Annotated in this window: 105 protein-coding genes and 1 pseudogene (1 of these 106 running past the window's edge); 50 read left to right on the top strand and 56 right to left on the bottom strand. The window is 58.5% G+C overall.

Translation table 11 applies throughout. The features are described 5' to 3' along the window. From QNI81_RS00530 to QNI81_RS00500, 7 genes are all read right to left on the bottom strand, one after another. Positions 1-1,351: the 5' portion of a M16 family metallopeptidase gene (locus QNI81_RS00530; RefSeq protein WP_283967036.1), read on the bottom strand. Its footprint begins 23 nt before the window's first position; the window shows 1,351 of its 1,374 coding nt (coding positions 1-1,351); the start codon lies at positions 1,349-1,351; its stop codon lies off the left edge, out of view. Beyond that, entirely contained in the window at positions 1,348-2,781 is a 1,434-nt protein-coding gene (locus tag QNI81_RS00525) for a M16 family metallopeptidase (RefSeq protein WP_065321522.1), read from the bottom strand. The genes QNI81_RS00530 and QNI81_RS00525 overlap by 4 nt, the downstream gene beginning before the upstream one ends. 134 nt (positions 2,782-2,915) lie before the next feature. Continuing rightward, complete coding sequence (locus QNI81_RS00520; RefSeq protein WP_009177511.1) at positions 2,916-3,422, bottom strand: DUF3035 domain-containing protein; 507 nt, start codon at positions 3,420-3,422, stop codon at positions 2,916-2,918. 147 nt (positions 3,423-3,569) lie between these two features. Next, on the bottom strand, positions 3,570-4,052 hold the full coding sequence (gene lspA / locus QNI81_RS00515) for a signal peptidase II (protein ID WP_283967035.1): 483 nt from the start codon (positions 4,050-4,052) through the stop codon (positions 3,570-3,572). 17 nt (positions 4,053-4,069) lie between these two features. Continuing rightward, positions 4,070-5,659 carry a bifunctional phosphoribosylaminoimidazolecarboxamide formyltransferase/IMP cyclohydrolase gene (purH, locus tag QNI81_RS00510; protein ID WP_283967034.1) on the bottom strand — a complete coding sequence of 530 codons (1,590 nt, stop codon included), beginning with the start codon at positions 5,657-5,659 and terminating at the stop codon, positions 4,070-4,072. Between the two features lie 24 nt (positions 5,660-5,683). Then, the gene (locus QNI81_RS00505; RefSeq protein WP_126136142.1) at positions 5,684-7,429 is read right to left on the bottom strand and encodes a heparinase II/III family protein; all 1,746 of its coding nucleotides are present in this window, start codon (positions 7,427-7,429) and stop codon (positions 5,684-5,686) included. A 195-nt stretch (positions 7,430-7,624) separates the two neighbouring features. Further along, on the bottom strand, positions 7,625-8,899 hold the full coding sequence (locus tag QNI81_RS00500; RefSeq protein WP_283967033.1) for an RsmB/NOP family class I SAM-dependent RNA methyltransferase: 1,275 nt from the start codon (positions 8,897-8,899) through the stop codon (positions 7,625-7,627). A gap of 98 nt (positions 8,900-8,997) precedes the next feature. On the opposite strand from QNI81_RS00500, the gene QNI81_RS00495 reads away from it, so the two are divergent. Next, positions 8,998-9,192 (top strand): DUF1674 domain-containing protein, encoded by a 195-nt coding sequence (locus tag QNI81_RS00495; protein WP_005636735.1) that lies wholly within the window; start codon positions 8,998-9,000, stop codon positions 9,190-9,192. Positions 9,193-9,334: 142 nt separating this feature from the next. Here QNI81_RS00495 and dapB read toward each other — a convergent pair whose 3' ends face one another. After that, positions 9,335-10,144: a 4-hydroxy-tetrahydrodipicolinate reductase gene (dapB, locus tag QNI81_RS00490; protein ID WP_005636732.1), complete on the bottom strand. Its 810-nt coding sequence runs from the start codon at positions 10,142-10,144 to the stop codon at positions 9,335-9,337. 93 nt (positions 10,145-10,237) lie between these two features. Here dapB and rbfA point away from each other — a divergent pair, with 93 nt between their 5' ends. The 5 genes from rbfA (at position 10,238) to QNI81_RS00465 (ending at position 14,294) form a co-directional block, all read left to right on the top strand. Beyond that, the gene (gene rbfA / locus QNI81_RS00485; protein ID WP_005636729.1) at positions 10,238-10,633 is read left to right on the top strand and encodes a 30S ribosome-binding factor RbfA; all 396 of its coding nucleotides are present in this window, start codon (positions 10,238-10,240) and stop codon (positions 10,631-10,633) included. Between the two features lie 4 nt (positions 10,634-10,637). Continuing rightward, positions 10,638-11,411, top strand: a complete 774-nt coding sequence (locus QNI81_RS00480; RefSeq protein ID WP_283967032.1) for a phosphodiester glycosidase family protein — start codon at positions 10,638-10,640, stop codon at positions 11,409-11,411. Between the two features lie 57 nt (positions 11,412-11,468). Beyond that, positions 11,469-12,377, top strand: coding sequence for a tRNA pseudouridine(55) synthase TruB (gene truB / locus QNI81_RS00475; protein WP_283967031.1), 909 nt, complete (start codon positions 11,469-11,471; stop codon positions 12,375-12,377). Positions 12,378-12,592: 215 nt separating this feature from the next. Next, the gene (locus QNI81_RS00470; protein WP_283967030.1) at positions 12,593-13,114 is read left to right on the top strand and encodes a DUF1643 domain-containing protein; all 522 of its coding nucleotides are present in this window, start codon (positions 12,593-12,595) and stop codon (positions 13,112-13,114) included. A 103-nt stretch (positions 13,115-13,217) separates the two neighbouring features. After that, on the top strand, positions 13,218-14,294 hold the full coding sequence (locus QNI81_RS00465) for a calcium-binding protein (protein ID WP_283967892.1): 1,077 nt from the start codon (positions 13,218-13,220) through the stop codon (positions 14,292-14,294). Positions 14,295-14,572: 278 nt separating this feature from the next. Here the strand turns inward: QNI81_RS00465 and QNI81_RS00460 are convergent, their stop codons facing one another. Further along, on the bottom strand, positions 14,573-15,427 hold the full coding sequence (locus QNI81_RS00460; protein ID WP_283967029.1) for an alpha/beta fold hydrolase: 855 nt from the start codon (positions 15,425-15,427) through the stop codon (positions 14,573-14,575). A 357-nt stretch (positions 15,428-15,784) separates the two neighbouring features. Here QNI81_RS00460 and rpsO point away from each other — a divergent pair, with 357 nt between their 5' ends. From rpsO to QNI81_RS00430, 6 genes are all read left to right on the top strand, one after another. Next, complete coding sequence (rpsO, locus tag QNI81_RS00455; protein ID WP_005607207.1) at positions 15,785-16,054, top strand: 30S ribosomal protein S15; 270 nt, start codon at positions 15,785-15,787, stop codon at positions 16,052-16,054. 240 nt (positions 16,055-16,294) lie between these two features. Continuing rightward, positions 16,295-18,253: a TonB-dependent receptor domain-containing protein gene (locus QNI81_RS00450; RefSeq protein ID WP_283967028.1), complete on the top strand. Its 1,959-nt coding sequence runs from the start codon at positions 16,295-16,297 to the stop codon at positions 18,251-18,253. A gap of 129 nt (positions 18,254-18,382) precedes the next feature. Then, complete coding sequence (gene zigA / locus QNI81_RS00445; protein ID WP_065330111.1) at positions 18,383-19,597, top strand: zinc metallochaperone GTPase ZigA; 1,215 nt, start codon at positions 18,383-18,385, stop codon at positions 19,595-19,597. Between the two features lie 2 nt (positions 19,598-19,599). Then, on the top strand, positions 19,600-19,860 hold the full coding sequence (locus QNI81_RS00440) for a DUF6525 family protein (RefSeq protein WP_227431736.1): 261 nt from the start codon (positions 19,600-19,602) through the stop codon (positions 19,858-19,860). Positions 19,861-20,053: 193 nt separating this feature from the next. Beyond that, positions 20,054-22,192: a polyribonucleotide nucleotidyltransferase gene (pnp, locus tag QNI81_RS00435; protein ID WP_126136133.1), complete on the top strand. Its 2,139-nt coding sequence runs from the start codon at positions 20,054-20,056 to the stop codon at positions 22,190-22,192. Positions 22,193-22,292: 100 nt separating this feature from the next. Next, positions 22,293-23,159, top strand: coding sequence for a glycosyltransferase family 2 protein (locus tag QNI81_RS00430; protein ID WP_283967027.1), 867 nt, complete (start codon positions 22,293-22,295; stop codon positions 23,157-23,159). Between the two features lie 89 nt (positions 23,160-23,248). Here the strand turns inward: QNI81_RS00430 and QNI81_RS00425 are convergent, their stop codons facing one another. Next, a complete protein-coding gene (locus QNI81_RS00425; protein ID WP_009177442.1) occupies positions 23,249-23,899 on the bottom strand; it encodes a peroxiredoxin in 651 nt (216 codons plus the stop codon). A gap of 246 nt (positions 23,900-24,145) precedes the next feature. Between QNI81_RS00425 and QNI81_RS00420 the strand changes: the two genes are divergently transcribed. Together QNI81_RS00420 and QNI81_RS00415 are read left to right on the top strand one after the other, a co-directional pair. Further along, the gene (locus tag QNI81_RS00420) at positions 24,146-25,588 is read left to right on the top strand and encodes an aldehyde dehydrogenase family protein (RefSeq protein WP_283967026.1); all 1,443 of its coding nucleotides are present in this window, start codon (positions 24,146-24,148) and stop codon (positions 25,586-25,588) included. A 186-nt stretch (positions 25,589-25,774) separates the two neighbouring features. Further along, positions 25,775-26,488, top strand: a complete 714-nt coding sequence (locus QNI81_RS00415) for a helix-turn-helix transcriptional regulator (RefSeq protein WP_283967025.1) — start codon at positions 25,775-25,777, stop codon at positions 26,486-26,488. On the opposite strand, the gene QNI81_RS00410 is transcribed toward QNI81_RS00415, so the two are convergent. Next, positions 26,472-27,125: an RluA family pseudouridine synthase gene (locus QNI81_RS00410; protein ID WP_065330115.1), complete on the bottom strand. Its 654-nt coding sequence runs from the start codon at positions 27,123-27,125 to the stop codon at positions 26,472-26,474. The genes QNI81_RS00415 and QNI81_RS00410 overlap by 17 nt on opposite strands. A 189-nt stretch (positions 27,126-27,314) precedes the next feature. Between QNI81_RS00410 and QNI81_RS00405 the strand changes: the two genes are divergently transcribed. Further along, complete coding sequence (locus QNI81_RS00405) at positions 27,315-27,671, top strand: MliC family protein (RefSeq protein ID WP_283967024.1); 357 nt, start codon at positions 27,315-27,317, stop codon at positions 27,669-27,671. A 9-nt stretch (positions 27,672-27,680) separates the two neighbouring features. Here QNI81_RS00405 and rarD read toward each other — a convergent pair whose 3' ends face one another. From rarD to QNI81_RS00380, 5 genes are all read right to left on the bottom strand, one after another. Continuing rightward, positions 27,681-28,616: an EamA family transporter RarD gene (gene rarD / locus QNI81_RS00400; RefSeq protein WP_283967023.1), complete on the bottom strand. Its 936-nt coding sequence runs from the start codon at positions 28,614-28,616 to the stop codon at positions 27,681-27,683. Positions 28,617-28,779: 163 nt separating this feature from the next. Then, positions 28,780-29,151, bottom strand: a complete 372-nt coding sequence (locus QNI81_RS00395) for a GFA family protein (protein ID WP_283967022.1) — start codon at positions 29,149-29,151, stop codon at positions 28,780-28,782. A 104-nt stretch (positions 29,152-29,255) separates the two neighbouring features. Continuing rightward, entirely contained in the window at positions 29,256-29,885 is a 630-nt protein-coding gene (locus QNI81_RS00390) for a LysE family translocator (protein WP_009178204.1), read from the bottom strand. A gap of 15 nt (positions 29,886-29,900) precedes the next feature. Continuing rightward, positions 29,901-30,368 (bottom strand): free L-methionine (R)-S-oxide reductase MsrC, encoded by a 468-nt coding sequence (msrC, locus tag QNI81_RS00385; protein ID WP_065321505.1) that lies wholly within the window; start codon positions 30,366-30,368, stop codon positions 29,901-29,903. 97 nt (positions 30,369-30,465) lie between these two features. Then, entirely contained in the window at positions 30,466-31,638 is a 1,173-nt protein-coding gene (locus tag QNI81_RS00380) for a thiolase family protein (RefSeq protein WP_283967021.1), read from the bottom strand. 97 nt (positions 31,639-31,735) lie between these two features. Between QNI81_RS00380 and QNI81_RS00375 the strand changes: the two genes are divergently transcribed. The 3 genes from QNI81_RS00375 (at position 31,736) to QNI81_RS00365 (ending at position 34,436) form a co-directional block, all read left to right on the top strand. After that, the gene (locus QNI81_RS00375) at positions 31,736-32,080 is read left to right on the top strand and encodes an STAS domain-containing protein (protein ID WP_005616829.1); all 345 of its coding nucleotides are present in this window, start codon (positions 31,736-31,738) and stop codon (positions 32,078-32,080) included. A gap of 33 nt (positions 32,081-32,113) precedes the next feature. Next, a complete protein-coding gene (locus QNI81_RS00370) occupies positions 32,114-32,554 on the top strand; it encodes an ATP-binding protein (RefSeq protein WP_005616828.1) in 441 nt (146 codons plus the stop codon). A gap of 304 nt (positions 32,555-32,858) precedes the next feature. Further along, positions 32,859-34,436 (top strand): gamma-glutamyltransferase family protein, encoded by a 1,578-nt coding sequence (locus QNI81_RS00365; RefSeq protein WP_283967020.1) that lies wholly within the window; start codon positions 32,859-32,861, stop codon positions 34,434-34,436. A 36-nt stretch (positions 34,437-34,472) separates the two neighbouring features. Here the strand turns inward: QNI81_RS00365 and hspQ are convergent, their stop codons facing one another. Beyond that, positions 34,473-34,799: a heat shock protein HspQ gene (gene hspQ, locus QNI81_RS00360; protein ID WP_005616823.1), complete on the bottom strand. Its 327-nt coding sequence runs from the start codon at positions 34,797-34,799 to the stop codon at positions 34,473-34,475. Between the two features lie 230 nt (positions 34,800-35,029). On the opposite strand from hspQ, the gene QNI81_RS00355 reads away from it, so the two are divergent. After that, on the top strand, positions 35,030-35,617 hold the full coding sequence (locus QNI81_RS00355) for a transglycosylase SLT domain-containing protein (RefSeq protein WP_005616820.1): 588 nt from the start codon (positions 35,030-35,032) through the stop codon (positions 35,615-35,617). 59 nt (positions 35,618-35,676) lie between these two features. On the opposite strand, the gene QNI81_RS00350 is transcribed toward QNI81_RS00355, so the two are convergent. The 4 genes from QNI81_RS00350 to QNI81_RS00335 form a co-directional block, all read right to left on the bottom strand. Continuing rightward, positions 35,677-36,273 (bottom strand): LolA family protein, encoded by a 597-nt coding sequence (locus QNI81_RS00350; RefSeq protein ID WP_005616817.1) that lies wholly within the window; start codon positions 36,271-36,273, stop codon positions 35,677-35,679. Positions 36,274-36,340: 67 nt separating this feature from the next. Beyond that, positions 36,341-39,364: a DNA translocase FtsK gene (locus tag QNI81_RS00345; protein WP_283967019.1), complete on the bottom strand. Its 3,024-nt coding sequence runs from the start codon at positions 39,362-39,364 to the stop codon at positions 36,341-36,343. A gap of 119 nt (positions 39,365-39,483) precedes the next feature. Then, positions 39,484-40,662 carry an aminotransferase class I/II-fold pyridoxal phosphate-dependent enzyme gene (locus tag QNI81_RS00340; RefSeq protein ID WP_110365157.1) on the bottom strand — a complete coding sequence of 393 codons (1,179 nt, stop codon included), beginning with the start codon at positions 40,660-40,662 and terminating at the stop codon, positions 39,484-39,486. Positions 40,663-40,769: 107 nt separating this feature from the next. Continuing rightward, positions 40,770-42,101, bottom strand: a complete 1,332-nt coding sequence (locus tag QNI81_RS00335; protein WP_283967018.1) for an amidase — start codon at positions 42,099-42,101, stop codon at positions 40,770-40,772. Positions 42,102-42,279: 178 nt separating this feature from the next. Here QNI81_RS00335 and QNI81_RS00330 point away from each other — a divergent pair, with 178 nt between their 5' ends. Continuing rightward, positions 42,280-43,506, top strand: coding sequence for a UbiH/UbiF/VisC/COQ6 family ubiquinone biosynthesis hydroxylase (locus QNI81_RS00330; protein ID WP_283967017.1), 1,227 nt, complete (start codon positions 42,280-42,282; stop codon positions 43,504-43,506). 19 nt (positions 43,507-43,525) lie between these two features. On the opposite strand, the gene QNI81_RS00325 is transcribed toward QNI81_RS00330, so the two are convergent. The 4 genes from QNI81_RS00325 to QNI81_RS00310 form a co-directional block, all read right to left on the bottom strand. Further along, positions 43,526-43,711, bottom strand: coding sequence for a Trm112 family protein (locus QNI81_RS00325; RefSeq protein ID WP_005617162.1), 186 nt, complete (start codon positions 43,709-43,711; stop codon positions 43,526-43,528). Next, positions 43,708-44,352 (bottom strand): LON peptidase substrate-binding domain-containing protein, encoded by a 645-nt coding sequence (locus QNI81_RS00320; RefSeq protein ID WP_283967016.1) that lies wholly within the window; start codon positions 44,350-44,352, stop codon positions 43,708-43,710. The genes QNI81_RS00325 and QNI81_RS00320 overlap by 4 nt, the downstream gene beginning before the upstream one ends. Before the next feature lie 27 nt (positions 44,353-44,379). Beyond that, on the bottom strand, positions 44,380-45,315 hold the full coding sequence (locus QNI81_RS00315) for a thioredoxin family protein (RefSeq protein WP_065330129.1): 936 nt from the start codon (positions 45,313-45,315) through the stop codon (positions 44,380-44,382). A 198-nt stretch (positions 45,316-45,513) separates the two neighbouring features. Continuing rightward, positions 45,514-46,302, bottom strand: a complete 789-nt coding sequence (locus QNI81_RS00310) for an exodeoxyribonuclease III (RefSeq protein ID WP_114961856.1) — start codon at positions 46,300-46,302, stop codon at positions 45,514-45,516. 314 nt (positions 46,303-46,616) lie between these two features. On the opposite strand from QNI81_RS00310, the gene QNI81_RS00305 reads away from it, so the two are divergent. Continuing rightward, positions 46,617-47,735 (top strand): TauD/TfdA family dioxygenase, encoded by a 1,119-nt coding sequence (locus tag QNI81_RS00305; RefSeq protein ID WP_283967015.1) that lies wholly within the window; start codon positions 46,617-46,619, stop codon positions 47,733-47,735. A 158-nt stretch (positions 47,736-47,893) separates the two neighbouring features. Here QNI81_RS00305 and QNI81_RS00300 read toward each other — a convergent pair whose 3' ends face one another. Beyond that, positions 47,894-48,580 carry a response regulator transcription factor gene (locus QNI81_RS00300; protein WP_005617145.1) on the bottom strand — a complete coding sequence of 229 codons (687 nt, stop codon included), beginning with the start codon at positions 48,578-48,580 and terminating at the stop codon, positions 47,894-47,896. Between the two features lie 170 nt (positions 48,581-48,750). Here QNI81_RS00300 and ribA point away from each other — a divergent pair, with 170 nt between their 5' ends. Both ribA and QNI81_RS00290 read left to right on the top strand, forming a co-directional pair. Further along, the gene (gene ribA, locus QNI81_RS00295; RefSeq protein WP_283967014.1) at positions 48,751-49,839 is read left to right on the top strand and encodes a GTP cyclohydrolase II; all 1,089 of its coding nucleotides are present in this window, start codon (positions 48,751-48,753) and stop codon (positions 49,837-49,839) included. Next, positions 49,836-50,336, top strand: coding sequence for a L,D-transpeptidase family protein (locus tag QNI81_RS00290; protein WP_110365151.1), 501 nt, complete (start codon positions 49,836-49,838; stop codon positions 50,334-50,336). Before ribA ends, QNI81_RS00290 begins: the two co-directional genes overlap by 4 nt. Here QNI81_RS00290 and QNI81_RS00285 read toward each other — a convergent pair. Then, positions 50,328-50,984 carry a YggS family pyridoxal phosphate-dependent enzyme gene (locus tag QNI81_RS00285; RefSeq protein ID WP_110365150.1) on the bottom strand — a complete coding sequence of 219 codons (657 nt, stop codon included), beginning with the start codon at positions 50,982-50,984 and terminating at the stop codon, positions 50,328-50,330. The two genes, QNI81_RS00290 and QNI81_RS00285, sit on opposite strands and share 9 nt — an antisense overlap. 117 nt (positions 50,985-51,101) lie before the next feature. Then, positions 51,102-52,079, bottom strand: a complete 978-nt coding sequence (locus QNI81_RS00280; RefSeq protein ID WP_283967013.1) for a porin — start codon at positions 52,077-52,079, stop codon at positions 51,102-51,104. Positions 52,080-52,361: 282 nt separating this feature from the next. Between QNI81_RS00280 and QNI81_RS00275 the strand changes: the two genes are divergently transcribed. The 5 genes from QNI81_RS00275 (at position 52,362) to QNI81_RS00255 (ending at position 57,734) form a co-directional block, all read left to right on the top strand. Beyond that, positions 52,362-52,850 carry a DUF3576 domain-containing protein gene (locus tag QNI81_RS00275; RefSeq protein ID WP_065330136.1) on the top strand — a complete coding sequence of 163 codons (489 nt, stop codon included), beginning with the start codon at positions 52,362-52,364 and terminating at the stop codon, positions 52,848-52,850. An 88-nt stretch (positions 52,851-52,938) separates the two neighbouring features. Then, complete coding sequence (gene leuS, locus QNI81_RS00270) at positions 52,939-55,512, top strand: leucine--tRNA ligase (protein ID WP_283967012.1); 2,574 nt, start codon at positions 52,939-52,941, stop codon at positions 55,510-55,512. Continuing rightward, positions 55,499-56,032: an LPS assembly lipoprotein LptE gene (gene lptE, locus QNI81_RS00265; RefSeq protein ID WP_168576463.1), complete on the top strand. Its 534-nt coding sequence runs from the start codon at positions 55,499-55,501 to the stop codon at positions 56,030-56,032. Before leuS ends, lptE begins: the two co-directional genes overlap by 14 nt. Further along, entirely contained in the window at positions 56,029-57,057 is a 1,029-nt protein-coding gene (gene holA / locus QNI81_RS00260; protein ID WP_283967011.1) for a DNA polymerase III subunit delta, read from the top strand. Before lptE ends, holA begins: the two co-directional genes overlap by 4 nt. Before the next feature lie 86 nt (positions 57,058-57,143). Continuing rightward, the gene (locus tag QNI81_RS00255; RefSeq protein ID WP_283967010.1) at positions 57,144-57,734 is read left to right on the top strand and encodes a glutathione S-transferase family protein; all 591 of its coding nucleotides are present in this window, start codon (positions 57,144-57,146) and stop codon (positions 57,732-57,734) included. On the opposite strand, the gene QNI81_RS00250 is transcribed toward QNI81_RS00255, so the two are convergent. Next, entirely contained in the window at positions 57,707-58,903 is a 1,197-nt protein-coding gene (locus QNI81_RS00250) for a TIGR03862 family flavoprotein (protein WP_283967009.1), read from the bottom strand. The two genes, QNI81_RS00255 and QNI81_RS00250, sit on opposite strands and share 28 nt — an antisense overlap. A gap of 228 nt (positions 58,904-59,131) precedes the next feature. Between QNI81_RS00250 and QNI81_RS00245 the strand changes: the two genes are divergently transcribed. Beyond that, the gene (locus tag QNI81_RS00245) at positions 59,132-60,835 is read left to right on the top strand and encodes an ABC transporter ATP-binding protein (RefSeq protein WP_283967008.1); all 1,704 of its coding nucleotides are present in this window, start codon (positions 59,132-59,134) and stop codon (positions 60,833-60,835) included. 59 nt (positions 60,836-60,894) lie between these two features. On the opposite strand, the gene QNI81_RS00240 is transcribed toward QNI81_RS00245, so the two are convergent. After that, positions 60,895-62,337: an NCS1 family nucleobase:cation symporter-1 gene (locus QNI81_RS00240; RefSeq protein WP_283967007.1), complete on the bottom strand. Its 1,443-nt coding sequence runs from the start codon at positions 62,335-62,337 to the stop codon at positions 60,895-60,897. 171 nt (positions 62,338-62,508) lie between these two features. On the opposite strand from QNI81_RS00240, the gene QNI81_RS00235 reads away from it, so the two are divergent. Then, on the top strand, positions 62,509-63,165 hold the full coding sequence (locus tag QNI81_RS00235) for a GntR family transcriptional regulator (protein ID WP_283967006.1): 657 nt from the start codon (positions 62,509-62,511) through the stop codon (positions 63,163-63,165). A gap of 188 nt (positions 63,166-63,353) precedes the next feature. Beyond that, on the top strand, positions 63,354-64,964 hold the full coding sequence (locus QNI81_RS00230; RefSeq protein WP_009177408.1) for a BCCT family transporter: 1,611 nt from the start codon (positions 63,354-63,356) through the stop codon (positions 64,962-64,964). Positions 64,965-65,197: 233 nt separating this feature from the next. Here the strand turns inward: QNI81_RS00230 and QNI81_RS00225 are convergent, their stop codons facing one another. Continuing rightward, entirely contained in the window at positions 65,198-66,238 is a 1,041-nt protein-coding gene (locus tag QNI81_RS00225) for a zinc-dependent alcohol dehydrogenase family protein (protein WP_283967005.1), read from the bottom strand. A gap of 143 nt (positions 66,239-66,381) precedes the next feature. Here QNI81_RS00225 and QNI81_RS00220 point away from each other — a divergent pair, with 143 nt between their 5' ends. From QNI81_RS00220 to QNI81_RS00190, 7 genes and pseudogenes are all read left to right on the top strand, one after another. Continuing rightward, a complete protein-coding gene (locus tag QNI81_RS00220; RefSeq protein WP_065325458.1) occupies positions 66,382-66,858 on the top strand; it encodes an Lrp/AsnC family transcriptional regulator in 477 nt (158 codons plus the stop codon). Positions 66,859-67,033: 175 nt separating this feature from the next. Then, positions 67,034-68,083, top strand: a complete 1,050-nt coding sequence (locus QNI81_RS00215) for a dipeptidase (protein ID WP_283967004.1) — start codon at positions 67,034-67,036, stop codon at positions 68,081-68,083. A 61-nt stretch (positions 68,084-68,144) separates the two neighbouring features. Beyond that, a complete protein-coding gene (locus QNI81_RS00210; RefSeq protein ID WP_168576474.1) occupies positions 68,145-69,743 on the top strand; it encodes an ABC transporter substrate-binding protein in 1,599 nt (532 codons plus the stop codon). Positions 69,744-69,810: 67 nt separating this feature from the next. Beyond that, positions 69,811-70,803: an ABC transporter permease gene (locus tag QNI81_RS00205; RefSeq protein WP_081285533.1), complete on the top strand. Its 993-nt coding sequence runs from the start codon at positions 69,811-69,813 to the stop codon at positions 70,801-70,803. After that, the gene (locus tag QNI81_RS00200; protein ID WP_283967003.1) at positions 70,800-71,717 is read left to right on the top strand and encodes an ABC transporter permease; all 918 of its coding nucleotides are present in this window, start codon (positions 70,800-70,802) and stop codon (positions 71,715-71,717) included. The genes QNI81_RS00205 and QNI81_RS00200 overlap by 4 nt, the downstream gene beginning before the upstream one ends. A gap of 80 nt (positions 71,718-71,797) precedes the next feature. Further along, positions 71,798-72,571, top strand: a pseudogene (locus QNI81_RS00195) (ABC transporter ATP-binding protein); the annotation flags it as partial. After that, positions 72,568-73,338 carry an ABC transporter ATP-binding protein gene (locus tag QNI81_RS00190; protein ID WP_283967001.1) on the top strand — a complete coding sequence of 257 codons (771 nt, stop codon included), beginning with the start codon at positions 72,568-72,570 and terminating at the stop codon, positions 73,336-73,338. The pseudogene QNI81_RS00195 and the gene QNI81_RS00190, both read left to right, overlap by 4 nt. A gap of 64 nt (positions 73,339-73,402) precedes the next feature. On the opposite strand, the gene QNI81_RS00185 is transcribed toward QNI81_RS00190, so the two are convergent. Further along, on the bottom strand, positions 73,403-74,608 hold the full coding sequence (locus QNI81_RS00185) for a cation:proton antiporter (protein ID WP_283967000.1): 1,206 nt from the start codon (positions 74,606-74,608) through the stop codon (positions 73,403-73,405). Between the two features lie 439 nt (positions 74,609-75,047). On the opposite strand from QNI81_RS00185, the gene QNI81_RS00180 reads away from it, so the two are divergent. Next, positions 75,048-76,598, top strand: coding sequence for a phospholipase D family protein (locus QNI81_RS00180; RefSeq protein WP_283966999.1), 1,551 nt, complete (start codon positions 75,048-75,050; stop codon positions 76,596-76,598). Positions 76,599-76,650: 52 nt separating this feature from the next. Here the strand turns inward: QNI81_RS00180 and QNI81_RS00175 are convergent, their stop codons facing one another. From QNI81_RS00175 to QNI81_RS00135, 9 genes are all read right to left on the bottom strand, one after another. Then, positions 76,651-77,958: a cytochrome c peroxidase gene (locus QNI81_RS00175; protein ID WP_283966998.1), complete on the bottom strand. Its 1,308-nt coding sequence runs from the start codon at positions 77,956-77,958 to the stop codon at positions 76,651-76,653. Then, on the bottom strand, positions 77,958-78,965 hold the full coding sequence (locus QNI81_RS00170) for an aldose epimerase family protein (RefSeq protein WP_283966997.1): 1,008 nt from the start codon (positions 78,963-78,965) through the stop codon (positions 77,958-77,960). Before QNI81_RS00170 ends, QNI81_RS00175 begins: the two co-directional genes overlap by 1 nt. After that, positions 78,966-80,276, bottom strand: coding sequence for a xylose isomerase (gene xylA / locus QNI81_RS00165; protein WP_283966996.1), 1,311 nt, complete (start codon positions 80,274-80,276; stop codon positions 78,966-78,968). Further along, on the bottom strand, positions 80,273-81,724 hold the full coding sequence (xylB, locus tag QNI81_RS00160) for a xylulokinase (protein WP_283966995.1): 1,452 nt from the start codon (positions 81,722-81,724) through the stop codon (positions 80,273-80,275). The genes xylA and xylB overlap by 4 nt, the downstream gene beginning before the upstream one ends. Before the next feature lie 326 nt (positions 81,725-82,050). Next, on the bottom strand, positions 82,051-82,311 hold the full coding sequence (locus tag QNI81_RS00155; RefSeq protein WP_005608901.1) for a hypothetical protein: 261 nt from the start codon (positions 82,309-82,311) through the stop codon (positions 82,051-82,053). Positions 82,312-82,498: 187 nt separating this feature from the next. Further along, entirely contained in the window at positions 82,499-83,845 is a 1,347-nt protein-coding gene (locus QNI81_RS00150; protein ID WP_283966994.1) for a TrkH family potassium uptake protein, read from the bottom strand. Continuing rightward, positions 83,842-84,528: a potassium channel family protein gene (locus QNI81_RS00145; protein ID WP_283966993.1), complete on the bottom strand. Its 687-nt coding sequence runs from the start codon at positions 84,526-84,528 to the stop codon at positions 83,842-83,844. Before QNI81_RS00145 ends, QNI81_RS00150 begins: the two co-directional genes overlap by 4 nt. Before the next feature lie 183 nt (positions 84,529-84,711). Beyond that, positions 84,712-86,811, bottom strand: coding sequence for a TonB-dependent siderophore receptor (locus QNI81_RS00140; protein WP_283966992.1), 2,100 nt, complete (start codon positions 86,809-86,811; stop codon positions 84,712-84,714). Between the two features lie 140 nt (positions 86,812-86,951). Continuing rightward, positions 86,952-87,815: an AraC family transcriptional regulator gene (locus QNI81_RS00135; protein WP_283966991.1), complete on the bottom strand. Its 864-nt coding sequence runs from the start codon at positions 87,813-87,815 to the stop codon at positions 86,952-86,954. Between the two features lie 262 nt (positions 87,816-88,077). On the opposite strand from QNI81_RS00135, the gene QNI81_RS00130 reads away from it, so the two are divergent. From QNI81_RS00130 to QNI81_RS00105, 6 genes are all read left to right on the top strand, one after another. After that, positions 88,078-88,692 carry a ribonuclease D gene (locus QNI81_RS00130; RefSeq protein WP_005608890.1) on the top strand — a complete coding sequence of 205 codons (615 nt, stop codon included), beginning with the start codon at positions 88,078-88,080 and terminating at the stop codon, positions 88,690-88,692. Between the two features lie 70 nt (positions 88,693-88,762). Beyond that, positions 88,763-89,362, top strand: a complete 600-nt coding sequence (locus QNI81_RS00125; RefSeq protein WP_114961884.1) for an LptA/OstA family protein — start codon at positions 88,763-88,765, stop codon at positions 89,360-89,362. A 3-nt stretch (positions 89,363-89,365) separates the two neighbouring features. Next, positions 89,366-89,863 carry an LptA/OstA family protein gene (locus QNI81_RS00120; protein ID WP_283966990.1) on the top strand — a complete coding sequence of 166 codons (498 nt, stop codon included), beginning with the start codon at positions 89,366-89,368 and terminating at the stop codon, positions 89,861-89,863. Continuing rightward, positions 89,863-90,621 carry an LPS export ABC transporter ATP-binding protein gene (lptB, locus tag QNI81_RS00115; RefSeq protein WP_005608879.1) on the top strand — a complete coding sequence of 253 codons (759 nt, stop codon included), beginning with the start codon at positions 89,863-89,865 and terminating at the stop codon, positions 90,619-90,621. Before QNI81_RS00120 ends, lptB begins: the two co-directional genes overlap by 1 nt. Positions 90,622-90,943: 322 nt before the next feature. Continuing rightward, on the top strand, positions 90,944-91,507 hold the full coding sequence (hpf, locus tag QNI81_RS00110; RefSeq protein WP_005608877.1) for a ribosome hibernation-promoting factor, HPF/YfiA family: 564 nt from the start codon (positions 90,944-90,946) through the stop codon (positions 91,505-91,507). Positions 91,508-91,562: 55 nt separating this feature from the next. Beyond that, entirely contained in the window at positions 91,563-92,027 is a 465-nt protein-coding gene (locus QNI81_RS00105) for a PTS sugar transporter subunit IIA (protein WP_005608874.1), read from the top strand. 20 nt (positions 92,028-92,047) lie between these two features. Here the strand turns inward: QNI81_RS00105 and QNI81_RS00100 are convergent, their stop codons facing one another. The 8 genes from QNI81_RS00100 to cysQ form a co-directional block, all read right to left on the bottom strand. After that, complete coding sequence (locus QNI81_RS00100; RefSeq protein ID WP_283966989.1) at positions 92,048-93,484, bottom strand: sulfotransferase family 2 domain-containing protein; 1,437 nt, start codon at positions 93,482-93,484, stop codon at positions 92,048-92,050. Between the two features lie 4 nt (positions 93,485-93,488). Further along, positions 93,489-95,189: a DUF5927 domain-containing protein gene (locus QNI81_RS00095; protein ID WP_283966988.1), complete on the bottom strand. Its 1,701-nt coding sequence runs from the start codon at positions 95,187-95,189 to the stop codon at positions 93,489-93,491. Next, positions 95,186-96,172: a glycosyltransferase family 2 protein gene (locus QNI81_RS00090; RefSeq protein WP_168576556.1), complete on the bottom strand. Its 987-nt coding sequence runs from the start codon at positions 96,170-96,172 to the stop codon at positions 95,186-95,188. Before QNI81_RS00090 ends, QNI81_RS00095 begins: the two co-directional genes overlap by 4 nt. 138 nt (positions 96,173-96,310) lie before the next feature. Continuing rightward, positions 96,311-97,429, bottom strand: coding sequence for a glycosyltransferase family 2 protein (locus QNI81_RS00085; protein WP_283966987.1), 1,119 nt, complete (start codon positions 97,427-97,429; stop codon positions 96,311-96,313). After that, entirely contained in the window at positions 97,389-98,372 is a 984-nt protein-coding gene (galE, locus tag QNI81_RS00080; RefSeq protein ID WP_283966986.1) for a UDP-glucose 4-epimerase GalE, read from the bottom strand. Before galE ends, QNI81_RS00085 begins: the two co-directional genes overlap by 41 nt. Positions 98,373-98,470: 98 nt before the next feature. Next, positions 98,471-99,364, bottom strand: a complete 894-nt coding sequence (gene galU / locus QNI81_RS00075) for a UTP--glucose-1-phosphate uridylyltransferase GalU (protein ID WP_283966985.1) — start codon at positions 99,362-99,364, stop codon at positions 98,471-98,473. A gap of 150 nt (positions 99,365-99,514) precedes the next feature. Next, entirely contained in the window at positions 99,515-100,315 is an 801-nt protein-coding gene (locus QNI81_RS00070) for a 3-deoxy-manno-octulosonate cytidylyltransferase (protein WP_065325476.1), read from the bottom strand. Continuing rightward, a complete protein-coding gene (cysQ, locus tag QNI81_RS00065) occupies positions 100,316-101,113 on the bottom strand; it encodes a 3'(2'),5'-bisphosphate nucleotidase CysQ (RefSeq protein ID WP_283966984.1) in 798 nt (265 codons plus the stop codon). Between the two features lie 121 nt (positions 101,114-101,234). Here cysQ and QNI81_RS00060 point away from each other — a divergent pair, with 121 nt between their 5' ends. After that, positions 101,235-102,056: an ABC transporter permease gene (locus QNI81_RS00060; protein WP_065325478.1), complete on the top strand. Its 822-nt coding sequence runs from the start codon at positions 101,235-101,237 to the stop codon at positions 102,054-102,056. Positions 102,057-102,073: 17 nt separating this feature from the next. On the opposite strand, the gene QNI81_RS00055 is transcribed toward QNI81_RS00060, so the two are convergent. Continuing rightward, positions 102,074-102,676: an alpha-ketoglutarate-dependent dioxygenase AlkB family protein gene (locus QNI81_RS00055; protein ID WP_283966983.1), complete on the bottom strand. Its 603-nt coding sequence runs from the start codon at positions 102,674-102,676 to the stop codon at positions 102,074-102,076. Positions 102,677-102,883: 207 nt separating this feature from the next. Here QNI81_RS00055 and dnaK point away from each other — a divergent pair, with 207 nt between their 5' ends. The 3 genes from dnaK (at position 102,884) to radC (ending at position 106,958) form a co-directional block, all read left to right on the top strand. Beyond that, positions 102,884-104,809 (top strand): molecular chaperone DnaK, encoded by a 1,926-nt coding sequence (gene dnaK / locus QNI81_RS00050; RefSeq protein ID WP_009177440.1) that lies wholly within the window; start codon positions 102,884-102,886, stop codon positions 104,807-104,809. 76 nt (positions 104,810-104,885) lie between these two features. Continuing rightward, positions 104,886-106,040: a molecular chaperone DnaJ gene (gene dnaJ, locus QNI81_RS00045; RefSeq protein ID WP_283966982.1), complete on the top strand. Its 1,155-nt coding sequence runs from the start codon at positions 104,886-104,888 to the stop codon at positions 106,038-106,040. 141 nt (positions 106,041-106,181) lie between these two features. Beyond that, positions 106,182-106,958 carry a RadC family protein gene (gene radC, locus QNI81_RS00040; RefSeq protein WP_283966981.1) on the top strand — a complete coding sequence of 259 codons (777 nt, stop codon included), beginning with the start codon at positions 106,182-106,184 and terminating at the stop codon, positions 106,956-106,958. On the opposite strand, the gene gyrB is transcribed toward radC, so the two are convergent. Next, positions 106,955-109,372, bottom strand: coding sequence for a DNA topoisomerase (ATP-hydrolyzing) subunit B (gene gyrB, locus QNI81_RS00035; protein WP_283966980.1), 2,418 nt, complete (start codon positions 109,370-109,372; stop codon positions 106,955-106,957). The two genes, radC and gyrB, sit on opposite strands and share 4 nt — an antisense overlap. An 85-nt stretch (positions 109,373-109,457) precedes the next feature. Then, positions 109,458-110,051 (bottom strand): NAD(P)H-dependent oxidoreductase, encoded by a 594-nt coding sequence (locus QNI81_RS00030; protein WP_283966979.1) that lies wholly within the window; start codon positions 110,049-110,051, stop codon positions 109,458-109,460. 114 nt (positions 110,052-110,165) lie between these two features. On the opposite strand from QNI81_RS00030, the gene QNI81_RS00025 reads away from it, so the two are divergent. Next, positions 110,166-110,753: a TetR/AcrR family transcriptional regulator gene (locus tag QNI81_RS00025; RefSeq protein WP_283966978.1), complete on the top strand. Its 588-nt coding sequence runs from the start codon at positions 110,166-110,168 to the stop codon at positions 110,751-110,753. On the opposite strand, the gene QNI81_RS00020 is transcribed toward QNI81_RS00025, so the two are convergent. From QNI81_RS00020 to dnaA, 4 genes are all read right to left on the bottom strand, one after another. Further along, on the bottom strand, positions 110,746-111,366 hold the full coding sequence (locus QNI81_RS00020; protein ID WP_283966977.1) for a LysE family translocator: 621 nt from the start codon (positions 111,364-111,366) through the stop codon (positions 110,746-110,748). The genes QNI81_RS00025 and QNI81_RS00020 overlap by 8 nt on opposite strands. Continuing rightward, the gene (gene recF, locus QNI81_RS00015) at positions 111,363-112,460 is read right to left on the bottom strand and encodes a DNA replication/repair protein RecF (protein WP_283966976.1); all 1,098 of its coding nucleotides are present in this window, start codon (positions 112,458-112,460) and stop codon (positions 111,363-111,365) included. The genes QNI81_RS00020 and recF overlap by 4 nt, the downstream gene beginning before the upstream one ends. Positions 112,461-112,526: 66 nt before the next feature. Beyond that, entirely contained in the window at positions 112,527-113,648 is a 1,122-nt protein-coding gene (dnaN, locus tag QNI81_RS00010; RefSeq protein ID WP_005608833.1) for a DNA polymerase III subunit beta, read from the bottom strand. Between the two features lie 282 nt (positions 113,649-113,930). Continuing rightward, entirely contained in the window at positions 113,931-115,343 is a 1,413-nt protein-coding gene (gene dnaA, locus QNI81_RS00005) for a chromosomal replication initiator protein DnaA (RefSeq protein WP_065321455.1), read from the bottom strand.

Genomic DNA, 115,343 nt, shown 5'->3' with positions numbered 1-115,343 from the left:
CGGGCTCTCCAACCACCACGAACCGCAGCCCCTCGGGGTCCAGCAGTTCTTTGGCGATCCGGTTCACATCATCCAGGGTCACCGCCTCGACCTTTTCGTTGCGGGTGACCACATAGTCGGTGGGCAGGTCATCCATCTGCATCGACACAAGGATCGCAGCGATCTGACTGTTGCCGTTGAAGCGCAAAGGATAGGCACCGGTCAGATAGGTCTTGGCATCCTGCAACTCCGCTTCGGTAACGCCGCTGTCCACCAAGGCCTGCCACTGGTCGCGCACAACGCCGACCGCTTCTGCCATCTTCTCATTGGCAGAGGCAAAAGACCCCATGTAGGTCGAGGCCAGATCACGCGGCACCAGATAGCTATAGGCCCCATAGGTGAGGCCACGTTTGGTGCGCACTTCCTGCATCAAGCGCGTCTCAAATGATCCACCGCCGAGGATCTGGTTCAGCACATAAGCGGCAAAGAAATCCGGATCATTACGGTCGATCCCCTTCTGCCCGAAGAGCGCCACAGACTGCGGCGTGGCAAAGGGCACCACCGTTGTACCACCCGTCAGCAGCACCTCTGCCGGGCCGGGCATCGGCGCTCCCTCGGCGGGCAAATCGCCCAGCAATTCGTCCAGTAGCGTGCCCAGTTCATCGGGTGTGATATCACCAACCGCGCTTACGTACAGACGGTCACGGGCAAAAACAGCCTCATGGGCGGCAAACATGTCCTGACGGGTCAGCGCCGAGACGCTCTCCACCGTGCCCTTACCATCGGTGCCATAAGGGTGGTCGCCAAATGCCAGCTTACCAAAGGTCTTGCCCGCAATCGCATTGGGATCGGTCTGATCAGAGCGCAGCCCCACCAGAACCTGTGCCCGCACCCGGTCCAGCGCATCCTGATCGAAACGTGGCTCCTGAATGGTCTGGCGCAAGAGCTCCATCACCTCATCGCGGTTTTCGGTCAGGAAACTGGCGGAGATCGCGACCATGTCCTTGTCGGCGTCATAAGAGAAATTGGCCGCCAGAGCCTCCACAGCGCGGGCGTAGTCCTGCGCGCGCAGCTCTCCTGCACCCTCTTCCAACAGGCCGCCCATCAGATGTACGGCCCCGCGTTTGCCGGGCGCGTCCAGTGATGTGCCGCCACGAAACCGCAGTTCCAACGCAGAGAAGGGAATGCTGTGATCTTCGACCAGCCACGCCTTTATCCCGCCGGGAGATGTGACTTCTTTGATGTCGATCTCAGCCCGTGCCATCTGCGCGGCAAAAAGCACTGCAAACCCAACCAACAGCGCCAGAACGGCACGTTTTAGCGGGCGCAGATCGACTGCGCGGACGCGGGCGGATGTTTTGTTCCGGCTCATTGGTCAGCCTCCTGCTGGCTTTGGATCAGGTAACCGGTGACAGATGCCTCGGGCCGCAATACCTCGCGTGCGACGGCAATAATCTCATCCTCAGTGATAGATTGAAGCACGCGCGGCCAATCCTGCACGTCCTCAACCGTCAACCCCGATGTGAGCGCGCGGCCATAGCGGTTGGCAATGCGGTCCACGTCATCCCGAGCATAGATTTCGGAGGCGCGCAGCTGCAGCTTGATACGCTCAAGCTTTTGGCTGTCGACACCTGTCGCGAGGAACTGCTGCACGCTGCGATCAAGCGCCGCCTCGGCCTCTTCGAGGGTCACACCATCAGCGGGGACAATCACAAAATCAAAGGTGGTGTCATCCAGCGACACACCGGAATAGAAGGCCGCCGTATAAACCGCCACTTGCTGTTCAAACTGCAGTGCATTGGCCAGATAGGATGTGGTTCCCCCACCCAAGAGCTGCGAGAGCAGATAGAGCGCGGCGGCCTTTTCCTGACTGCCACTGTCACGCTCCGGCGCCAGATAGGATCGCTGTACATAGGGTTGCGAGACCCGCGCATCGGCAAAGGTCAGACGCCGCGCTGCGGTTTGCGGTGGCTCCTCGCTGCGCAACCGTTCCGGCAGATCTGGATTGGCCGGGATCACACCATAGTAGGTCTCGGCGAGCTTGCGCACCTCGTCGGGTTTCACATCGCCAGACACCACAAGGATTGCGTTATTGGGTGCATAATAGGTGCCGTAGTAGGACAGTGCGTCCTCCATCGACAGGGTTTCCATCTCGTGCCGCCAGCCGATCACCGGCTGACTGTACCGATGGTTCAGATATTGCACCGCCCGCATCTGTTCACGAAACAATGCAGTGGGATCATTGTCGGTGCGCTGGTTGCGCTCTTCGAGGATCACTTCGCGCTCGGTCACGATATCGGTCTCAGTGAGGCGCAGATTGCGCATCCGATCCGCTTCCATCTGCATCATCAGCTCCAGCCGATCTGCTGCGACACGCTGAAAATAAGCCGTGTAATCATAGCTGGTGAAGGCATTGTCGCGACCACCGTTACGCGCAACTGTCGCCGACAGCTCGCCCGCGTCCAGCGTATCGGTGCCCTTGAACAGAAGGTGTTCGAGGAAGTGGGCAACACCGCTCTGGCCCACGGGCTCATCGGCAGAGCCTGCACGATACCAGACCATATGCTGCACCACAGGGGCGCGATGATCTTCGACCACCACCACCATCATCCCGTTCTCAAGCGTGAAGGTGGTGACCATCTCAACGCCGGTTTGCTCGGATTTAGGTGCCGCGTCACTTGCCGGAGACGCCTCCTGCGCGGAAAGCACAGGCGCGCCAAGGCCCGCTGCCATCACAAGGGCACAAAGCGCACCCCGCCAGCTGGCCCGCAGCCCGGACGGAATCGCTGCCTCAGATGTCATATGTTCTATCCTCCAGATCGGTCCCCCGAGCGCGCGCAATGGCACGGCCCGGCGCAGAGTCGTTTTGGCCTGCTGCGCATCAAATTACGGTGCCGACCGTCAGCCACAAGACGGTTTGCCGAAATTGTGAAGGATTATTCGCCTTTTGGCGGTGAAGACGGGGTCGGAACCCCGGCGCGACGGTAGGCTGTGCTAACATCTTGCGGATCGAGTGCTTCTCGCTCGTAGGTTTCGGCGTAGCGATCCACGGGGAAGAGCTTGATATTGGCGAGGATACCCGCCCGCTTGCGCCGCTTTGTATCCTCAGCAGTCAGCGTTTCCCGAATGTCGCCCTGCACGCCGTGGCGGCTTGCGGCTGTCACCAGTGCGCCGTCAGAGGCCGGAATACCCGCGCCACTGGGTCGCCCGCCCAGCGCCACGATGGCCTCGGCTTGCGGGTTGCGGTCGGTACGATTGCTGCCACCGGGGGTCGGTTGCGGCAGTGCGGCATAGCTTTCGGGTTGTTCCAGCGGCTTGTTGGGCAGCACGAGGAACTCGTCCGGCGTGTTGCGACGTGCATCAAGATCATGCAGCGGCTTGTTGGCACAAGCAGCCACCAGCAGTACGGAACTCAAGATGATCGGTGCAGTCACAAAGCGCATGGGGCGCGGTCCTTCTCGTGCATGTCGCGCAACAGTCAGAACCCGTTAAGCGCGCCTCAGACATGCGTTATCAATGAGTTGAAGCGAGATGCCGGGGCCCCGCGCTTCAGACGTTCTCAACACCTCTAGCGCAAATCACGCAGGAGGTCACGCGGGCTTTTTCGCCCGCCCCTCAAACAGGATCAACCCCGCCGCACCGCCAAAAACAAATATATCGGCGACGTTAAACACATAAGGGTTATTGAACCCGCAGCAGGACATATTCAGGAAGTCCAGCACATAGCCGTACAGCACCCGATCCAGCACATTGCCCAGCGCGCCGCCAATTACCAACCCGGCACTGATCAGCATCATCCGGCTGCTTGAATGGCTGCGGCGTACCCATATGAACACCGCAGCACAGATCACCAGCGAGATGGCGATCAAGATCCAGCGGCTGGAGTCGCCACCATCATTGAACAGTCCAAAGTTGATCCCCCGATTTTCGCCGTAGCGAAAGTTCAGGAGCGGCGGAGCCACGTCAATGCGCAGCAGGTTCACCAGATCAAGGCCGAACACGACCCCGATCTTGGTGGCCTGATCGACGATCAGCGCAAAGAGGGCCGCAAAATATAGCGCGTAGCTCCGCATATCAAATTGCTCCGGGATCAGTGACGGAAGTGGCGCATGCCGGTGAAGACCATGGCAAGGCCCGCTTCATTCGCGGCCTTGATGACCTCATCATCGCGCATCGACCCACCGGGCTGAATGACGCAGGTTGCGCCATTTGCCGCGGCTTCCATCAGACCATCCGCAAATGGGAAGAACGCATCCGAAGCCACGGCAGAACCTTTGGCAAGGCTTTCCGGCAGTTCCATCGCATCCGCCATCCGCTGCGCCTTGACGCCAGCGATCGTGGCCGAGTCCACGCGGCTCATCTGGCCGGCGCCGACGCCAACGGTCTGGCCGTCTTTCACATAGACAATCGCGTTGGATTTCACATGTTTGGCGACTTTCCACGCAAACAGCAGATCCGCCATTTGCTCATCGGTCGGCGCTTTTTCGGTCACCACCTTGAGGTCATCCATGGCGCGGTGGCCAACGTCCTTGTCCTGCACCAGCATGCCGCCAGAGACCTGACGGGTGGTCAGACCTGCGTCCTGCGGGTTGGGCAAGCCATCGGTGATCAGCAGGCGCAGGTTTTTCTTTGCCGCAAAGATCGCCTTGGCCTCATCAGAGGCCCCCGGTGCAATCACCACTTCGGTAAAGATCTGGGTGATCGCCTCGGCGGTTGCCGCGTCAAGCGGCATATTGAGCGCCACAATGCCGCCAAAAGCAGAGGTGCGGTCGCAGTCGAACGCCTTGTTATAGGCATCCAGCAGGGTTGCGCCGCGCGCCACACCGCAGGGGTTGGCGTGTTTGATGATCGCCACCGCCGGGCCGTCGGCAGGTGCAAATTCACTCACCAGCTCAAAGGCTGCATCGGTGTCGTTGATGTTATTGTAGGAGAGTTCCTTGCCCTGCAACTGCTGGGCGGTCGCCACGCCAACGCGCTCGGTGCCATCGGTGTAGAAGGCCGCATCCTGATGCGGGTTCTCGCCATAACGCAGCGTCTGTGCAATCTGACCGGCAAAAGCGCGGCGGCGTGGTGCCTCCAGACCGATCGCACCGGCCATCCAGTTTGAAACGGCGGCATCATAGGCAGCCGTGCGGGCATAGGCGTTCTGCGCCAGCCATTGGCGGAAGGCAAAGGAGGTCTGGCCGTCGTTCTGGTTCAGCTCTTCCAGCAGCACGCCGTAGTCTTCGACATCGACCACGGTGTTGACAAACGCGTGGTTCTTGGCCGCCGCGCGGATCATCGCCGGGCCGCCAATGTCGATGTTCTCGATCATTTCGTCATAGGCCGCGCCCCGCTTCAGCGCCGCCTCGAACGGGTAGAGGTTCACCACCAACAGGTCGATCTCGCCGATGCCATGTTCGGTCATCGCCGCCACATGGGCGTCATTATCGCGCAGCGCCAGCAGGCCGCCATGCACCATTGGGTGCAAGGTTTTCACACGACCGTCCATCATTTCCGGAAAGCCGGTCACATCAGAGACATCCCGAACGGCGAGACCCGCATCACGCAGCGCTTTTGCAGTGCCACCGGTCGAGAGCAGTTCAACCCCGCGCTCAGCGAGGGATTTGCCCAGCTCGATCAGCCCGGTTTTGTCAGAGACGGACAGAAGGGCGCGGCGGACGGGGTGGAGGTCGGTCATCGGTGTCAGAATCCTTGTTCAGGTTCACTCTTCGTAAGCCATGGGTTCGTCGCGGGCCAGATCGCGCACGGCCACGGCCGTTTCCTGCGCCTTGCTGAGGGTCCAGCGGATCTGGGTCGCGTATTGAATGGCCCGGCCCGACAGGACAATTTGCAGCGATTGACGCGGCTTCAAGCGGGTTTTTTCCAGGTAAACGCTGGTTTCCAGCTTCAGGTCGCATTGACCGTCGTGACGGAATACCCAGATTTCCCCACTCTTGAGCGCCATGGATACTGCCGCGCCCCCTAAGTCAAGGGCTGCGTCCACATCCGGGTGCAAATGGAACCGTAAATCATAGCCGATGCCCTTCAGGCCGCCTGCATCCAGCGCTTTATCAAAGCGTTTCTTGGCCGCGCCATCCAGCGCCAGCACCATGTCTTCGCCAGCAACAGTGCGCCCATCCACCGACAGTTCCAGTGACCGCGCCACCGTCACACCAAAATGTTTGGCATAGCCATCATGGGCACCTTGAAAACGATAGCCGTCATCCAGATCGTCCCGCTCGATCGGCACGTCGGTGGGGGGCTCGATCAGGAACTCATGGCCGGTGCCTTTCTGTGGTGCGGCCAGCCGTGCGCTGGAATGCCCCTCCACACATAGGGCGGAATGCGACGGCGTGGCCCGCCCGGCCCGACGCCACTCCAGACCGAAGTTCTCGCCCGCACCGCAGTTCACGATCAACGGGCGTCGCCCCGAGGTCAGCTCAAACGCCAATGTGGAGGCATGCGCATTATAGGATGCCTTGCCAACCGGCGGCACATTGGCATCGACAATGATCGAGGTGCGCCGCGCCGAAAGCCGCGCAAACCCCATTGCCAGCCCTTCATACGCTCTTGCCGGAACATGCGAGGCGGCCAGCGCATGGTCAAGCCAGCCCTCCTGTCCACGTCCACCGCCATGAAACCGCGCCAATGCGCCATCGCTGTGACGCAAGGCACGCAATGTCGGCGCGATCCGATCCAAGGCTGCGTGATGCTCGCGCGGCACAGATCGCCCCGCCTCATGAAGCGCAGCCGCCGCCCAAGTGAGCAGCGTGAACACATCCAGTAGTTCTTCGGGATTGCGGGTGGGCAGCCCCCCATCGGCATTGATCAGAACTGCGCAATCCTGAGAGAGCGCTTTGACCGCCGGGTCCGCCAATTCCTCGCAGCCTTTGAGCGCAAGCCCTGCATAGATCAGTCCGGTCAGCGCCTCAAAGCGTGGCAAGCCGGGAGACGCCCCCTTCCAGCGCTGCGCGAGGAACCAAGTTTGCTGGGACAGCGAGCGGTAAAAGGCGTCAGAGGCGGCTTTGTCCTGACCACTCAACAGGAACAGCGCGTGGTTGATCCATCGAATCACCCGCCGCCCGGTCAGATCCGGCGACCAGCCGGGACCCGCGCCATTGCCGAACTCATCAATCCAGCCCCAGACCCAGTGCTGCGCCTTCTTGCGCGCCCTGAGATCTCCCACAGCAGCCAGATCGTCCAGCCATGTGCAGCCTTGCCGCTCTGCCTCAAAGGCAAAATCTGGCGCGTCCACATCCCATAGTCCCGTGGTGTCGCTTTCGACCAGATACCCCGCAAACAACAGGTTCCCCGCAACAAGCTGCCGCCCACGCGCGAAACTGCCAATGGTGCGCGGCTCCGGCTGGGAAACAAACCCCGTGGCCGCAGGCTGCTTGCGCGCCTTCCAAGCGGTATAACGGTTCAGCAGCCGCGTGCCGCGACTGGCCATTCGATCATATCTGGACATGCACTCTTGCCTCACACGCCTTTGGCGTTTTGGCCAGAGGATAACGCGCCTGCCGCCGGGTGTCATGCGCTCTCTGCCCTCTGTGGGGCATCACGGCAAACTCTCCCGCCCGTCGCCGGATCATGCAGAGATGATCCGCTCCCGTTGGGCCCGGCGCCCTTCGGGCGCAGGCGGTGGCGATTCTGATCGTTGCGATTAGTGCTCGGCCTTGACGAGTTCCGCCATGTAGAACCCGTCCATGCCGCCGATCTCGGGCCAGTAATCCGGCCGAAGACGCAGGCCGCCTTCCTCGGTGATCCACGCCGGATCAATGCCTTCGAGTGCCTGAACCCTGTCGCCGATCCGGGCCTCGGGGAACATCTCCAATGCATCCTCGATTTGGCACTCGCCCTCATCCGGCAACAAAGAACAGGTGCAATAGACCAGCCGCCCGCCGGGCCGCACCAATGTCCAGGCATGCGCCAGCATCTGCGCCTGCAACTCGATCAAGGCGCCAAAACCGGCCCCGTCCTTGGCATGAGGCAGATCCGGGTGGCGGCGGATGGTGCCCGTCGCGGAACAAGGCGCATCCAGCAGAACCGCATCATATTGCCCCTTCTGCGCAAGCACATCACCCGCGATCACATTCGCCGAAAGCCCGGTGCGGGTCAGGTTCTCTTGCAGACGCGCCAGACGGCCCTCGGAAATATCAACCGCCGTCACATCGGCCCCCGCCGCGGCCATCTGCAACGTCTTGCCCCCCGGTGCCGCACAAAGATCTAGCACCCGTTCACCTGCCTGCGCATGGATCAAACGAGCCGGAAGGGCTGCGGCTGCGTCCTGCACCCACCAATCGCCTTGCGCATAGCCTGGCAATGCTGAGACCTGCCCCGCGTCATCCAATCGCAAACTACCTGTCGGGGTTGGCTTGCCCCCTAACGCCAAGAGATCCGCGCCCGATTTAAAGCTCAGATCAAGCGGCGCGCCCTTTAAATGGGCAGCCTCGATGGCCAGCATTGCATCACTGCCCCAGGCTTGCGCCAATGGGCTACGCAGCCATTTCGGCAATCGTGGCACGCGCAGCTTGGCCCACTCGGTCGGACCATCTGTCGCCACTTTACGCAGAACCGCGTTGACCAGCCCCTTGAGCTGTGCGTGACGGCGATGACGCGCCACCAGATTAACGATATCGTTCACCACCCCATGCGCGGCCCCACCAGAACACAGTTCGACTGTTCCCAGACGCAATGCGTTTCTGACATGAACCGCGGGGGGCTTGCGCAGATGTTTCGCCAGCACCCGATCCGCGCGTTCGAGGGATCGCAGCACCTCCAGCGCCAATCGCTGCGCGCGCGCGCGATCCGCAGGCTCCAGCCGCTCCAGCACCTGCGCTTGACACTCTGCAAGCAAAAGCCCCTCGCCCAGAACCTTATCAAGAAGCGTCACAGCCGCACGGCGTGCGTCAGAGGCAGATGTGGGGCGGTCGGTCATGGGTGAGGGCTCCTGATCGGGGATCGGCTTGTCCATAGCGGACGCGGGCGTATATCATGGTGTCAGAATAAAGAAACCCACCCTGCGGAGAAGCCCCCATGAGTGACGCCCCCGAATCCCAACGGGCAAAGGATCTGCCCGCAGCGGCCCAACGCGCCCTTGCCGAGGCCGAAGAACGCCGCAAAGCCCGTGAAGCGCAACACCCTCAGCCAACCGAACTGGGAGGGCGTGATGGTCCCGATCCCGCTCGCTATGGTGATTGGGAGAAAAAAGGCATAGCGATTGATTTTTGAATTTGGCGGATCAGGGGCGCTGCCCCTCGCGCCCTTTGGGCGCTCACCCCGGGATACTTCAGGTTAGAAGAACGATGAGCACTTCATCTTCTTCTAAATATCCCCGCCGGAGGCAGCCGCCCGCAAGGGCGGCCCGTGATCCTCACAAGCCAAGCACGTCGATCATATCATAGGCACCGGCGGCTTTGCCCTGCCCCCAAAGCGCGGCCTTGAGCGCCCCGCGTGCAAATATCGCACGATCAGTCGCCATATGGCGCAGGACGATCCGTTCGCCAGCCGCCGCAAACAGCACATCATGTTCGCCCACAATGTCGCCGCCGCGAATGGCGGTGAAGCCAATGTCGCCTTTCTTGCGCGCCCCAGTGATGCCGTCCCGGCCCCGGTCCGCGACATCGGCCAGTTTGACACCTCGACCTTCGGCCGCTGCTTCACCCAGCATCAAGGCCGTACCGGAGGGCGCATCGACCTTGTGATGGTGGTGCGCCTCAATGACCTCAATATCGAACTCCTCATCAAGGGCCGCCGCGACCTTCTTGGTCAATTGCACCAGAAGGTTCACCCCAAGCGACATATTGCCCGCACGCACCAGCACGGTGTCGCGAGCGGCAGGGTCCAATGCTGCGATCTGCGCATCACTCATGCCGGTGGTGCCGATCACGTGGACGCAACCTGCCTGTGCAGCCAGCTTGGAAAAGGCAATCGTGGCCTCTGGTGCGGTGAAATCAATCACCGCCTGCGCTTCAGAGAACGCCGCCAGTGCATCGTCGGTGACCGCCACGCCAAGCGCTGCACCGCCCATAGCGATGCCAATGTCCTGACCGACCCAATCGTGACCTTCGCGTTCCACCACGCCCGCAAGCTCGGCCTTGTCGCTTTCCAGCACCGTCTTGATCAACATTTGCCCCATGCGCCCCGAAGCGCCGGTGATCACGATCCCTGGTTTATCCGTCATGGCTTTACTCTCTGATTGGACTATCCGCTGGATTTCTCCTACCCTGACGAGGACCGCTTGGCAAAGGGCGGCTTTCGGCATAGATCGAGTCTCATGGCTAAGAACAAATTTCACGACGGTCCCGGTCCTTCTCAGCGTCAGCTTCGTGTGGGCGAGGTTATTCGCCGCACACTCTCTGAGGTGCTGGCCCGTGGCGACATCCACGACCCGGAGCTGAACCGTCTGTCCATCACCGTCGGCGAGGTGCGCACCTCGCCGGATCTCAAAATCGCGACCGCCTATGTCCTGCCCTTGGGTGGCAAAGGGCAGGAGGACGTGCTGCAACTGCTTGCCCGCAACAAGAGCGAGCTGCGTCGGGCGATCGGCAAGAAGACCGGGCTGAAGTTCACCCCGGATCTGCGGTTTCAGATCGACGAAACATTTGACCGGATGGATGACACCCGCCGCCTGTTCAATCAGGACGCGGTGCGTCGCGATCTGGAGGACTGAGGCGATGCGGGCCTCGTTACTGTTGAGCCTGTCTCTGGGGGTCACCCTTTGGGCCGGTCAGGCGGCGGCAGTGGAATGCCGTGACGAGAGCTATCAAGGCAATCGCTATTCCCTGTGCGAAGTGGATGCCAGCCGCGAAGAATTACGCCTGTTCCTGCGCGATGACACAGGCGCAGTGATGGGGCATTTCTCCACCATCGAAGACGGTCTGTCAGCCGAAGGAAAAACACTCTCCTTTGCCACCAACGCGGGGATGTATCACACGGATCGCTCCCCGGTCGGGCTTTATCTTGAGGATGGCAACGAGGAAATGCGGCTGGTCACCAATCCCGGTCCCGGCAATTTCGGTCTCGTGCCCAATGGCGTCTTTTGCCTGCGCGACGGGCGCGCCGATGTGATCGAGACACTCGCCTTTGAGGCCAGCGCCACCACCTGCAAGAGCGCCACTCAATCGGGGCCAATGCTGGTCATCGACGGCGCGTTGCACCCGAAATTCCTGCAGGACAGCGATTCTCGCTATATCCGCAATGGTGTTGGCACCAGTGCCGATGGCCGCCGCGTGGTTTTTGCGATCTCGCGCAACACGGTGAATTTCTATGATTTCGCGAGTCTGTTTCGCGATCACCTCGGCCTGCCGCAGGCGCTCTATTTTGATGGCAATATCTCACGTCTGCACGCGCCCGACCTAGATCGCTCCGATGCCGGGTTCATGATGGGGCCTGTGGTTGGCGTGGTTGAGGATATCGCAGGGGACGACGCAGGCACGCTGCAGAATTGACAGCCCTCGCGTCCTAGGCTACCTCGCGCGCCTTATCCGACAGATCAGAGGACATTCATGGGACGCAAACGCAAGGGACGCGACATTTCCGGCTGGCTGGTGGTGGACAAACCCGCAGGCCTCACATCTACAGCTGTAGTCAACAAGGTCCGCTGGGCGTTTGACGCCAAAAAGGCCGGTCACGCTGGCACGCTCGACCCCGAAGCCACCGGCGTTCTGGCCGTCGCTCTGGGCGAGGCAACCAAGACCGTTCCCTTTATCACCGACGCCATGAAAGCCTATACGTTCACAGTGACGTTGGGGGCTGCGACCAACACCGATGACGCCGAGGGCGAGGTGATTGCAACCTCTGCCGAGCGTCCCTCGGATGAAGACATCAAAGAGGCGCTGCTTGGGTTCATTGGCGAAATCCAGCAGGTACCGCCGAAGTTTTCAGCCGTGAAGGTCGACGGCCAGCGCGCCTATAAACTCGCCCGCGATGGCGAAGAGGTCGAGCTGTCCTCCCGCCCGCTCTGGGTCGAAGAACTGGTGATGCTTGATCGCCCCGACGCGGACCACGTGGTGCTGGAGATGACCTGCGGCAAAGGTGGTTACGTGCGGTCCATTGCCAGAGATCTGGGCGAGAAACTCGGCTGCCTTGGTCACGTGCAGGAGCTACGGCGGATCTGGTCCGGCCCGTTTGATGCCGAGGACGGCGTCACGCTGGAACAGATTGACGATCTGGCAAAGTCGCCCGAGATCGACCAGTTCCTGCGGCCGCTCGAAGAAGGGCTTGCGGATCTGACTGAGCTGAAATGCACGCCTGAAGGGGCAACCCGGCTCAGGAACGGTAACCCCGGCATGGTGATCGCGTCAGACGTCGAGTATGGCGATGAGGCCTGGGCGTCGCTTGAAGGCAAAGCGGTTGCCGTGGGGATCTACAAGGCAGGTGAATTGCATCCATCGCGGGTGTTCAATCAGGATTGATACGGCAACACGCAGGCGCATCACCTCCGCGGTAGATCCGTTAACATCATCTAAATGATAGAGAAAACACGCTGACTCATTGTTTCGCACACGAAACAATGAGTCATATGCGTTGACCTACTCATCCAGCAACTAAATACAGAAATTCAACCGCGGGATCAGGCCATTTCCATGGGGAATTGCACAGCGCGCAGCGATACGCCAAAACCGTCACGATGATAACCCGCCATCACATCAAGGGCGACGCGCCCTCCACCGCCGTTTATTCGGACTGCGAAACCTATCGCTACAGCCTGACACGCGTCTGGGACCCAGAGGGGCAAAAGGTGATGTTTGTGATGCTCAACCCATCCAAAGCCACCGAGGTGCAGAACGACCCCACCATCGAGCGCTGCGAGAGGCGCGCCCGCGCCTTGGGGTTTGGCGGGTTTCAGGCCACCAATATCTTTGCTTATCGCGCCACCGATCCGCGCGACATGCGTGCGGCCTGCGATCCGGAAGGGCCGGAGAATATGTCGGTTCTGCTTGCCGGGGTGGATTGGGCGGACATGGTAATCTGTGCGTGGGGCACCCATGGCGCGCATCGCAACCAAGGCCCCGACGTTGCCGCAAGGCTGCTTGCCACGGGCCGCCCTTTGCACCACCTGGGCCTAAGCAAAGCCGGCCACCCCAAACACCCGCTCTATATCTCTTACGCACAGAAGCCCTTGCTTTGGCAGCAAGATGTTGACCTATAAGGGTTTCATTAACCGACGTTCCCGTTTTGTTTGGATTTTGACCGCATGCTTGTGGCACTCTTGATCCCGGTTAAGTGTGTTTAAAACGAAGTGGACCAGTTCGGTGTTGTGGTTGGCCAGTATTCTTGGGATCGTCGCCGTGGGCAGCGCGATCATGATCGATTTTGAATCCGACGACGAGGAAGCAGAAGACAACGACGTGACCGCAGAGGCAGACACCTCCGGGAGTACGATTGTCTCGCCAGAGGTATTTTTATCCGGCGGGCAGGCCGACGAAGACCCGACGGAAGGCGTTTCCACCACCGACACTGGCGACACGGAGAACGATACGCCCCAGGATGGCGGGATCGAGGATGGCGGCGTGCTGATCGGCTCTGATGAACTTGATCACATGTCGGGCAGCGATGCGGATGACGCGCTGCTTGGTTTGGGGGGCGATGACCAGATCAATGGCTTTGGCGGCGATGATAGCCTTGAAGGAGGGGCGGGCGATGACGACCTCTACGGCGGCGAAGGTCAAGACACGTTGGAAGGCGGCGACGACAACGACACATTGAACGGAGGGACGGGCCAGGATTCGCTTGCGGGAGGCGCGGGCAATGACTCTCTTTTGGGGGGATTGGGCACGGACCGTATTCAAGGGGATGAGGGCGACGACACCCTGCATGGCGGTTCGGGCAATGACCTTGTCCAAGGGGGCGCGGGCAATGATTCAGTCCATGGCAATGATGACGATGATTTGGTGTTTGGTGGCACCGGGGAAGACGCGCTCTTTGGGGGGCGCGGCAATGATGTGGTGAGTGGGGCAGATGACGGCGCGGAGAAGGATTTTGTGAACGGCGGCGACGGTGACGACACGCTGATCGCGGGTGCCTCAGACGTCGTGACCGGGGGAGATGGTGCAGATCAAATTCTTCTGGGAGATTGGATCGCAGCAGGCACAGTCGAGTTAATCGATTTCGACATTGCTGAGGACCAGCTGCTGCTGGTTTACGATGGCGATCAGGGCGTTCCGGATCTGGAATTGGAACCGGATCCCGATGCCCCCGGCGAGACGATTCTGCGTCTGGATGGAGAGATAGCCATGCGCCTTACAGGAGCCGAGGCATTGACGGCTGATGATATCTTTCTGGTGGAAGCCGATGAGGGCGACGTCGCGCATTTGCCACTCCCTCAGTAGTCAATCGCTCCCATTCGCCTGTGTGGCGAATAGCGCCATATCTAGCCAATTGATGGATCATCCGCGCGTTGCGCTGTCGTAATTTGAGATGTTTCGCTTTGGGCTTTGCCCAAAGCGACCCGCGCCGCGCTGGCCTGAAAGGCCAGCGCGGCGCAGGGCCCAACCATGTGATGGGTCCGTGAGGACACGAACATGGGCGGGAGTTCTCCCGGAGTTGAAGTTATGCGCGTGGGACAGCACTCAGAAACACTAGATCAGTCGCCCACGGATCTCAGTACTCACTCCAAATATCTTTGCAAAACATCATTGAACAACTCCGGCTCTTCCAATGGCGGCGTGTGACTGCTGCTTTCAAACAACGCAAACTCCGGTGCATTGTTTGCAGGCACAAGAGGCAACCACGTCTCTACCGGCGCCACGAGGTAATCATGACGCCCCAGACAGATCAGGGGCGATTGCTCTAACGCCAGCAGCGCGCCTGCCGCATCAAAGTTGCAAAACGCCTCTCCCCAAAGGGCGTCAAAAACCGGCATGTTGACCTGGACCCCCTGCCAGAGGTCCGTGGCATCAAAACAGGGGTTAAACCAACTGCGGGCAGCAAGGCCGAGGCACATCCAAATGAACCTCTGTTCGGGCTCACTTTCGATGCGGTGATGCATAACCTCCAGATCCTGCATCAGCCGTTGTTTTCGCTCCGGCGCGGCCAGCATCTCCCAGATACGCTCTCCATGCGCCATATGTTCGGGCGCGTGGCTGGGGCCGGTGGCCACGACCACGGTTTTGCGAACCAGATCCGGACGGCAGCGTGCAAACTCCAGCGCCATATACCCGTGACCGGAATGCCCCAACACATCCACGCGCATCAGATTAAGCGCGCTACAAAGGGCCGAGAGGTCGTCCATGATGGTCTCAAGCGTGCAATCGCACGGCTCGATCACGCGGTCTGCATGTGCAAATCCACGATGATCGACAAAGATCAGCTGTCGTGTGCGGCGCAAATCCTTTGAGAACACACGCGGATAGAAGACATGACTGCCGATGATCAGCAGCGGGTCGCCTTCCCCTTCGATTTGGTAGCCGAGCGTAAAGCCATCACGGCAGAGATACCCCTGAACGGGTTGAGATTTTTCCATAGGTTTTATCCGCAAGAGACAGCCTCTTGCGCTCCGATTGTAGCAGTTTGAAGTCTCGACCGGTCAGATCCGAACGGTCGACGTGGGACTCACTGCAATCTTCGCTAACGGATAAATTTCATGGCTCTCTCGTGCTCAACCTGAGAGCGCACTTAGTCAGCCCGCCGACACCCGTCAAGACGATCTCCGCCAGCACAACACGCCTGTGCTGTGGATTTCCTTTGCAAAACGGAGCCGAATTCCGTAATCACCCGCATCCCGAAGTGGAATCAACGCCGCCTCGGGACTCTCCATGGGCCTGCGCTGGACGACATCCCGGCCTGCGCCATCCACTCTAACCTTACGAAGGAGACCCCGATGTCGATTACTGCAGAAGAAAAAACACGCCTGATGAAAGAATTCGCGACCAAAGAGGGCGACACCGGTTCTCCGGAAGTCCAGGTCGCAATCCTGACCTCGCGCATCAACACGCTCACCGAGCACTTCAAAACCCACAAGAAGGACAACCACGGTCGTCGTGGCCTTCTGAAGATGGTTGCTCAGCGCCGTAAGCTGCTGGACTACCTGAAGGGCAAAGAAGAAGCGCGCTATCAGGACCTGATCAAGAAACTGGGCATCCGTCGCTAAGACGCCGCTCAGGACTTCGGTCAAGAAACGCCCGCCCTCTTGCAGGTGCGGGCGTTTTTTATGCGCAATCCGCAGTGCGGCAGATGTGTTGCCCAGAGGTCACGGGCAGTGGTCACGGGCGAAAAATCACAATTGCTGCATTTGTCGCCTTATCATAGATCGAGCGAACTCTAGCCAGGTAGGGTCGATCCTTCGTCCCGTCCCCCGCAATGACACCAATTGTAGAGGGACAGACACAAGATGCAGCGCATCTCCACCAAAAAACTGACAGCCCTGTTGCTGACAACTGCGATGCCTTTTGCCACGACGGCAGGGGCTCAGGACGCCAGTGGCGTTATCGAACTCGAAGAGATTCGGGTCGAGGCTGCAGATGCTCAGACCCTTCTGGGCAATGACGAAATCACCGAAGACGAGATCGAGGCGCGCAACCCCTCCTCCACCAAAGATGTCTTTGTGGGGGAAAGTGCGATCACCACGGGCGGCGGCGCGGCCATCGCGCAAAAGGTCTATGTGAACGGGATCGAAGAAAGCCTTCTGTCCGTCACCATCGACGGCGCGCGGCAGAACAAATCCGCATTTCACCATACCGGCAATGTGCTGCTTGATCCTGAGCTTCTGAAACGTGTCGAAGTCAGCAAAGGTCTGGCCCCTGCAGACGCAGGTGCAGGCGCTGTCGCGGGCGCGATTGCCTATGAAACCAAGGATGCACGCGACCTGCTGGAAGCGGGTGACACCTTTGGGGGGCGCCTGCGCCTGTCGACCGACAGCAACGCCAACAGTCAAGACGGCTCGCTGACCATCTACGGTATCAACGGCGGTTTTGAATATGTGCTGAGCCACACCCGCCGCAGCAGCGACGACTATGAAGATGGCGACGGCGTGGTCGTCCTCGGCACCCGCGCGGAGCTGACGGATTATGTGGGCAAAGTCGCCTATGAGAGCCTTGAAGGTCACCGGTTCGAATTCGCAGCCTCGCGCACCGAAGACAGCGGCCCGCGCAGCGCGCAGCCGGGACCGGGGGGTGTCTATTTTATCCGTCCCGATTTTGGCGGCCTCACCACTGGTCCGAGCGTTCTTATCGAGGCGCTTTCCCGGCGCACCTCCTACACGCTGGGGTATAGCAACACGCAAGCCAGCGGGATGTGGAACCCCGAGATCCAGCTGAGCTACAACAAGCAGGAAATCGACGCGATTGGCTCTTATGGGGTGAACTCCAGCTTCAGCGCGACGTTCAAGAACCGCTTTGACATTGCTGGCGGCAATCTGACGGCCGGTTTGGACTTCTTCCGCGAGACGGCTGAGGGGCGCACTGGCGGCGCGTTTGGCAGTGGCGGTGAAGAGACGCTACGCAATACCGGCGTCTTTGCGCAGGCCCGTCAGGATCTGAACGACACGTTCTCGGTCAGCTACGGCGCGCGGATCGACAGTCAGAAATTTACCGGAGCCGACGGCACCAAGTTCTCCGATACCGGCGTCAGCATCAATGGCACGGTGGATGTGCGTCTCTCTGACACCTGGTCGCTGAATGCAGGCATTGCGTCGACATGGGGCGGCTATGAACTGGGGGAAGCGGGTCTGGTGAATTTCTTCACGCCTTGGGATTATACTGGCTTCACGTCCTCTCGTGCGAAATCTGCGCGTCTCGGGGTCCGGTTTGACAACGGCACTTGGAAAGCAAGCGCGGCACTGTTCCAGACGGAGGTCGACGATATCGCAGCCGTTCTGCCCTCGGGTGGTGCGCGCGGAGAGCTGTCTGATCTGAAGAGCCGCGGGATTGATACCTCCCTGCAATACAACTGGGCCAATGGGTTTGCGCGGGTGAACTGGACCTACGCGGATGTTGAGGTGGATGATGCGACCATCACGTCCACCGCCTATTATCTCGGCCGTCCGCTGGGGCATATCATCGCGCTTGAAACGGGAATGGAGCTGACACCGGAATGGCGCGTTGGTGGATCTGCACAGATCGCACTCAGCAACGACGACACCACACCGGAATTGCCGAGCTATGAGGTCGTGAACCTCTATGCAAGCTACACACCGGCTCGCTACGACAATCTTGAACTGCGATTGGACGTGCGCAACCTGTTTGATGAGACCTATTACAGCCGCAGCGCGGATGGGCTTGATAACAGCCGCGTCGTGCCGCTCAATGAGCCGGGTCGTACCATCGGATTGACCGCGCGCCTGCGGTTCTGATCTGCATCTGACCGTGGACGAACACACCGCGTCCCTTGAATTGGTGGGCGCGGTTTTTCATTTCAGGGGGCTTGCCTCTTTCTGCACTTCGTGATTGTTACATTATAACATTTCACACAGGAGTCGCAGATGTCCGATCCCCGCCTTCCCGTTACCGTCCTCTCTGGCTTTCTCGGAGCGGGCAAAACGACGCTTCTGAACCGTATCCTCAACAATCGTGAAGGCCGCCGGGTGGCGGTGATTGTGAACGATATGAGCGAGGTCAACATTGACGCCGATCTGGTGCGTGAGGGCGGCGCAGACCTGAGCCAGACCGAGGAAACGCTGGTGGAGATGTCAAACGGTTGCATCTGCTGCACCCTGCGCGATGATCTCCTGGCGGAGGTGCGCCGCCTCGCTGCTGAACAGCGGTTTGACTATCTGCTGATCGAATCCACCGGGATCTCGGAACCGCTGCCCGTCGCCGCGACCTTTGATTTTCGCGATGCCGAGGGCGAGAGCCTCTCGGATGTGGCGCGTCTGGACACGATGGTCACGGTGGTCGACGCGGTGAACCTGCTGAACGATTTTGCCAGCCACGACCTGCTGGCAGACCGGGGCGAAACGCTGGGCGAAGAGGACGAGCGCTCCCTCGTGCATCTGCTGACCGACCAGATGGAATTTGCGGATGTGGTGGTGCTGAACAAGGTGAGCCTTGCCAGCCCCGAACAAGTAGACGCCGCGCGCAAGATCATCCGCAGCCTCAACGCAGATGCCGAGATCATCGAGACCGATTTCAGCGAAGTGCCTGCCGACAAGATCCTCGACACCAAGCTGTTTGATTTTGAAAAGGCACACGAGCACCCGATGTGGGCCAAGGAGCTTTATGGTTTTGCCGATCATGTGCCGGAGACCGAAGAATACGGTATCGCGTCCTTTGTCTATCGCGCGCGTGCGCCGTTTGACCCGAACAAACTACATGCGGTGCTGAACGGCAATCTGCCCGGCGTGATCCGCGCCAAAGGCCATTTCTGGGTTGCCACCCGCCCCGAGTGGGTGGCGGAATTCTCGCTCGCGGGGGCGCTATCAAGCGTGGCGCCCTTGGGGACATGGTGGGCCTCCGTCCCGGCAGAACGCTGGCCCACCCACCAGCAGGCGCGCGACTATATGCAGGCGCATTGGCAGGAGCCCTTTGGCGATCGCCGTCAGGAACTGGTGTTCATCGGTGCAGGCATCGACTGGCCCGCGATCAAATCCACATTGGATGCCTGCCTGATCCCAGAAGCAACGGCCGAGACTCTGCCGGACTACGCGGATCTGGACGATCCCTTCCCGCTGTGGCGGCGGGCCGATCAGGCGGCGTAACCATGCGACGTCGGGATAAGAACGGCAACCGGGGGGCAGTCGCACTGCCCACCCGGCGCAGGCGCGAGGACCCAATGGCAGCTTATGATCGTCTACCCGCACCTTTGCGCGCCTGGCTGCAGGAGGCCGCATTGCCCTGGTCGGCGCAGTCCTGCCAGCGCATCTGGCAAGCCGCGCGCCGTGACGGCCTGTCGCCAGAGGCCGCCCTGGCCCGGCTGGATGCCGCCGAACGTAAGACCCTGAACCGCAGCGCTCGTGTTTAATCCCGCGCGGCGCATCGCAAGCGAACACTTTCTTTCTGCGACGAACTCATGTATGGGCGGAACTATCTGAGACGATGTGCCCAGACCCCGGCACGCGAAAGAAAGATAGCATAAGGGTCGGCGGCAATGGGGCCGCCACGCAATTAGGAGACCCGGGATACGCCTGGGAGCGCTCCGACTTAGGATACGATAGATGTTCAACGTAACAACGAAAACAATGCAGTGGGGCGAAGAAACGCTCACACTGGAAACCGGTAAGGTTGCGCGCCAGGCAGATGGCACCGTAATCGCGACCCTCGGCGAAACCTCGGTCATGGCCAACGTGACCTACGCCCGCGAACAAAAGCCCGGTCAGGATTTCTTTCCTCTGACCGTGCACTACCAAGAAAAATACTACGCCGCCGGTAAGATTCCGGGCGGCTTTTTCAAACGTGAAGCGCGTCCGACTGAAAAAGAGACGCTGACTGCACGTCTGATCGACCGTCCGATCCGCCCGCTGTTCGTTCCCGGCTTCAAAAACGAAGTTCTGGTGATGTGCACCGTGCTGTCCCACGATCTGGTCAACGACCCCGACATCGTCGCGATGATCGCTGCCTCCGCGGCGCTGACCATCTCTGGCGTGCCGTTCATGGGTCCGATCGCGGGTGCGCGCGTCGGTTACGAGGATGGCGAGTACATCCTGAACCCGACCGTCGACGACATGCAGGACCTGCGCCTCAACCCCGAGCAGCGTCTGGACCTTGTTGTTGCAGGCACCAAAGACGCCGTGATGATGGTCGAATCCGAGGCTTACGAGCTGACCGAAGAAGAAATGCTCGGCGCCGTGACCTTCGCACACGAGCAGATCCAGCCGGTCATCGATCTGATCGTCTCGCTCGCGGAAGAAACCGCAAAAGAGCCGTTCGACTTCACCCCGCCGGATTACTCCGAGCTCTATGCTGCCGTTAAAGCAGCGGGCGAAGAGAAGATGCGCGCAGCCTATGCGATCTCTGACAAGCAGGAACGTGTTGCTGCTGTTGGCGCCGCCAAGGAAGAGATCATCGCGTCTCTGACCGAAGAGCAGCGGGAAGACGGCAACCTCAGCTCCGCGCTGAAAAAGCTCGAATCCGTTGTTCTGCGTGGCGACGTTGTGAAGAACGGTCGCCGCATCGACGGTCGTGCACTGGATCAGGTCCGCGCGATTGAGTGCCAGACCGGCCTTCTGCCGCGTACACACGGTTCTGCGCTGTTCACCCGTGGTGAAACACAGGGTCTCGTGGTGACCACGCTGGGCACCGGCGACGATGAGCAATTCATCGACGCGCTGCACGGCAACTTCAAATCGAACTTCCTGCTGCACTACAACTTCCCGCCCTACTCGGTTGGTGAAGTGGGCCGCGTGGGCTCGCCCGGTCGTCGTGAAATCGGTCACGGTAAACTGGCATGGCGCGCGCTGCAGGCGGTTCTGCCAGCACCGACCGACTTCCCCTACACCATCCGCGTGGTCTCCGAGATCACCGAATCGAACGGCTCCTCCTCCATGGCCTCTGTCTGTGGTGGATCGCTGTCGATGATGGACGCAGGTGTGCCGCTGAAAGCACCGGTTGCCGGTGTGGCCATGGGCCTCGTGCTGGAAGACGACGGTTCCTACGGCATCCTGACCGATATTCTTGGCGACGAGGATCACCTCGGCGACATGGACTTTAAGGTTGCGGGTACCGAAGCAGGCATCACCTCCTTGCAGATGGACATCAAGGTTGCGGGCATCACGCCTGAAATCATGAAAAACGCGCTGGCTCAGGCCAAAGCGGGTCGTCTGCACATCCTTGGTGAGATGGCAAAATCGCTGACCGAAGCGTCCGAGTTCTCGCAGCACGCACCGCGCATCGAGACCATGCAGGTTCCGACCGACAAGATCCGTGAAGTCATCGGTTCCGGCGGTAAGGTCATCCGCGAGATCGTTGAAGTCTCTGGTGCCAAGGTCGACATCAACGACGATGGCGTGATCAAGATTGCCTCCGCAAACGGCGAAGCCATTCAGAAGGCCTATGACATGATCTACGCGATCGTGGCAGAGCCGGAAGAAGGCGCAGTTTACACCGGTAAGGTTGTGAAGATCGTCGATTTCGGCGCCTTCGTGAACTTCTTTGGTAAGCGCGATGGTCTGGTGCACGTGTCCCAGATCGAAAACCGCCGCCTGAACCACCCCAGCGATGTGCTGAAGGAAGGTCAGGAAGTGAAAGTGAAGCTCCTGGGCTTTGACGATCGCGGCAAGGTGCGCCTGTCCATGAAAGTTGTGGATCAGGAAACCGGCGAAGAGATCGTCGCCGAGAAGAAAGAAGATGCAGAGTAAGATCTGTCCCACGACAGTTTGATCTGACATAAGGTGCCCGGGAGCGATGTCTCCCGGGCATTTTTTATGGCTTTCCCCCCGATGCACTGAAAGGGACGATATGACCCGCGTTACGCTCGTCACTGTTGCCTATAATTCTGCTGCGGTTCTGCCGACGCTGCTGGCGTCGGTCCCAGAGGATGTGACCTGCATTGTGGTGGACAATGGTTCCAATGACCCGAGCGCGACGCGCGCATTGACCGAACACTATGGTGCAGAACTGATCATATCGGAACGCAACATCGGGTTTGGACCGGGCTGTAATCTCGGGGCTGCGCAGGCAACCAGCGAGTTTCTCTTTTTCGTCAATCCAGACGCGCAGCTTACGCCCGGCGCAGTGGATGCGTTACTGGCAGCGGCGGATGCACATCCTGAGGCCTGCGCCTTCAACCCGCGTCTGCGAGAGGGCAACGGCAAGATCGCCTTCAAACGACGCAGTAAACTGCTTGCCAAATCCCAATGGCTGTCACGGGATGCGGCGCAGGCTGACTGCGAGATTCCAGTGTTGCAGGGGTCGGCAATTTTTGTGCGGCGGGCAGCCTTTGAGCAGGTGCAGGGGTTCGACCCCAACATTTTTCTCTATCACGAAGATGATGATCTCAGCCTGCGCCTGCAAAAAAGCTGTGGCGCATTGCGGTTGGTGACGACGGCAGAAGTTGTCCATCTGTTTGGTGAATCGACTGTAAGGTCGCCCCAGACAGCGGCGCTGAAGGCATGGTACATGGGGCAATCCCGTGTGTATGCCTGCCGCAAACATGGCATGCCCAACGCCTTTGGCACTGCATTGCGAGAGGCACTCGCGCAGTTGCTATCCCCGGTGACACTGCTGTCCCGTCGCAAACGGGCAAAAAACTGGGCTTATCTGCGTGGCATCTGGAACGCACGAAATGCACAGGACGCAAAACGTCCGTTTCAACCAACCCCGTAAGGGCGCGCGCTTGTGCTGATCCAGAACAAAAAAGCCATCGCAGCAGTTGCGATGGCTTTTGTCTTTTCTTTGGGTCTCGAACGACAGGCTTACTGCGGCGCTTTTGTTTTGCGCAGGTAAGGGAAGATGGTCTCGAACTCGCCAAACTTCGCTTTTGCATCTTCATTGGAGACCGAAGGCGGGATGATCACATCTTCGCCGGGCACCCAGTTTGCGGGGGTTGCAACGCCCTTGCCGGACATTTGCAGACCGTCCAGCGCCCGCAGAATCTCGGCAAAGTTCCGCCCCACGGTCATCGGGTAGGTCATTGAGAGCTTCAGTTGCTTGTCCGGGCCGATGATGAAGACCGAACGCACGGTGGCGCTGTCGGCAGGCGTGCGGCCATCGGGCAGGTAGGCTTCGGCGGGCAGCATGTCGAATGCCTTTGATACCGCAAGCCCCTCATCTGCGATGATCGGGAAGCCAGCGGAGGCCTTACCATAGCTCTCAATATCACCTTTCCACTTGCGGTGATCCTCGGCGCTGTCGACGGACACGCCAATGACTTTGGTGTTCCGTGCGGCCCACTCCTCAGAGAGCTGCGCCACAGCGGAAAATTCGGTGGTGCAGACCGGAGTGAAATCCTTGGGATGCGAGAACAGGATCGCCCAGCTGTCACCAATCCAGTCGTGAAAGGTGATGGTTCCCTGATCGGTCTCAGCCGTGAAATTCGGCACTACGTCGTTAATACGCAAACCCATTTGAGTGCTCCTCTTGTCTGAAGTCGCGTGAATCGCTGAGGCAACCCTACTCGCTTTCTCCGGGGGTTAAAGGGCATAGCCCGCCTGCCTTTGAATTTGTCGCAGCTTACCGGCGTGTCGGCAGGAGTATGCGCGATTTCAGAATTTGATCAAAAATCTGACTTGCCGCGCAGCACCGGCGCTGACACAGTGGCGCCAGATGGCCGCCAGTCGGCCAAATTCCAAGCCTCGATCAGGGAGCCTACCATGCTTGAGAAACGCGAATTCTACATCAATGGCCAGTGGGTTCAGCCCTCGGCAGCCAATGACTGTGCCGTTATCGACCCATCCACCGAAGAACCCTGCACGGTAATTTCGCTGGGCAGTCAGGCTGACACGGATGCCGCCGTTGCTGCCGCCAAAGCCGCCCTGCCCGGCTGGATGGCCACCCCACCGTCAGAGCGCATCGCGCTGGTGGAAAAGCTGATCGAGGTCTACAACACCCGTGCCGAGGATCTGGCACAGGCGATGTCGACCGAAATGGGCGCACCGATCGATCTGTCGCGCTCCAGCCAGGTGGGCGCCGGGACCTGGCACCTGAACGGCTTTATCGAGGCCGCGAAGAATTTCCAGTTCGAACGCCCGCTTGGCGATCACGCCCCCAACGACCGCATCATCTACGAGGCCGTCGGTGTCGCGGCGCTGATCACCCCGTGGAACTGGCCGATGAACCAGATCACGCTGAAATTTGGCGCTGCTGCGATTGCGGGTTGTACCATGGTTCTGAAACCGTCTGAGCAAAGCCCGCTCAACGCGATGATCTTTGCGGAATTGGTGGATGAGGCCGGTTTCCCTGCTGGTGTTTTCAACCTTGTGAATGGGGATGGTGCGGGCGTTGGTACCCAGCTTTCGTCGCACCCGGATGTGGATATGGTGTCCTTCACCGGCTCAACCCGCGCGGGCACCGCGATCTCCAAGGCGGCAGCGGACACGCTGAAGAAAGTGCATCTGGAACTGGGCGGCAAAGGTGCGAACCTTGTCTTTGACGACGCCGATGAAAAGGCCGTGAAACGTGGCGTGCTGCACATGATGCAGAACACCGGCCAGAGCTGTAACGCGCCCTCCCGCATGCTGGTTCAAAAAGGCATCTACGACCGCGTGGTCGAAGAAGCCGCCGCAGTGGCCAATAAGGTCGAAGTCGGCCCCGCGTCCCAAGAAGGTCGCCATATCGGCCCCGTGGTCAATGAGCTGCAATGGACCAAGATCCAGGATCTGATCCAGAAGGGCATCGACGAGGGTGCACGTCTGGTCGCTGGTGGCACCGGTCGCCCCGACGGCCTGAACAAGGGATACTATGTGAAGCCCACGATCTTTGCCGATGTGAACAATCAGATGACCATTGCGCGTGAAGAGATCTTTGGCCCGGTGATGACCATCATTCCGTTCGAGACCGAGGAAGAAGCGGTAGAGATCGCCAATGACACGCCGTACGGCCTGACCAACTACGTGCAGACGCAGGACGGTGCGCGCGCCAACCGTCTGGCGCGGGTTCTGCGCTCCGGCATGGTGGAAATGAACGGTAAATCCCGCAGCGCCGGTGCTCCCTTTGGTGGCATGAAACAGTCCGGCAATGGCCGCGAAGGTGGCGTCTGGGGGCTGGAGGACTTTATGGAAGTCAAAGCCGTAGGCGGCTGGACGCCAGAAACCTGACCGTTACATATCGCGATTGGAGCCGCCCTTTGGGGCGGTTCTTTTTTGTTCTCCGGCACTACACATAGATTTGTCTTCAAACATTCACTCAAACTTGCAAGGCTTGCTGCGGCGACCGGAAGGTTGGTGATTTGTTAGATTTGTTTTTAAGAACACAGAAGGCCGGCACATGCCGGGAGGTACAAAATGGATTTCCGTGCCGCATTGGGGCTCAATGTTGCCAGCGACGCAACGCCCGATGACATCCGAGGGGCTCTGGCGATATCAAAGACAATCGTGGTGCGTACCGTCACCTCGATCCCTGACCCTAGCGTGATCTGTGGCAAGTTCCTCCGCCTGCAACGGTATTGCGCCATCGCGACACAGATGCACTTGGAGGGACTGGATGAAAACAAGCTCCATCTCAGAGCCGATCCATCCGCAAACCGACAAGATATTGAGGCGCAGCTGATCGTCTTGCATGCGCTGATGGAGCGTGCGGGGCTAGAGGTGCGCACCTCTCGCGAAGGAGAGATCCGCTGGCAAGGCCTACCGGCGCTCCCTGCCATTGATACCGGCGAGTCTGAGAGACTCAGCGATCATCTGCACCGGTTGATCGCAAGCGATCCTGCACGGGCGTGGCGGCTGGAGGATACGGCCGCAGCGCTTGGCCTCTCAACCCGGAGCCTACAGCGGTATCTACTGGCTGAGGGGGGCAGTTTTTCGGCCACGTTGCGCCATATGCGTACGGACCTTGCCTCACAGATGCTTCGACGCAGCACCACAAGTCTTGCCGAGATCGGGTTCTGTTGTGGCTACGCAGATCAGGCCCATTTTCAGCGCGAATTTCGTAAAGTCACCGGCCAGACACCCCGGCATTATCGCACACAGCCCAAGGCCACGATTAAAACGGCGCCTTAGCCCGAAATTTCTGCGACGCACCGCCCTCGGGGTGTTTGAGGCGTAGCTCTTCGGAATGCAGCATCATGCGTGGATAATCCCGCGCTGCACCACTGGCGTAAAGAGGATCCCCGAGGATCGGATGGCCAAGCGACTGCATATGAACCCGCAACTGATGTGACCGGCCAGTTTTGGGCTGAAGCCGCACGCGCGTCTCATCCTCGCCGTGGCTTATGACCTTCCAGTCGGTATGGGCAGGCTTGCCGGTTTCCTTGCAGACTTTTTGCAGCGGACGGTTGGGCCAATCCACGATCAGCGGCAAATCTACTGTCCCCGAACGCGGCTCCAGCTTGCCAGTCAGACGGGCAACGTAGGTTTTCTTGGTCATGCGTTTTTCAAATTGCAGTCCCAGATGACGCTGGGCATGTGCGGTCATCGCAAAGACCATGACCCCTGACGTGTCGCGGTCGAGCCGATGCACCAAAAGCGCCTCAGGAAAAGCGGCCTGAATACGGCTGATCAAACAGTCCGACAGGTGCTCTCCTTTACCCGGCACGGACAAAAGCCCTGCGGGTTTGTTGACCACAAGGATTTGCGCATCGTGATGCAGGATGTCGAGCGGGTCGCTCGGGGGGCAATACTCACTGGATACCGTCATGCCCGCTGCCTAGCGCCGCGCCGACATAAGGGCAAGATGAACTGTACCGCACACTTCCCGAGAGGCCACGTTGGGACACGATCAGCAAATGCGCGCCCTACAAGAAAAGTTGAATTGCCGCTGTCAGCGCAGCCACTTACCTCTGCTGAGGGGTGGGTTTGACCACCAGGTATTTAACAGGATTGCATCATGTTTCGTTTTATTCTCGCTGTGCCGGTCGCCGCATTGGCTATGCCTGCCCTCGCTGAAACGGCTGTTCCCGCAGACACCACGCTTTCGACGATCCAGACCGAGTACACATGCGAGCGCGGAGTGCGCGTTCCGGTGGTGTTTATCAACTCCGAGGCAGGCGAGTCGCTGGCCATCGCGCAACTGGATGGGCAGCAAGTGGTGATGACGCAAGTGGTTTCGGGCTCCGGCATGCGGTACCGGTCGCGCGATGAGAACCGCCCTTACGAGTTGCACGGCAAGGGCAACGACGCATTGATTGCCTATGGCCCGGAAGAAGATGCCGATCTGATCCTGCGCGATTGCGTCAGCAACTGACCCCGCGCCTTAAGGTTCGCGGGCAGGCGCTGCCTCGGTAAGCGCCTCTCGCCCCTTGCGCCGCATTTCGCGCAGCAAGGACACTGAATAGATCACCAACGCCGCCCAGATCAGCGGGAAGGCCACCATGCGCGCACCGCCAAAAGGTTCCTTGAACACGAAGACCGCGACCAGAAAGATCATGGTCGGCGCAATATATTGCAGGATCGCAATGGTTGAGAGCTTCAGGAGCTTTGCGCCATTGGCGTAGATGATCAGCGGCACCGCCGTCACCACACCGCAGCCCAGCAGCAACAGCGTATCAAACCGCACGTTGGCAAAGTGGCTCTGCCCGGTGGCGGTCAGGTAGATAATATACCCCAGCGCCGGAATGGTGAGGATCAGAACCTCTAGCAAAAACCCCTGATTTGGCCCGATGGGCAGCGACTTTTTGAAGAAGGCGTAAAACCCCCACGAGACAGTCAGCCCCAGCGCCGCGAGCGGCAAACGACCAGTTTCCACCGTCAGAATAATCACCGCCAGTGTCGCAAGCCCCACAGCCACCATCTGGGCGCGGGTCAGCCGCTCTCCCAGCAACAGCGCCCCCAAAGCGATAGAAAACAGCGGGTTGATATAGTAGCCAAGCGCTGCCTCCAGCGCATAGCCAGAGCCGACCGACCAGACGTAAATGCCCCAGTTCACCGATACAAAGGCTGCGGTCACACAGCCCATCAGAAGTACGCGCGGACTACGCAACGCAGCCTTCAGGTCTCCCATACGTCCCAAAAGCAGCAGCAACACCCCGGCGATCGGCACGGACCAGATCACGCGGTGAGCAACCACCTCTGTCGGCGGAATATGAGCGAGCATCTTCATATAGAGCGGCAGAAAGCCCCACATGACATAGGCCGTCAGCGCAAAAGCAAGACCTTGGGGGGTGTCCACATTCTCGGGCTTCGTGGTCATGGACATTCTCCCTCAACGTCGATTCGTGCTCGGGCAATCTGCCCGCAACTGCTTAACGTATAAAGCAAAATATCGCCCTATCGGGTTACATGTGCTTCACATTCGCAATGCGGAATTCACAGGCATGAATACCAGTGAAGGAATGCCACAAAGGCAATCGGTCTCAATCGCGCTGAGGCAGACCGTCGGCGATTTCATAGTAATCGCCTTTGTCAGCGACAAAGATATGCTTTTCCAGCGTCACTGTTGTGGGGCTGGTGACGGCACCAAGGGCAAAGCTGGTAGTGTCCTCATCATGGGCCTTCCAAAATAGAAAAGACCCGCATTGGGCGCAAAAGCCGCGCTTTGCTTGCGCGCTTGAGGCGTACCAACTGACGTCGCCGGTGATCGTCAACGCATCATCTGCAACATAGGCCGATGACCAAATACCACCGGACTGACGGCGGCATTGACCACAGTGGCACATGGATGGCCCTTCCGGTGTGGCTGCAGTCTCAAACGCGATATTGCCGCACAAGCAGTGACCTTTAATCATTTTTTCCACCCCTGTAATTGCTTCGCCTTGCTGGCGAGCTGGTAATATCTGGACCCTAGCGAAACCGCCAAGATTGTTAAACAGTCAAGCGCGAAGGAGTGGGTTCAGGGTCCGGCTTGGGGGCTGGGGGTGCTGCTGGCCCCGAGAAGTATCCCATAGATGATAAAACAGACCGCCAAGATACGGCGTATCCAGACGTTGAAAACGGCGGCCAGTGCTGCGCGCCCCATCACGACACCCAGCAATGTGAACCCGGTATAACTGAGCGCCGTCAGCGTGAGTGCGGTGGGCATGATCACCACCATCTGCGACCAGATCGGCACATCAGGCTGCACGAACTGCGAAAACGCCGCAAGATAGCCTGCAACGCTCTTTGGGTTGATGGTGGCGATGGCGAGCGCGTGTAAATAAACATGCCGCGCCGGGCGCGCGGCAGTGGGCACTGGCTTGCTGGCATTGCGCCAGCCGCGAATGCCTAAGAAAATCAGAAACCCCGCCCCCACCAGCTTTGCGATAAAAAACGCGGTCGGTGACGCCGCAATCAAAGCCGTCACGCCCAGTGCTGAGAGAACCAGAAAGGCGCTCGCCTGCGTCAGGATTGCCAGCACCCCGAGCATCGCCTTACCAAAGCCAAGGTTCATCCCGTTGGAAATGCAATTCACCGCATTTGGCCCCGGCGTGGTGACAAAGGCGATCCAGAAGAGAGTAAAAACGATCCAAGCGTCAAAGCTCACGAGCGAGTGATCCTATCATTTGGCGGCAGGGAGGCTGCCAAAAACTGCATCCAGCAAGCTCTCAAGCGCCGCCTGATCTTCTTGATCGAACGCGGCGGGCTGGTTGCTGTCGATGTCCAGCACCCCAATTACCTCGCCCGCCTTGTTGCGCACTGGCAGGACGATTTCCGAACGGGTCGAAGACGAACAAGCTATATGGCCGGGGAAGGCCTCGACATCATCAACCAGTTGCGTCTCGTTCAAACGCGCCGCCGCGCCGCAGACACCGCGTGCAAAAGGGATCACCAGACAGCCGTGCCCGCCCTGATAGGGGCCGATTTTCAACACCTCAGGCTCTGTCACGCGGTAAAATCCGGTCCAGTCGAACCGGTCATCCGCGTGATGGAGCTCGCACGCCACGGTGGCCATCAGGGCGACCTCATCCGTTTCTCCCTCGGTCAGCGCCGCCACTGTCTTGGACAGATCCTCGTAATTCACCCGCATGGAACATTTGCCTTTTTAAATATTGAGGAAGGGTCGCGCCCTCCAGATAAGTAAAAAGCGGCGCATCTTTTGCGCCGCCCTTATGCGTGCCCTGAGATCAGGCGCGTTCAATCGCGATGGCTGTGCCTTCGCCGCCGCCGATACAGATTGCAGCGATACCGCGCTTGAGGCCACGTTTTTCCAGGGCGTTCAAAAGCGTCACCATGATGCGCGCACCAGACGCGCCGATCGGGTGACCCAACGCGCACGCGCCGCCATTTACGTTCACTTTCTCACGCGGAATTCCCATCTCGCGCATGAATGCCATCGGCACCACGGCAAAGGCTTCGTTCACCTCCCAAAGGTCTACATCCTCGACGTCCCAACCGATCTGCGCCATCAGCTTTCGCGCAGCCGGGACGGGGGCGGTGGTGAACCAGCCCGGTGCCTGCGCGTGGCTGGCGTGACCCAAAATATGGCCGCGCACCTGCAGTCCACGGGCTGCAGCGGCCTCCTCAGACGCCAACACGAGCGCTGCAGCACCATCCGAAATCGACGAGGAATTGGCCGCTGTTACCGTGCCGCCCTCGCGGAAGGCAGGTTTCAGCGTCGGGATCTTGTCAGGGCGGGCAGATTTGGGCTGTTCATCGGCGTCTGTCACGACCTCGCCTTTGCGGGTTTTCACTGTCACCTCAGTCAGTTCGCCCTCAAACGCGCCGCTTTCTTGTGCCGCCAACGCATTTGACAGCGACCCCAGCGCAAATTCATCCTGCTCTTCGCGGGTGAACTGGTAATGCTCGGCGCAATCTTCGGCAAATGTGCCCATCAACCGGCCCTTATCATAGGCGTCTTCAAGACCGTCGAGGAACATGTGATCAATGACCTGACCATGCCCAATCCGCGCACCACCGCGCATCTTAGGCAGCAGGTAAGGCGCGTTGGTCATGCTCTCCATTCCCCCCGCAACCATCACATCCATATGGCCAAGTGCGATCTGATCATAGGCTATCATCGCGGCTTTCATCCCCGAGCCGCACATCTTGTTGAGAGTGGTGGCCGGGACGTCCTCGCCAAGGCCTGCGGCGAATCCCGCTTGCCGTGCCGGAGCCTGCCCCTGCCCTGCGGGCAAGACGCAGCCCATCAGAACCTCATCCACAGTTGTGGCACCGGACCGTTCCAGCGCAGCCTTGATCGCCGCTCCGCCGAGATCCGCCGCGCTCACATTCTCATACATCCCCTGAAATCCGCCCATCGGCGTCCGGGCTGCCCCCGCGATCACGATCTTGGTCATTCTCTTAACTCCTCCAATTGTCGGCACTATCCATACTGAATGATAACATTTAAGGTCTAGGGTGAGTTCCAAGTATGACGAGCCGAGGAACACTCTCATGAGCCTTACGAGCACGGAAGCAGGTGGTGCACAAGTCGTGACCGTGAATGCCCAGCGCATTGACGCAGCGATGGCGATTCAATTCAAGGAAGACATGCGTACGGAGACCGAAGCCGGTCCAGAGCGCGTGATTCTTGACCTGTCTCATGTGGATTTTATTGACTCCAGCGGGTTGGGCGCAATCGTCGCCGCGATGAAGCAACTCGGCAAAGAGCGCAAACTGGATCTCGCTGGCCTGACGCCAATGGTCGACAAGGTGTTCCGCCTGACACGCATGGACACTGTCTTTAACCTATATGACACACTTCAGGACGCGCTCGATCCAGAGCACGCCGCGAATTGATACTGCCGGGATCGTCTTTGAGGACCAAAATTCATGGTTGAGACTTTCGCCTGCTCCTTCAAGGCGACCGAGATAGACGCCAGACGCGGCGTTGTCTCGGTGGTTCAACGGTTGAAGGACATGGGTATCGCAGATACCCGGGTTGACGAGGTGCAGATCGCCCTCGCCGAGGCGGTGAATAATGTCGTCGAGCACGCGTATGCCGAAAGCGCGACGGGCGATGTTTTGATCCGCTGCAATCTACACCCAGACCGCTTGTGGGTGGAAATCCGCGATGCAGGCGCACCATTTCCAGATGCAAAACTGCCCGAGGGTAAACCTGCACATGTGGATCCCAACATGCCGCTCGACGATCTGCCCGAAGGAGGCTTTGGCTGGTTTTTGATCCGCGAACTTGCAAGCGACATCCAGTACCAGCGCAATACTGACAACAACCAGTTGTCGCTGTGTTTCGAGATCCAGCTGACACAGTAGGGCCTTCCCATCAGATGCGGCCGGTAGGATTTTAGAAACTTCACGATACCAACAGATCGCCCACCGCATTTCTGCCACATTGGCGGCAAATGAAGGCCCTAATGCTGCGCGAAACATCAACACAGAGCTGGACTATTTAGCTTGCCCCGGCGTCGTGTAATTTGCCCCCACCAAGCGCGTGGCGTCGGGGCTATAGTCCCCAAACCTATCCCTCTTTTGCACGCCAACTTCACGCTGCATTTGCGTTTTGCCATTGCCTCGATCCGCAGGACCTCTACGCTCGCCGCAAAAGAGGAGGACAGGAATGCGTGATTTCCAGACACCGGGCCGCTCTGCGGTCTTCGCGCAAAACGGCATCTGCGCCACATCACATCCGCTCGCAGCACAGGTCGCCATCGATATTCTAAAGCGCGGCGGCAACGCCATGGATGCTGCGATCGCTGGGGCTGTTTTGCTCGGTATCTGCGAACCACAGATGACCGGGATCGGCGGCGATTGTTTTGTTCTTTACAATCGCGCGGGCGAAAACACGGTACGGGCGCTGAACGGCTCTGGACGCGCGCCCAAGGCGGCAGAGGCGTCGGCATTGCGTGCGCGCGGCCTGCAAACAGTGCCCCTGAATACAGCCGATGCTGTCACGATCCCCGGCGCGATCGACGCCTTTTGTCATCTGTCTGAAACCGAAGGTAAGATCGGCCTCGATGCCGTGTTGGCCCCAGCCATTCACTACGCAGAAGAAGGCGTGCCCGTCGCGCCGCGTGTGGCCTTTGACTGGGGGAATGACGCCGGCACCCTTCAGGGCAGCGCCCGCGACACATATCTGGTCAATGGACGCCCGCCGCGCGTGGGCGAGATCTTCCGCGCACCGGGTCAGGCCGAAGTGCTGCGCCGCATCGCCCGCGAGGGCCGCGATGCCTTTTACAGCGGCGAGATTGCGGAGGACATGATTGCAGCTCTCACCCAACAGGGTGGCGTTCACACTGCCGAAGATTTCGCAACGACCCAAGCCACTGCCACCGATCCGGTTTCGGGCCATTACAAAGGCGTCGACCTGCTGGAGCACCCGCCCAACGGTCAGGGTGCGACCGCTATCCTGATGCTCAATATCCTGAAGCATTTCGACATCGCAGCGATGGATCCCTTTGGCGCGGAGCGTGCCCATATTGAAGCCGAGGCTGCAAAGCTCGCCTATGACGCGCGCAACCGCTTTATCGCCGACCCTGAGCATATGTCCCGACTGGATCACATGCTGGCACCGGAAACGGCTGCGCGCCTCGCCGCATTAATCGACCCGAAACGCGCCATGGCCGCCCCACGTGAGGTGAGCGAAGCGGTCCATAAGGACACCATTTACATCACAGTGGTTGATAAGGACCGCATGGCCGTGTCCCTGATTTATTCAATCTTTCATGGGTTTGGCTCCGGCATTGCCTCCGAAAAGTTCGGTATCCTGCTACAAAACCGAGGTGCGGGATTCTGCCTTGAGCCCGGACATGCAAATGAGCTGGCTGGTGGCAAACGCCCAATGCACACGATCATTCCCGCGATGCTGGCCGAGAACGGTCGTGTGACCATGCCGTTTGGTGTCATGGGCGGCGCCTATCAGCCAAACGGGCATGCGCGGTTTGTGTCAAACCTGCGCGACTTCGGCATGGGGCCGCAAGCCGCGATGGATGCACCGCGCGCGTTTTCCGATGGTGGCACGTTCAAGGTTGAACGTGGCTACAGCGATGCCGTGCGCGCCGAGCTATCTGAGATGGGGCACAAGGTTGAGGTGCCTGAAACCGCGATTGGCGGCTCGCAGGCAATCCATATTCACGACACCGGTGTTCTGGAAGGCGCAAGCGATCCGCGCAAAGATGGCTGCGCGCTCGGTTACTAAGTTTTGAGGGATGCCGGGTTATCCCGGCGTCCCGCTTCAGTTCAGCTGATATTGCAGTTGATAGTTGCCGTCATCAAAGCCGGTGAACATTTCATGCAAATCCGGATGGCTCACAGGTTCGCCGGAGTAATCTGCCACCAGATTTTGCTCTGAGACATAGGCAACGTAATAGGTCTGATCGTTTTCAGCGAGCAGGTGGTAATAGGGCTGTTCCTTGGCGGGGCGGCTTTCTTCGGGAATCGCTTCATACCATTCTTCGGTATTTGCAAACTCGGGATCCACATCGAAGACAACGCCGCGAAACGGGTGCTTGCGATGACGGACGACCTGGCCAAGATTATATTTTGCGCGCGTTTTCAGCATGTTTGTCGGCCCTCTTCTTTCCCTGTACTAGCGTTTTCCGGCATTGAATGTCCAACCTTGGCGCGGAAATTTTGCAGAAACAGTCTGTCCGGCTGCGTTTTACAGTTCGGCAAGCCGATAATTTCAAACATATTTTCTGCAATCCGCGCAAAATGTTACCGCATTTCAAAAGGGATTTTCTCTCTTGGCGTGATTGGTTAAGCTGCCAAAAAAATCAAAAGGCAGAGGCAATGAGCAGAATCATAAGTGCCCTGGCGCTCTTGTTGGCATTGGCCGCCTGCGGTGGAGGCTATAATTCTCCCCCTCGGGATTTGGACAATGCCTGCAGCATTGTGACGGAGCGCCCGAAATACCTGCGTGCGTTCCAAGACACTGAACGCCGCTGGGGTGTGCCCATCCATGTGCAGATGGCCACCATCCACCAAGAAAGCCGCTTTATCGGCAACGCCCGCACCCCGCAGAAATACACTTTGGGCGTCATTCCTATGGGCCGCGTATCAAGTGCTTACGGATACGGTCAGGCGCTGGATGGCACGTGGGAAGACTATAAGAAAGACACCGGTCGCCGCAGGGCGCGGCGCGACAAGATCGAAGACGCAACCGATTTTATGGGTTGGTACATGACACGCAGTTTCCAGCGCAACGGCATCCCGCTCACGGATGCTCGCAACCAGTATCTGGCCTATCATGAGGGTCACGCTGGCTATGCCCGTGGCACCTTCAGCAGAAAAACATGGCTGTTGAATGTCGCCAACAAGGTCGAGGCACGCTCAAACGCCTATCAGGTCCAGTTGAGCAATTGTCGCAAGCTGCGCTAAAGCACCAAATATTCTGATTTTACTGCCCCGCGCCCAATAGGTTCGGGGCAGTTTTCGATTCAGCGGTCGCGTTTGGGGCGCGAAATGCTGAACAAGCTAGAGGGGAAGGACATCCCTGTCTTCATGTCGCCGAGGATCACAGTGGTCTCCTCGCCAGAGCCACCATGAATAACCCATTTGCGCAACTGCACTGGATTATCCGTGAACATCATCTCGATACTGCCATTCTCTGGCGCTTTGGGATCATGCGCGCGCACAATGGTCGACACACCGTCAAACCCATGCCCCACCACCATATTCGCCCGGCCCAAGTTTACATTGCGGGCCAGAATAATCGAAAGCGGCGTACGGCTCAGCGGGTAGGTTTCAGGTGGCTGGTTGGATTTGGGATCCATGATCGCAACGGTCCCAGCCTCTGCTAGCACCAGCCCGCCGTTGTTTGCATACTCAAACCGTACTTTGCCCGGTCTGCGCAGGTACAGCTGGCCCGTCGACAGGCTGCCGTCGTCATTCACCTGTGTGAAGTCTGCCTGCGCGGTGGCAAAGCTGTTCAGATAGGCCGAAATCTCATTCAGACTCAGCTTCTCCGCCGCAGTTGCAACGGTAGAGGCCAGAGTGGTTGCGCCGAGCGCAAGAGCAAAGACAAACTGTTTCATGACTTAGAAGATATGCGTGTGTGATCCAAAGTGAAGAGGCCGGGCAGAGCGCCCGGCCTTTTGTCGCCTATTGCTCGGGAACGAGAATTTCCCTTTTACCAACGTGGTTTGCGGCAGATACGAGACCTTCTTCCTCCATCTGCTCCACCAACCTCGCGGCCTTGTTATATCCGATACCGAGCTTTCGCTGGATGTAAGAGGTCGAACATTTGCGATCTTTGATGACGATTCCGACCGCCTGATCGTAGAGCGCATCCTCGCCATTGGTGTTGCCGCCCGTATTGAGGCCCAGCACCGCGTCGATGTTTTCCGCTTTTTCATCGTCAGGGCCATCCAGCACGCCGCCGACGTAATCGGGGGGACCGAATTGTTTCAGGTGGTTCACCACCTCCTCGACCTCTTCGTCAGATACAAACGGGCCGTGACAGCGGGTGATCTTGGCGCCACCCGCCATATAAAGCATGTCGCCCATCCCGAGGAGCTGCTCGGCGCCCATTTCGCCCAGGATGGTGCGGCTGTCGACCTTGGAGGTCACCTGAAAGGAGATCCGCGTCGGGAAGTTTGCCTTGATGGTGCCGGTGATGACGTCCACGGAGGGTCGCTGCGTGGCCATGATGAGGTGAATACCCGAGGCGCGCGCCATCTGCGCCAGACGCTGGATGCAGGCCTCAATTTCCTTGCCCGCAACCATCATCAGGTCGGCCATTTCGTCGACGATCACGACGATATAGGGCAGTTTCTTGGGCTCGAACTCTTCGGTCTCAAACACAGGCTCGCCGGTGTCGTCGTCAAACCCGGTCTGCACGGTACGGCTGAACATCTCGCCTTTGGCCAGCGCCTCAGAGACGCGGCCATTGTAGCCCGCGATATTACGCACGCCCATTTTGGACATCTTGCGATAGCGGTCTTCCATCTCGCCCACGACCCATTTCAGGGCCACAACCGCCTTTTTCGGGTCGGTCACAACGGGCGAGAGCAGATGCGGGATGCCATCATAGACAGAAAGCTCCAGCATCTTCGGGTCGATCATGATCAGGCGGCATTCCTCGGGCGTGAGCTTATAGAGAAGCGACAGAATCATGGTGTTGATCGCCACCGACTTACCGGAACCGGTGGTCCCCGCGATCAGCAGGTGAGGCATCTTGGCGAGATTGGCGACCATGCTGTCACCGCCAATATCCTTGCCCAAGGCCAGCGGCAGGTTTTGGTTGCCATCGCCAAAGTCACGGCTGGCGAGGATTTCGCGCAGCACCACTTTTTCGCGGTTCTCGTTTGGCAGCTCGATCCCGATCACCGTCCGGCCGGGAACGGTCGAAACCCGCGCCGACAAGGCCGACATGGAACGCGCGATGTCGTCGGCCAGACCGATCACACGAGAGGCTTTGAGACCCGGTGCTGGCTCCAACTCATACATGGTGACGACGGGGCCGGGGCGCACCGAGACGATCTCACCTTTGACGCCATAATCATCCAGAACCGTTTCCAGCATGCGGGCGTTTTCTTCCAAAGCCTCATCGCTCAGGTGATGACGTTCGATTGCTGTCGGGTTGGTCAACAGCGACAGCGGCGGCAATTCAAAATCGCTGTTATCTTCTTTGAAGAGGTTCGGTTGCGCTTCGGCCTTGGCGCGGGTCGAAGGTTGAACCGGCTTGCGCTGGGGCTGTTCGACCACGGCCTTGCGCGGCTCTGCCACCGGAATGTTCATTGCAGCACGTTCAACGGGTGCATGCTCTGCCGGGGCAGGGTCAGCACGCGGTGTGATTTGAACGCGCGGCGCAGCCTCTGCCACAGGCGCGGAGGGCATGGTTGCAACCGGTTCCTCTGGCAGATCCTCAGTCGGCACCTCATCCACAAAGAAGGCCTCAGGCGACGAGGTCGCGGTATCCTCAAGAGTTGGAGCCTGTGGGATCACGCTGGTAATCGTCGGCGCGGTTGGAATCTGTTGCGCGGGCGAAGAAATCGGCGGCTCAGCTGCCGTTTGAGCGGGCGCGTTAAAGATCAACGGCTCCGGGCGTTTGCCACGTCCTTTGGTGAGCGGCAGATTGGGATCTGGCTCTGGCGGTGTGGTTTGGGCACGGCGGATACGCACCGCGTTGGCGATCTTCTGTGCAATACGCTCATCACCCGGGGCCTGCTCCACGTCGGCAACAGGTTGTTGTTCGATCAGTTCAGGCTCCGGCATCTCTACCGGTTCTGCGCGGCGAATAAGGTTCGTCGCGCGACTCAGTAGTCCACCACGTTCCTCAACGACAGGTGCAGCAGCAGGCTGCGGAGCCGGTGCGGGCGCATGCAGGCCAAACTGCGGCTCGGCGCGGGTGAAGCTGCTCGGCTCCATCGGCTCGCTGTAGACCAGAGCATCGTCCTCATAGTCGATGACCTCGGCGCGGCGTTCTGCACGGCGATGTTGCCATGTGCGCGCAGCCTGAAGACCGCCGCTGGCGCTGCGGCCCAGAAGACGTGCAATCATGTCATATGCCAGCAGCACGCCCAGCAGCAGGAAACGTCCGATACGCTTCAACTCATCCCGCGAGAACCCGAGTACGAAGGCGCCCAGCGCGATCATCGCAACAGCTGTCAAGAACGACAGCGATTTCACCAGAAAGGCCAGCCCAAAGGGCAGAAGCGCCAACAGACCGCCAAGGGCTGTATTGCCGATCATACCGCCAAGACCGGAATTGTGGAACGCGCGCCATTCCTCGTCCGGAACCAGCGTTTCAAAATGCAGCGCCACCACGATGAGCCAGAACACCAGCATCAACGCAGGCCACAGGATGCGCCCCTCGCCCTTGTGCAGCAGGAAACGTGTTCCCCATGCAAACAGGAACACGGCAATCGCCCAAGATCCCTTGCCAAGGAAGGTGATCAGCAAAAAGGCAATTGTCGCGCCAGTCTGACCCAGCATGTTCTGCACCGGCGCATCGGTGGAGACCATCCAGTTGCTGTCATCCGGCGTATAAGAGCCAATGATTGCAGCCACCAACAGGCCAACGCCAATCAGCAGAAGCCCGATCAGCTCCTTGCCACGCTTTTCAATGGCCGCCTGCATGTTGCTGTCCAGGAGGGGATTCCTGCTGCGGGTTTGAAATGCCATGCCTACCTCGGTTCGCTCGCGTGGGGCATCGGCTGTTTCGCTCTTGGATCAGCCCCACGGGTGTTTCGTCTTGCTTTTGGCCTGCCCCCGCACTGGCGGAAGCAGGCATTTATATCAGTTCAATAAAGACAATCGCGCAGCGACTGCAGCGCCGTGCGTGTCTGTTCCTCGGGCGCAACAAGCGCCACGCGGATATATCCATGCCCGGGGTTTGCCGCGCCTTCGCCTTGCGCCAGAAACGCACCGGGCAACACCCGCACACCGGTTTCCTGCCAGAGTTTCAGTGTTGCCGCCTCGCCATCCTCAACCGGCAGCCACAAAAAGAACCCTGCCTCGGGCGACATGTAGCCGTTCAGCCCTGCAAACACTTCATCCGCGATGCGGTATTTTTCCTGATAAAGCGCGCGGTTCTCAACCACATGCGCCTCATCGGCCCAGACCTTCGCGGCCGCAGCCTGCAAGGGACCGGGCATCGGCGCACCGGAATAGGCGCGCAGCTTCTTCACCTGCACCAGTGTTTCGGGACCACCGGCCAGCAGGCCAGAGCGCAGCCCCGGCAAGTTCGAGCGTTTGGAGAGCGAGTTGAACAGAACCACCCGCTCCGGGTCTGCACCCATTTCATCTGCGACGGTGAGCGCTCCGACGGGGGCCTCATCGCGATAAATCTCTGAGTAGCACTCATCCGCGAAGATCTTGAAATCGTATTTCTCTGCCAGCGCGATCAATTGCTGCCAGTAGGCGCGCGAGGCCACCGCGCCCTGCGGATTGGCGGGCGAGCAGATATAGGCCACGGCGGTGCGGTTCAGCACATCCTCAGGCAGAGAGGCATAATCCGGCAGGTGGCCGGTCTCTTCGGTTGCGGGGACGAACACCGGCTCCGCCGCCACCGAGATCGCTGCGATCATATAGACCTGATAAAACGGGTTCGGGATCAGAACCACTGGCCGCTGGCCATTCTTTTCCTCGGGGCAGAGCGCCATGGCCGCATTATAAAGCCCCTCGCGGGTGCCGTTGAGGGCCATGAGCCGGGTCGCCGGATCAAGCGTCACGCCATAGCGCTGCGCCGCCCAGTCCGCCATTGCACCGCGCAGCTCGTCGGTGCCCTCGTTTTGCGGGTAGTTGTTGAACGCAGAGGCATTCTCCACGATCACATCGGTGACCCATGCGGGAAATTCGTGTTTTGGTTCGCCAATAGTCAATTGCACCACGTCGCCACCGGGCGCGTGATGGTCAAGAAGCGCACGCAAACGCGGGAACGCGTAGGGCGGCAGATGGGCAAACCGCTCAGGAAACTTCATGTCTGTGCCTCAATACCGGGATCGTAATCGCCCCGTTTGCCCCGTAAGTTACAGGCCAAACGGGCATGCGTCCACCCGCTGATGGCGCGGGTGCAACAGTGTGTCTTTCAGGCCAGTGCAGCCTCAACGCCCGCGCCAATGCGCAGCAACGCCTCCTCGCAATCGGGCTGGCCGATCACCTGCAATCCGCAGCTTGGTGTGCCCGTGGGCAGCGAGAGCGCGCACACGCCCATCAGGTTACCGATGCGGGTGTTCCTGAGCGCCATCAAATTCGAGGTGACGTAGTAGTCATGATCGCTCTGCAGGCGGGCCAGATTCGGTGGCAGGATCGGTGCCGCAGGGGCCAGCACCGCATCAAAGCCTGCAACGGCCTGATCCCAAACCATGCGCACCTGTTCAAGTTTAGCCCATGCCGCCACGTAATCCGCACCAGAGAACTCCGCCCCCGAACGGAACCGGGCAAGGATTTCCGGGAACATCAGGTCTGGCGCGGCTTCAATCACATCTTTCCACAGGCCATAGGCCTCGGTGGTGAAAAGGATCGCCGAAAGCGCCATGGCATCCGGCAGCTCTGGCACCTCAAGTGGGACGATCTCCGCTCCGCCTTCGCGCAGCTTGTCTAGCGCCGCAGCATGTGCGGCGGCAACCTCGGGGGCGAGGTTGTCCTGCGCCACGGTTTGAAGATCCGCAAATCGTTTGCCCTCAACCGTGGCACCACCCAGATCCGGCGCGGTGGCCGATCCCTCAATCAGCGCCAGCATCAGTGCCGCGTCCTCAACCGTACGGGCCAATGGACCGATGGTGTCGAACTTCAGGCACAGGGGAACAACGCCCTCAAGACTGACGCGGCCGGAGGTGGTTTTGAGGCCCACAAGATCATTCCACGCCGACGGGATCCGCACCGACCCGCCAGTATCAGACCCAATCGCACCCGCCGCCAGTCCAAAGGCCACCGAAGACGCCGCGCCTGACGACGACCCACCCGGCACCGCCTCGGGATCATTGACGCAGGGCGGTGTGGCCTTGATCGGATTGAGGCCGAGGCCGGAGAACGCCAGTTCACTCATATGGGTCTTGCCAAGGCACACAGACCCCAGCGCGGTTGCGTTCTCCAGAACCAGCGCATCGTGATCTGGCACCCGCCCCTTCAGAAGGTCAGAGCCAGATTCGGTTTCCACCCCGGCACTGTCGAACAGATCCTTCCAGCTGAGCGGAACACCGTCGAGCGGTGAGCGGCGCAAGCCTGATTTTGCGCGTTCTTGCGCGGCCTTAGCCTCGGACAAAGCACGCTCGCGGGTAACTTTCGTGTAGATTCGCGCAGTCTCAGGGTGGCTGTCGATCGCCGCCAGATAAGTCTCTGTCAGCGCCACCGGGTCGATCTCTCCCGCGGCGATACCGCGGCCCAGTTGCGCGGCGCTCATGGTCAGCCAATCCTGCATCGCGTGTGCCTTCTTGTGATCCCCGTGACGGGGCAGATTTCCATTTGCCGCCACCGTAACGAGAGCGCCGAGGCCGCACAATCCCGTGCAGTCATTCCGTGCTTGATGTGCGGACTGCGGCAGCGTGCCTCTGGACAATGGCATGGACAATTCCACCTTAGGGCGCATATTGCGAGGCATGACTGATATGCGTGATATCCTGATCGTGGGCGGCGGCCTGAACGGCCCCTCGCTCGCCCTTGCGCTGGCGCAGGCCGGACACTCTGTGACGCTGATTGATGCGCTGCCCGCGCCGACCCGCGAGGACGCCGATTTCGATGGCCGTTCCTACGCACTGGCGCTCGCCTCTGCGCGGCTTTTGCAACAGATCGGAGTGTGGTCGCGCATAGAGGCTCACGCGCAGCCGATGAATGAAATCAAAGTCAGCGACGGTATCGCCGGACGCGGCCCCTCACCGCTGTTTTTGCATTTTGAGGAAAGCGATCTGGATGAAGGCCCGATGGGCTATATGGTCGAGGACCGCTACCTGCGCCGCGCCCTGTTGGAGGCGCTGGATGCCGAACCTAAGATCACGCAAATCTCTGGTCAGCGGGTGATCGCGCAGACCGTCAGCACAGATGCGGTCACCGTGACACTTGAGGATGGCTCCCAGCTTTCTGGCGCGCTTTTGGTGGGCGCGGACGGTCGCCAAAGCGGTACCGCAGAACGCGCAGGTATCAAGCGCACGGGCTGGGACTATGGCCAGACCGCGCTGGTCTGCGCCATTTCGCACGCCCAGCCGCACGACGGCATCGCGCATCAGTTCTTCATGCCGCCGGGACCACTGGCGATCCTGCCCCTGCCCGGCAATCGCAGTTCCATCGTCTGGAGCGAAACCCACGCAGAGGCTGCGCGCATTCAAGCACTCTCGGATGAGGACTACCTCACCGTGCTGCGCCCGCGATTTGGGTCATTTCTCGGAGAGATCGGGCTAGAGGGAAAACGCTTCAGCTATCCGCTGAAACTGAGCCTCGCCAATGCCTTCTACGGCGAACGTCTGGCCTTGGTCGGCGATGCGGCACATGGGTTGCATCCGATCGCGGGTCAGGGGCTCAACGCCGGCCTGCGCGATATTGCAAGCCTTGCCGAAGTGCTGACGGATGCCGCGCGGCGCGGTGAGGACATCGCAAGCCCGCTTGTGCTGGCGCGCTATCAGCAGTGGCGGCGGTTTGACACGACGTCCCTGGCACTTGCGACAGATGTGTTCAACAAGCTGTTTTCTAACGACAATCCGATCCTTCGCGCCACCCGAGACCTCGGCCTTGGGCTGACCAACGCGCTCCCCGGACTGCGCCGGGGTTTTGTGCGCGAAGCCGCAGGGCTCTCGGGGGATCTGCCGCGTCTGTTGCGCGGGCGCCCGCTCTGACCGCGCGCCCGGTGCAAGGTTACTCCAGCGGGCGCGCCTCATCCGTCAGCATCACGGGGATCCCGTTGCGGATCGGAAAAGCAAGGTTTGCAGGCCGCGAAATCAGTTCCTGCGCCTCGGCATCATATTCCAGCACCGTCTGAGTAACCGGGCACACAAGCGCCTCCAGCATGTGCCGGTCAAAAGCAGGTGTTGTGTCATTCATTGCAGTTTTTCCTCAAGCGAGCCGCCGCGTAGGGCAAACTCCATCAATGTGACCAGCGTTTCACGCCGGGTAGTGAGGCTTGGCGCTTCTAGCAGGGCCTGCTTGTCCTCGGGTTCGAAATCCAGAAGCATGGACAGCGAATTTACCAAAAGCTCATCGCCCGCCTCATCCAGCACGCCCCAATCCGTCGACATCCCGCGTGCATCCAGATAGCGCCCCAAGAGCCCCATCAAGGCCGCGCGATCAAACCCTTCGTCGCGCTCCGTCTGGCCAAGGTCCACGTCAAACCCGTTCCAATCGACAGAACATCGCCGATAGGGGGTGAACCCCTCCACCTCTGCCTTCACACGAAACCGCGAAAGGCCACAAAGCGTGATGAAGTACCGCCCGTCCTCGGTCTCGGAAAACTGGGTCACGCGCCCGGCACAGCCAATAGCGTGCAAGCCCGAGCTGTCCGCATTACGGGCACCACAGGGCTGGATCATCCCGATGACCCGATGCCGTGTTTTGAGCGCATCCTCAAGCATCTGCAAATAGCGCGGCTCGAAGATATGCAGAGGTAGCTTTGCCCGAGGCAGCAAGAGTGCTCCGGGCAAAGGGAAGACAGGGATTGTATCCGGCAGGTCTGCGGCTTTTATCATGACTGTGAACCTAGCGCCGCGATCGCGTCAGGCAAATATCATAGAGCTCAGTTTGCGGCGGCCATTCAGCACCACCGGATCATTGGGCTTCAGGGCCTCAAAAATGGTGAAGAGCTGGGCCTTGGCCGCGCCCTCATTCCACTCGCGATCACGCCGGAACAGCTCCAGCAGTTCATTCACTGCGGCCTCAGCCTCACCTGCGGCGTGCAGTGCCTGTGCCAGATCGAACCGAGCCTGATGGTCATCTGGGTTGGCGTCAACCGCCGCACGCAGTTCCGCCACGGGACCTGCGTTTTCCGCCTGCCGCGCAAGCTCAATCTGGGCATGCGCGGCTTCAATTTCGGCTGCGGTGGAAATCTCGGCAGGTGCGCCATTCAGCACCGCTTCGGCCTGATCCAGCTCGCCCAGGGCCACGTGGCACCGCGCCAGACCACCGTAGGCCGCCGCGTTCTTGTCGTCTTCGCCAAGGATCGCGGCAAAGACCTGCGCTGCGTCCTGAGCCGCGCCTTCTTCCAGCATCTGCTCAGCGGTCTCAATGGCCTCGCCGAGGCCACCATCGGCAGTGCTGCCTGCGGCCTCTGCAAGCTTTTGCAGGAAGGCGTCGATTTCAGATTGCGGCAGCGCACCTTGGAACATGTCCACGGGACGGCCCTGATAGAACCCGACCACCGTCGGTATTGACTGAAGCGGCAGCCCCTGCTGCGCGAGTGCGGCAGCCAAACGCTGATTTTCATCAACGTTGATCTTGGCCATTTTGACCGCGCCCTTGGCCTTGGTCACCGCTGCCTCCAGCATCGGGCCCAGCGTCTTGCAGGGGCCACACCACGGTGCCCAGAAATCCACGATGACCGGAACTTCCATGGAGGCATCGACCACCTCAGCCATGAAGGTCTCTTCGGTCACATCCTTGATGAGATCGCCCGCAGGGGCCGCACCGGCTCCACCGCCCAGAATGTCCATCATTGCTCTGCACTCCTTTTCGAGTCTTGCTTGCGCCCTATATGCGATTTCAGCGCCGGAAAACCAAGGGATGAGTTTGGCGTCAAGATCGCGTCTTGCGCACGCCGCACCGGCAGGTGCGGCGCCCGGCCCAACAAAAATGCGCGCCCCTTGGGGCGCGCGTCTTTTGGCGGGAGCCTCCCCGCCCCTTGATCCCGGATCTCAGAGATCAAACGTCGCAAAAACCGGCGCATGATCGCTTGGCTTTTCCCACCCGCGCGCGTTGCGCAGGATGCGGCTGGAGTGCGTGGCGTTGGTGATGTCGGGCGTGGTCCAGACATGGTCCAGCCTGCGCCCCTTGTCGGCGGCGTCCCAGTCCTTGGCCCGATAGCTCCACCAGCTATAAAGCTGCCCTTCGGGGATATCCTTGCGCGTGACATCGGCCCAGCCGCCCGCCTCCATCACCTGCGCCAGATGTTCCACTTCGATCGGCGTGTGGCTCACCACTTTCAACAGTTTCTTGTGGTCCCAGACATCATCCTCGCGCGGCGCGATATTGAGATCCCCGACCAGCACTGACTTCTCTGGACGGTCCGCATGGAACCAGTCCCGCATCTCGGTCAGATAGTCGAGCTTCTGGCCGAATTTCACGTTCTTTTCGCGATCCGGCTCATCACCGCCAGCGGGCACGTAGAAATTGTGGATGGTCACACCGTTTTCCAGCCGCCCCGCCACATGGCGGGCATGGCCGAGGCTGGCAAAATCCTTGTCACCCACATCCTCAATCGGCAGCCGTGACAGGATCGCCACGCCATTATAGCCCTTTTGCCCGCGTGCAATCATGTGCTGATAGCCCAACTCGCGGAATGCTTCCATCGGGATCTTCTCGACCGGGCTTTTGCACTCTTGCAGGCAGAGCACATCCGGCCCTTCTTCTTGCAGCAGCTTGATGACAATCGGTTCGCGCAGGCGCACGGAGTTGATGTTCCATGTGGCAAGGGTAAAGGACATGCGGGCTCTCTATCTCTGGCAAGTGTTTGTGGGGATATTGCCTGTGCTCTGCGCGAGATACCAGTGGGGTGGATGCGGTTTCCTGTGCAATCACCACGCCGTGAATTTGCTTGCAAAGGGCGGTACCACATACTTTACATTGGCAATAGCAACCCACGAACGGACTGGCCGAACCCATGGTACCGGTATTGGGGCAACGCCCCGGGCACCCTTACAAAAAGGCCTATGACTGGTGGCCGCCACCGGCACCTGATGCTGCGCCCTGACGGGGCGAATTCACCACATTTAGCATCCCAAACGCCAGGAGGATTCTCATGGCACAGGCCGTTTTGCAGCCCGAGGACGCATGCGTTCTCGTCTCTTTCACCGATGGCACATCCGCCCGCTACCCCTATATCTGGTTGCGCGACAATGATCCCGCCGGGTTTCACCCCGACACACAGGAGCGGGTCACCGATCTCTCCGCGATCCCACCCAACCTGACCGCAGCATCCGTTGCGATCTTGGATTCGCATCTCGTGGTTCACTGGCAGGGTGCAGCCCAGAGCAGCAGTCGCTTTGATTTGGCTTGGTTGCGCGCGTGTGTGCCGGGCACACGCGTATTCGATCCGGCCCACACAGGGTTTCAATCCTGGCGCAGTGATCTGGGCGCAGACGGCATACCCCGCGTCGCGGCGCAGGAGGTGCTGACCTCGGATCGCATGTTGCGAAACTGGCTGGAGCAGACCCAGATCATCGGCGTCTCGATCGTCGAAGGGCTTGCGGACACAACCGAGGCCGGCATGGAGGTCGCGCGCCGCATCGGCTTTCTGCGGCAGACAAATTTTGGCGTCACGTTTGAGGTGAAATCCAAACCCAATCCCAACAACCTCGCCTACACGCCGATCGCCCTGCCCCTGCACACGGACCTGACCAATCAAGAACTGCCGCCGGGGTTTCAATTCCTGCACTGCCTCGCCAATGAGGCTGTCGGAGGTGGCTCGCTGTTTTGTGACGGCTACGCCATCGCCGAGGACCTGCGCGACCAAGATCCCGAGAGTTTTGAGCTGCTCTCCACCGTCTCAGTCCCGTTTCGCTTCCACGACCATGAGACCGACATTCGCAACCGCAAGAAGGTCATCAACCTCGACGAAGAGGGCCGCGTGATCGAGATCTGCTTTAACGCCCATCTGGCGGATATCTTCGACCTCGAACCCGCCTTGATGCAGCGCTACTATCGAGCCTACCGGCAGTTTATGATTATGACGCGATCGCCTGAATACCTCGTGACACTCAAACTCAAGGGCGGCGAGATGGTTGTTTTTGACAATCGCCGCATCCTGCACGGGCGTGACGCCTTTGATCCGCAAACAGGCTATCGCCACCTACACGGATGCTACGTGGATCGTGGTGAGTTCGAGAGCCGCCTGCGCGTTTTGCACCGCACAGCCTGACACGCACGAATTGACATGGCATAAAAAAAGGCCGGGCACGAAGCCCGGCCAGTCCAACAGGGAGGATGCATATCATGACCCGGATATGCGCGGGATCTCACGTGTGGTTCGACCGTATAACGTGTGTGGTCGAAACTTGTTCCACACCTGATTGTCGCTTAGGCCACCAACCGGTAACCGCCTGATTCCGTCACAAGAAGTCTCGCATTCGACGGGTCGGGCTCAATCTTCTGGCGTAGACGGTATATATGGGTCTCTAGGGTATGCGTTGTAACCCCTGCGTTGTAACCCCAGACCTCATGCAACAAAACGTCGCGGGGCACCACGCCGTCGTTGGAGCGGTAGAGGAACTTCAGGATGTTGGTTTCCTTCTCCGTCAGACGAATTTTACGCTCGTCTTCGGTGATCAGGATCTTCATCGCAGGTTTGAACGTATAGGGCCCCAACACAAAAACCGCGTCTTCGGACTGTTCATGCTGGCGCAACTGGGCGCGGATACGTGCCAAGAGAACCGGGAACTTGAACGGTTTCGTGACATAGTCGTTAGCACCCGCATCGAGACCCAAAATCGTGTCCGCATCACTGTCGTGGCCAGTGAGCATCAGGATCGGAGACTTCACGCCTTGTTTGCGCATCAAGCGGCACAATTCGCGCCCATCAGTGTCCGGAAGGCCCACGTCAAGAATGATCAGATCGTAGATCGCTTCCTTGGCGCGTTCCATCGCGCCCTGCCCGTCTCCAGCCTCGAAGACATCGAAATCTTCGGTCATAACAAGCTGTTCGCTCAGCGCCTCGCGCAGATCCTCGTCATCATCAACGAGCAGGATTTTCTTCAACTGGGCCATCGGGTCTCTCCTGGTGTCTTGTTTTCACAGATGTGCGCAAGCTCACGAAAGAACAAGCTTTGCGGTGATCGCTTCACGTCGACGTGTCCTCTGGGGCGGAAATATTTCACTTTTGCAGCAATTGAGCATAGGAGTAGGCTCCTGATGTTACAGCCGGGAACGAAGACCTGATGAGCCTATTGCCGACAATGCTGGAGCGGATTGCCCGTGCCAGAGTGGATCTGAGGATGGGATTACCGGTGATCCTGACCACAGGTGACACCGCTATTCTTGCAATCGCGGTTGAAAGCCTGAGTGCTGCCCGCCTCGCGGATCTGCGCGATTTGGGTCCGGTATCGCTCGCATTGACCGCGCGGCGTGCCGCCACGTTAAAGGCTCGCGTCTATGACGAGGACATCGCGCGGATCACCGTTCCGACCGATGTGGAGCTTGGCTGGATTGAGGCCATTGCTGACCCGGCAGATGACCTGCAGACGCCGATGAAGGGACCACTGACGAGCGCGCGCAGCGGTGATGCGACGCTCCCCCGCCTTACCATCGCATTGGTGAAATCCGCGCGCCTTCTGCCTGCGACCGTCTATGTCGCTCTAGAAAATGCAGGAGACTTTGCCCTCAAACACGATTTGACTCTCCTGCCCCAATCCGCTGCTGAGCCGCTCCTTAATAAAAGCTCGCCGCTGCATCCGGTTGCAGCGGCGCGCCTGCCGATGGAGGCGTCGCAGGCCGGGCGCTTGCACATCTTCCGTCCCGAGGATGGCGGTGAAGAACATTACGCAATCGAGATCGGGCGTCCGGACCGAAACACGCCGGTTCTGGCTCGGCTTCATTCTGCCTGCTTTACCGGTGACGTGCTCGGTTCACTCAAATGCGACTGCGGGCCGCAACTGCGCGGTGCTCTGGGGCAAATGGGAACGGAGGGCGCAGGCGTGCTGTTGTATCTCAACCAAGAGGGACGCGGCATTGGCCTCGCCAATAAGATGCGCGCTTATTCCCTGCAGGATCAGGGCTTTGACACCGTTGAGGCCAATCACCGGCTTGGATTTGAGGATGACGAACGCGATTTCCGACTCGGAGCTTCGATCCTGCGCGAACTGGGATTTTCATCTGTCCGGCTGATGACAAACAACCCCGGAAAGATTGCAATGATGGAAAAAACCGGCATCACGGTGGTGGAACGGGTTCCGCTGAAAGTTGGTGAAAACGAGTTCAACCGCCATTACCTCGCGACCAAAGCCAGCAAATCGGGCCACATGTTATGACCCCCTCGGATCTGGTTTTAACCCCAAACGGACTGCGTTTCATGGGGCGGAGATTTCCCTGCACTATCGGCAAAGGAGGCATTGCGCCAAACAAACGCGAAGGCGACGGGGCCACACCTGTGGGCACTCACCGCATTGTCGGGATGCTATATCGCCCAGACCGTATCCCAGCGCCGCAGGATTGGGCCACACCGATTCTCCCCGGTGATCTGTGGTCGGATGATGGCGAAGCGCAGGACTATAATCACATGGTTCGCGCGCCTTACGCTTTCAGTCATGAGACCTTGCGCCGCGCCGATCCGCTCTATGATTTGGTGTTGCTTACGGATTGGAACTGGCCCAACTCCGTCAAAGGGCGCGGCTCGGCGATTTTCCTGCATCAATGGCGCAGGCCCGGCTATCCAACAGAAGGCTGCATCGCCTTTTCACGCCAAAACTTGCGCTGGATTGCCGAGCGCCTGCAACCGGGCGCTCGGGTCATCGTGCAGTCACGCTGAATAGGCGCGTTCCCCAAAGATTGCCGAGCCGACCCGCACATGGGTGGCACCAAGCGCAATGGCGCTCTCAAAATCTCCGCTCATCCCCATGGAGAGCCCGCTCAACCCATTGCGCTCGGCGATTTTGGCGAGCAGTGCAAAATGCAGGCTTGGTTCTTCATCCACCGGCGGGATGCACATCAGCCCCTTGATCGGCAGGTCAAGCGCGCGGCATTCCTGAATGAAGCCATCAGAGTCCTTGGGCAGGATACCCGCTTTCTGCTCTTCTTCACCGGTATTGACCTGAATAAACAGCTCCGGGCAGAGCCCGAGCTCCTGAGCGAGGCGCGCAAGCGTTGTAGCCAGTTTCGGGCGATCTACGGAATGGATCGCGTTGACCAATTCCATCGCCTGGCGTGCTTTGTTGGTTTGCAGGGGGCCAATAAGGTGTAGGTCCACATCTGAGAATTTTTCACGAAATTCGGGCCATTTTCCCGCCGCTTCCTGTACGCGGTTCTCGCCAAAAACCCTGTGCCCTTCCTCAAGGACAGCTTCAACCCGCTCGTTTGGCTGTACTTTGGACACGGCGATCAGTTCTACTGATCCGGGCGCGCGACCCGCAGCGGTTTCAGCGGCGGCAATGCGGGATTTGATCTCACTCAGCGACATCTCGGCCTCGTTTAGCTAGGGGGTGCTGTTTGGCCGGACAAAACACTGTTTACGCACAAAAGAAAAGGGCGAGCTCCGAAGAGCCCGCCCCAAGAACCGAATGGTTCCGTTCTCCAATTAGAAGGAGAAGGACACACCGAGGTCTGCCAGAGTGTTGCCGGAGGAGTCGGAACCAACACCACCTGCGAGGGTCACACCACCGCCGAGGCCGTGGCGGAAGCCGAGACCGTATGCGGTGTCTGCGCCGGTCACACCACCGTCAGCAACCAGTGCGCGGATGGAGGTCGCGGAGGACACTTCGTAGTTGATGGATGCGGACACGGACACGTCGTCCTGGTTGTCGCCGTCGCCAACCATTACGGTGTAGCCAACTGCGCCTGCGGTACCGTTCAGGCCCAGAACCCAGTAGTCGCCTGCGGAGTCGGTGTCAGAGTAAACTGCGCCGATCGCCATGCCGTTTGCCAGGGTGTAACCCAGACCCAGCTGCCACTCTTCGTCCGCTGCAACTGCATCGTCGTTGTACACGACTGTGGAAGCGCCACCGGTTGCCGCGCTCCAGAGAGTGGTCGCGGAGCGAGCTTGCTCACGGGTCTCTTTGTAGGAGAGCGATGCGGAGAAGTCACCAACAGTGTAGCGCACTTTGATGGTGGTTGCGTCAGCGGAACCTGCGCCGAAACCGGTTGCCGGACCGTTGAAGTTGGAGTTCGCTTCCAGGAAGGAAGTGAAGCCGATGCCGTAACCGTAGTAGTCAACCTGGTCACCGGAGTCCAGAACGTTGGACACGTGACCAACGTCAACACGCAGACCGCCATAGGACACTGCGAAACCAGCTGCGCCCGGGCCACGACCGGAGATGGAGTTCTCGTGGTCATCTTCGTTGGCTTCGAGACGGAAGCGCGCTTCCAGTTTCACGCCAGCGTCGGTTTCCGCGATGCCGGTGATGTTAACGCGCATACGCTGTTCGATGCGGGTCTCGTTGGTTTCGGCTTCGTTGTATGCCAGACCAAAGCGAGCGGAGCCGCCGATGGTGATTTCTGCTGCTGCGACGCCTGCGGTCGCGACCAGTGCGGTCGAAGCGAAGAGAATCTTTTTCATGGTTTTCCCTCGGGTTTGAATTTCCAAAGAAGCAATCGGCTGACGCCACTTCGCTCCTCAAGTACGCACATCCTCTCGCTCGTTTTGGGGTCATGAAGCAAGCATGTGCTGAAAGCTGAAAACCATTCATCAACCAAATGATGCATCGAGGCCACAGTCCGTTTCGGCGCAAGCCCAGCGAAAACACAGCAGAAACGAGTCTTTAAAAGAATAGGCTTGTTGGCGCATGCCCGCTTGTCTAGGAGTAGTTCAACTGCAAATTCAGGAGCGGGCCCGGTCAATATGCGTGGTATCAAGACCTTTTTCCTTCTTTCAACGCTGGCTGTCACAGCCTCTTGCGGTGCATTCCGTTCGCTCGACACCAGCACAGAAGTCGATAAGTCCGATACGATCGTCCTCGCGGGCGAAGGGCGTGAAGCGCACGACGACAAAACCACAATCTGGGAAGCCTTCGGTCCGCGCAAAAGCGAACAGCGCGTTCAGGTGAATCGCTACCTTTGGGCCGCAAGCCTTGATGTGCTTGATTTCCTGCCGGTTCAGTCCGTTGACCCCTTCACTGGCGTTATCATCACAGGTTACGGCACACCGCCCGGTGGCGGCCGCGCCTATCGCGCCACGATTCACATCAAAGACCCCGCACTTGAGGCGCGCGCCCTCAATGTCGCGCTGCAAAGCCGCGGCGGTGCTGTCAGCTCTGCAACCGCGCGCGCCGTCGAGGATGCGATTCTCTCTCGTGCACGTCAGCTACGCATGGCCGACAAGAAGATCTGACGCCTCTGCACTGGAACCCAACACGAATACCACGTATCAGAAGCGCCGGGTCTAAAGCCCGGCGTTTTTAGTCTAAAGGACCGCTCACATGTCGCGTTACGAAGCCTCGGACATCGAAGCCAAATGGCAAAAAGCCTGGGAAGAGGCCGCCATTTTCCAAGCGAACGAAGATCACAGCAAACCCAAATACTATGTGCTGGAGATGTTCCCGTACCCGTCGGGCAAGCTGCACATGGGCCATGTGCGCAACTACACGATGGGCGACGTGATCGCGCGCTACAAGCTGTCCACTGGCCATAACGTGCTGCACCCGATGGGGTTTGACGCTTTCGGCATGCCTGCGGAGAACGCCGCGATGGCCTCGGGCGGGCACCCCAAGGACTGGACCTATTCCAACATCGACACGATGGTTGAGCAGATGAAGCCGCTGGGGCTCTCGCTCGACTGGACGCGCATGTTTGCCACCTGCGACCCGGAATATTATGGCCAGCAGCAGGCCTTGTTCCTTGATTTCCTTGAAAAAGGTCTGGTCTACCGCAAGAACGCCGTGGTCAACTGGGACCCCGTTGACATGACCGTTCTGGCCAATGAGCAGGTCGAGGCTGGGCGTGGCTGGCGCTCCGGCGCGTTGGTGGAACGGCGTGAACTGACGCAGTGGTTCTTTAAAATCTCTGACTACTCGGATGAGCTGCTGGACGCACTCGACGGGTTGGAGAACTGGCCCGCCAAGGTCCGCCTGATGCAGGAAAACTGGATTGGCAAATCGCGTGGCCTTCAGTTCAGCTTTGAGCGCACCGATGGCGGTGAGGCGATCGAGGTCTATACGACTCGCCCCGACACGCTGATGGGCGCGAGCTTTGTTGGCATCTCGCCGGATCACCCGATTGCCAAGCAGCTTGAGACCGAATCGCAAGAGGTTGCAGACTTTGTTGCGGAATGCCGCAAGGGCGGCACCACCGAAGAAGCGATCGAAACCGCCGAAAAGCTGGGCTACGACACCGGATTGCGGGTCAAGCACCCGCTGGACCCGAACTGGGAGCTGCCGGTCTGGATCGCCAACTTCATCCTGATGGACTACGGCACCGGCGCGATCTTTGCCTGCCCGGCGCATGACCAGCGCGACTTTGAATTCGCCACCAAATACAACCTGCCGATCATTCCGGTGATGGAACCGGTCTCAGGTGCCGACGCTCTGACCGAGGCCTATGTGCCCACCAAAGCCGAAAAAGTCCGCTATGTGCGCGGCTTTGCCGGTGCGGAGGAACAAACTGGCGAAGAGGGTGTGAACACCGCCGTCGACAAGGCCGAGGCCGAAGGCTGGGGCGAAGGCGTCACCAAATTCCGCCTGCGCGACTGGGGCCTGTCCCGTCAGCGCTACTGGGGCTGCCCGATTCCTGTCGTCCACTGCCCCGACTGCGGCGTGGTGCCGGAAAAGAAAGAGAACCTGCCCATCGCGCTGCCGTATGATGAGGACGGCAAGGCGATTGATTTCTCGGTGCCCGGCAACCCGCTGGACCGTCACCCAAGCTGGCGCAACTGTGCCTGCCCTAACTGTGGCAAGCCCGCCCAGCGCGAAACCGACACGATGGACACCTTCGTGGACTCCAGCTGGTATTTCGCCCGCTTCACCGCACCGCGCGCAGAAACACCGACCGATCTGGAGGCGGCCAGCTACTGGATGAACGTCGATCAATACATCGGCGGCATCGAGCATGCGATTCTCCACCTGCTCTATTCGCGGTTCTTTGCCCGCGCGATGCACATCTGCGGCCACCTGCCCGAGAGTGCAAAAGAGCCGTTTGATGCGCTCTTTACGCAAGGCATGGTGACTCACGCGATCTACGAGAATGCCGAGCGCAAGGACGACAACGGCCGCGCGATCTATCATTACCCAAGCGAGGTCGAGGAACGCGACGGCGGTGTCTTCGTCAAGGAGACGGGCGAGCGGATCAAGGTGATCCCCTCGGCCAAGATGTCCAAGTCCAAGAACAACGTCGTCGACCCGCTGGCGATCATCTCAACCTACGGCGCCGATACCGCCCGTTGGTTTGTTCTGTCCGATTCGCCGCCCGAGCGGGATGTGGAATGGACAGCATCTGGCGCCGAAGCCGCCTACAAGCACCTGAACCGGGTCTGGAACCTTTGTGATCGCATTGGCGAGATGGACCCGGATGCCAAGGGCGAAGGCGATGAGGATCTCCTGCGCGAGATGCACAAGGCGATCCGCGATGTGACGCTGGGGGTCGAGAGTTTTGGCTTCAACGCCGCCATTGCCAAGCTTTATGGCTTCACCAACACCCTGTCGAAATCCAAGGCCAGCGCCGCGGTACAAAAACAAGCCATCAAGACCCTGGCGCAGCTGATGTCGCCGATGACCCCGCACTTGTCCGAGGATATCTGGGAGCATCAGGGTGGCGAAGGTCTGATTGCCGATTCCCCCTGGCCGGTTGCGGATGAATCAATGCTGGTCGAGGACAGCGTCACCCTGCCCATTCAGGTCAATGGCAAACGACGCGGTGAACTGACCGTTGCCAAGGATCTCGACAAGGCAGAGGTTGAAAAACTGGCGCTGGCGCACGAAGCTGTGCAGCGGGTGTTGGAAGGTGCCGCACCCAAGAAGGTGATCGTTGTACCGGGGCGGATCGTCAATGTCGTTGCCTGACCGACGCAAATTCCTGAAATTCACGCTGGCGCTGCCACTTGGCGCCAGCCTTTCGGCCTGCGGGTTTGAGCCGGTCTATGGCCCCAATGGCGCAGGCACCGCGCTGCGCGGCCAGATCGCGTTTCAAGCCCCAGAGACCATTGGCGCACCGCGTGATACCGACGCCTATTACTTTGTGCGCAGGCTAGAAACCCGGCTGGGTCGTGCGGGGGCTCCGGCCTATCGTATGGATCTGACCCTTGATACCGAAGAAGTCGGCCAAGCGATCACCGCAGAGGGCAGCATCACCCGCTATTCTCTGACAGGAACCGCAGGCTACAGCCTCGTGCGCCTGTCGGACGGGCAAATCGTGGCCAGCGGTGAGGTCGAGAATTTCTCGGGCTATTCCGCCAGCGGCACCACGGTGCAAACTCTCGCCTCTGAGACAGACGCACACGAGCGCCTGATGGTGATTCTCGCCGATCAGATCGTGACCCGGCTTTATGCGGTGCCCGGATTGGGCACGACGACCGGCGCATGAAACTCAGCCCGCGCGAGGCCGAGGGCTATTTCGCCCGCCCCGACCCCGGCAAGACCGGGCTGTTGATCTACGGCGCGGACGCGATGCGTGTTTCGCTCAAACGTCAGCAAATGCTGGCCGCACTCCTTGGTCCCGGTGCCGAGGAGGAAATGCGCCTGACCCGCATGCCCGCAAGTGATCTGCGCAAAGACCCGGCCCAGTTGCTGGACGCGGTCAAAGCGGTGGGCTTCTTTCCCGGCATCCGCGCGGTGTTTGTCGAGGATGCCAATGACACCGCAACCCCGGCGATCGCCACTGCGCTGCAGGAATGGCAGCCGGGTGACGCGCAGATCGTGGTCACGGCCGGGCAGCTCAAGGCGTCGTCCAAGCTGCGCAAAGCCTTTGAAACCCATACCAACGCCTATGCCACGGGTATCTATGACGACCCGCCCTCGCGCGCCGAAATCGAGCGCATCTTGGGCGAAGCAGGCATGCGCGATGTGCCCGGCGACAGCATGTCGGCCCTGACGGACATCGCCAATGAGATCGGCCCCGGCGATTTCTCCCGCACGATCGAAAAGCTGAGCCTCTATAAACATGGCGATAGCACACCGCTGACGTTGGAGGACATCGGCGCGGTCGCACCGCAATCCACCGAGGCCGCATTGGATGATCTGCTGAATGTAGTGGCCGAAGGGCGCAGCACCGATATTGGCCCCGTGTTACGCCGACTTCAGGCACAAGGCACCAATGCGGTAACACTCTGCATCGGGGCGACCCGGCATTTTCGCACGCTTTACACCATCGCCGCCCACCCAGGCGGTCCCGCGCAGGGCATCGGCGGCTTACGCCCGCCTCTATATGGCAAACGGCGCGACCGCATGCTTCGACAGGCGCAGGGCTGGGGCGCGCAAAAGCTGCAAAACGCGCTGACGATTCTGACCGACACCGACCTGCAACTGCGCTCCGCCGGGCAAAGTGCACCAGCGCAGGCACTGACCGAGCGTGCAATGATCCGGTTGGCCATGTTGGCTCGGTCACGCTGAACTGCGCGGCGTCAGGACGTGACGCAGCGCTTGACCTTTCTCGCACTCGCAGCAAACCTGCCCGCAAGCGAGCGAGGAGAATTTTCATGTATAAAGTGATCGGCTTCCCATTGACCCGCACCTTTCGGGTGCTCTGGGCGCTGGAAGAACTGGGGCAAGCCTATGAGTTGACCCCGGCAAAGCCACAAAGCGATGAAGCACGGGCTGCCAATCCTTCGGGCAAGATCCCGGTGTTGATCGAGGCCGGTGAAAGCATCACCGATTCCATCGCGATCATCACTTATCTTGCGGACAAACATGGGGCTCTGACGGCGCCTGCGGGCACCTTGGCACGCGCCAAGCAAGATTCGATCACCAATATGATAAATGACGAGATGGACGCGATCCTCTGGGCCGCTGCCCGTCACACCTTTGTCCTGCCCGAAGAGCACCGGGTTCCTGAGGTCAAAACCTCGCTGCGGTGGGAATTTTCCAATTCGATAATACGGGTTGAGTCCCGGCTGACAGATGAGTTTATCGCAGGCGATCAATTCACCATTGCTGATATTCTGCTCACTCATTGTCTCAATTGGGCACGGGGCGCGAATTTCGATGTCGAGAGCGAAGCCCTGCTAGATTATGGCAAACGCATGCGCGCACGTCCTGCCTTTCAGCGTGTTGCAGAACTGGCCAAGTAACGTGCAGCCGCCTGCCCGGCCCAGCGCCCGGTGGCAAAGCAGGCAGTCAGCAGATAGCCACCTGTAGGTGCATCCCAATCCAGCATTTCCCCGGCGCAGAACGTGCCGGGGATCGCTTTTAGCATCAGACCACCATCAAGCGCATCGCGGCGCACGCCGCCCGCAGTCGAGATCGCCTCATCTATCGGACGTAAGCCTGCGTGACGCACTGGCAGATGTTTGATGACATGCGCTAGGTCTTGCGCATGCTGCGGGAGCGGGCGGCCAAACTCCTGCAGCAAGGCCATTTTTACTGGAGCGATCTTCAGCACCCGACGCATATGGTTGGCCCAGCTGGCCTTGCCGCGCGGTCGCGCCAGACGTGTTGCAAGGTCATCTTCAGTCAGATCCGGTGCAAGATCTACGAACAAGTCATGCCCTTCGCGCAGCGCAGGTGTCAGCGCGTATAGTCCCCCGCCCTCGATGCCGCGCTTTGCAAGCGTCGCCTCGCCGCGTCCCTGCAGATCACCCGCCTGCCACGCAACCGCCTTGAGCGCCGCTCCGAAATGCGGGGTCATGTGGTCGCTCCACGAGATCGAGAGCGCAGCATTTGAAGGCTGAAACGGAGCCAGCGCCACGCCGCGTGCCGCCAGTGTCGCCGCCCATGCGCCGTCGGACCCAAGCCGCGCCCAGCTTGCTCCGCCCAGCGCAAGTATGGTCGCACGCGCACGAATAAACTGTGGCCCTGCGGCGGTTTCAAACTTCAATTGCCCGTCCTGCCAACCGCTCCAACGCCAGCCAAGCTGCCGGGCCACGCCATGACTGTCCAATTCCGCGAGCCACGCCCGCAACAGAGGCGATCCTTTCATAACGGTAGGAAAGACCCGCCCGGTAGAGCCTGTAAACAGCTCCTGCCCCAATCCACGCGCCCAATCCTGCACAGCCGCTGCATCAAAAGCCCGGATCATCGGCCCCAGCCACTCCGCTGCTTCACGGTAATGCTCCAACAACGCCTCACAAGGTTCGTCCTTGGTCAGGTTCAAGCCGGATTTCCCTGCCATCAGGAATTTGCGGGCCGGTGAGGGCTTGGCCTCAACCAACAGAACCCGGTGACCCTGGCGTGCGATTTCGCCTGCAGCCATTAACCCGGCCGGGCCACCACCGATCACGACTGCATCCCAGTCCTGCATGCTTTTGCCTCTTGCTTGCCTTCGCAATGTGGGATCTGCCGGAAGCATATGCCCGCAGCCCCTACATCCCACGTCCTGCCGGTCATCACCAGACATGATGCGCGCCTACGTCTGCACAGATCCCTCACAGTTGCAGCGGATGCGCCTATGGTGCCACTCTTGCAAAACACGTATAGCGATGCCGGGATTGAAACCGCCCCCGCGCATTTGACATAGAAATACACCGCCATGATCCGACAGTTTTTCGACTATTACCGCCCGTGGAAGACCTTGTTCTTTCTCGATTTTGGCTGCGCCGTCGCTTCCGGCTTGTTGGAGCTTGCGTTCCCTGTGGCCATCAAAGGTTTTATCGATGTTTTGCTTCCGCGTGGCGATTTGTGGCTCACGGTTCTAGCCGCAATTGGCCTGCTGGCTATCTATCTGGTCAACTCCGGATTGATGGCCATTGTGATCTACTGGGGGCACAAGCTGGGCATCAACATCGAAACCGAGATGCGTCGCAAAGCCTTTGACCAGCTGCAACGGCTGTCGTTTTCCTATTTCGACAAAGTCCGTACCGGCAAACTGGTCGCGCGCGTGACCCGTGATCTGGAAGAAATCGGCGAGGTTGCGCACCATGGCCCCGAAGATCTCTTTGTTGCGCTCATGACTTTTATCGGCGCGTTTCTCATGATGCTAATGATCGACATGCGTCTTGCGCTCATTACCGCGACGATTTTCCCGCTCTGCGTGATTATCGTAATGGTCTTTGGTGGGCGCATGACGCGCACATGGCAGGCGATCTATTCTCGCGTCGCGGATTTCAATATTCGCCTTGAGGAAAATGTCGGTGGTATTCGCGTGGTGCAGGCCTTTGCCAATGAAGAGCATGAAAAACGCCTCTTTGCCGACGACAACGCCCGCTACCGCGACACCAAGCTTGCGGCCTATAAGGTCATGGCCGCCTCCTCGACCATCAACTACATGGGCATGCGTTTTGTGCAGGTTCTGGTGATGGTGGCAGGCGCAATCTTCGTGCTGCGCGGAGAACTGACAACCGGCGGCTTTGTCGCCTTCCTGTTGCTGGTCGGGCTGTTCTTTCGCCCGCTCGAAAAAATCGCTGCCGTGATCGAACTTTACCCACGTGGGATTGCCGGGTTTAAACGATATCTGGAGCTTCTGGCCATTGAGCCAGAGGTGGAAGACAGCCCCGATACCCGCCCTGCCCCTGATCTGCGCGGCGCAGTTCAGTTTGAAAACGTGACATTCGGCTATGATCAGCAGCGCCCGGTGCTCGACGGGATCTCGCTTGATGTCGCCGCTGGCGAAACCGTGGCTTTTGTCGGCCCGTCCGGCGCGGGCAAGACGTCACTCTTGGCGCTGGTACCACGTTTTTATGAACCCCAGTCTGGCCGGGTACTGATCGACGGGCATGATATTCGCACGCTTACTTTGCGTTCCTTGCGCACGCAGATCGGGATCGTCAGTCAGGATGTATTCCTGTTTGGCGGCTCGCTGCGCGAAAATATCGCCTATGGCCGATTGGACGCCACCGAAGAAGAAATCCGCCTCGCCGCCCAAAAAGCCCGCCTGAGCGATATGATCGACCAATTGCCAGACGGGCTTGATACTATCGTGGGCGAACGGGGCGTAACGCTCTCGGGCGGGCAAAAACAACGTGTGGCCATCGCCCGGATTTTCCTGCGCAACCCGCCAATCCTCATTCTGGATGAGGCCACTTCCGCACTTGATACCGAGACCGAACGCCAGATCCAAAGAGCCCTTGAAGATCTCTCGGTGGGGCGCACGACATTTGTGATCGCCCATCGGCTCAGCACGATCCGCGATGCGGACCATATCGCCGTGATGGAAGCCGGGCGCATTGTCGAAGTGGGCACCCATGCGGAACTCCTTGCCCGCAATGGGAGCTATTCAAGGCTGAGTGCTGCGTGAAACAAATAAGCGGGCCGGTGAGATCCCACTCACCGGCCCGCATCATTAATACCCCAAGCTTAGCGCGTGACGTGGTCGCGGGCGAGCATGTGGTAGACCACGCCCCCCAGAAGCGCACCAATTACCCAGTTGTAGCCTGACAGGAAGGCAAACCATGGCACCCAGACGGTTGCGACCGAGAAGATCGCCGCCAGCCCAAAGGCCTTGACCGCTGCACCGTTCCAACCCTCGTTGTAATGATAGGTGCCGCCATCCATGTTATAGAGATCATCTACATTGAGCTGTTCTTTGCGGTGGACGTAGTAATCCACGATCATGATCCCAAAGATCGGGGCGAGCGTTGCGCCGAGTGTATTCACAAAACCGCCGATGCCGAACTGACTAATAAAACTGGTCCAGAAACCGCCAATGACCAGCGCAAACACCGATGTAATCAGGCCCGCTTTGCGAAAGCTGATCTTTTCAGGGGACAGGTTGGCAATGCCATTCACCGCAGGGATGAAATTTGCCACGAGGTTGATGCCCACTGTTGCCGCAAAGAAGGTGATCGCTGCGATGATGCCCAGCAGCACACTGTCCGTGCGCTCCACAATTTCAGCCGGGTTGATGATCGCCTCGCCGTAGACCACCGCTGCACCACCGGTCGTCAATAGGGCCAAAGCTGAGAACAGGATCATGTTGAAGGGCAACCCCGCAAGATTTCCGAGCACCATCGTCGGCTTGTCCTTGGCGTAGCGGGAGAAATCGCTGAAGTTGATCATCACCGCCGCGAAATAGGCGACCATCGTGCCAACGATGGCAATAAACCCTTTGAATTCAGTCCAGAAAGTGCCCTCGGGATTGGCAAAGATGGTAGCCGTCGCCGCCAGAAGCTGCCCGTCCGAGCGCTGCCAAAGTACAGCCAGCAACCCGATCATGACCAGATAGACAAACGGCCCCGCGATATTGAGGAAAGTCTCTACCCAGCCCATGCCGCGCCAGAAGATCACGATGTGAAACACCCAGACCATCACAAACGAAATCCAGTCGATCCCTGTGAGGCCCAGTATCTCCGCACCTCCACCAAGGCCGGTAATCGACCGGATCAACAGCGCCAATGCGGTTGAGGCAAAATAGACCTGCACCCCATACCAGAACACCGCAACCGTTGCGCGCAATACTGCAGGCAGCTTCGCGCCCTGTGTACCGAGGCTCGCGCGTGCCAGCACCGGATAAGGAATGCCATATTTCTCACCCGCAGCACCGGACAGATTCACCATCCACATCACAAAAACCCCGGAGGCGATCAGCGCTGCAAACGCTGTCCAGCCGCCAACCCCATAGGAGATGAACAGCGACGCCACCAATGAATAGCCAAAGAGCGACTGCACATCATTTGCCCAGATGTTGAAAATGGCAAACCAGCCCCAGGTTTTTTCATCCGTGCCAACAGGGTTGAGTGTATTGCCGTCCGGGTCCAGCGTATCGCCGCTGGTCACATGTATTTCATCAGTTGCGGTCATGTTTTTCTCCCTAAAGCCCCGTGCCCGGGCGACCGTCAACCGGGCCACCTCATTCATGCGATTATTGAGCTTGCAACTAACATGTTAGAAGGTATTCTAGAAACTACACTATAAAAAATTTTAGGTAGGACCTTAAGGAAACTCTAGGAAATACCGCACGAGGGTCTGTCGATGAACCAGATGCAGGACGGCCAGCTTCTAGCAGAGCAGGCACAAGAGGCGCTTTGGGATGCGCTCCGCAACGGCACGCTGCGCGACGGGCAATTTCTGTCTATGTCTCAACTGGTTGAGATCCTTGAGTTTCCTCTTGCCGCGACTCGTGAGGCCGTGAAACAGGCGTGCTCACAAGGGCTGTTGACCACATGGCCCAAGCGTGGCGTACAGGTGATGGAAGCCCGCTCTGAAACGATCCGCGACTGTCTCGACTTTCGGATGGTGCTTGATCAGGAAGGCGCACGCAGGCGGATTCAGCAGGGCGACCTGACCGGGCTGGATGCTTTGCGTGCACAACATGAGACGCTTCGCGACGCTGCCGCAAATAACACTGCCAATGATCTGCCGCCGCAAGCGATCGGGATTGATTTGTCACTGCATGACTATCTGGCGGCGGGGTTGAATAATCCGCAATTGGCAGCGGCTTATAGCGCCAATCGCATGCGTATTGCCATTATCCAGAATGTGCGCCCCTTCCTTCAGGTGCGGATTGTGTCCGCAATGGAAGAGCATCTTGCGATTATTGAAGCATTACAGAGCGGGGACACAGCCGCTGCGACCGATGCGATCCGCCATCATTGCGAGCAAACTCTACAATGGTGGGGCGTGGATTAGAGCCGCTCTTTTCTATCGCCAAAATCAGAACACCCCACCCGAAGACTCCCGGCTTTCGGTATATTGCGCACGCTCTGCGCATCCAGAAATTTCGCCCTTAGGTGGAACTAATTTGTTCACGTCTGCGTTAGGTCAACGCGCCTCCATTAGGCGCCAATAGTTGATTTATAGAACAAAGGGATCATTGGATGCAGGGATTGATAAAACGCCTCGGCCTCAGGACCGACCCATATATTTTCTTCATCTCCGCCATTTTTACAGCCCTTTTTGTGCTCGCTCTGGTGATCGCTCCCGAAGAGATCGGCAACGCCTTTGCAGTGGGGCGTGCATGGATTGTTTCGCGGCTTGGCTGGTTTTTCATACTAGGTGTCAACGTCTGGCTCGGCTTCTTGATCTGGGCCGCGATGAGCCGTCACGGCCATATCCGCCTTGGGCCGCGGGACTGTCGACCGGACTATTCCAGCCTGTCATGGTTCACCATGCTGTTTGCCGGTGGGATAGGCACCGTTTTGATGTTCTGGGGTGTCGCTGAACCCATCAGCCATTTCTCCAACCCGCCACTGCCGGGGGTTGCACCCCATTCCGAAGAGGCCGCGCGCGACGCGATGTCCATCGCGATCTATCATCTGGGCTTGCACACATGGACCATCTTCGCCCTTCCGGGGCTGGCCTTTGCCTATTTCATCAACCGTTATGATCTGCCTGTACGTGTTAGTTCCGTTTTCTATCCGCTGCTCAGAGAGCGCATCTATGGCCCATGGGGAAAAGCCATTGATATCGTTTCTATTCTTGGCACTTTGTTCGGTGTTGCCGTGTCGCTGGGCCTTGGTTCATCACAAATTGCGGCAGGCCTGTCCGCGCTCTTCGGCTGGGATGCGGGTGTGCCGCTCAAGGTCGCCATTCTCGCGGTACTCACCGGGGTTGCCGTGATCTCGATCGTGGCGGGCCTCGACAAAGGGGTGAAGCTGCTCTCCAACATCAACATCGGGATGGCGGTTGGTCTCATGGTGTTTGTGCTGGTGACCGGATCAACGCTGTTCCTCTTGCGTGGCATGGTTGAAACGCTCGGCCTCTATCTGAGCAACTTGCCGAGGCTCGCCTTTTGGAACGACATGCTGGCCAATACCAATCCAGATAACGGCGACTGGGGCTGGCAGGGCAGCTGGACTGTATTCTATTGGGCGTGGACTGTGACATGGTCGCCCTTCATCGGCCTGTTTGTGGCGCGTATCTCGCGCGGGCGCACCATTCGTGAGTTCGTATTCGGTGTCCTGATGGCACCTTCGCTCTTTACCTTGGTGTGGTTCTCCATCTTCGGCTGGCAGGCCATGGAAATCGACGGCCTTGGTGTCGCCGCCCGTGCAGCATTGGGTGATCAGGCCGGAGCACTGAGTGCAGCCGTTTCCGAATCCGTCCCACTTGCCATGTTTGCGTTCTTTGAGAACTTCCCCTTCGCCACTTTTGTGCAGGGCATCGCGGTGTTGGTGGTTGCGATCTTCTTTGCCACCTCATCTGACTCGGCCTCTCTGGTGGTCGACATGCTCTGTACCGGCTCGTCCAAGCCCGGACCGGTCCAACAGCGCGTGTTCTGGGGCGTCTCGGAAGGATTGGTAGCCGCTATGCTGCTGATACTGGCCGGGGATCTGGGCCTTACGGCTTTGCAACAGGTCATCACTGTGGTCGGACTGCCGATCTTCTGTCTCGTGTTCATGATGATCCCCTCACTCATCAGGGGGTTCCGTAATGAGGATATCGACCATATCACCATCGGGAAACGGCCGGGCCTGAGAGAGTTCTGACTGGAAAGCCATTACAGAGCCACAAAAACTCAGAACCGGCTTAACCGGGCAAAGCCTGTGATCGGCCTCATTGCAGGCCGATCTTAAAATATCAAAGCACAAGCCGCAGCCACATCATCGGGCCACATGTGACGTGTCGAAGGATGCATTCTAATCCGATTTGTTTTTTGCACCGGACCAAGGGCCTGTATTCGCAGAGGCCGAGACCCGACAGTGTGCCGTCGGTCACATGCTCAAAACCGGGTGATGACGGTCGCGCCAACTGACTGGAATTTATCCATATTCATCAACGCTGATGGGGCTTCTTCAAGGCTGATTTCACGACCCACAAGTTTCTTTGGATCAAGTTTTCCCGAACTGATCATATCCAGCATGGCACCATAGCGATGCGCTTGCATCCCGTGAGACCCGAGGATTTCCAACTCATGCCCAATCACTTTTGCCATCGGAACCTGAGGCGAGCTATGTGCACCCAACATAAGGCCCACCTGGACGTGTTTACCACGCGGGCGCAAATTCTGGATCGAATTGAAGCAAGTCACCGGATGCCCCAACGCATCCAAGGAGACATGCGCGCCGCCACGGGACAATTCGATCACCGCCTCAGCCACATCCGCCACCTGAGCACCGTTGATGGCGGCAACCGCACCAAGCTCTCTGGCGAGCGCCAGTTTTTCATCGTCAATATCAATGGCGATGACATTTGCCCCGACTGCATGGGCGATCATGACGGCCGACAAACCCACTCCGCCGCAGCCATGCACCGCAACCCATTGTCCAGCGCCAACTTTACCCTGATCGACGACAGCTCGAAATGAGGTTGCGAAACGGCAACCAAGGCTCGCGGCGGTCGCAAATTCCATGACATCCGGCAGCGCCACTACATTCAGATCCGCCTGATGAATGCCAACGTATTCCGCAAATGACCCCCAATGCGTGAACCCCGGTTGCTGCTGATTGAGGCATACCTGCTGCTGGCCTGCGTGACATTCTGGACATGAACCGCAGGCCGAAATGAATGGCACTGTCACACGATCACCGACCTTCCAGTTGGTCACGCTCCTGCCCACCGCTTCGATCACGCCTGCCAATTCGTGACCGGGTACATGTGGCAGATCAATGTCGCTGTCGTGCCCCATCCAACCATGCCAATCTGATCGGCACACACCAGTTGCCTCGACCTTGATGACCACACCATCAGGTTCTGGCGTCGGATCATCCACTGAGACGACCTTTGGAGCCTGTTCGAATTTCTCGTAGAGGACGGCTTTCATCGCGGCTGACCCTTCTGTAACGCGCTTTGATTGAGGTCACTCTACCCCGTAACCGCAAAATTACTTTGCCAATCTCCTCTGATCTGAAACAAAATGAGGCAGAACCCACTCGAATTCAGAAGCAACGCAGAGGTTTCTGCCCCGTGCCCGATATTGATGCTGCGAACGCCAAGATACTGTCTCTGCTGCAGGAGGATGGCCGCATGACCAATGCCCGTCTGGCTGAGCATCTGTCGATGAGCGAGACACCCTGCTGGCGTCGGCTAAAACGGCTAGAAGAGAGCGGCATTATCGAAGGCTATCAGGCCAATCTCAATCGTCGCAAACTGGGCCTTGGCGTCATGGCGTTTGTTCAGCTCAGCTGTTCAGAGCACGATCAAGCGGCCACCGCTGAGTTCCAACGTATCGTAGAGATCACTCCCAACATCCTCGCCTGTCACAACACGACCGGGGCGGATGATTTCCTGTTGGTCGTGGTGGCGCGCGATCTGGATGACTACAGCCGGTTTATTGACACAACGCTGCGCCAACTACCGGGCGTGACCAGCATTCGATCCAACCTGTCGCTCAAAGAGATGAAATCGTCGAGCAAACTACCCGTCGAGATCAGCCGCAGCTGATCGCCTTCGCAAGAGGCTGCCAGCCATTCAGTTGCGCGACGACTCCCGCTCTATCCTTGCCAAGTGAAGAAACTTCGAGCAGGTTTTACTATAAGTTACCGATCACATAGAAGCGACAGCCCCCGTAGCGTGCGACCATGCACTGCGTTGGGGGAGCATATTTACTGGGTGGACAATGAAAACACCGCTGATTTTCGACGGTCACAACGATCTTCTGCTGCGCCTTCATAATGGCGATGTGAGCTTGGACGATACAGGGGTTTTAGGGGGAGGAGGGCGTCAGATTGATGTCCAAAAAGCCCAAACCGGGGGATTTGCGGGCGGTTTTTTCGCAATCTTCATTCCGGGCGGGGACTCCCTTTCTCATGATGATGAGATGATGAAGGATGCCTATGATTTGCCTCTGCCTGCGATGGTAGACTGGCAAGACGCGATCAAGGTTGCCTTGTCTCAGGCCTCAATCTTGATCGAGTTGGAGCGCCGGGGCGCTGTGCGAATCTGCCGTTCCACCGCAGATATTCGTGCCGCCATGACGGAGGGCCGTATGGCCGCGATCCTGCATATGGAAGGCGCCGAAGCGATCGACCCGGAGTTCAATACGCTGGAGGTTCTACATTCGGCGGGCCTACGCTCACTGGGGCCTGTCTGGAGCCGCCCGACGTTGTTTGGGCATGGTGTTCCGTTTCGCTTTCCTTCCAGTGGTGACACTGGCGAAGGGCTGACACCCGACGGCATTCGCCTGATCAAACGCTGCAACGAACTGCGGATAATGATTGATCTGTCGCATATGAACGAAGCAGGCTTTTGGGATGTCGCCCGCATCAGCGACGCGCCCTTGGTTGCAACACATTCGAATGCCGGGGCCCTGACGCGCCACAGCCGCAATCTCTCAGACCGCCAACTGCATGCGATCCGCGATAGTGACGGGATCGTGGGACTGAACTTTGCCGTTGCTTTCCTGCGAGAAGACGGGCGGATGGACGAGAACACACCAATTTCGCGAATGCTCGATCATCTGGACTATCTGATTGCGGAAGTGGGTGAAGACCGGGTTGGCATGGGGTCCGATTTTGACGGTGCGACCGTACCCGCAGAAATCGGCACCATCGCCGGGTTGCCTGCCTTGCGCGAGGCCATGATCCAGCGCGGCTATGATGCCGCACTGATGAAGAAACTCTGCCATGAAAACTGGCTGCGTGTCCTTGGGGAAACCTGGGGAGAATAACAAAAAGCCGAAGAAAAAATCGGCACCATAATAACCAAATCACAAACAGGGAGTTCATTACATGAACGTGTTTACAAGACTGATTAGCTCGGCGGCTCTGGGGTTGGCCATGGGGGTCACAGCACTGCCAGCATTGTCCGCCACGCCAGACAATATGCTGGTGATCGCAAATCGCATCGACGACATCACCACGCTGGATCCAGCCCAGAGTTTTGAGTTTGCGGGCGCAGACGTCATCCGCAATATCTACGGCAAGCTGGTGAATTTCGACCCGTCCAATCTCGACGCAGGTTATCAGCCCGATCTGGCAGAAAGCTGGACAGTCTCAGAAGATGGCAAGACGATTACTTTCACCATGCGTGAGGGCGTGAAGTTCCATTCCGGCAATCCCGTGCGCGCAGAGGATGCGGCCTTCTCGCTCCGACGGGTTGTCAAACTGAACAAAACACCTGCGTTTATCCTGACGCAATTTGGCTTCACACCTGAAAACGTGGATGAGGTCATCACTGTCGACGGCAACACCCTGTCGATCACCACCGACAAACGCTATGCGACTTCGTTTGTCTTGAACTGTCTGACGGCAACGCTGGGCGCAATTGTCGACGAAAAACTGGTGATGGAGCACGAAAAAGACGGCGACATGGGCAACGAGTGGCTGATGACCAACTCTGCTGGGTCCGGCCCCTACACGCTGTCCTCTTGGAAGCCCAAGGAAAGCGTCACGCTGACTGCCAACCCGGATTACTACGATGGCGCACCTGCGATGCAGCGCGTTATCGTGCGTCACGTTCAGGAAAGCGCGACCCAGCGCCTGATGCTGGAGCGCGGCGATGTCGACGTGGCGCGAGACCTGACGCCCGCTGATGTGGATGGCCTTGACGGCGTTGAGGGTGTCGGAGTCCAGCGCGAGATGCGTGGCCGTCTGATGTATGTGTCTTTCAACCAGAAGCACCCCGAACTGTCGAAGCCACAGGTGCGTCAGGCGCTGAAGTACCTGATCGACTATGATGGGATGGAAAACAGCTTTCTCAAGAACTGGTATGTGAAGCACCAGAATTTCCTGCCCAAAACCTATCTGGGTGCGGTGGATGAAAATCCGTTCTCGCTCAATCTGGAAAAAGCCAAAGACCTGCTGGCAGAGGCGGGCGTGCCTGAAGGCATGGAGCTGACCGTTGGCGTGCGCGAGGCACAAGAGCGGCTGGAGATCGCGCAATCGTTGCAGAACACCTTTGCGCAGGCGGGCATCAAGCTGAACCTTGAGGTGGGCACCGGCAAGCAGATCCTCGGGAAATACCGGGCGCGTGAACTGGATATCTACCTCGGCGCATGGGGTCCGGATTACCCTGATCCGCAGACCAATGCGGGCACCTTTGCTTACAATCCAGACAACTCTGATGAGGCCAATGCCACCGGTCTCTTGGCATGGCGCAACGCATGGGACACCGGTGGGTTGACCACTGAGGTCGAGGCGGCTGTGGTTGAAGGCGACACTGAAAAGCGTGCTGAGATGTATCACCAAATTCAGGCTCAGTTCCGTGAAACCTCACCCTTTGCAATCATGTTCCAACTGGTCGAACAGGCCGGCATTAGTGAAAATGTCGAGGGCCTGAACCTTGGCGGCGCGATCACCGCTGCGGCGTATTGGGACGTGACCAAATAAGATGGCGTTCTACAGCAACGTCCCGAAGAGGCAGCCCTGGCTGCCTCTTCCCCCATGGGCGCGAAGCATGGGGATTACCCTGCTTTCCGTGTCGATCACCATGCTCGGGCTTTTGTTCGTCACCTTCCTGATCGGGCGCGTCATGCCGATTGATCCGGTTCTGGCGGTTGTTGGCGAACGGGCAAGCGAAGAACAATACAATGCCGTCTATCAAGAGCTCGGCCTTGATCGGTCGCTCATTGTTCAGTTTTTCTACTACGTCGGGGATGTGTTGCAGGGTGATTTCGGCAAATCACTCCTGACCGCGCGCCCGGTGTCACAAGACATCGCCCGCGTCTTTCCCGCGACGTTTGAGCTGGCAACCATCGGCATCATCTTCGGCTGTGTGCTCGGCATACCCCTTGGGGTCATCGCAGCTGTACGCCGGGGGAGCTGGGTCGACCAGATCGCTCGCGTGGTCGCGCTTGTGGGTTATTCGATGCCGATTTTCTGGCTGGGTCTGATGGGGCTTTTGCTGTTTTACGGCATGCTCGGCTGGGTCGGCGGCCCCGGACGGCAAGGGATCTTTTACGAAGATATGATCCCGTCGGTCACTGGTATGATCCTAGTGGATTCGATTATCGCAGGTGACTGGGGGGCCTTTTGGGATGCCTTTTCCCATATCGTGCTGCCCGCATCGATCTTGGGCTATTACTCGCTGGCCTACATCAGCCGGATGACGCGCTCTTTTATGCTGGAGCAGCTCTCGGCAGAATATATCACCACGGCCCGCGTCAAAGGCATGAGCGAATGGGCCGTGGTTATGCATCATGCGTTCAAGAACATTCGCGTGCAGCTCATCACAGTGATCGCCCTGTCTTATGCAAACCTTCTGGAAGGGTCGGTTCTGACCGAGATCATCTTCTCGTGGCCGGGGATCGGGAACTACATCACCACGGCACTGCTGTCGGCAGATATGAACGCTGTGCTTGGCGGCACTGTCGTTGTGGGGCTGGTGTTTATCGTTCTCAATGTCTTTTCCGACCTCCTCTATAAAGTCTTTGATCCGAGGTCGAAATGAGCAGCCAGAGCATGACACTTCGAGAATGGCTTTTGTCGGAGACACCCACGTCGCGCCGTCAGGCCAGACTGGCCGCCTATTACAAGGGTTGGCTGACATTGCGGGCCAATCACATGGCGATGGCGGGGCTTGCCATCATCGTGCTGCTGGTGGGCGTTGCCATATTCGCGCCGCTGCTTGCGCCGCATGATCCCTACTATCAGGATCTGGGGAACAGGTTGCAGCCCCTGGGCACCGAGGGGCATGTCCTCGGGACGGATTCACTGGGTCGTGACATCCTGAGCCGTTTGATCTGGGGGGCGCGGATCACACTCTATATCGTGGCGCTGGTGGCAATGATCGCGCCCATTGTCGGTCTGCTGGTCGGAACCGTTTCCGGGTACGCGGGCGGCTGGGTCGATATCGTGCTGATGCGGGTGACGGATATTTTCCTCGCGTTTCCCCGCCTTGTGCTGGCGCTGGCCTTTGTGGCGGCACTAGGGGCCGGGATCGAGAATGCGGTTCTGGCAATCTCGCTCACCGCGTGGCCACCTTATGCGCGTCTGGCGCGGGCTGAAACCTTGACCATCCGCTCGTCGGATTTCATCAGCGCGATCCGGTTGCAAGGGGCAGGGCCGCTTCTGATTGTCACCAAACATATCTGGCCGCTGTGCATCAGTTCGCTGATCGTGCGGGTGACGCTGGATATGGCGGGGATCATTCTGGCGGCGGCGGGTCTTGGTTTTCTGGGCCTTGGTGCGCAACCTCCGAGCCCCGAATGGGGCGCGATGATTTCCGAGGGGCGCCGCTTCATTCTGGATTACTGGTGGGTCGCCACCATGCCCGGTCTTGCCATCTTTGCCGTTTCGCTGGCCTTCAACCTGTTGGGGGATGGTCTGCGCGATGTGCTTGATCCAAAGGACAGCAGCTCATGAGCACGCTTCTGGATATTGAAAATCTCTGGGTGAAGTTCCCGACCCGCAGCGGCATGTTCGATGCGGTGCGCGGCGTGAGCTTTTCTCTCGGGAAGGAACGGCTTGGCATTGTGGGGGAAAGCGGCTCTGGCAAATCCATGACTGGGCGCGCCATTCTGCGACTGATCCGCAAACCCGGCGTTGTCGAGGCCGGCCATATCAACCTACATGACACCAACCTTCTGGACCTGTCTGAGCGCGATATGCGCAAGGTGCGGGGAGAGAAGATCTCCATGGTGATGCAAGATCCCAAATTCTCGCTCAACCCGGTTGTCACCGTGGGCGATCAGATCATCGAGGCTTATCGCTTGCATGCCAAGGCCAGCAGGGCAGAGGCCCGTATGAAGGCCATCGAGATGCTGGAGGCGGTGTCGATCCGTGACCCCGAACGGGTGATGAAAGCCTATCCGCACGAGATGTCGGGCGGCATGGGCCAACGCATCATGATCGCGATGATGCTGATCCCGAACCCGGAAATATTGATCGCGGATGAACCCACGTCGGCGCTGGATGTTTCCGTGCAGGGGCAGGTTCTGTCCATCATGGACAAGCTGGTGCGCGAACGTGGCATGGGGCTGATTTTCATCAGTCATGATCTCAATCTGGTGTCGCAGTTCTGCGACCGGGTGCTGATTATGTATGCGGGCCGCATCATCGAGGTCTGCGATGCGGATAAGCTTCATGAGGCTCAACATCCCTATACTCAGGGGCTCTTGGGGTCGTTGCCGCGGTTCGATCAGCCGAAGGCGCGACTACAGGTGTTGGATCGCGACCCCCAATGGCGAGACGCCGCAAGCGTGGAGGGCAGACCATGAGCACAGCCATCGATATCAAAGGGTTGAACGTCTACTTTGGGGACAGTCACAACCTCTTTCACGCCGTCAAAAGTGCTGCTTTTGCGGTGGAAAGCGGCGCGAGCTTTGGTCTTGTGGGGGAGTCCGGGTCGGGCAAATCCACGATCCTGAAGGCGATCACCGGCCTTGCACCCTATTGGGAAGGCGAGATGACCGTGGCTGGCCAGCCGCTCGGGGCCAAGCGCGACCGGGTGTTTTACAAGACGGTACAGATGGTGTTTCAGGACCCCTATGCGTCACTGCATCCGCGCCAATCGGTCGATCAGGTGCTGTCGGAAACGCTGCGACTGCATGGGTTCAAGGACATCAACGACCGGGTCGACCAACTGCTGAAGGATGTCGGTCTTGGACCGGCGTTCCGGTTTCGCTATCCGCATCAGCTCTCGGGCGGACAGCGCCAGCGTGTCGCCATTGCCCGTGCGCTTGCGCCAAACCCAAAAATCCTGTTGCTGGATGAGCCAACATCGGCGCTGGATGTTTCGGTGCAGGCCGAAATCCTCAATCTGCTGAAGGATCTGCAGGCCGAGCATGACCTGACTTATGTGATGGTTTCGCATGACCTCGCAGTCGTGGCGCATATGTGTGATGCGGCAGCGGTGATGCGAAATGGTGAGATTGTGGAGATCCTCAGCATCGAGGATATGCGCGCCGGCAAAACCGCGCATGACTACACAATGCAGCTGTTGAACGCCTCAGCAAACCGCGTCGCCACAGTGGCGGCGGACTAAGCATAGGTGCGGGGCTGGCAAAGCAATCACCCGGCCCTGCACCCATTAGATCGCCGTGATGCGGCTACTGATCGGTCTTGCCGCTCATTCGACCAATCCGCGTGGCGAGTGGCGTGGACGTCAGCCCATGCAACAGGATCGACAGGCCCACCGTTAATGTCACGCAGGCCAGCAATTCTTCTTCGTTTGGGATATCAAACTGATCCATCATCAACAGGGTGAACAGGATTGAGGCCAGCCCACGCGGGCCAAACCAGCCAAGAAATAGCTTTTCTCTGGTCGCCAACCCACTGCCGGACAGAGATAGAAAGATTGGGACTACGCGCACCACTGTCAGAAACAAGAGCGCAAGAATCACTGTGGACATGCCAGCATGTGCCAACCCGTCAGGCAAGAGAAATGCCCCAAAAACCAAGAACGCAGCCATGGTGAGCAATTGCCCAGCGCCCTCCATAAACTCGCTGATGAAGTGAATATTGTGGCGATAGGAGTTGCCGAAAACCATCCCTGCAACAAAAGCGGCTATGAAGCCGTTGCCGTGGATTGCAACCGCCAACAGATAGGCGGCGAAGGCCGTGACCAAAAACACAATCGCGCCCGCCGCTTCCAGCATCACATCGCGGTTCTGCGCCCAATCCATCATCTTGGCAGCAGTCCGCCCCACCGCAATTCCTGCCAGCGGACCAAGGATCACTTCGATCAAAGCCTCAAGTGCCAGCCCATCGGTATTGGCTTCTCCGCCGACAGCAGAGGCCAGAATTGCCCCCGTAAGCACAAAGGGTAAAACCAGCCCATCGTTCAACCCGCTCTCAATATTGATCGTTTGCGCCAACCGGTCGGGAACATCCGGACTGTTGACAACCGATTGCCCCAGCGCCGCATCGGTAGGCGTCAGCACAGCCGCCGTAAGTAATGCGACGGCCAGACCAGAGGTCGGGTTCAGCCAAAATGCCACGGCGGTCCCCAGCGCAATCGTGAGCGGCAAACCTATGACCAGCATGCGCGTGGGATACTGCCAGTCCATCACGAGCTTGCGAAATCGTACGTGGCTCGCATCTGAAAACAGCACGAGGATCAATGTCACCTCAGCGAGGCCCTTCTTACCCTCATGGATCACATCACCCGGCAGCGCGTTCTGAAGTGGGGCAGAAAGTGCCAAGCCAAGACCAGTAAACAAAATTGGCAACGTCAAAAGGCTTCGATCAATCGCTTTACTGAAAAGAGAGTAAGCAGCAAAGGCAACGAGAACGATCAAAAAGAGTTCAGTCATGGGGCGTCTGGTTCCTCGTATCGTACCTTACGTTTTTCAAAGAATCCCTCGGAGAAGTAACTCGCTGAGGGTGTCATTTGGTCGGATGCATCGCGACATTCTATGTAGTTCGGCCCGAAAGCCCTGCTCTCGATACTGGCTGAGATACGCATTCCTCGAGTTTACAGATGGCGCGCCACTCAAATTCTGTCTTTGCGCCGCCTACAATGGCATTCGACCCTTTGCTCCCTGACAACAGGCACTGCGAGACCCGATTACGCCAGACATTTATAACATAAGGAAATCATAAATTTGATTGCGGTGGAACTGCAGACCCCCTCCTCGAACATTAATACAACCCCGAGACTGCCCTGATATGCCCCAAGGGAGACATCTGCCTATATTTGGACTATCAAAATAAGGATGCAGGACATGTGATATTCGGTGCTAGGTTGAGGTCATGAAACGCTTTTTTCGAAAACTTGCTGCCCTTGGTATTTTGTTGGCCGTGTTGGTCATGCTGGCACGAATTGCATTCCCCCTGCCTGACCTGTCAGATCGCCCCGCAAGCAACGCAATTGCCGCCAATCGCGACACCCAGATCGGTGCCGCCGTGACACAAGCCAGTGCCGCTCATAGTGGTCAGACAGGTATCATCGCGCTGCAAAATGGTCATGACGCTTTGGCGAGTAGAATTGAACTTGCCGCGGTCGCTGAACAGTCCATTGATGCGCAGTATTACATCTGGCACAATGACACCTCCGGGATCATGTTGCTCGGTGCGTTACTGGATGCCGCAGCGCGCGGAGTTCGCGTGCGTTTGCTCTTGGATGACAATGGTGTGCCCGGACTTGACGACATCATGGCCACCCTGAACGCACAGGACAACTTTGAAATCCGGCTCTTTAACCCCTCGACCGTCCGCCAGCCCAAACTCCTTGGATACGCCTTCGATTTCTTCCGGATGAACCGACGGATGCACAATAAATCCTTCATTGTGGATGGGTCGGTTGCGATCATCGGTGGACGCAATATTGGGGATGAATATTTCGACGCCGGTGCAGACAGCTTCTACATCGATATGGACGTGCTGGCAGCAGGGCAGGTTGTGCCGGAAACCGCTCAGGTTTTTGATGAGTATTGGAACAGCGCATCTGTGTTCGAGCTAGAGACAATCGTTGATGGCACAGGTGATCTACCCGCGTTTGAGGCGCGCGTTACGGACGTGATGCAAAGCCCAGAGGCACTCACCCTCATCGGCAATATTCAAAACAGCGCGGATCGATTTGCGCGAGGGGAAATGCCGATGGAGTGGACGACCGTTCAACTGGTTGCAGATGACCCTGTTAAAGGACTGGGAATAGCCACCCCTGACCAGTTGATGATCAGCCGTCTCGGCGAAATTTTGGGTGAGGTCGAGAGGCGCATGGACGTGGTCTCAGCCTATTTCGTGCCCGGACGCAGGGGGACCGAGTATCTCGCAGATTTAGCCACCGCCGGCGTTGATGTACGCGTGCTAACCAATGCGATGAATACAACCGACGTCCTAATGGTGCATTCTGGGTACACGCGGTACCGGCGGGCGTTGCTCGAAGCGGATGTATCGCTCTATGAGTTGAAACTGCGCGGTGAGATGTCTCCTGAGGCTGACATGCAAGTCAAACCCTTCGGGTTGTCTGGCGCCAGTCTCCACGCAAAGACATTTGCGGTGGATGGGAAGCGTATTTTTATCGGATCGTTTAATTTCGACCCGAGGTCGGCAATCCTGAATTGTGAAATGGGCTTTTTGATTGAAAGCTCCACGCTCGCCAGTCGGGTGAATGCGGGCTTTGATGGTCCTTTGGAGACGATTACCTATCAGCCCGCGCTCACGCCCGAGGGTAAAATGGTGTGGCAAGAACCGCTGAAGGATCAAGATACCGTTATCTACCAAGAAGAGCCGGGCGCGACGTGGTTTCAGCAAATCGCGATTGCAGTGATCGGAATATTGCCGGTGGAGTGGCTCCTGTAGGGCCCCTCCTCACCGTAGGTGTCGCTGCGGTAGAGGGTAAAGGCAACTCCGTTCAGCGATCCACGCGCAACCCGCTGGGAACGCTATCGGGCACCCCGAGCCGCCCCGCTGCCGCGTCCTCATCTGTCAACGCCCGCAAAAAGGCCACAATATCAGCCACTTCATCTGGCGTAAGTGATATCGGCGGCACGTCCACAGCTGCGATGAGCGCAGCGCGTTCTTGTGCGTTTTGTTGAATATTCCAATCTTCCGCCCCGTCCAGATTGGGAAGTATGGCTTCTGTTGTATCATACCCATTTAAGGACTGCTCAGGCGACATGTGGTGCTGCACCACCCCCTCCAGCGTCGTAAAAGCACCAGAATGGCCATATGGCGCAGTGAGGCTCACGTTTCGCAAAGAGGGCGTGCGAAAGGCAAAGGAATCCTGTGATTTGCCAGTGACGCGGATGCGGCCTTCGTCGCGGTTGTGGGGCTCGAACCGAGCCGCTTTGCCCGGCCCAATCTGCGGCACCGCCAGCGCGTGAAAATCATGATCGGTCTGAAACCAGCCGGAGTGGCACTGGCTGCAATTGGCCTTGTTGTAAAACAGCTCCATTCCGCGCGAGGCGGGCGCAGGCAGATCGCCCTGCCCCAGCATATAGGCATCAAAGGGGCTCATATCGGCGCGCCACTCGAACCGTATAAAATCCGCCAGCACATTGCCGATGTCGGCAAAGGTGATGGGCGCGCCCTCCCCCAGCACCGCATCAAAACCAGCGCGATAGGCGGGGATGGCCTCGACACGTGCGGCGATCCGGTCCCATGCGCCGCCGGGCGTGGACAGTTGCCCCAGCCGCACCGCCTCTGCGACCTCGTTTTCCGAGTAATGCCCGGCCATTTCATCGGCGGAGAGCACCGGGAACATGGCCTGTGCGGCAAGCGCGTCGTCAAAGCCCGCAACCATATCATCGCCCAAGGGGGTGCGGATACCGCCGGGGTGGTCGGGGTGATCCTCCAATCGTCCATCGTGAAACATCACGGTGAATTCCGGTGCACCAAGGTTCCACAGCCCCGGCGCATTCCGCGGGATGCGCTGTTCCGGCAGGTTGGCGGGATCAGCGCGCCGGTCGGGGCCGAGGCCGATGCCGCCCTCGCCCAAGCCCAGCGACAGACCGTCGCCGGTGCCAAAGCGCGGGTGGTGGCAAGTGGCGCAAGAGATGTTGCGATTGCCCGACAGGATCGGGTCGTAGAACAACAGCTGCCCCAGCTCCACCGCCGCCATATCCGGTGCCGGGAACTGCGGGCGCGGGCCAAGGTCAGGGCGCATCTCCGCCTGTGCTGTCGTGGCTCCAAACAGGGCAAGCGCGATCATCCGGTGCATCAGACCCACCCGAATTCAAGGCGCAGGCATTGACGGTAGGGTTGATCCGGGGTCGCGATCACGCTGGGAAACTGTGGCAGGTTCACCGCGTTGGGAAAGCCCTGCGGCTCAAAACAGACACCCATGGCGGGGCCGATCTGCTGTCCTGACAGAGCACCGGACTGGGGCGGCAGGGCGGCGGCAGTATAAACCTGCGCGCAGGGCTGATCGCTGACGATCCGCATTTGCAGCCCATCCGGTGCGGTCAGTGTCGCCACCGGCAATTGCGGATCACGGCAGGTGTCGAACACAAGTGCCACATCGCTGCCCCGGTGCTCCGGGTCGAGGTCGGAAAAACTGCGCCCCAGCCGTAAGTCATGATGGCTGCCATCCAGCGCCGCGATTTCACCGGTAGGCACATTGGCGTTGTCCAACACGAGAAAGCTGCTGGCGTCCACCTGCAAGCGGTGATCGCGGATCGGCTGCGCGCCACCCGTCAGGTTATAATAATTGTGCTGCGCGAGGCTGATCGGGGTCGGTGCGCTGACTTCGGCCCGCATGTCATAGGTAATCTTCAACCCCTCAAGCGTGACGGTCAGCGACACATCCACTGCGCCGGGAAACCCCGCCTCACCATCCGGTGAGTGGTAGCGCAGGCGCGCGCTGGCATCAGAGAGCAGCTCAAGCTCCCAACATACATGAGAAAGCCCCTGTGCGCCGCCATGCAGCAGCGTATCGCCTTCATTGGCATCAAGTTGGTAGCTCTGCCCATCGAGCGCAAAGCGCGCGTTCTTGATCCGCCCGGCCACGCGGCCCGCAATCACGCCGAGATAGCCCGGGTTGTACAGATAGGCGGCCGGGTCCTCAAACCCGAGGATCAGCGGGCGATTGCCCTGCAAAAGACGCAAATCGCGGGTCACGGCACCAAAGTTCAGCAGGCTGACGGAGAGGCCCGCGCTATGCAGCCGCGCCTCTTTCAGCATGTGGCCTTGGTGGAGGCCGTGATCCACGATCTGCGCGTTGCTCATTCAGACAAACCGGTTGATGACGTTTTCCAGATATTCCTGCCGCCCGGACCGGGGTTTGGGGTTGATGTCTTCGGCTTCTACCCGGTGTGCGATGTCGTCCAGTGACAGCTTGCCCGAGAGCATATCCTGCGCGTCGTCCCGCTGCCACCCGGCGTAGCGGTCGGTGACAAACTGATCCAATGTGCCGTCCTCGATCATCGCCGCAGCGGCCTTGAAACCGCGCGCACAGATGTCCATGCCGCCGACATGCGCCATCAGCAGATCCTCCGGGTCGATGGACTGGCGGCGCAGCTTGGCATCAAAATTGGTGCCGCCCGAGGTAAAGCCGCCGTGTTTCAGGATGTGGTAATAGGCCAGCGCCACCTCCGGCGTGTTGTTCGGGAACTGATCGGTGTCCCAGCCGGACTGGTAATCGTTGCGGTTCATGTCGATGGAGCCAAAGACGCCCAGCGCCTGCGCAGTGGCAATCTCGTGCTCGAACGAATGTCCTGCGAGGATTGCGTGGCCCTGCTCCAGGTTCAGTTTGACCTCGCCTTCCAACCCGTGGCGCTTGAGGAAGCCATAGACGGTCGCCGCGTCGTAGTCGTACTGGTGTTTGGAAGGCTCCTGCGGTTTCGGCTCCACCAGGATCGCCCCCTTGAAGCCGATCTTGTGTTTGTATTCGACCACCATGTTGAGCATCCGGCCCATCTGCTGGTCTTCTTGCGCAAGATCGGTGTTCAGCAGCGTTTCATAGCCCTCGCGACCGCCCCAGAGCACGTAGTTTTCGCCGCCGAGACGATGTGTTGCGTCCATGCAGGTCTTGATGGTCGCCGCCGAGAAGGCAAAGACATCCGGGTCCGGGTTGGTCGACGCCCCCGACATGAATCGCGCGTTGGAAAACAGGTTGGCGGTGCCCCAGAGCAGTTTGACGCCGGTTTCTTCCTGCTTTTGCGCGAAATACTCGACGATCTCATTCAGGTTACGGGTGTTTTCCGCAAAATTCGCCCCCTCCGGCCGCACATCCGCGTCGTGGAAACAGTAGAAGGGCGACTGCAACAGGGTGAACATCTCAAACGCCACATCGGCCTTGAGCTTGGCCGCCTCCATCGTGTCCTTGAACCACGGGCGATCAAAGGTCTGGCCGCCAAACGGATCGCCGCCCGGCCACACGAAGTTGTGCCAGTAGCAGGTGGCAAAGCGCAGATGCTCTTCCATCCGTTTGCCGAGGATCACCTCGTCGGGGTTGTAGTGGCGAAAGGCCAGCGGGTTGGTGCTGTCTGCGCCCTCATATTGGATTTTGGAAACGTCGCCAAAGAAGCCGGTAGTCATGTCATCAGTGCCTTCATGTTGGGATAGAGCGCGCGATACCGGGCGTATGAGGCGTCATAGGCCTCGGCCAGGTCGCGGCGTGGATCAATGGTGTGGGCGATGGGCGGTGCAGTCATCACGGCGGAAATGTCGGCGCCGGTGGCTGTCATCGCCAGACGGGCGGCGCCCAATGCTGCGCCAAACTCGCCCTTGTCGGGAATGTCGAGGGACACGCCAAGAACGGTCGCGAGGGTTTCCACCCAATAGGGCGACCGGGTGCCGCCCCCCACTGCTAGCAGGCGTGTGAGGTTGGTGTCGGTGCCCTTGAGCGCCTCAAGGCAATCGCGCAGGGCAAAGGCCACGCCTTCCATCACCGCCTGTGTCAGCTCTGCCGGGCCATCGCCAATATCAAGCCCTGCAAGCGTGGCGCGAATGCGGGCGTCGTTGTGCGGTGTACGCTCGCCAGAAAGATACGGCAGGAACGTCACCGAAGACGGACCCGTGACCTGATCCGGCAACAGTCCTGCCAGCGTCGCCGGGGTCTGCCCAAGCGTGCGCGACAGCCAATTGAGACAGTCCGTCGCCGCAAGGATCACCCCCATCTGATACCACGTATCCGGCACCGCGTGGCAGAAGGTATGCACAGCCGAGGCCGGATCAGGTCTATAAGCAGATTTGGCGGCCAAGAGCACGCCGGAGGTGCCAAGGCTCACAAAGCCCTCACCCTCACGGAAACACCCGGCCCCGCAGGCGGCAACCGCGTTGTCGCCACCGCCCCCGGCGACAACCACCGGGCCGTCGATGCCCCATTCATCGCGAAGCGCGCCACGCAGATCGCCGCTGGCGACGGAACCTTCGACCAGGTCGGGCATCTGGTCGCGGCGCATGCCGGACACCTCCAGCAGCTGTTCCGACCAATCCCGCGCGCCCACGTCGAGCCATGACGTCCCGGCGCTGTCTGACATGTCAGCGACATAGGCGCCGGTCAGCCAGTACCGCAGGTAATCCTTCGGGAGCAGAACCTTGGCGACCTGAGCAAAGATCTCCGGCTCATGCGCCTTGACCCAGGCCAGTTTCGGCGCGGTGAAGCCGGGAAACACGATATTGCCCGACAGATCCCGCACGCCTTCGGTACCATCCAGCTGGGCCGCCTCTGCAGCCGAACGCGTGTCGTTCCACAGGATACAGGGGCGCAGAACCTTGCCCGCCGCATCCAGCAGAGTGGCCCCGTGCATGTGGCCGCTGAGGCCGATGCCGCGCAGCGCGGCGAGCTCGGTCGGGTGGTCCCGACGCAACGCCGCAATCGCGGTCTGGCAGGCAGTGATCCAGTCCTGCGGGTCCTGTTCGCTCCATCCCGTACGTGGGTGCGAGACCCCATAAGCTGCATCCGCCACGCCAATGACATTGCCACCCTCATCGGCCAGCAACGCGCGCAGCCCCGACGTCCCCACGTCAAGACCAAGAAACATAAGATGTCCTCCCAATCGCCAGACGCACACGCCTCTCATGATCGTGCACATATTTATTTCGGCTAATAAAATAAAAACAGGTTTGGCGCGGGCTGTCAATCGGCGAGCAGACAAACAGGTGCATCGACTGGACCAGTGGCCAGCCGGTTTAAGATCTCTGATTTTGAGGGAAGGAGGGCCTGACCATCTCGCAAAGCATCGCTTGTGGAATCAGTTTGCCTCAGCACGTGGCGCGTGGGCGGGCGTCATTAACAGCACGCCAATCAAGATCCGCATCTTTGCGGGAACGCCTGCGGAAGCATTCTCCGCAGGCGCATCGTCGTCGCTCAGGAATTCATTTCTTCCAGTAGACCATCGTAATACTCGCACACTTCGGACAGATCCTCGGCGTTCTCGAACATGGCGGATTTCTCCATCATCTCGGTGGCCACTTCCTGCATGCGCTGCGGATCCTTGGCTGCCAACTTCTGCAGACCTGCGTTTACTTCCATGGATTTCGCCTGTGCGAGTTCCGCGGTGCACTCCTCAGCAAGAGCAGGTGCGGAGAACGCAACGGTCAGTGCGAGTGCGGCAAGTTTCGTTTTCATAACAATAGCCTATAAATCAGTGGTGATAGTCATGCGCCGGTCAATCCGGGCCGCGCTCACCTACTCAGATCGCGCAGGGCGTTCCAGCCCAGAAGCAGGCTCAACCAAAAGAGGAGCGAAATTCCGCCAACTGTGGCAGGAAACCGCCGCACCCTGACGGTGGAATGCGGCGAATTCAAGGGTGTGTTTAGCCGAGATACACATCGCCTTTGGGATACCGCACCCGTGGCCTGCTGTGGGTCGCAAGGAAAAACCCAAGCGTCAGAGGCCCAACTCGGCCCAGGAACATGATCGCGATGATCACCGCCCGGCCAAAGCCATCAAGTTCCCCAGTGGCACCGCGCGAAAGACCAACGGTTCCAAAGGCAGAGGTCGCTTCGAACGCAAGGTCCAGAAACTCTTCGTCATGAGAAATCGAAATCAAGAAGATCCCCGCCAACACGATGAATATGCTGATGGTGGTCAGCGCCATCACTTTCATCACATCCTCCACCCCGAGGCTGCGCCCAAAGACATGCAGCGCGGTTTGGCGGCGAAAGAATGCAACAGTGCCGATCAACAGGACGATGAGCGTGGTTACCTTGATACCACCCGCCGTGGAGGTGCTGCCACCCCCCACCAGCATTAGCGACATGGTCATAAGCGTGGTGCTGTCGTGCATACCGCCAGTGTTGATTGTGTTGAAACCGGCTGTGCGCGGGGTCACCGCTTGAAACCAGCTGGCCCAAAGGCGACTGGCTGTGTCCGGAAAACCACCAAGCGTCGCCGGATTTGTCCATTCAAGCGCGGCAAAACCCACCCAACCCAAAAGGATCAGCGACAAGGTACCCGTCAGCATCAACTTACTGTGGAGATTGAGCCGTTGCCACGACCGCGCCCGCACCAGATCCCCCACCACAACAAAGCCCAGCCCCCCGAGAATGAACAGCGCCGGGATGGTCAGATTGATGATCGGGTCATTTACATAACCCGAAAGGCTATCGGAATAGAGCGCAAAACCTGCGTTATTGAAGGCTGAAATGCTGTGAAACACCGCATGCCATAACCCCATCGGCCAGCCTAGGTCCGGCACAAACACAAAAGACAAAATTGCGGCTCCGGCCAGTTCGCACACCAATGCCACCAGCATGATTGTCCGCACGATGATCGCCAGCCCGCCAAGGGAACGCTGGTTGAGATCTTCACGTAGCACCAGCCGTTGCGGCAAGCCGACCGGGAGGCCCAGCGCCGACAACAAAAGGACCGCAAAAGCCATCAACCCCAACCCACCGAGCTGGATGAGCAAGGCCAAAATAACCTGCCCGATCAAGGTAAGATCACTGCCGGTATCGACAACCGCCAGCCCCGTCACCGTCACAGCCGAGGCAGATGTAAAAAACGCATCGCCAAATCCGACCGCACCAGTATGCGACATTGGCATCCACAAGAGCAGTGCCCCGACAAAGATGCTGGAAAAGTAAAGAAGAGCCAAAATCAATGGCGGCGGCAGTCCACGCTCAACCGGCGGAGCGGTCTTGATTGTGGGGCGTTTCACGACAGGCTCGCTGCAAAATTGCGCAGGTCAGAGCGTTTGCCCAGCAGGATCAACAGATCATCCTGCGCAAGGGTACAATCAGAGCCATCCTGACCGAGAAACTCAGTCCCGCGCATCACGCCGATGCAGCGTAAATTGTGGCCAGAGGCGTAGTGGATATCCACCAGTGCCTTGCCTTCCAGCGACTGCGGGATCTTAAAGTTCACCACATGATAGCCATTTCCAAGGCTGACATAATCACGCACCAATGGGTTGTGGAGAACCTGCGCGATATGCATGCCCACGTCGACCTCGGGATGGATGATCCGGTCCACCTTCAGTTTACTGAGGATGCGGTGATGAGTCTTGGTGGTCGCCTTGGCCCAGACCACAGGCACACCGATGGTTTTCAGGTTGATGGCCGCAAGGATGGAGGCCTCCAGATCCGATCCCATGGCGACCAGCGCCACGTCACAATCCGCAATCCCGGCCTGTCGCAGGGCAAGATCATCACGGGCATCGATTATTAGGGCTTGAGACAGCTCATCAGCGCATTGGCTGACTCGAGCTTCGTTGCAGTCCACCCCAATCACATGATTGCCGAAGCGGCTCAATTCTCGGGCGACAGTGGTTCCGAAGTTTCCAAGACCCACAATCACGAAGGTCTGGCGTCGCTCCGCGCTTTTGCGTTTGGCAGTTAGCATGCGCGTTTTGCTCTCTGTGGCGTTGCCGGCTATGTCCGGCGACTCTTGGACAGAGCAAAGCCCTACGCGCTTGGCAAGCCTTTCTGACGGCTGTTCACTGACATTCCCTCAGGGCACATCTCATCACAAATACAAAAGGAGCGCCCAAGCGGACGCTCCTTTAAATCTGGTAACATGTTGTAATCAAAAGGAATTCACCAACGTCAGGGTTGCCTCACGACCGCCCCCATAAGAACAGACATAGGCCGTTTGGCACCCAGTCACATATGCATCATCTGCAAGGTTGGTGATCGCCAGACGCATATCTATGCCATTGTTAAAGCCATAACTGACATAGGCATCATAGAGTGTGGCACTTGGAACCTGCAGCGTATTGGCGGCATTTGCCTGACTGGTACCGCGATGACGCAGACCTGCGCCGATACGCAATCCATTCAACTGCGGTGTGCTAAATTCATACTCTGCCAAAAGGCTCAACTCCAGTTCCGGCACCAGTGTCGGAGACAGCCCGATCAGGCTGGAATTGCTGTCCGCAGTGATCTCTGCATCAAGCTTGGTTGCAGCACCGCGCAGATGCAGACCATTGCCAAAATCATAGGCTGCTTCCAATTCCACCCCGCGCATGCGCACTTCTCCGAGTTGGTCAAAAGTCGGCCATGCGCCCGTGACCACGTTTTCCTGATCGATCTGGAAAATCGCCCCGGCGAGGCTGAAATTCCCCCCCGCGGGAATCCACTTGAACCCCAGCTCAAGCTGGTTGCCCTGCTCGGGCATGGTAACGCCGTTCGCGGGTGAGGAGATCAGCGGGTTAAAGAAGCTCGCATAACTCAGGTAGGGCGTGAAACCATTGGCAAACTCATAAGCTGCGGCTGCGCGATAGGAGGTCTCACTATCGGAGCGTTCAAACCCGGCGCTACCGTCTTGTTTTGTTTCCACCCAGTCGTGGCGAAGGTTCCCGGTAAGGATCAGGCCGCTCGCAAAAGTGATCTGGTCCTGCAGATAAAGACCAACCTGTGTCTGGGTGGTCAGCGCGTCCTGATACACCGAGGTCACGGGCGTGCCCGGCGCGGTGGGGTTCACCACCGTGTTGGAGCCAAAGCCAGAAGCCTGAACTTCGTCCAGTTGGTAGCGGCGTGCATCCAGACCAAAGAGCAGATTATGTTCTGCACCGCCGGTGCTCACGCGACCGAAATACCGGATATCCGCCTGTGCACTACGTACAGTGGTGTCATGCTCAAAGGCGATCAGGCTGAGGGTGCCATTGGGGTCCGCTGGTTGCTGTGCATAGCCTGCATAGCCATAGGGGTAGTAATAAGACTCCTCAACCGAGGCATAGCCCAAGCGCGTAATCCCGGTCAGGGTAAACCCATTGGCGAACTCATGCTCAACGATTGCAGAAACGGTAGCCTGATCGCGGCGATAGCTGTCCCAGTTGGGGTCGGAGAAGTTGGCGTCAGGGTCGATAAAGCCAAATTCTGCGGTGGGCACGACAGTGCCATAATAGGGCAGAAAGGTGCTGCCGTTATGTTGCTCATCCGCCTTATGGAGATTTGCGAGCAGGGTAATTTCAGTGCCCGTATCAAGCGCCATTTTGAAGCCACCCGCCAAGGTGCCACGCCAGCCGGAATTCAGATCGTCATAATTGTCACCCGCCTGCAAACGCCCGGTTAGGCGAAAGGCACGATCCGCGCTCAGGTCCTCGCCATAGTCAAATGCCAGACTGCTCTGCCCCGCATCATTGATACTAAGAGACAGTTCGCCCACATGTCCGCCCGGACGTTTGGACACGTAATTCAGAATACCACCGGGATTAGACCCCCCATATAGGGCCGAGGATGGTCCGCGCAGCACCTCGATGCGCTCCAGTGTGTATGGATCGATAAAGAAAGATCCGAACGCAAACGCGAGGTTCTGGGCATTGTCGAGGTAGACTCCGGTCTGGTCGGCCTGAAAGCCGCGCACGCGAATCCAGTCGTAGTCCTGATCGTTGCCGAAAACCTCTGTGGTTACGCCTGCGGTGTAACGCAGGGCTTCGCTGACTTGCGAGGCGGAAAAGGTCTCAATCTCTTGGCGTCCCAATACCGAGATCGACTGCGGCACCCGGTTTACCTCAAGTGGAACCTTGCCGCCCGTTGCCGTGAGTGGATTCACAGTCCCATTGACCGGTCCGGTGGCGCTTTCGGTATAGGCTACGTTGATGTCCTGTAGAACAATGACATCCTCATCTGTCGTCTGAGACGATGCGGATGTTGCACTACACAGGAGGAGGGCTGTGGCCGACATGCAGAACACATCCGACCTGAATAGAGTTTTTTGCACTGGCATGGGGCGCCCCTGTTTCGTTTCGATACGCTAGGCCCGTGGCCTGCGGTTTCCGAAAACTGTGGTCCGTGGGGCGGGCGGGTGCGGTTCCATAGATCAAGTCAGGAGGCGCGGTCTTGTAGGATCGGCGCAGAAACTGATTGGGTTGGTTCATTCATCCAATCACTGGGCACCTGCCCGGTCAGGGATTTGAACACCCGGTTGAAGTGCGCCTGATCCGCAAACCCTGAATGCAACGCCACCTCGGCAAAGCTTTGCCCGCTCGCAAGCTGCGCTTTGGCATGCTCGATGCGTTGCGCCAAGACCCAGCGGTACGGCGACAGGCCAGACGTGCGGCGCATCACGCGGTTGAGCTGGGTGCGTGACAAGCCGACATCAGCGGCCATGTCATCAACTCCGATCTTACGGTCGAGGTTTTGACGGACATACCCCTGCAGGCGACCCACCACATGCGTATCTGAGACAATCTCGCGTTGCGTCGAACGCTGATTGAGAAGCTCCAGAATAATGCAATCAGCAAGTTTCTCGCGCAGCGGCTCCGGTCGGTCAGGGTCCGCCAGCATTTGAACCAGAGGGCTGATGGTGCGTAAATCGCGCAGGAAGAATGGGGCAATGGTTTCGGGCGGACGCCCCATCAACCCATGCAGCCGATCCTGTGACACATGGATATCCATGTGGCGCAACGTGCCGGGTTGCGCGATCTTGCTCCAGACCTCCATGCCTGCGGGGACAAAACAGGCGGCGCAATGCTGCAGATCACCATCTCGGGTCTCGCTCAGTGGGATGCGATACCCATCGCGCATGATCACAAAACGGGGATGGCGTGACACGTAATGTCCGCCCGCATGAGCGCTGTTGCGGACATGCCAACAATCCACCGCTAAGCCGTCTGCGGTAAACGTGCTGCTGTCAGAAAGCGGCGTAAAGCCATGAATGGCAGCCATCATGCGGGGGTGAAAACTCATAACATCCTCAGACCTTACAGGTATTCGCGCAGACAATGAGGCGCGAGAATACGATCAACAGGCTGGACTGAGGACTCAATCTGGCTGCCTGACATTAGCATTTCACGATATCCAACACCACAGGGAGCAATGCATCGGGCGAGAATGGGATCGAGATGCGCGCTTTCCCCCTGTTCCGGAGGGGCGAGCCTGTTGAGTTCACCATCCAAAGCGCCTATGTCGATCTCAATTCACAACACACAGCCAGATCAGGGACCGCGACGTGGCCACGCATCTATACCAGAACGACCTTCCGGATTCTGTCGATCTGGGCCCCGTGGTTGCCATTGACTGCGAAACCATGGGTCTGAACCCGCATCGCGACCGCCTGTGTGTGGTGCAAATGTCGGGCGGTGATGGAGATGCGCATCTGGTGCAGATCAGCAAAGATCAGACCGAAGCACCGAACCTGACCTCAATGCTGACCAACCCGGATGTGCTGAAGCTGTTTCATTACGGTCGGTTTGACATTGCCGCACTTTACCACCGCTTTGGCGCACTGACCGCGCCAGTTTACTGCACCAAGATCGCCAGCCGATTGGTACGAACCTACACCGACCGTCATGGGCTGAAGAACCTGACACAGGATCTGCTGGGACAGGATATCTCCAAGCAGCAGCAGATGAGCGACTGGGGTGCGGACACACTCACTCGGGCGCAGATGGACTATGCGGCTTCGGATGTGTTGCACCTGCACCGGCTGCGCGACGCGCTTGATCTACGGCTGGCCCGCGAAGGGCGCAGCGATCTGGCGCAAGCCTGTTTTGATTTTCTGCCAACACGCGCACGACTGGATCTGGCTGGCTGGCCGGATACCGATATTTTCGCCCATTCCTGACGCCATCTCGCCGTATCACGCATTTAGTGCGGCATTAATAGCAACACGATAACAGAGAGGAGACACAGCCATGGATCGCTATTCACGCGTCGTCTCTTATCTCAAGGTTGCGCTACCGCTGGCCGCACTGGCGCTCTTATCGACGTTGTTTTTGATTTCACGAACCATCAATACCGACCCCTCGATCCCATTTGCGGATTTTGAGCTGGAAAACCGGCTGCGCGGCCAACAGGTGACCGCTCCCTTCTTTACCGGCACGACGGCCACCGGGCAGGAAATTACCATTGCCGCCACCAAGGCGTTGCCCGGTGGTGGCGGTGAAGGGGCCTCTGCCAGCGACCTCGAAGCGGAGATCCTCACCACCGAGGGCCGCCGTATTCTGATGCTCTCGGACAGCGGCTCCATTCGCCCGGATCAGGACAGCGCCGTATTGATGGGCAATGTGCGGATTTTAACCCCCGATGGAACCCGTGTTGAAACCGAGCGGTTGAATGCACAGCTCAGCGGTCTGGAGGTGATCAGCCCCGGCGCTGTCACCGCGGAGGGGCCAATGGGAGATTTTAGCGCCGGAACAATGCGGATCTTCACGGATTCGAAGAACGCCCCGGTACATATAGAGTTCACGGAAGGCGTAAAGCTGGTGTACGATCCTGCAAAAGTAGAAAGATAACCCGTGCGACGACTGACATTTGTTATTCTCTTTGGTTTGACAACCCTTGTGCATGCCCCCGCCCTGATGGCGCAGGGGACAGGTGTATCCTTTGGGGTACTGCAGACGGACACGTCGCAACCTGTCGACATTACCTCCGACAATATGAGCGTAAATCAGGAAGATGGCTCTGCATTACTGACCGGTAGCGTGTTGATCATTCAAGGCGAGATGCGCCTGAGTGCGGACAATGTTCTGGTGGTCAGACGGGCTGAGGGCAACGGAATCGAACGCCTGGAAGCACGCGGCAATGTGTTGCTGGTCAGCGGCGAGGATGCCGCCGAGGCGCGCGAGGCCGATTACACCATCGAGAGCGGCACCGTAGTGATGCGCGGCAGTGTGCTTTTGACCCAACAGGGCAATACGCTGGGCGCAGAACAGATGACAGTCAATATCACCACCGGAAACGCCACACTGAGCGGTCGCGTCCGTACCACTCTTCCGGGCAGTGGCGGCAACTGATGGCCAAACCAAAGTTAGAAGTCACCTCCGGCTCGTCCGGGCTGCGCATTGAAAAGATGCGCAAGAGCTATCGCAAACGCGTGGTGATCCGCGACGTGTCGATGGAACTCAACCGCGGTGAAGTGGTGGCACTGCTGGGGCCGAATGGCTCTGGCAAGACCACCAGTTTTTACACCATCGCCGGGCTGGTCTTTCCTGAGGCCGGGCGGGTTACGCTTGACGGCCAGAATGTCACCTCATTGCCGATGTATCGCCGCGCGCGCATGGGTATCGGCTATCTGCCGCAGGAAATGTCGATCTTTCGCGGCCTCTCAGTCGAGGACAATATCTCGGCGGTGTTGGATATCGCGGTCTCTGATGACCACAAACGCCGTGAACGCCTCGAAGAACTGCTGTCGGATTTCTCTATCGAACATCTGCGCCGCGCCCCTGCGCTGGCACTGTCGGGGGGGGAACGCCGCCGAGTGGAGATCGCACGCTGCCTTGCGGCTGATCCAAAATATCTGCTTCTTGATGAGCCTTTTGCGGGCGTTGACCCGATTTCTGTCGGCGACATCCGGAATCTTGTGGCGGACCTCAAGACGCGGGGCATCGGCGTATTGATCACGGACCACAACGTTCGCGAAACGCTGGAAATCGTCGATCGGGCCTATATCCTGCACGACGGGCAAGTACTGATGTCTGGCAGCCCCTCTGAGGTAGTCGAGAACGAAAACGTCCGGCGGGTCTATCTTGGTGACAACTTCCGCATTTCCTGACCTTGGCTGTGTCCACTGGTCTTTGGGCATATAATGGCGGTCATACGATCACTTAACGCTCTCATTTGGCGAGGGCTCGCCGACAAGTTGTCTACCCCCGCAAAATGCACGCTGAATTGCATTGACTCCGTGCGGGCTTTGTCATCGAATTGACGTATGGCACATGTGCAACCCGCTGCAGTCTACCTGGCAATCCCGATTTCGGGGTACCGCTTTCTGCATGCTGCATATTGTGCCCATCCTTCCTGGCGATCCTGAAACAGACTGTGCACACACTTCGCACCCTGCTGTGCGGACCCAGGCAACACAAAAAGGAGATCACATGCGTTACAAAGTCAGCGGAAAACAGATCGACATCGGCGAATCTCTGCAAACTCACGTAGAGACGGAGCTGAGTGCGGTCTTGGAGAAATACGCAGGCCGACCGACTGATGCTCAGGTCGTTTTCTCCCGCAACGCGCATGAATTTGTCTGCGAAGCAATCGTGCACCTGTCCACCGGGCTTACCTGTCAGGCAAAAGCTCATGCTACTGAGATCTATGCGTCTTTTGAGGCCTGCCTTGAAAAGATGGACAAACAGCTACGCCGTTACAAGCGGCGGTTGAAGGACCATCACCGCGATCGGGCCGAGCCGGTTGAACTTATGGGGGCTAGCTCGTATATCCTCGCGTCTGAAGAAGTGGAATCCGACGTGGAGCCGGACTCGCTGCAGCCCATTATTGTGGCGGAGATGGAAACCAAGATCCCATCACTGTCGGTGGGTGAGGCCGTCATGCAGATGGAGCTTGCTGGCTCCCCCGTTCTGGTGTTCCGCAACGAAGGTAAAGACGGACTGAACGTGGTGTATCGGCGCGAAGATGGCAACATCGGCTGGATCGATCCCTGATTGAATTGCGAAGGGGCCAGGATAAGGCCCCTTCACCCCGAATGGAGCAGTGGCAATGCAGATTTCGAACATCCTCAAGCAGGAGGCCGTCCGTGTTATCGGAGCGGCGTCGAGTAAAAAGCGCCTGTTTCAGGAAGTGGCTGAAGTTGCGCAAGCAGCCTACGGGTTAAAAGCCCAACTCACTGTCGAAGCGCTTCTCGATCGAGAGAGCCTCGGACCAACTGGTGTGGGACATGGCGTCGCCCTGCCCCACGCACGCCTCGACGGGATTGATCGCGTTGTTGGTGTCTTTATTTCCTTGGAAAAACCACTGGATTTCGGCGCAGTGGATCGCCAACCCGTAGATATTGTCTTTGCCCTACTCGCACCGGTAGATGCGGGTGTTGAGCACCTGAAAGCCCTTGCTTTGGTGTCACGGACCCTACGTGAGCAGAGCTTTTGCACCAAATTGCGGGCCAACCCGGACCCGGCGACCTTGCATACTATTCTCACTGAGAGTCAGTCGGTTCAGGCCGCTTAGATCGGCGACCTGATCAGGTATCAGCCCTCGGGTCGTGCCCAATCCTCAAAACCGAAGGTCAGATAGTCGCGCGCATAAACCGCGCGACAAAGAGCTTCGAGCTTTTCATCATAAATATCAGCAAGTGCAATGGGCCGATCATCAGGCACAGGTGGCACATCGCCCGGAGCCATTCGTCCGAGCTTGCGTGCCAGCCACGGTAAATCCTCTGCCAGTTCATCCTCACGCAGGATTAGATCAGGAGCACCAAGGTCTGCAAAACCGCTGATAATCTGCGCCTGACTGGCCCAGCGCGCGTCCACTCTGATCGCTGTCTGCCCGGCGAGATTGGCCTTGAGAAAGGTCAGGAACTGCTCGAATGCGGCGCGATGCATCGGGCGGGTATAGCTCTCATCCGGGTTTTCCTGCGGGATCTCGAGATTAAACTGCCGCCGCAGCGTATTTCGGATCTGTTTCATCGTGCCCGGACCGCGCGACAGAATCTTGGTGCAAAAGACATCATGCGCACGCGCCAAAGGGTGACGCACTACGGTAAAGCTGCGATAGCCCGGGTTGCTATGTCGCCATTGCCGCAACTGCTTTTGGTTCATCCCGGTGATCAGCCCATCGGCAGAAACTTTATCAAGCCCACCCATCCAGTTGGTCACATGCGTCTCCAGACCATTGCGGACGGGCATATAGAGGATCGGCGTTACCACACCCGCGACATATCCCGGAACGGCAGGCCCACGGCGCGGTTCAAAATTCGGGGTGCGTGTCAGGTTAAACCGATCCATTCCCGAAAGCGCACCGATCATTTCGTCCGGGTTTTTGACCTTAGAGATCACTGGCGCCGGGTTCTGGCGCTTCAGCTTGTCATCCAGCGCATCTAAGCGCGCAGGAACCCCCAGCCACGCCGCCAACCCGTTCATTACATCAAGGTCCTGAAGATCCTCATAAGCGATATAAAACGCAGTCTGGCCACTGCGTTGCAGATGGTTCAACACAGCGACCTGAAACTCCTGCAGCCGATCTACGTGTTCGCCAAATTCCTCGACATCAAATATGGCTTTGGCATCTTTGCGCCGCTTAACATTGGTAAGCTTCCACTGCCCTGTGGCCTGCGCGATCTTCCACGACACATAACTATCGAGCGGATTGCGGGTCAGGATGATCTTTGCCACCTGCGGATCATCAAGGATCGTATCAAGGATGCGGGGATCGTGATCATGAAAATAGCGGAATCCGCCTAGGTCTGCGTCATCACGGATCGCCGCCAAAAGCTGGTGCGGGTCATCCTCGCGCCCCTGTTGCGAGATGCCAAGGATCTCTGTGGAATTGGGGTAGCCGATGAAATGCGGGTTAAATGCCTCGCCATGGCAAGTCACCCCCTCAAGCGCATTGAGGTTCGCCTCGAGAAAATTCGAACCGGTGCGCATTTCTGCAAGCACAACAAAGGAGCTAAAACTGCCGGACATCTGGCTACTTCACTACATAGGTTTTGCGCATCGGGCGCGCAGGGCGCGCCGGTGCGGGTGTGGTGGGGAAATCGCCCATCAGATAGGGATGCATTCCCTGATTTTTCAGGTTTTGCAGAAACTGGCCAAAGCCGGTCAGATCCACCATGCGCGGAGCCTCTGCGATATGGCTGCGCGAGATTGGACCGATTTCATCAATAATGGTTTGCAGGTTCTCCATCGGGGCCTCAATGAACTCCGCCATACTCCAGACCCGAATACGCGCGTTGGTCCAGCGTCCGCGCAGGATTTTCAGATGCTCCGCTTCAATTCGCTGCAACTTGGCCGCCTCACGACGTAGATCGGCAAAGCTGCGATTGGTCTTGAACAACGACACAGACCACGCCCCGGAAATGACCGAGATCTGCGCATTGCTGTCCTGCGCAATAAACCAGTTGGCCGCCTGAGTGTCGCGTGGGCCGAACTGAAAACACTGACGCTCGCCCCTAGTGTTCCAGATCAAATTGGTGAGAAAGCTCTGTGGATTGCGGTCGCGGTGCAATGCACTGTCACTGAGACAGCCGTTGAACAATTTCTGTCCGCCGGAAAACTCTGCCCGCTCTGGGGCAAAGAGATGGCCATGCACCCGCGCCCCCGTGGCGCGTGCTAGCCAGCTTTCGAAGTCTTCAAACAGCTCTGAGAAGCCTTGAAACATCGAATAGGCCCCGCAGGTCTGTTGATTTTCAACTCCTTTTGCGGGGTAGCGGCTCTGCATATAGAGCCCCTTACGCCCCCGTGTGCGCCGCTCTACCGCCTTAGCAAAGATCCGGTCGATCTTGCCCGGATTTGGTTCGGTGCGGTTGATGTCGGCGGCTGTGGGCGACAGGAACGCCTGATAAAGTCGCTCCGCATGGGGCCATATCTTACGCGCGACAAAGCAGTCCGAGCGACGCAACAATTGCAGATGGTCGTCGTAAAAAACATGCGGTTTGCCCTGATAGTCAAATTTCGACAGCGTCAGGGAACGGCTCTCGATATTGTCGGAATGCAGGCGTGCGAGGGTCTGATAGTAGCTCTCGTCCGGTATCCAGACGTGGCGAAAATAGGTGTCATATCGCGCCCGGTCCGCATCCGTGAGAATAGCCGTGAGGGTGCGACGGGTTAGGCACCACCATTGGCTTCCCATATGCGGTACCAGCCCGGCCGGGATACGGCGGCGCAGCTTCAGCCTACGTTGCAACCGCACATAGCCGTCAAACAACCTGCGGCGTTTTTTCCACGAAAACGGGAACCGCAAGGTAAAGCGTTCAGTGCTGAGACCGCCCACGATCCACGGGACATCCGCAGTTGTGGCGCTCTCGATAAAATCGATATCAGGCCGTGCTGCCAGATAGGTCTGCAATTCCTGAACCGGGCGCAAAGGCAAGCAAGAACCGGATGCCAAGTAGACATGATCCACATCAGCAAACTCTGAAAGCAATAACTCAGACGCACATTGAGAGGCTTCGACGATCCCCCATGTGCCCCATTCGCAGCGATGACGGCGCGAAAACCGCACCAGTGGATCGTTCTTCAGGCGCGCGCAAAACGCCTGAAACACCTTTCGGTCTACCTGTCGGTCTACATGCAATACCACGGGGCAGCCTGAGGCCGTCCAATGCCGCACAACCTGTTCCGCGCGGTCCAAAGCCGTGTGCACCAGCATGATGACGCCGACGTTACTCATGCCCAGTTCCCTTTGGACATCAGGCCGAGGATCTCCAACTGGCGCCAGTTGATGTATTTTTCGCTCCACTTGCACCACAGCTCAGGCGCGGCGTCGGCTGTTTTGGCATAGGCCGTATATTCAATGGAGCCCGCGTAATGCTGTCGGCGTTTGAGTTCCTCTTCGGCCTTGGCGGTGAAAGTGTTGAGGAATTTCGTGTGCATCAGGATGCCGCTGGCTTTTTCGCCGCCATCGGTTTCATAAACCTGATTGAGACCACGCGGCAAAAGCATATGGGTTGAGCTGACATAGGCGTAGCGACGATCCCATTTGACCAGTGGGATTTTATTCAGCGCAGGTGCTAGCTTAGGCCGGTCAGCAAAAAACACCCGCGCACGCGGGCCACCCTGTATCCACAGGTTACCGTAACGCGCATTTCGCGTAATCGTGTAATTTCCACTGTCGAACCAATGGGCAATGTCCAGCGGATCCTGCCCCGACTGGTAAGGCACCTCGTCAATGCGCCCCTTGGGATAGACATCCAGAAGCATCGCCGAAAAGCTGCGAATTTGCGAACTGTCCAGCCAATCTGTGAGCGCGCGCACCGGGCGCGTATCACAAAACGGATAGACGAACAGCTCATCTGCGTCGACGACAAGGCACCAGTGGTCATGGCCGTATTTGCGCAACAACGCATTGACCCAATCGACGCCAAAAGTGGCCCGCTTATAGCTGCCGCGCGCATTCCAGACAGAGACGTCTCCCATGCCCGACAAATAGCCCTGCGCACCATCGCTTGAGCCATTGTCGATAAAAAGGAAGTGATTGACCCCAAGGCTGCGATAATACTGCAGAAAGTAAGGCAGTCGGATCTGCTCGTTGCGAAAGGTGCAGACCAGCAAAATATCACCAGGACGGATGCGACCTGTGTTGTTTTGCACGCAACGTAGATTTCGAGATTTCCTTAACGCACGCAGAAGCCGGCGCTTGCGCCTGATCCGCATACGGTAAGAGTCCCAAAGCCCCAATTCAGTGTCCCCGCTCTCCGGGATCTGCCCCAAGACCCCGATACAGGCGCCGGTCGCCTCAACCCGCGCAAGTTCGCATTAATATGTCATGTCCACGATTAGGAAACAATGCGTTTAGAATTGGTTACGCCGCGAAGGTAGGCTTGTGACATCTTCGTCAAAACCCCGACAAAGCCCAAGCTCCGCCAGCTGCTCCGGAGTCCGGTATTGCTGCGCCTCGGGGTGCCAGAGGTCGGGTTGCGCTTCAATCTGTCTGTAGTAACCGTCAAACATCGACGGTGTGTGGAAATGTTCAGCGCGGTTGCGTTCAACTGCCGCCTTGCCGACCACTTCGGGTAGAAACTTCGTATGGAGCAATACGCCTGAGGGCAGCTGCCCTTTTACACCATCATAGAGCGCGTTTAACGCACGCGGCAAAAGCGCGTGGGTCGAATTGGTATAGGCATAGCGCCAGTGCCAGCGGATCAAGGGGATCTTGTTCAGCGTTGGACTGCGTTCGGGCGTATTGCTAAAAAACGCGCGCTCACGTGCGCCACCCTGAAGCCAGAGGTTGCCCTGCGGTGCCTGCCGCACCGCGCGATAGGGGGCTTCGTCAAACCACCGAAGAACCTCTGCCGGATCCTGTCCGGCGCGGTAGTCCTGCGCCCCCAATGGCCCTTTCGGGTAGAGGTCAAGCATCAACGCGCCAAACCCCGTCTGCCCAATCTGCTCGAGCCGGTCGGTCAACATAGGGAGCGGCATCTGGTCCATCTCTGGGTAGACCAGCAGCTCATCCACATCCACGGTGAGACACCAATGGCGATGACCGAAATGCATCAAGAGCCAGCCGGACCAATCCAGACCAAAACGGCTGTCACGATAGCTGCCATCCGCCTGCCACAGAGATAGGTCCCCACGCTTTGCTTCGCGTTGCAACAGCGCGAGGCTGCCATCGTCGCTGGCATTATCCACCACAAGAAAATGCGCCGCGCCAAGTCTGCGGTAGTGGTCCAGAAAGTAAGGCAAGCGCAGGGACTCATTGCGCAGAACCACTACGACGAGGATATCATTTTGCGCAATATGGGCCGTGTTGTCCGCTATGGCGCGCAGATCTCGACGTGCCCGAAAGGCACGCCACAGATACCGCCGCCGCTTCATGCGCAGCCGATAGGCTGACATAAGCGAGATCGGAGGCAGCTGCGGCGCAGTCACATTAACGCTCGTAATGGCCGCTTTGATGCCAGCGCCACGCATCGGCAATCATCTGATCCAGGGTGGAGCGTTTTGGCTCCCAGCCCAGTTCATGACCTGCGCGGACAGACCCGGACACCAGTTTGGTGCAATCACCGGCGCGGCGCTCTCCAATCACATGGGGCACTTCGGTGTTGGTAACGGCCCGAGAATGCGACAGCACTTCCTTTACGGAAAATCCGCTTCCGGTGCCTAGATTGAAAACACGGCTGCCTTTGCCTTCCTCAAGCCATTTAAGGCCAAGGATATGAGCATCGACCAAATCACAAACATGGACATAATCACGAATGCAGGTGCCGTCCGGCGTGTCATAGTCGGTGCCAAATACGGTGAGCGCCGCGCGCTCGCCCTTTATGGCTTGGATCATCAGTGGCACCAAATGCGTTTCAGGCTGATGGAATTCCCCAACCTCGGCCTCCGGATCTGCACCCGCCACGTTGAAATAACGAAAGATCACACTGCGCAGCCCATGGGCGGCCTCGAAATCCCGCAGGATATCCTCAACCGCGCGTTTTGACGCCCCATAGGCATTCAGCGGCTGTTGCGGCGTGTTTTCATCCAACACTACATTGTCATGTTCGCCGTAAGTGGCGCAGGTAGAGGAGAAGACGAAATCTAGACATCCGGCAGCAACTGCGGCCTCGATCAAACACAAGGAGCCACCAACATTATTGGCCCAATAGCGCCCCGGCTCTGTCATCGCCTCGCCCACTTGGCTGAGGGCGGCAAAATGCATGACCGCAACGGGTTGATAGCGGGCGAACACCTCGTCAAGGCGGGTTCGATCCGTCAAATCTCCCTGCTCAAAGGGGCCGAATTTGACCGCATCCTGCCAGCCAGTCACCAAATTGTCGTATGTGACAGGCGTATAGCCTGCCTGTTTGAGTGCCTTACACGCATGGGAGCCGATGTAGCCCGCTCCTCCCGTCACCAATACATAGGTCACTCTCGCCTGCCTCCTAGATGAAATCTGTATCAATAATGCTTAGAAAAAAGCCGCCCCGCAAAAGGGGGCGGGCCTAAATTCGGGGAGTGGAGCGCCACTTATTCCGCAGCGCTGCGTGAAGGTACGACCGTGGAGATATACTCCATCAGGTCATCACGCAGTTCTGCGCGCTCCAGTGCAAAGGCAACCGTCGCCTGCAGGAACCCGGATTTCGAACCGCAGTCAAAACGGCGCCCATTAAAGCGATAGCCATAGACCGGAACGTCGCGCGCAATATCCTCGGCGATTGCATCGGTCAGCTGAATTTCACCACCGGCACCCTGTTTGCGTTTGTTGAGGTTATTCAGCACCGAAGGTGACAGGATGTAACGCCCAATCACCGCAAGATTTGAGGGCGCGTCTACACTCTTGGGCTTTTCGACCATCCCGTTCACCGAAACCACAGCGTCGTTGCTGTCTTTGACGTCCAGAATACCGTACGATGAGGTTTTCTCCGGCGCGACTTCCATCGCCGCAACCATGTTACCGCCAGTTTCCTCGTAAGCCTCAACCATCTGCTGCAAACAGGGTTTTTCTGCAGCGATCACATCGTCTGGCAGCATTACAGCGAAAGGCTCATCTCCGATCAGGCGACGGGCACACCATACCGCGTGCCCCAAACCAAGCGCTTTGTGTTGGCGGATATAGGCGATCGCACCAGAATCCATGTTGGTAGATTTAAGAACTTCGAGCAGCTCATCCTTGCCCTTCTTGCGAAGTTCCTGCTCCAGAACAGGTGCGTGGTCAAAATAGTCTTCGAGAGCGCCTTTGCCGCGCGAGGTGACAAAGATAAATTCCTTGATGCCAGCAGCACGCGCCTCATCGATTGCGTATTGCACCAGCGGGCGGTCAACGAGAGTCATAATCTCCTTTGGCACCGATTTTGTTGCTGGAAGGAAGCGCGTGCCGAGGCCCGCCACGGGGAAAATAGCTTTTGTTACTTTTCTAGGCATTCAAACTCTCAATTTTTATCGAAGTTGACCCGGACCGACAGACGTCACCCCTTCAACCACAGTTTCATGACGACTGTAGGGCGAACCCCAAACTGCGTCATAAGTTTCAGGCCAGCACCGGTTATTTAAACCAGTTTTGCGCAAATTCGCCTATTCCAGCCCCATCTTTAGCATCATTGATTCAATTTTTGGCATGTCTTGTGGGTTGTTGAGTTCCCAGAACTCGCGCCCCCGTGCCTCAACAACCACACACAGGATCTTGCGCCCGTTCTCAAGAAAGCGCAGCTGTTCTAGCCCCTCAAGTGTTTCCAGCGGCCCCACCGGCCAATCCGGATAAGCTGCAAGCGCATCCGGGCGGTAGGCATAAACGCCGACATGATGAAACACAGGGGTGTCGTCCGCATCCTCATAAGCACCTGACTGGTAAGGGATTACCTCCTTAGAGAAGTAAAGCGCGCTGTGATCTGCGGCAAAAACCGCAGTGGTGCCGCCAACCCGCCCCTCTCGGCGATCCTGCAACAAACTGTTGAGCGTCGCGCCATCACATCGCAATACAGGTGTGGCGAGCCCCATATCAGGTGCAGCTTTCAACCCGTTTACCAAGTCCTCGATGAACCATGGCGGCGTCAGCGGCGCGTCACCCTGCAGGTTCACGACCACCTCAAAGTTTCCGCCCAATGCCGCATGCGCTTCTGCACAGCGTTCGGTCCCATTGGCGCACTCGGTGGAGGTCATAACCACCTCCGCCCCGAACCCTTCAGCGGCCTCCTTAATGCGGTCGTCGTCCGTCGCGACCACCACGCGGTCCACGCCGTCAACATCACAGGCCGCGCGCCAAGAGCGTTCAATCAAGGTGCGCGTTTTGCCGGTTGCGCCAGTGAGTTCCGCGAGCGGTTTCCCCGGGTAACGGGTGGACGCATAGCGCGCCGGGATCACAATCAGGACAGACATTTATGCCTCTTTCAACTCGACGGCGGGCGCATGAGCGATGAAGAACGGGTTTGCGAAACCTTCTTTGCCGTAACGCAGCGGGCTGTGGTCATCAAAACGCACCACCGTCCCACCGGCCCCATTCAAAACGGCGTGCCCGGCTGCGGTGTCCCACTCCATCGTGCGACCAACCCGTGGGTAGAGATCCGCCTCACCGGTAGCTACCAGGCAAAACTTGAGAGACGAGCCAGCACTGCGGGTGTCTTTGACGTTGTAATTGTTGATGTAGTCGTCCGTCGCCTGATCACGATGCGATTTCGACGCGACGACCAGCAATGCGTTGTTGTCACTGTCGGCGACGCGAAGGGCGACGGTCTCACCAGCACCATCTTTTGCGAAGGGGCCTTTTTCCTCGACAGAAGAGCCATCTGCGAGCGTGTAGAACATCCGTTCGCGCGCGGGCGCATAGACCACGCCACGGGTCGGCACACCTGCTTCGACGTAAGCGATATTGACGGTAAAATCACCGCGCCGATTGATGAACTCCTTGGTGCCATCCAGCGGGTCGACGATCAGGAAAGTGTCGCCCTTGGCACTGTGAGACTCTGCCTGTTCCTCAGTCACCAGTAACACACCCGGAAATGCCGCCCGCAAGCCTGCGGAGATCAAGGCATCGGCGGCCTCATCGGCGGCAGTCACCGGGCTGTCGTCGGACTTCTGTTTTACCTCGAAGTCATCCGCATTGTAGATCTCCATGATCTTGTCCCCGGCCTCCAGCGCCAGACGCCGCATCACCACCACCAGATCGTCATAATTCACTCGAAGACCTCCCGAAGACCCACATGTTGCCACAAAGATTTGCGCTTCTTATGCTTACTTCGCAATGGATCAGCAAGAAATCCATGCGAGAATAAGCCACATACTGCTGAATCCTGAGGCCATGTTTCGTTATCGTACCGATAAATCGTCGCTTTCACGCGCCATCACGCTGAGTGAAGTTGTCTTTCACTCGGTGGTGAGGAGTGTCCGGTCGAAACATAACAACGCATTCATGGCCCTCGGCACAAATATCGTCCAGTCGGTGATGTTTGTGATGTTCTTCTACTTCATGTTCACTGTGATGGGCATCAAAGGCGCTGCGATCCGCGGCGACTTCCTCCTTTACATGATGTCTGGCGTATTCCTGTTCATGACCCATACCAAAACAGTGGGTGCGGTCGTGGGGGCAGAAGGGGCATCAAGCCCGATGATGCAGCACGCCCCGATGAACACCACGATCGCCATCCTGTCAGCTGCGCTTGGGGCGCTGTATCTACAGGTGTTGTCGATGCTGATCATTCTGTTTGCCTACCACGTGGCCTTTACCCCGATCCATATCGAGGAGCCCATTCCGGCGTTTGGAATGATGCTCCTGTCATGGGCCTCTGGCGCGGCAATCGGGCTGGTTCTTTATGTATTGAAACCCTGGCTGCCGGGAGCAATTGGGATCATCTCCACGATCTATCAGCGCTCTAACATGTTGTTTTCAGGAAAAATGGTTTTGGCAAACACGCTCCCCGGATACATGTTGCCAATGTTCATCTGGAATCCGCTGTTTCACACGATCGATCAGGCGCGTGGCTATATTTTTATAAACTACAACCCTCACGTCACATGGTGGGAATATACCGTGTGGCTCACACTTATCTTCCTTGTGCTGGGGCTTATGGGCGAGTTTTACACACGCCGTTCGGTGTCGCTCAGTTGGGGTGCAAAGCGCTGATATACGCGCCTTGCCGCTCAGGTCACGACTCTCAATGTGAGATTCACGCGACCACCTTTCGGCAATAGTCGGGAGGAGCGAAACCGAATGCGATCCACCCCATGATAGGCCAGACGCGCATCCCCTCCCATTACCACAACGTCGCCAGAGTTGAGCCAGATCGATTCCGTCTTCTCTTTGCGTGACGTGCCCCCAACACGCAGCAAGCCGTCATCACCCAAAGATATCGACACCACCGGATAGGAAAAATCCGCCTCGTCTTTGTCCTGATGCAGGCCCATGCGAGCGCCCTCGCCATAATAGTTGAACAGACAGCAATCCGGCATTCGATCCCGGTCAATGAGCGCAGTCCAGATTTTCAGGACTTCGGCCGGAATCTCCGGCCATACCTGCCCCGAAGGGTGGCGGTCTGCGTACCGATACCCGCTTTTATCACTGAACCATCCAAAGGCACCAGCAGAGGTCATGCGAACCGACATCTGACCGCCCCCGGGGACTTCTGGCGAAAACAAAGGCGCTGCACGCAGCACCGGGCGCAACGCTTGAATCAACTCCCGCTGCGCTTCGGCGGCGAGAAAACCCTTGTGAATTTCGAATCCGCGCACCTTGAGCCGTGCCATTTACCCAATCTTCACTCTGTTTGTCGCAAAACCGCCCATAATTGCCTATGACTGGGCAATCGCGCGGTTGCAGGGGTGATTTTCGCTCCCTATATACGCCGGGAAGCGGTCGGGTGCAGACCCTATCGCAACTGAATCGGGGCCGGAATGCCAAAACGGGTTTCGGCTTCGGGTAATCGCCTTGTGAAGTAAAAGGGATCGAACACAATGAGCAAAGTGATCGGGATTGACCTCGGTACCACCAACTCCTGCGTCGCCATCATGGACGGCTCTCAGCCCCGCGTGATTGAGAACGCAGAAGGTGCACGCACCACCCCCTCCATCGTCGCCTTCACCGATGAAGAGCGCCTTGTTGGCCAGCCTGCAAAACGTCAGGCCGTGACCAACCCGGACAACACCATTTTTGGTGTGAAGCGCCTCATCGGTCGCCGGTTCGACGACAGCGACCTCGCCAAAGACAAAAAGAACCTGCCGTTCAACGTGATTGACGGCGGTAATGGCGACGCTTGGGTAGAAGCCAAATCCGAGAAGTACTCCCCCTCCCAGATTTCCGCTTTCATCCTCGGTAAGATGAAAGAAACCGCTGAGAGCTATCTTGGTGAAGAAGTGACGCAAGCGGTCATCACCGTTCCAGCGTACTTCAACGACGCCCAGCGTCAGGCCACCAAAGACGCCGGCAAGATTGCCGGTCTCGAAGTGCTGCGCATCATCAACGAGCCGACCGCGGCTGCGCTTGCCTATGGCCTCGACAAAGCCGAAACTCAGACCATCGCAGTCTATGACCTTGGTGGCGGTACCTTTGACGTTACCATCCTCGAGATCGACGACGGCCTGTTTGAAGTGAAATCCACCAACGGTGACACGTTCCTCGGCGGTGAAGACTTCGACATGCGCATCGTGAACTACCTCGCGGATGAGTTCAAAAAAGAGCACGGCGTTGATCTGACCAAAGACAAGATGGCGCTGCAGCGCCTGAAAGAGGCGGCCGAAAAAGCCAAGATCGAGCTGTCCTCCTCCAGCCAGACCGAGATCAACCAGCCGTTCATCTCGATGGATTCCTCGACCGGCCAGCCGCTTCACATGGTGATGAAGCTGACCCGCGCGAAGCTGGAGACCCTCGTTGGCGACCTGATCAAGAACTCCATGAAGCCTTGCGCCGCCGCGCTGAAGGATGCTGGCCTGTCCGCGTCCGACATCGACGAGGTTGTTCTGGTCGGTGGTATGACCCGCATGCCGAAAGTCATCGAAGAGGTGACCAAATTCTTCGGCAAGGAACCCCACAAGGGTGTGAACCCTGACGAAGTGGTTGCCATGGGTGCCGCCATTCAGGCCGGTGTTCTGCAAGGCGACGTGAAGGATGTTGTTCTTCTCGACGTGACCCCGCTGTCCCTGGGCATCGAGACCCTCGGCGGTGTCTTCACCCGTCTGATCGACCGCAACACCACCATCCCGACAAAAAAGTCGCAGGTCTTCTCCACTGCCGAAGACAACCAGAATGCTGTGACCATTCGCGTGTTCCAGGGTGAGCGCGAGATGGCGGCCGACAATAAGATGCTCGGTCAGTTCAATCTCGAAGACATCCCGCCCGCACCGCGTGGCATGCCACAGATCGAGGTGACCTTCGACATCGACGCCAATGGTATCGTCTCGGTCTCTGCCAAGGACAAAGGCACTGGTAAAGAGCAGAACATCACCATTCAGGCATCTGGCGGTCTCTCTGACGAGGACATCGAAAAGATGGTCAAGGACGCCGAGGACAATGCCGAGGCGGACAAGGAACGTCGTGAGCTCATTGAAGCACGCAACCAGGCCGAAAGCCTGATCCACTCGACCGAGAAATCCATCGAGGATCACGGCGACAAGGTTGACCCCTCCACGATTGAGGCGATCGAACTGGCCATTGCCGCGCTCAAGGACGACCTCGAGGGCGATAAAGCCAATGCCGAGAAAATCAAATCCGGCATCCAGAACGTCACCGAGGCTGCTATGCGTCTTGGCGAGGCGATCTATAAGGCTCAGGCCGAAGACGGCGACTCTGACGAGCCGACCGCCGCTGACGAAGGTTCCTCTGCAGGGTCCGACGACGACATCGTCGATGCCGAGTTTGAGGATCTGGACGACAACAAGCGCTAAGGCTGCACCTTGGCCAAAGATGGGCCGGTCCGACCCCGGACCGGCCCTCTTTCGTTGAGGCAGAAGGGATATTCCGATGTCAAAACGTGACTATTACGAGGTGCTCGGTGTCTCTAAGGGGGCAAGCGCCGACGAAATCAAGAAAGGCTTTCGCAAGAAAGCCAAGGAACTGCATCCGGACCGCAACGCGGACAATCCAGACGCAGAAGCACAGTTCAAAGAAGCCAATGAAGCCTATGACGTTCTAAAAGATCCAGAGCGCAAGGCCGCCTATGATCGCTATGGCCATGCCGCATTTGAAAACGGCATGGGTGGTGGCGGCGGTCGCGCAGGTGGGCATCCCGGAGGAGATTTCTCCTCTGCCTTCTCCGATGTCTTCGATGATCTCTTTGGCGACTTCATGGGTGGTGGCGGTGGCCGCGGCAGCGCACGGCAACGGGCAACCCGCGGGGCAGATCTGCGCTACAACCTGCGCCTCTCCCTGGAAGAGGCGTTTGCCGGGCTGCACAAGACCATTAACGTGCCGACTTCGGTCAGCTGTACGTCCTGTGACGGCACCGGTGCGGAGGGCGGCGCAGAGCCGACGACATGCCCGACCTGTTCGGGGATGGGTAAAGTGCGCGCACAGCAGGGCTTTTTCACGGTTGAACGCACCTGTCCGACCTGCTCCGGCCTCGGTCAGATGATCAAAAACCCCTGCAAGACCTGCCACGGTCATGGCCGGGTTGAAAAGGATCGCTCGCTTTCCGTGAACATCCCGGCAGGTGTGGAAACCGGCACGCGCATCCGCCTTGCCGGTGAAGGTGAAGCAGGCCTGCGCGGTGGCCCTCCGGGCGACCTTTATATCTTTATTGAGGTCGCGCGCCACGAGCTGTTTGAGCGTGAAGGCAACAATCTCCACTGCCGCGTGCCGGTTTCCATGGCCAAAGCAGCGCTGGGCGGTGCCATAGAGGTTCCCACCATCGACGGGGGCCGAGGCCGTGTACAGATCCCCGAAGGCAGCCAGTCTGGACGCCAGATGCGTTTGCGAGGCAAGGGCATGCCCGCGCTACGGGGCGGAGGAACCGGTGACATGTTCATCGAGCTTGCGGTGGAAACCCCGGTCAACTTGACCCCTCGCCAGAAGGAGATCCTGAAGGAGTTTGACGAGATTTCAGAGGAAAACACCAACCCTGAAACCCGCAGCTTCTTCTCCTCGGTCAAAAGCTTCTGGGACGGCATGAAGGGCTGATCTCGGCCCAACAACCGACGGGCCTCCGGGCCCGTCTCAACCAGCAAAACGCCCTTCGGGGCGTTTTTCTTTTTGCTAGCCTCACGATCCGGGCCCCGCATATTAACGCCTCGATAACCAAAATGGCCACACGATGGCAGTATGGGAAAATCGGGCCGCTTTGAGGAACAGATGCTGCCCCTCTTTGGGGAGCGGGTTGGGGATAGTGATGAAGCCCCTGCCCTTCCAGTGCCACAGGGTCGCCTGCCATCCTACATCAAGGATCATCGCGCCCGCCTGCGCGCCCGCTTCATGAGCGGGGGGGCTGCCGCATTGCCTGACTATGAACTCCTTGAATTGATCCTGTTTCGCTCCATCCCACGCAGAGATGTTAAACCCTTGGCGCATCAGTTGCTGACACAGTTTGGCGACTTTAATCGCGTGCTATCCGCTTCGCCAGAACGGTTATCAGAGGTGCAGGGCATCGGTCAGGCGGTGATCTGCGATCTCAAGATCCTCGAGGCCGCCGCGCAGCGCATGGCACGCGCAAAGGTGATGCAGCGGCAAGTGATAGCAAGCTGGGACGCGCTATTGGACTATTGCCACACTGCTATGGCCCATCGCGAGACCGAGCAGTTCCGAGTGCTCTATCTGGATCGTAAAAACGTCCTGATCGCAGATGAAGAACAAGGACGCGGCACGATCGATCATGTGCCTGTATATCCGCGCGAGGTTGCAAAACGGGCGCTGGAACTCAATTCCAGCGCCCTGATTTTAGTGCACAATCACCCTTCAGGCGACCCCACGCCCTCGCAGGCAGATATTGCGATGACCCGCAAGGTAGAGGCCGCACTGGACGCGCTTGGCATCACTTTACATGACCACTTGATCATCGGGGCCTCGGACGAGTTGTCTTTTCGCTCCGAAGGGCTGCTTTAGAAGTCCAGATTTTCCACGCTCAGTGCGTTTTTCTGAATGAACTCTCGGCGCGGCTCAACCACGTCACCCATCAGTTTGGTGAAGAGATCATCCGCTTCGATCATATCGTCCACGCGCACTTGCAACAGGGTCCGGGCATCCGGGTCCAATGTGGTCTCCCACAGCTGATCCGGGTTCATCTCGCCCAGACCTTTGTAACGCTGCAACGTCAGACCCTTTTCGCCTTCTTCCAGAATGGCCTTCAGCAGATCAAGCGGTCCGTAAATAGCTTGCTGGCGATCCTTGCGGTGTAGCACGGCCGGTGCACCATAGATCTCTTGCAAGGATTTGGTGAAGCTGCCTGTCTTGCGCGCTTCACCAGAGCGCAGCATCGGCCCATCCAGCGTGCGGACCTCTTCCACACCGCGCAAGATACGTGCCAGACGAATGCCGTGATCCTGCGTGATCCGCCCTTGCCAGCCGCGCTCATATTCCAGCGCAATCAGGTCAAGGCGGGTTGCAACTTTATCGGCGACGCCCTGCAGATCGCTGTCCACAGCACCAGGCACAAACGCGCCTGCAATCGCGGCCTGCTCAAGGATATGACGCGGATAATGGGTCGGGAACGCATCCAGAAGACGATTCAGACGGCGCGCCTCATCCACCACGCGGGTCAGGTCTTGACCAGCGATCTCAGATCCATCTCCGAGGCGCAGGATGGCTCCATCAACCCCTTGATTGATAAGGTATTCCTCCATCGCCGCCTGATCCTTCAGGTAGACTTCGGACTTGCCACGGCTCACTTTGTAAAGCGGCGGCTGCGCGATATAGAGATAGCCCCCTTCAATCAGCTCCGGCATCTGGCGGTAGAAGAAGGTGAGGAGGAGTGTCCGGATGTGCGCACCATCGACGTCCGCGTCAGTCATGATGACGATCTTGTGGTAGCGCAGCTTCTCGATGTTGAATTCATCGCGCCCAATACCGGTGCCAAGCGCCATCACAAGGTTGCCAATCTCTTGGCTACCAAGCATCCGGTCAAATCGGGCGCGCTCCACGTTGAGGATCTTACCTTTCAAGGGCAGGATGGCCTGCGTCTGACGGTCGCGTCCGGTTTGCGCAGAGCCACCCGCAGAGTCACCCTCGACGAGGAAGACTTCGGTCTTTGAGGGGTCTTTCTCGGAACAATCCTTGAGCTTACCTGCAAGGAAATTCACGTCCATTGCGGTTTTGCGGCGGGTGAGTTCACGGGCCTTGCGCGCCGCTTCGCGGGCCAGTGCGGCCTCGATGATCTTGCCGACCACCTGTTTGGCAACATTGGGGTTTTCTTCAAACCACTCGGCGAGTTTTTCGCCCATCAGGCTCTCAACCACCGGGCGTACCTCGGAAGAGACAAGCTTATCTTTGGTCTGAGAGGAAAATTTCGGGTCCGGCACTTTTACCGACAGCACACAGGTCAGACCTTCGCGCGCATCATCGCCAGTGAAGGAGACCTTTTCCTTTTTGGCAATCCCAGAGGATTGTGCATAGTTGTTGATGGTGCGGGTCAGTGCACCGCGGAAGCCCGCCACATGGGTACCACCGTCGCGCTGGGGAATGTTATTAGTAAAGGGCAGCACCGTCTCATGGTAGCTGTCATTCCACCACATAGCGATCTCGATGCCGATGTCGTCTTTTTCGCCTTTAATGTAGATCGGCGCGTCCATCACCGGTGTCTTTGAGCGGTCAAGATATTTGACGAACTCATTGACGCCGCCCTCATAGAACAGCTCACTCTCAAGCCGCTCTGCCGGGCGTTCGTCCGTAACAACAATACGCACGCCAGAGTTCAAGAAAGCCAGTTCCCGCAAACGCTTTTCCAGCGTCTCGAAGGAATATTCGAGGTTGGAGAACGTATCGGTCGAGGCAAGGAAGCGCACTTCGGTTCCCGTGCGATCACCGCAGTCCCCCACAACGGTCAAATGCTTCACCGTGTCACCGCGTTCAAAACGCGCCACGTGTTCTTTGCCGTTGCGCCAGATACGTAGTTCCAGCCAATCAGAGAGCGCGTTCACAACCGAAACACCCACCCCGTGCAGACCGCCAGAAACCTTGTAGGAATTGCTGTCAAATTTCCCGCCCGCGTGGAGCTGGGTCATGATGACCTCGGCCGCAGAGACGCCTTCCTCAGCGTGAATGTCGACCGGGATACCGCGTCCGTTATCGCTTACTGAAACGCTGGAATCCGCGTGGATTGTGACCGTTACACGGTCCGCATGTCCCGCCAGCGCCTCGTCGATACCGTTGTCCACAACCTCATAGACCATGTGGTGCAGACCGGAGCCGTCGTCGGTGTCGCCGATGTACATGCCGGGCCGTTTACGCACGGCCTCCAACCCCTTGAGAACTTTGATGGAATCTGCGCCATATTCTGTCGGAGCTTGCTCGTTTTCGGACATTCACGTCATCCTATTCTTGCTTTCGGATTTTATACGCGTTCCGGGGGGGGATGTCACGCGCAACCCCCCTTTTTTCTTGGCAGAATCACGCAGCGGCTCGACCAAGTTCTGCCACTGTTTTCTGCCAGTTTTCCACCTGCCCCGGCTTAGGTTCTGACGCTGGGGCGAAACCGGTGTAGCGCACCGGTTTAATCCCGACAAAACCGAGGATTTGCCGCGATAGGATTTTCTTGATCGCGTTGCCGTAAGAGAGCCGCAGAAACCATGCAGGTGTATCTGACGTCATCAGCACACGCGCGGTTTTTCCTGACAGCATGGGTGCAGGCAAACCCAATGCAGAGGTGTTCCGGGTATCAAAAGCCTGTCCCGGCAAAAGCGCGCGATCAAACAACCCTTTGAGCTTTGCCGGGAACGCACCCCACCACAGCGGCGTGGTGAGGACCAGATGTTCGGCCCACTGCAAATCCGACACAAAGTTCTGCAGATCGACCTCCAGTGGTTTTGTATTTTGATAGCCTCCTTGACCAAAATCCATATCAAACTGCATTTGCGACAGGTCGTGATAGCGCACCTCGTGACCGGCTTTTTCTGCCGCCTGCAGATATTGATCCGCGAGGGATTTATTGAGTGACGTCTGACCGGGGTGGCCATTCAGAATGATGATCTTTCGCGTGGACATGAGAGGCTCCGCATAGCAAAATGTGACTTCGGTCAACTTAAAGACTGAATAAATGACCATGGTCAATTATAATATTGACCGAGGTCATTATTTTTGTGCAGGAGATATGTGCTCATGACCCGTGCGCCACAAAAACGCCGATTGGAAACAAGGGCAAAGCTCTTGTCGGTTGCCGAGGATCTCATCGATGCCAATGGCGTATCTGCCTTGCGGGTTGAGGATGTCGTAGCCCGTGCAGGCGTCGCTAAGGGAACGTTCTTTTCCCATTTCGGCGACAAAGACGGATTACTTGCGGTGATTCTGGGGGCCCAGGTGATGCACCACATAGAGGACATGGACGCCGCACCCGCCCCGAGCACGCCTGCCGAGATTGCACAACGGCTCTCGCCGTTGTTGGATTTCATCTCCCAAGACCGGATGATTTTTGACCTGCTGCTGCGCTATTCCGGCACCACCGGCGCGGAGGTAGACGAGGTCGTTACCCAAGGCTTCCTGCGCCAGATTTCGATGTTCACGGGGTGGATCTCTCAGATGCAGGCCGCTGGCACATTGCGCCGCGATGCCAATCCGGAATTTTTGGCCGAGGGGATACAGGCCTTTTTAAACCATGTGCTGGCCACGGGGTTCTGCATGGAGCATGGCGATTTGCCGCCCCCGGCAGAGGCACTTGTTCCTTATCTGGAACAGTGGCTACTCACGTGAAGGGAATGATACAGGCCACTGCAATCAGCAGATAGCCTGCGCCAAGGTTCATCCGCCTCAACGCCGTGGGCGAGGACAAGAGCACTCGAACCTTGCTCACAAATCCAGCCAAAATCACATTGCCAAGCATTGGAACGACCATAGACACACCGATTATCGCGGCCATGTCGCTTGGCGTTACCGCTGATAAATCAAAAAAGCCCGGCAAGATTCCCATGTAGAAAAGCGCAGCCTTTGGGTTGCCAAGGATCACGATGACGCCCGCCAAAAAACCCGCCCATCCGCCCGGTTTGGTCAAACGATTGTTGCCCGAAATAGGCGTTCCAGCGCTGCGAATGGTGCTGATCCCCATCACCAGAAACATAAGAACGGCAACACCTTTCAAAACCAGCGCAATCTGCTCGGATGCTGCCGAGAGGGAGCTGACCCCGATTACCGCGATGAGCGGCCAGAACATGTCTCCAACTGCGACGCCCAGCGCCAACGGCCAGCCCGCGTGAAATCCGCCTGACATGGAGCGGGCAACAAGCGCGAGCCAAACCGGACCCGGCGTCAGAAACAGGACGAATACCGCGCCTGCATAGATCGCCAGATCCCAAGCCGTTAATGTCATTCTTGAACCACTTCACTCAAACCATTCTGGTCAATGACTTCCAAATGCTGGGCGCGATCCCCGAGCTCCTGAAACAACTCAGGGCCGGTTCCTGTCATCCACGCCTGTGTCCCCAAAGCGTAAATTTCATCATAGAGCGCCGCCCGCCGATTCCCGTCAAGATGCGCCGCGACCTCGTCCAACAGCAGAATTGGCACGGACCCTTCTTCGGCTTGTAGGGCACGCGCGTTGGCAAGGATTAGCGACACCAACAGCGCCTTCTGCTCACCAGTGGAGCAATCCTTGGCAGGTAGTCCCTTGGCAGCATACGCCCCCATCAGGTCACTGCGATGCGGCCCCACCAACGTCCGCCCAACAGCCAGATCCCGCATTCGCCCCGCATCCAGTGCAGCGCGGAGATCATCAGCACTTTCGGGCATCTCACCTTCAGCTTGAATGAGCTGTAGCTCCGCCACCGGAAAAGCGGTTTCCGCTTCCTTTTGCGCGGCAGTCAGCCGCGACACCGCATCTACACGGGTCTGATGAATGCGAAATCCTGCTTCGGCCATCTGCCCTTCCAGCACCCGATACCATGCAGCATCGCGCACATTGTCCTTCAGCAGACGGTTGCGTTCTCGCATCGCTTTTTCATAGGCCAGCGTCGCCTCGGCATGATCGGGGTCAAAGCTGAGCGCGATACGGTCCAGAAACCGCCGCCTCCCCTCTGCCCCTTCGATCCACAACCGATCCATCGCCGGAATGAGCCAGACCACCCGCGCAATGCGCCCCAAAGCAACCTGACTGGCCGCTTTGTTGTCGATCTTCACCTGTCGGGCATTGCCACCTTCTGATGAGGTCTCAACCTCAAAGGTCGGACCGGTGGTTTGCAACAGTCCCTTCAGCTTCCAGCCCAGAGCCTCCGGTTGGCGCGCCATATCCGCAGCGGATGCCCGCCTGATCCCACGTCCAGGCGAAAACAGAGACACTGCCTCAAGGATATTGGTTTTGCCCGCACCATTGTTGCCGTGGATGGCGACGGGGCGCGCATCCAAATGCAAATCCGCCCGCAGATGCGAGCGGAAATGAGACATGAACAGGGAGGTCAGTGCCAGCACGGGCCTTCATCTTTTCCAAAATACCTCCGCCGGAGGCCGGGCCGTCAGGCCCGTTCCAATGATGCGTCAGACGCGCATCGGCATGACCACATAGACCGCGCTCTCGTCGCTGCCTTCGCGCATCAATGTCGGATCGCCAGAGGAGTTGAACATAAACACGGCGTTTTCACGATCCACCTGATTGGCGATCTCAAGGAGGTATTTGGCGTTAAAGCCAATCTCCAGCCGCTCGTCGCTATAAGCTACAGCAAGTTCTTCTTCTGCGGCACCGCTGTCCGGTGCGTTCACCGACAGGACCAAACGATCCTCGTCCAGTTGCAGCTTCACGGCGCGAGAGCGTTCCGAAGACACGGTTGCGACCCGGTCCACTGCCTTTGCGAACTCGCTTGCATCCACTTCAAGACGGCGGGTGTTGCCGACCGGAATAACGCGAGTGTAGTCGGGAAAGGTACCGTCGATCACCTTGGACGTCAGGGTGATGTTCGGCGTCGCAAACCTCACCTTGGTTTCTGACACAGACACAGCGATGTCCATCTCATCATCATCCAGAAGCTTGCGCAGCTCGCCCACGGTTTTGCGTGGAACGATGACGCCGGGCATATCCTCTGCCCCCATCGGCAGGTCCGCATCAATGCGCGCCAGTCGGTGACCATCCGTCGCCACACAGCGCAGGGCCTTACCACCGCTCTCGCCGGTGGCCACATGCATATAGACACCGTTCAGATAGTAGCGGGTCTCCTCAGTGGAGATGGCGAACTTCGATTTATCAAACAGACGTCGCAGCACCGCAGCGTTGGCGGTGAAGTTGGAGTGATACTCCGATGTGGCCATCACCGGGAAATCCTCGCGCGGCAGGGTTGCCAGCGAGAAGTTCGATCGGCCGGCCTCGACGGTCAAGCGACCGGTCGCAGCATCCGCATTGAGCGTCACCAGCGCCCCATCGGGGAGTTTGCGGACAATCTCATGCAAGGTGGTGGCGGCAACTGTAGTGGCACCAGCGCGCTCTACCTGAGCGGGCGCTTTGTCGACCACCTCAATATCAAGGTCGGTGGCGCGGAACATCACATCACTGCCCTCGGCCTCGATGAGGACATTTGCGAGGATCGGAATGGTGTTGCGGCGCTCAACCACCGACTGCGCTTGGGCCACAGCCTTCAGAAGCGTTGCGCGTTCAATGCTGATCTTCATTTCCCTCTATCCTCTTCGGCTGGCAGTCTTTGGAAACATGTGGTTCGAGCGGAACGGCAGATTAACCTTCCTGCCCCTCAACACAAGGTTTTTTATTGATTTCTCCAAGGGAATGAGAGGTGCGTCAAGAGCAGAGCGGAATGCCTGCCCACAAAGTCACAAAACAGTCAAAGATGCATCAGATTTGCCGCTTGCAAAATAAGAACGGCCCCGGTGGGCATCCGGGGCCGTGATCTCTTGGCAGGCGGGGTTGAGGCGCAGCCTGCCGATCTAAGTTTGTGGTTACGCCTCGAGCGAACGACGCAGCATTTCGACGTCTTCGGCGATCTGCCCGTCGATAGTCTTGAGCTCTTCGATGCGGCGTACACCGTGCATCACTGTAGTGTGGTCACGGCCACCAAAGCGACGGCCGATCTCTGGCAGCGAGCGACTGGTCAACTGCTTGCACAGGTACATTGCCACCTGACGCGGCCGTGCATAAGACCGCAGACGCTTGGGACCGATGATGTCGGACATGCGGATATTGTAGTATTCTGAAACCTTACGCTGGATTTCCTCGACGGTGATTTTGCGCTCGGAAGCGCGCAACACATCCGCCAGACAATCCTGGGTCAGGTCCATGTCGATCTCACGACCTACGAGGGAGGCGAAGGCGAACAGACGGGTCAGCGCCCCTTCGAGAACCCGCACATTGGTCGAGATGCGATGCGCGAGCAATTCCAACACACCATCTGCGATTTTCAGATCCGGGTAGTTCTTGCGGTTCTGTTGCACCTTGGTCTGTAGAATTCCCAGACGCAGCTCATAATCGGTCGGGTGCAAATCCACCACGAGACCACATTGCAGGCGCGATTTCACACGATCCTCAAGATCCTTGATCTCGCCAGGTGCGCGATCTGCGGAAATGATGATCTGCTTGTTCTGATCCACCAGCGCATTGAAAGTGTGGAAGAACTCTTCCTGCGTGGAATCCTTGCCAGCGATGAACTGAACGTCATCCACCATCAACACGTCCACGGAACGGAAAAGGTGTTTAAAGTCCATCATCTTGCGCTCACGCAGGGCCTGCACAAAGCGGTACATGAACTGTTCTGCTGACAGATACAGAACGTTCAGTTCCGGGTTGCGCTCTTTCAGTTCCCACGCGATGGCGTGCATCAGGTGCGTTTTACCAAGGCCCACACCGCCATAAAGCACCAGCGGGTTAAAGGTCACAGGACCACCCTCACCGACGCGGCGCGCGGCAGCATGCGCCAGTTCGTTGGGTTTGCCGACAACAAAGCTGTCGAAAGTGAAACGCGGATCCAAAGGCGCCGCCTGCAGTTCTTCCAGCGGCGATTTCACAGAGGCGCTTCCTTCCTGAGTGGTCCCCTGATCCACAATGGTTGTCGGAGCAGGAGTAGGCTCTTCGATAGCTTCGGACACCGTCGGCTGCACCGGACGGGTTGGAGAGTTTGCGGCAACCTTGAAGGCTAGTCGCTGCACAGGTTCCCCCGATTTGTTGAACTCATGCAGAATCAGATCTGCAAAGTTCTGGCTGACGTAGTTGCCCATAAAATTGGTGGGCACGTGGAATGTTGCCACGCCTCCGTCGACCTGATCCAGCTCAAGCGGCTCAATCCATGTTGTAAAGTTGTTCTGCCCGACCGTCTTTAGCAAACGTTTTCTTAGTAGACCCCATGTGTCGTCTGTCAT

The organism is Tritonibacter sp. AK171 (genome assembly GCF_030127025.1).
Classification (GTDB): Bacteria; Pseudomonadota; Alphaproteobacteria; order Rhodobacterales; family Rhodobacteraceae; genus Epibacterium; species Epibacterium mobile.
The sequence above is the reverse complement of the archived record's forward strand: the minus strand, read 5'-3'. Positions and strand labels throughout refer to the sequence as shown.

Excerpts from the sequence above, each read along its gene's own strand:
- QNI81_RS00310 (WP_114961856.1), bottom strand. The coding sequence starts at position 46,302 with ATGTCCTTTACCCTTGCCACATGGAACATCAACTCCGTGCGCCTGCGC.
- hspQ (WP_005616823.1), bottom strand. The coding sequence starts at position 34,799 with ATGCTGAAAACGCGCGCAAAATATAATCTTGGCCAGGTCGTCCGTCAT.
- QNI81_RS00375 (WP_005616829.1), top strand. The coding sequence starts at position 31,736 with ATGAGCCTTACGAGCACGGAAGCAGGTGGTGCACAAGTCGTGACCGTG.
- dapB (WP_005636732.1), bottom strand. The coding sequence starts at position 10,144 with ATGACGGATAAACCAGGGATCGTGATCACCGGCGCTTCGGGGCGCATG.
- rbfA (WP_005636729.1), top strand. The coding sequence starts at position 10,238 with ATGGCTAAGAACAAATTTCACGACGGTCCCGGTCCTTCTCAGCGTCAG.
- dnaN (WP_005608833.1), bottom strand. The coding sequence starts at position 113,648 with ATGAAGATCAGCATTGAACGCGCAACGCTTCTGAAGGCTGTGGCCCAA.
- QNI81_RS00255 (WP_283967010.1), top strand. The coding sequence starts at position 57,144 with ATGTATAAAGTGATCGGCTTCCCATTGACCCGCACCTTTCGGGTGCTC.
- QNI81_RS00105 (WP_005608874.1), top strand. The coding sequence starts at position 91,563 with ATGCAGATTTCGAACATCCTCAAGCAGGAGGCCGTCCGTGTTATCGGA.
- QNI81_RS00460 (WP_283967029.1), bottom strand. The coding sequence starts at position 15,427 with ATGGAAAAATCTCAACCCGTTCAGGGGTATCTCTGCCGTGATGGCTTT.
- QNI81_RS00365 (WP_283967020.1), top strand. The coding sequence starts at position 32,859 with ATGCGTGATTTCCAGACACCGGGCCGCTCTGCGGTCTTCGCGCAAAAC.
- QNI81_RS00300 (WP_005617145.1), bottom strand. The coding sequence starts at position 48,580 with ATGGCCCAGTTGAAGAAAATCCTGCTCGTTGATGATGACGAGGATCTG.
- QNI81_RS00135 (WP_283966991.1), bottom strand. The coding sequence starts at position 87,815 with ATGAGTTTTCACCCCCGCATGATGGCTGCCATTCATGGCTTTACGCCG.
- dnaJ (WP_283966982.1), top strand. The coding sequence starts at position 104,886 with ATGTCAAAACGTGACTATTACGAGGTGCTCGGTGTCTCTAAGGGGGCA.
- QNI81_RS00095 (WP_283966988.1), bottom strand. The coding sequence starts at position 95,189 with ATGAGTAACGTCGGCGTCATCATGCTGGTGCACACGGCTTTGGACCGC.
- QNI81_RS00395 (WP_283967022.1), bottom strand. The coding sequence starts at position 29,151 with ATGATTAAAGGTCACTGCTTGTGCGGCAATATCGCGTTTGAGACTGCA.
- QNI81_RS00430 (WP_283967027.1), top strand. The coding sequence starts at position 22,293 with ATGACCCGCGTTACGCTCGTCACTGTTGCCTATAATTCTGCTGCGGTT.
- QNI81_RS00205 (WP_081285533.1), top strand. The coding sequence starts at position 69,811 with ATGGGGATTACCCTGCTTTCCGTGTCGATCACCATGCTCGGGCTTTTG.
- QNI81_RS00190 (WP_283967001.1), top strand. The coding sequence starts at position 72,568 with ATGAGCACAGCCATCGATATCAAAGGGTTGAACGTCTACTTTGGGGAC.
- xylA (WP_283966996.1), bottom strand. The coding sequence starts at position 80,276 with ATGACTACCGGCTTCTTTGGCGACGTTTCCAAAATCCAATATGAGGGC.
- QNI81_RS00100 (WP_283966989.1), bottom strand. The coding sequence starts at position 93,484 with ATGTCCGGCAGTTTTAGCTCCTTTGTTGTGCTTGCAGAAATGCGCACC.
- QNI81_RS00175 (WP_283966998.1), bottom strand. The coding sequence starts at position 77,958 with ATGCACCGGATGATCGCGCTTGCCCTGTTTGGAGCCACGACAGCACAG.
- leuS (WP_283967012.1), top strand. The coding sequence starts at position 52,939 with ATGTCGCGTTACGAAGCCTCGGACATCGAAGCCAAATGGCAAAAAGCC.
- zigA (WP_065330111.1), top strand. The coding sequence starts at position 18,383 with ATGTCCGATCCCCGCCTTCCCGTTACCGTCCTCTCTGGCTTTCTCGGA.
- msrC (WP_065321505.1), bottom strand. The coding sequence starts at position 30,368 with ATGCGGGTGAATTACGAGGATCTGTCCAAGACAGTGGCGGCGCTGACC.
- QNI81_RS00425 (WP_009177442.1), bottom strand. The coding sequence starts at position 23,899 with ATGGGTTTGCGTATTAACGACGTAGTGCCGAATTTCACGGCTGAGACC.
- QNI81_RS00280 (WP_283967013.1), bottom strand. The coding sequence starts at position 52,079 with ATGAAAAAGATTCTCTTCGCTTCGACCGCACTGGTCGCGACCGCAGGC.
- QNI81_RS00230 (WP_009177408.1), top strand. The coding sequence starts at position 63,354 with ATGCAGGGATTGATAAAACGCCTCGGCCTCAGGACCGACCCATATATT.
- QNI81_RS00180 (WP_283966999.1), top strand. The coding sequence starts at position 75,048 with ATGAAACGCTTTTTTCGAAAACTTGCTGCCCTTGGTATTTTGTTGGCC.
- ribA (WP_283967014.1), top strand. The coding sequence starts at position 48,751 with ATGAGCCTATTGCCGACAATGCTGGAGCGGATTGCCCGTGCCAGAGTG.
- QNI81_RS00415 (WP_283967025.1), top strand. The coding sequence starts at position 25,775 with ATGGATTTCCGTGCCGCATTGGGGCTCAATGTTGCCAGCGACGCAACG.
- QNI81_RS00210 (WP_168576474.1), top strand. The coding sequence starts at position 68,145 with ATGAACGTGTTTACAAGACTGATTAGCTCGGCGGCTCTGGGGTTGGCC.
- QNI81_RS00470 (WP_283967030.1), top strand. The coding sequence starts at position 12,593 with ATGATAACCCGCCATCACATCAAGGGCGACGCGCCCTCCACCGCCGTT.
- QNI81_RS00225 (WP_283967005.1), bottom strand. The coding sequence starts at position 66,238 with ATGAAAGCCGTCCTCTACGAGAAATTCGAACAGGCTCCAAAGGTCGTC.
- QNI81_RS00315 (WP_065330129.1), bottom strand. The coding sequence starts at position 45,315 with ATGATGGACATTCTGGGCGGTGGAGCCGGTGCGGCCCCTGCGGGCGAT.
- radC (WP_283966981.1), top strand. The coding sequence starts at position 106,182 with ATGGGAAAATCGGGCCGCTTTGAGGAACAGATGCTGCCCCTCTTTGGG.
- QNI81_RS00420 (WP_283967026.1), top strand. The coding sequence starts at position 24,146 with ATGCTTGAGAAACGCGAATTCTACATCAATGGCCAGTGGGTTCAGCCC.
- QNI81_RS00525 (WP_065321522.1), bottom strand. The coding sequence starts at position 2,781 with ATGACATCTGAGGCAGCGATTCCGTCCGGGCTGCGGGCCAGCTGGCGG.
- QNI81_RS00145 (WP_283966993.1), bottom strand. The coding sequence starts at position 84,528 with ATGCTAACTGCCAAACGCAAAAGCGCGGAGCGACGCCAGACCTTCGTG.
- QNI81_RS00325 (WP_005617162.1), bottom strand. The coding sequence starts at position 43,711 with ATGAATGACACAACACCTGCTTTTGACCGGCACATGCTGGAGGCGCTT.
- lspA (WP_283967035.1), bottom strand. The coding sequence starts at position 4,052 with ATGCGGAGCTACGCGCTATATTTTGCGGCCCTCTTTGCGCTGATCGTC.
- dnaA (WP_065321455.1), bottom strand. The coding sequence starts at position 115,343 with ATGACAGACGACACATGGGGTCTACTAAGAAAACGTTTGCTAAAGACG.
- QNI81_RS00340 (WP_110365157.1), bottom strand. The coding sequence starts at position 40,662 with ATGAAGTTTCCTGAGCGGTTTGCCCATCTGCCGCCCTACGCGTTCCCG.
- QNI81_RS00090 (WP_168576556.1), bottom strand. The coding sequence starts at position 96,172 with ATGCGGATCAGGCGCAAGCGCCGGCTTCTGCGTGCGTTAAGGAAATCT.
- QNI81_RS00185 (WP_283967000.1), bottom strand. The coding sequence starts at position 74,608 with ATGACTGAACTCTTTTTGATCGTTCTCGTTGCCTTTGCTGCTTACTCT.
- QNI81_RS00070 (WP_065325476.1), bottom strand. The coding sequence starts at position 100,315 with ATGTCTGTCCTGATTGTGATCCCGGCGCGCTATGCGTCCACCCGTTAC.
- QNI81_RS00480 (WP_283967032.1), top strand. The coding sequence starts at position 10,638 with ATGCGGGCCTCGTTACTGTTGAGCCTGTCTCTGGGGGTCACCCTTTGG.
- lptE (WP_168576463.1), top strand. The coding sequence starts at position 55,499 with ATGTCGTTGCCTGACCGACGCAAATTCCTGAAATTCACGCTGGCGCTG.
- QNI81_RS00305 (WP_283967015.1), top strand. The coding sequence starts at position 46,617 with ATGGCACAGGCCGTTTTGCAGCCCGAGGACGCATGCGTTCTCGTCTCT.
- QNI81_RS00335 (WP_283967018.1), bottom strand. The coding sequence starts at position 42,101 with ATGCAGGATTGGCTGACCATGAGCGCCGCGCAACTGGGCCGCGGTATC.
- QNI81_RS00155 (WP_005608901.1), bottom strand. The coding sequence starts at position 82,311 with ATGAAAACGAAACTTGCCGCACTCGCACTGACCGTTGCGTTCTCCGCA.
- lptB (WP_005608879.1), top strand. The coding sequence starts at position 89,863 with ATGGCCAAACCAAAGTTAGAAGTCACCTCCGGCTCGTCCGGGCTGCGC.
- QNI81_RS00240 (WP_283967007.1), bottom strand. The coding sequence starts at position 62,337 with ATGACCGCAACTGATGAAATACATGTGACCAGCGGCGATACGCTGGAC.
- xylB (WP_283966995.1), bottom strand. The coding sequence starts at position 81,724 with ATGTTTCTTGGTCTTGACGTGGGGACGTCGGGGCTGCGCGCGTTGCTG.
- QNI81_RS00330 (WP_283967017.1), top strand. The coding sequence starts at position 42,280 with ATGACTGATATGCGTGATATCCTGATCGTGGGCGGCGGCCTGAACGGC.
- galU (WP_283966985.1), bottom strand. The coding sequence starts at position 99,364 with ATGCCTAGAAAAGTAACAAAAGCTATTTTCCCCGTGGCGGGCCTCGGC.
- QNI81_RS00055 (WP_283966983.1), bottom strand. The coding sequence starts at position 102,676 with ATGGCACGGCTCAAGGTGCGCGGATTCGAAATTCACAAGGGTTTTCTC.
- QNI81_RS00495 (WP_005636735.1), top strand. The coding sequence starts at position 8,998 with ATGAGTGACGCCCCCGAATCCCAACGGGCAAAGGATCTGCCCGCAGCG.
- QNI81_RS00380 (WP_283967021.1), bottom strand. The coding sequence starts at position 31,638 with ATGACCAAGATCGTGATCGCGGGGGCAGCCCGGACGCCGATGGGCGGA.
- rpsO (WP_005607207.1), top strand. The coding sequence starts at position 15,785 with ATGTCGATTACTGCAGAAGAAAAAACACGCCTGATGAAAGAATTCGCG.
- pnp (WP_126136133.1), top strand. The coding sequence starts at position 20,054 with ATGTTCAACGTAACAACGAAAACAATGCAGTGGGGCGAAGAAACGCTC.
- QNI81_RS00085 (WP_283966987.1), bottom strand. The coding sequence starts at position 97,429 with ATGCGTGGCGCTGGCATCAAAGCGGCCATTACGAGCGTTAATGTGACT.
- QNI81_RS00250 (WP_283967009.1), bottom strand. The coding sequence starts at position 58,903 with ATGCAGGACTGGGATGCAGTCGTGATCGGTGGTGGCCCGGCCGGGTTA.
- QNI81_RS00020 (WP_283966977.1), bottom strand. The coding sequence starts at position 111,366 with ATGACATTAACGGCTTGGGATCTGGCGATCTATGCAGGCGCGGTATTC.
- QNI81_RS00235 (WP_283967006.1), top strand. The coding sequence starts at position 62,509 with ATGAACCAGATGCAGGACGGCCAGCTTCTAGCAGAGCAGGCACAAGAG.
- QNI81_RS00410 (WP_065330115.1), bottom strand. The coding sequence starts at position 27,125 with ATGACGGTATCCAGTGAGTATTGCCCCCCGAGCGACCCGCTCGACATC.
- QNI81_RS00370 (WP_005616828.1), top strand. The coding sequence starts at position 32,114 with ATGGTTGAGACTTTCGCCTGCTCCTTCAAGGCGACCGAGATAGACGCC.
- QNI81_RS00025 (WP_283966978.1), top strand. The coding sequence starts at position 110,166 with ATGACCCGTGCGCCACAAAAACGCCGATTGGAAACAAGGGCAAAGCTC.
- QNI81_RS00320 (WP_283967016.1), bottom strand. The coding sequence starts at position 44,352 with ATGATAAAAGCCGCAGACCTGCCGGATACAATCCCTGTCTTCCCTTTG.
- purH (WP_283967034.1), bottom strand. The coding sequence starts at position 5,659 with ATGACCGACCTCCACCCCGTCCGCCGCGCCCTTCTGTCCGTCTCTGAC.
- QNI81_RS00275 (WP_065330136.1), top strand. The coding sequence starts at position 52,362 with ATGCGTGGTATCAAGACCTTTTTCCTTCTTTCAACGCTGGCTGTCACA.
- QNI81_RS00030 (WP_283966979.1), bottom strand. The coding sequence starts at position 110,051 with ATGTCCACGCGAAAGATCATCATTCTGAATGGCCACCCCGGTCAGACG.
- hpf (WP_005608877.1), top strand. The coding sequence starts at position 90,944 with ATGCGTTACAAAGTCAGCGGAAAACAGATCGACATCGGCGAATCTCTG.
- dnaK (WP_009177440.1), top strand. The coding sequence starts at position 102,884 with ATGAGCAAAGTGATCGGGATTGACCTCGGTACCACCAACTCCTGCGTC.
- truB (WP_283967031.1), top strand. The coding sequence starts at position 11,469 with ATGGGACGCAAACGCAAGGGACGCGACATTTCCGGCTGGCTGGTGGTG.
- QNI81_RS00355 (WP_005616820.1), top strand. The coding sequence starts at position 35,030 with ATGAGCAGAATCATAAGTGCCCTGGCGCTCTTGTTGGCATTGGCCGCC.
- QNI81_RS00290 (WP_110365151.1), top strand. The coding sequence starts at position 49,836 with ATGACCCCCTCGGATCTGGTTTTAACCCCAAACGGACTGCGTTTCATG.
- QNI81_RS00505 (WP_126136142.1), bottom strand. The coding sequence starts at position 7,429 with ATGTCCAGATATGATCGAATGGCCAGTCGCGGCACGCGGCTGCTGAAC.
- QNI81_RS00500 (WP_283967033.1), bottom strand. The coding sequence starts at position 8,899 with ATGACCGACCGCCCCACATCTGCCTCTGACGCACGCCGTGCGGCTGTG.
- QNI81_RS00170 (WP_283966997.1), bottom strand. The coding sequence starts at position 78,965 with ATGAGCAACGCGCAGATCGTGGATCACGGCCTCCACCAAGGCCACATG.
- QNI81_RS00215 (WP_283967004.1), top strand. The coding sequence starts at position 67,034 with ATGAAAACACCGCTGATTTTCGACGGTCACAACGATCTTCTGCTGCGC.
- rarD (WP_283967023.1), bottom strand. The coding sequence starts at position 28,616 with ATGACCACGAAGCCCGAGAATGTGGACACCCCCCAAGGTCTTGCTTTT.
- QNI81_RS00440 (WP_227431736.1), top strand. The coding sequence starts at position 19,600 with ATGCGACGTCGGGATAAGAACGGCAACCGGGGGGCAGTCGCACTGCCC.
- QNI81_RS00350 (WP_005616817.1), bottom strand. The coding sequence starts at position 36,273 with ATGAAACAGTTTGTCTTTGCTCTTGCGCTCGGCGCAACCACTCTGGCC.
- QNI81_RS00125 (WP_114961884.1), top strand. The coding sequence starts at position 88,763 with ATGGATCGCTATTCACGCGTCGTCTCTTATCTCAAGGTTGCGCTACCG.
- QNI81_RS00285 (WP_110365150.1), bottom strand. The coding sequence starts at position 50,984 with ATGTCGCTGAGTGAGATCAAATCCCGCATTGCCGCCGCTGAAACCGCT.
- QNI81_RS00345 (WP_283967019.1), bottom strand. The coding sequence starts at position 39,364 with ATGGCATTTCAAACCCGCAGCAGGAATCCCCTCCTGGACAGCAACATG.
- QNI81_RS00245 (WP_283967008.1), top strand. The coding sequence starts at position 59,132 with ATGATCCGACAGTTTTTCGACTATTACCGCCCGTGGAAGACCTTGTTC.
- gyrB (WP_283966980.1), bottom strand. The coding sequence starts at position 109,372 with ATGTCCGAAAACGAGCAAGCTCCGACAGAATATGGCGCAGATTCCATC.
- QNI81_RS00140 (WP_283966992.1), bottom strand. The coding sequence starts at position 86,811 with ATGTCGGCCACAGCCCTCCTCCTGTGTAGTGCAACATCCGCATCGTCT.
- QNI81_RS00060 (WP_065325478.1), top strand. The coding sequence starts at position 101,235 with ATGTTTCGTTATCGTACCGATAAATCGTCGCTTTCACGCGCCATCACG.
- QNI81_RS00405 (WP_283967024.1), top strand. The coding sequence starts at position 27,315 with ATGTTTCGTTTTATTCTCGCTGTGCCGGTCGCCGCATTGGCTATGCCT.
- holA (WP_283967011.1), top strand. The coding sequence starts at position 56,029 with ATGAAACTCAGCCCGCGCGAGGCCGAGGGCTATTTCGCCCGCCCCGAC.
- QNI81_RS00200 (WP_283967003.1), top strand. The coding sequence starts at position 70,800 with ATGAGCAGCCAGAGCATGACACTTCGAGAATGGCTTTTGTCGGAGACA.
- QNI81_RS00520 (WP_009177511.1), bottom strand. The coding sequence starts at position 3,422 with ATGCGCTTTGTGACTGCACCGATCATCTTGAGTTCCGTACTGCTGGTG.
- QNI81_RS00450 (WP_283967028.1), top strand. The coding sequence starts at position 16,295 with ATGCAGCGCATCTCCACCAAAAAACTGACAGCCCTGTTGCTGACAACT.